The organism is Paenibacillus sp. IHB B 3084 (genome assembly GCF_001447315.1).
Lineage (GTDB): Bacteria > Bacillota > Bacilli > Paenibacillales > Paenibacillaceae > Paenibacillus.
On record NZ_CP013204.1, the window covers coordinates 1 to 115,343 of the forward strand.

The 115,343-nt window shown below is 45.9% G+C and carries 81 protein-coding genes and 17 pseudogenes; 72 read left to right on the forward strand and 26 right to left on the reverse strand.

Translation table 11 applies throughout. The features are described 5' to 3' along the window. Positions 1-9: 9 nt before the first annotated feature. The gene (locus ASL14_RS25520) at positions 10-261 is read left to right on the forward strand and encodes a P-loop NTPase family protein (protein WP_189338288.1); all 252 of its coding nucleotides are present in this window, start codon (positions 10-12) and stop codon (positions 259-261) included. 10 nt (positions 262-271) lie between these two features. On the opposite strand, the gene xerS is transcribed toward ASL14_RS25520, so the two are convergent. Further along, positions 272-1,372, reverse strand: a complete 1,101-nt coding sequence (xerS, locus tag ASL14_RS25525; protein WP_134914639.1) for a tyrosine recombinase XerS — start codon at positions 1,370-1,372, stop codon at positions 272-274. Between the two features lie 125 nt (positions 1,373-1,497). Here xerS and ASL14_RS25530 point away from each other — a divergent pair, with 125 nt between their 5' ends. From ASL14_RS25530 to ASL14_RS25560, 7 genes and pseudogenes are all read left to right on the forward strand, one after another. Beyond that, a complete protein-coding gene (locus tag ASL14_RS25530; protein WP_134914640.1) occupies positions 1,498-2,007 on the forward strand; it encodes a GNAT family N-acetyltransferase in 510 nt (169 codons plus the stop codon). A 287-nt stretch (positions 2,008-2,294) separates the two neighbouring features. Then, positions 2,295-3,911, forward strand: coding sequence for an ABC transporter substrate-binding protein (locus ASL14_RS25535; protein ID WP_134914705.1), 1,617 nt, complete (start codon positions 2,295-2,297; stop codon positions 3,909-3,911). 51 nt (positions 3,912-3,962) lie between these two features. Further along, a complete protein-coding gene (locus tag ASL14_RS25540; RefSeq protein WP_134914641.1) occupies positions 3,963-4,889 on the forward strand; it encodes an ABC transporter permease in 927 nt (308 codons plus the stop codon). Positions 4,890-4,919: 30 nt separating this feature from the next. Beyond that, the gene (locus tag ASL14_RS25545) at positions 4,920-5,816 is read left to right on the forward strand and encodes an ABC transporter permease (RefSeq protein ID WP_134914642.1); all 897 of its coding nucleotides are present in this window, start codon (positions 4,920-4,922) and stop codon (positions 5,814-5,816) included. A 46-nt stretch (positions 5,817-5,862) separates the two neighbouring features. Further along, positions 5,863-7,995 carry an ABC transporter ATP-binding protein gene (locus ASL14_RS25550; protein WP_134914643.1) on the forward strand — a complete coding sequence of 711 codons (2,133 nt, stop codon included), beginning with the start codon at positions 5,863-5,865 and terminating at the stop codon, positions 7,993-7,995. A 108-nt stretch (positions 7,996-8,103) separates the two neighbouring features. Continuing rightward, positions 8,104-9,276, forward strand: a complete 1,173-nt coding sequence (locus ASL14_RS25555; protein WP_134914644.1) for a M20 metallopeptidase family protein — start codon at positions 8,104-8,106, stop codon at positions 9,274-9,276. A 483-nt stretch (positions 9,277-9,759) separates the two neighbouring features. Next, positions 9,760-12,826: pseudogene (locus ASL14_RS25560) on the forward strand (X2-like carbohydrate binding domain-containing protein). Between the two features lie 510 nt (positions 12,827-13,336). Here ASL14_RS25560 and ASL14_RS25565 read toward each other — a convergent pair. Beyond that, a complete protein-coding gene (locus tag ASL14_RS25565; protein ID WP_134914645.1) occupies positions 13,337-14,254 on the reverse strand; it encodes an AEC family transporter in 918 nt (305 codons plus the stop codon). A 249-nt stretch (positions 14,255-14,503) separates the two neighbouring features. Here ASL14_RS25565 and ASL14_RS25570 point away from each other — a divergent pair, with 249 nt between their 5' ends. Both ASL14_RS25570 and ASL14_RS25575 read left to right on the forward strand, forming a co-directional pair. Next, a complete protein-coding gene (locus tag ASL14_RS25570; RefSeq protein ID WP_134914646.1) occupies positions 14,504-15,505 on the forward strand; it encodes a copper amine oxidase N-terminal domain-containing protein in 1,002 nt (333 codons plus the stop codon). Positions 15,506-15,720: 215 nt separating this feature from the next. Then, positions 15,721-16,508: pseudogene (locus ASL14_RS25575) on the forward strand (SDR family oxidoreductase). A 102-nt stretch (positions 16,509-16,610) separates the two neighbouring features. Here ASL14_RS25575 and ASL14_RS25580 read toward each other — a convergent pair. Next, positions 16,611-17,339, reverse strand: a complete 729-nt coding sequence (locus ASL14_RS25580) for a DsbA family oxidoreductase (protein WP_134914647.1) — start codon at positions 17,337-17,339, stop codon at positions 16,611-16,613. Between the two features lie 208 nt (positions 17,340-17,547). On the opposite strand from ASL14_RS25580, the gene ASL14_RS25585 reads away from it, so the two are divergent. The 11 genes and pseudogenes from ASL14_RS25585 to ASL14_RS25635 all read left to right on the forward strand — a co-directional run bounded on the left by ASL14_RS25585 (position 17,548) and on the right by ASL14_RS25635 (position 29,667). Continuing rightward, positions 17,548-18,576, forward strand: a complete 1,029-nt coding sequence (locus ASL14_RS25585) for a LacI family DNA-binding transcriptional regulator (protein WP_134914648.1) — start codon at positions 17,548-17,550, stop codon at positions 18,574-18,576. Beyond that, positions 18,569-19,447: a ribokinase gene (rbsK, locus tag ASL14_RS25590; RefSeq protein ID WP_134914649.1), complete on the forward strand. Its 879-nt coding sequence runs from the start codon at positions 18,569-18,571 to the stop codon at positions 19,445-19,447. The genes ASL14_RS25585 and rbsK overlap by 8 nt, the downstream gene beginning before the upstream one ends. A gap of 1 nt (position 19,448) precedes the next feature. Next, complete coding sequence (gene rbsD, locus ASL14_RS25595) at positions 19,449-19,883, forward strand: D-ribose pyranase (RefSeq protein WP_134914650.1); 435 nt, start codon at positions 19,449-19,451, stop codon at positions 19,881-19,883. 46 nt (positions 19,884-19,929) lie between these two features. Then, positions 19,930-21,401, forward strand: a pseudogene (locus ASL14_RS25600) (sugar ABC transporter ATP-binding protein); the annotation flags it as partial. Between the two features lie 9 nt (positions 21,402-21,410). After that, a complete protein-coding gene (rbsC, locus tag ASL14_RS25605) occupies positions 21,411-22,379 on the forward strand; it encodes a ribose ABC transporter permease RbsC (RefSeq protein ID WP_014281544.1) in 969 nt (322 codons plus the stop codon). A 33-nt stretch (positions 22,380-22,412) separates the two neighbouring features. Further along, entirely contained in the window at positions 22,413-23,333 is a 921-nt protein-coding gene (rbsB, locus tag ASL14_RS25610) for a ribose ABC transporter substrate-binding protein RbsB (protein WP_134914651.1), read from the forward strand. A gap of 216 nt (positions 23,334-23,549) precedes the next feature. Continuing rightward, positions 23,550-24,557: an ABC transporter substrate-binding protein gene (locus ASL14_RS25615; protein ID WP_134914652.1), complete on the forward strand. Its 1,008-nt coding sequence runs from the start codon at positions 23,550-23,552 to the stop codon at positions 24,555-24,557. A gap of 32 nt (positions 24,558-24,589) precedes the next feature. Beyond that, a complete protein-coding gene (locus ASL14_RS25620; RefSeq protein WP_134914653.1) occupies positions 24,590-26,305 on the forward strand; it encodes an ABC transporter ATP-binding protein in 1,716 nt (571 codons plus the stop codon). A gap of 33 nt (positions 26,306-26,338) precedes the next feature. Next, the gene (locus ASL14_RS25625; RefSeq protein WP_223264404.1) at positions 26,339-27,322 is read left to right on the forward strand and encodes an ABC transporter substrate-binding protein; all 984 of its coding nucleotides are present in this window, start codon (positions 26,339-26,341) and stop codon (positions 27,320-27,322) included. 233 nt (positions 27,323-27,555) lie between these two features. Continuing rightward, entirely contained in the window at positions 27,556-28,620 is a 1,065-nt protein-coding gene (locus ASL14_RS25630) for a FecCD family ABC transporter permease (protein ID WP_134914654.1), read from the forward strand. A 51-nt stretch (positions 28,621-28,671) separates the two neighbouring features. Further along, positions 28,672-29,667, forward strand: a complete 996-nt coding sequence (locus tag ASL14_RS25635) for a FecCD family ABC transporter permease (protein ID WP_134914655.1) — start codon at positions 28,672-28,674, stop codon at positions 29,665-29,667. A gap of 126 nt (positions 29,668-29,793) precedes the next feature. On the opposite strand, the gene ASL14_RS25640 is transcribed toward ASL14_RS25635, so the two are convergent. After that, positions 29,794-30,108 carry a hypothetical protein gene (locus ASL14_RS25640; RefSeq protein WP_189338291.1) on the reverse strand — a complete coding sequence of 105 codons (315 nt, stop codon included), beginning with the start codon at positions 30,106-30,108 and terminating at the stop codon, positions 29,794-29,796. Between the two features lie 269 nt (positions 30,109-30,377). Between ASL14_RS25640 and ASL14_RS25645 the strand changes: the two genes are divergently transcribed. Together ASL14_RS25645 and ASL14_RS25650 are read left to right on the forward strand one after the other, a co-directional pair. Then, positions 30,378-31,283 (forward strand): ROK family protein, encoded by a 906-nt coding sequence (locus ASL14_RS25645; protein WP_134914657.1) that lies wholly within the window; start codon positions 30,378-30,380, stop codon positions 31,281-31,283. Between the two features lie 222 nt (positions 31,284-31,505). After that, complete coding sequence (locus ASL14_RS25650) at positions 31,506-32,468, forward strand: tyrosine-type recombinase/integrase (RefSeq protein WP_134914658.1); 963 nt, start codon at positions 31,506-31,508, stop codon at positions 32,466-32,468. Positions 32,469-32,789: 321 nt separating this feature from the next. Here ASL14_RS25650 and ASL14_RS25655 read toward each other — a convergent pair whose 3' ends face one another. Together ASL14_RS25655 and ASL14_RS25660 are read right to left on the reverse strand one after the other, a co-directional pair. Next, positions 32,790-33,239, reverse strand: coding sequence for a DinB family protein (locus ASL14_RS25655; protein WP_223264405.1), 450 nt, complete (start codon positions 33,237-33,239; stop codon positions 32,790-32,792). A 397-nt stretch (positions 33,240-33,636) separates the two neighbouring features. Then, positions 33,637-35,595: an endonuclease MutS2 gene (locus ASL14_RS25660; protein WP_134914659.1), complete on the reverse strand. Its 1,959-nt coding sequence runs from the start codon at positions 35,593-35,595 to the stop codon at positions 33,637-33,639. Positions 35,596-36,314: 719 nt separating this feature from the next. Between ASL14_RS25660 and ASL14_RS25665 the strand changes: the two genes are divergently transcribed. The 4 genes and pseudogenes from ASL14_RS25665 to ASL14_RS25680 all read left to right on the forward strand — a co-directional run bounded on the left by ASL14_RS25665 (position 36,315) and on the right by ASL14_RS25680 (position 39,446). Beyond that, positions 36,315-37,148, forward strand: coding sequence for a helix-turn-helix domain-containing protein (locus ASL14_RS25665; protein WP_134914660.1), 834 nt, complete (start codon positions 36,315-36,317; stop codon positions 37,146-37,148). A gap of 49 nt (positions 37,149-37,197) precedes the next feature. Next, positions 37,198-37,833 carry an ABC transporter transmembrane domain-containing protein gene (locus ASL14_RS25670; RefSeq protein WP_442953279.1) on the forward strand — a complete coding sequence of 212 codons (636 nt, stop codon included), beginning with the start codon at positions 37,198-37,200 and terminating at the stop codon, positions 37,831-37,833. Continuing rightward, positions 37,767-38,255 (forward strand): annotated as a pseudogene (locus tag ASL14_RS25675) (ATP-binding cassette domain-containing protein); the annotation flags it as partial. The gene ASL14_RS25670 and the pseudogene ASL14_RS25675, both read left to right, overlap by 67 nt. A gap of 87 nt (positions 38,256-38,342) precedes the next feature. Continuing rightward, positions 38,343-39,446, forward strand: a complete 1,104-nt coding sequence (locus ASL14_RS25680) for a DUF3900 domain-containing protein (protein ID WP_134914661.1) — start codon at positions 38,343-38,345, stop codon at positions 39,444-39,446. Positions 39,447-39,561: 115 nt separating this feature from the next. Here the strand turns inward: ASL14_RS25680 and ASL14_RS25685 are convergent, their stop codons facing one another. Then, positions 39,562-40,491, reverse strand: a complete 930-nt coding sequence (locus ASL14_RS25685) for an L-lactate dehydrogenase (protein ID WP_134914662.1) — start codon at positions 40,489-40,491, stop codon at positions 39,562-39,564. A 229-nt stretch (positions 40,492-40,720) separates the two neighbouring features. Here ASL14_RS25685 and ASL14_RS25690 point away from each other — a divergent pair, with 229 nt between their 5' ends. The 12 genes from ASL14_RS25690 to ASL14_RS25745 all read left to right on the forward strand — a co-directional run bounded on the left by ASL14_RS25690 (position 40,721) and on the right by ASL14_RS25745 (position 52,261). After that, positions 40,721-42,112 (forward strand): branched-chain amino acid transporter BcaP, encoded by a 1,392-nt coding sequence (locus ASL14_RS25690; RefSeq protein WP_134914663.1) that lies wholly within the window; start codon positions 40,721-40,723, stop codon positions 42,110-42,112. Positions 42,113-42,278: 166 nt separating this feature from the next. After that, positions 42,279-43,529 (forward strand): WD40/YVTN/BNR-like repeat-containing protein, encoded by a 1,251-nt coding sequence (locus ASL14_RS25695; RefSeq protein WP_134914664.1) that lies wholly within the window; start codon positions 42,279-42,281, stop codon positions 43,527-43,529. A gap of 212 nt (positions 43,530-43,741) precedes the next feature. Next, positions 43,742-44,698, forward strand: a complete 957-nt coding sequence (locus ASL14_RS25700; RefSeq protein WP_134913242.1) for an IS30 family transposase — start codon at positions 43,742-43,744, stop codon at positions 44,696-44,698. Between the two features lie 114 nt (positions 44,699-44,812). Next, entirely contained in the window at positions 44,813-44,995 is a 183-nt protein-coding gene (locus ASL14_RS25705) for a hypothetical protein (RefSeq protein ID WP_025684293.1), read from the forward strand. Positions 44,996-45,183: 188 nt separating this feature from the next. Then, positions 45,184-45,579, forward strand: coding sequence for a DUF2500 domain-containing protein (locus ASL14_RS25710; protein WP_014281575.1), 396 nt, complete (start codon positions 45,184-45,186; stop codon positions 45,577-45,579). Between the two features lie 132 nt (positions 45,580-45,711). Further along, positions 45,712-46,461 carry an SDR family NAD(P)-dependent oxidoreductase gene (locus ASL14_RS25715; protein ID WP_134914665.1) on the forward strand — a complete coding sequence of 250 codons (750 nt, stop codon included), beginning with the start codon at positions 45,712-45,714 and terminating at the stop codon, positions 46,459-46,461. A gap of 126 nt (positions 46,462-46,587) precedes the next feature. Then, positions 46,588-47,010 carry a cell wall hydrolase gene (locus tag ASL14_RS25720; protein WP_134914666.1) on the forward strand — a complete coding sequence of 141 codons (423 nt, stop codon included), beginning with the start codon at positions 46,588-46,590 and terminating at the stop codon, positions 47,008-47,010. A gap of 52 nt (positions 47,011-47,062) precedes the next feature. After that, a complete protein-coding gene (gene gerQ / locus ASL14_RS25725) occupies positions 47,063-47,515 on the forward strand; it encodes a spore coat protein GerQ (protein WP_134914667.1) in 453 nt (150 codons plus the stop codon). A 396-nt stretch (positions 47,516-47,911) separates the two neighbouring features. Further along, complete coding sequence (locus ASL14_RS25730; RefSeq protein ID WP_189338290.1) at positions 47,912-49,213, forward strand: hemolysin family protein; 1,302 nt, start codon at positions 47,912-47,914, stop codon at positions 49,211-49,213. 239 nt (positions 49,214-49,452) lie between these two features. After that, positions 49,453-50,460, forward strand: coding sequence for a biotin synthase BioB (gene bioB / locus ASL14_RS25735; RefSeq protein WP_134914669.1), 1,008 nt, complete (start codon positions 49,453-49,455; stop codon positions 50,458-50,460). A gap of 36 nt (positions 50,461-50,496) precedes the next feature. After that, positions 50,497-51,615 (forward strand): glycerol dehydrogenase, encoded by a 1,119-nt coding sequence (locus ASL14_RS25740; protein ID WP_134914670.1) that lies wholly within the window; start codon positions 50,497-50,499, stop codon positions 51,613-51,615. 154 nt (positions 51,616-51,769) lie between these two features. Continuing rightward, positions 51,770-52,261 carry a hypothetical protein gene (locus tag ASL14_RS25745; RefSeq protein ID WP_134914671.1) on the forward strand — a complete coding sequence of 164 codons (492 nt, stop codon included), beginning with the start codon at positions 51,770-51,772 and terminating at the stop codon, positions 52,259-52,261. 77 nt (positions 52,262-52,338) lie between these two features. Here ASL14_RS25745 and ASL14_RS25750 read toward each other — a convergent pair whose 3' ends face one another. After that, positions 52,339-53,571 carry an aminopeptidase gene (locus ASL14_RS25750; protein WP_134914672.1) on the reverse strand — a complete coding sequence of 411 codons (1,233 nt, stop codon included), beginning with the start codon at positions 53,569-53,571 and terminating at the stop codon, positions 52,339-52,341. 163 nt (positions 53,572-53,734) lie between these two features. On the opposite strand from ASL14_RS25750, the gene ASL14_RS25755 reads away from it, so the two are divergent. From ASL14_RS25755 to ASL14_RS25790, 8 genes and pseudogenes are all read left to right on the forward strand, one after another. Then, complete coding sequence (locus ASL14_RS25755) at positions 53,735-54,031, forward strand: hypothetical protein (protein WP_134914673.1); 297 nt, start codon at positions 53,735-53,737, stop codon at positions 54,029-54,031. 127 nt (positions 54,032-54,158) lie between these two features. Continuing rightward, the gene (locus ASL14_RS25760) at positions 54,159-54,962 is read left to right on the forward strand and encodes an MBL fold metallo-hydrolase (RefSeq protein WP_134914674.1); all 804 of its coding nucleotides are present in this window, start codon (positions 54,159-54,161) and stop codon (positions 54,960-54,962) included. A gap of 137 nt (positions 54,963-55,099) precedes the next feature. Then, a complete protein-coding gene (locus ASL14_RS25765) occupies positions 55,100-56,119 on the forward strand; it encodes an aldose 1-epimerase (RefSeq protein WP_134914675.1) in 1,020 nt (339 codons plus the stop codon). Positions 56,120-56,300: 181 nt separating this feature from the next. Continuing rightward, a complete protein-coding gene (locus ASL14_RS25770; RefSeq protein ID WP_134914676.1) occupies positions 56,301-57,011 on the forward strand; it encodes a FadR/GntR family transcriptional regulator in 711 nt (236 codons plus the stop codon). Positions 57,012-57,110: 99 nt separating this feature from the next. After that, positions 57,111-58,654 (forward strand): annotated as a pseudogene (locus tag ASL14_RS25775) (2-isopropylmalate synthase). Between the two features lie 160 nt (positions 58,655-58,814). Continuing rightward, the gene (fumC, locus tag ASL14_RS25780; RefSeq protein WP_134914677.1) at positions 58,815-60,203 is read left to right on the forward strand and encodes a class II fumarate hydratase; all 1,389 of its coding nucleotides are present in this window, start codon (positions 58,815-58,817) and stop codon (positions 60,201-60,203) included. Positions 60,204-60,376: 173 nt separating this feature from the next. Continuing rightward, the gene (locus tag ASL14_RS25785) at positions 60,377-61,843 is read left to right on the forward strand and encodes a potassium/proton antiporter (protein WP_134914678.1); all 1,467 of its coding nucleotides are present in this window, start codon (positions 60,377-60,379) and stop codon (positions 61,841-61,843) included. Positions 61,844-62,142: 299 nt separating this feature from the next. Beyond that, positions 62,143-63,264, forward strand: coding sequence for a phosphodiester glycosidase family protein (locus ASL14_RS25790; RefSeq protein WP_134914679.1), 1,122 nt, complete (start codon positions 62,143-62,145; stop codon positions 63,262-63,264). A 73-nt stretch (positions 63,265-63,337) separates the two neighbouring features. On the opposite strand, the gene ASL14_RS25795 is transcribed toward ASL14_RS25790, so the two are convergent. Then, entirely contained in the window at positions 63,338-63,877 is a 540-nt protein-coding gene (locus ASL14_RS25795; protein ID WP_134914680.1) for a helix-turn-helix domain-containing protein, read from the reverse strand. A 272-nt stretch (positions 63,878-64,149) separates the two neighbouring features. On the opposite strand from ASL14_RS25795, the gene ASL14_RS25800 reads away from it, so the two are divergent. After that, positions 64,150-64,563, forward strand: a complete 414-nt coding sequence (locus tag ASL14_RS25800; RefSeq protein ID WP_044647612.1) for a DoxX family protein — start codon at positions 64,150-64,152, stop codon at positions 64,561-64,563. A 48-nt stretch (positions 64,564-64,611) separates the two neighbouring features. Continuing rightward, complete coding sequence (locus ASL14_RS25805) at positions 64,612-65,481, forward strand: VOC family protein (RefSeq protein WP_134914681.1); 870 nt, start codon at positions 64,612-64,614, stop codon at positions 65,479-65,481. A gap of 72 nt (positions 65,482-65,553) precedes the next feature. Here the strand turns inward: ASL14_RS25805 and glsA are convergent, their stop codons facing one another. Both glsA and ASL14_RS25815 read right to left on the reverse strand, forming a co-directional pair. Next, a complete protein-coding gene (gene glsA, locus ASL14_RS25810) occupies positions 65,554-66,492 on the reverse strand; it encodes a glutaminase A (protein WP_134914682.1) in 939 nt (312 codons plus the stop codon). Positions 66,493-66,714: 222 nt separating this feature from the next. Continuing rightward, positions 66,715-67,932, reverse strand: coding sequence for an ISL3 family transposase (locus ASL14_RS25815; RefSeq protein WP_134910372.1), 1,218 nt, complete (start codon positions 67,930-67,932; stop codon positions 66,715-66,717). Positions 67,933-68,089: 157 nt separating this feature from the next. Here ASL14_RS25815 and ASL14_RS25820 point away from each other — a divergent pair, with 157 nt between their 5' ends. The 8 genes and pseudogenes from ASL14_RS25820 (at position 68,090) to katA (ending at position 86,500) form a co-directional block, all read left to right on the forward strand. Next, positions 68,090-68,953 (forward strand): DUF1835 domain-containing protein, encoded by an 864-nt coding sequence (locus ASL14_RS25820; protein WP_223264402.1) that lies wholly within the window; start codon positions 68,090-68,092, stop codon positions 68,951-68,953. Between the two features lie 261 nt (positions 68,954-69,214). After that, the gene (locus ASL14_RS25825; protein WP_134914683.1) at positions 69,215-72,643 is read left to right on the forward strand and encodes a non-ribosomal peptide synthetase; all 3,429 of its coding nucleotides are present in this window, start codon (positions 69,215-69,217) and stop codon (positions 72,641-72,643) included. An 831-nt stretch (positions 72,644-73,474) separates the two neighbouring features. Continuing rightward, positions 73,475-81,174, forward strand: a pseudogene (locus ASL14_RS29760) (amino acid adenylation domain-containing protein); the annotation flags it as partial. Continuing rightward, on the forward strand, positions 81,171-82,052 hold the full coding sequence (locus tag ASL14_RS25835) for a glycosyltransferase family 17 protein (protein ID WP_202894809.1): 882 nt from the start codon (positions 81,171-81,173) through the stop codon (positions 82,050-82,052). The pseudogene ASL14_RS29760 and the gene ASL14_RS25835, both read left to right, overlap by 4 nt. Positions 82,053-82,326: 274 nt before the next feature. Continuing rightward, a pseudogene (locus ASL14_RS25840) lies at positions 82,327-83,231 on the forward strand (NUDIX hydrolase). Between the two features lie 46 nt (positions 83,232-83,277). Further along, positions 83,278-84,182, forward strand: a pseudogene (locus ASL14_RS25845) (TIGR02452 family protein). A 62-nt stretch (positions 84,183-84,244) separates the two neighbouring features. Further along, positions 84,245-84,846 (forward strand): annotated as a pseudogene (cysC, locus tag ASL14_RS25850) (adenylyl-sulfate kinase). Between the two features lie 197 nt (positions 84,847-85,043). Then, positions 85,044-86,500 (forward strand): annotated as a pseudogene (katA, locus tag ASL14_RS25855) (catalase KatA). Between the two features lie 506 nt (positions 86,501-87,006). Here the strand turns inward: katA and ASL14_RS28645 are convergent. The 8 genes and pseudogenes from ASL14_RS28645 to ASL14_RS25890 all read right to left on the reverse strand — a co-directional run bounded on the left by ASL14_RS28645 (position 87,007) and on the right by ASL14_RS25890 (position 94,938). Continuing rightward, positions 87,007-87,435, reverse strand: a complete 429-nt coding sequence (locus ASL14_RS28645) for an MATE family efflux transporter (RefSeq protein ID WP_335338638.1) — start codon at positions 87,433-87,435, stop codon at positions 87,007-87,009. Further along, positions 87,432-88,315: pseudogene (locus tag ASL14_RS25860) on the reverse strand (MATE family efflux transporter). Before ASL14_RS25860 ends, ASL14_RS28645 begins: the two are co-directional and overlap by 4 nt. Next, positions 88,282-89,124 (reverse strand): ABC transporter ATP-binding protein, encoded by an 843-nt coding sequence (locus ASL14_RS25865; protein ID WP_134914685.1) that lies wholly within the window; start codon positions 89,122-89,124, stop codon positions 88,282-88,284. The pseudogene ASL14_RS25860 and the gene ASL14_RS25865 overlap by 34 nt, the downstream one beginning before the upstream one ends. Further along, complete coding sequence (locus ASL14_RS25870; protein ID WP_134914686.1) at positions 89,117-89,953, reverse strand: ABC transporter ATP-binding protein; 837 nt, start codon at positions 89,951-89,953, stop codon at positions 89,117-89,119. Before ASL14_RS25870 ends, ASL14_RS25865 begins: the two co-directional genes overlap by 8 nt. 7 nt (positions 89,954-89,960) lie before the next feature. After that, positions 89,961-90,749 (reverse strand): annotated as a pseudogene (gene nikC / locus ASL14_RS25875) (nickel transporter permease). 58 nt (positions 90,750-90,807) lie between these two features. Then, a pseudogene (gene nikB / locus ASL14_RS25880) lies at positions 90,808-91,750 on the reverse strand (nickel ABC transporter permease). A 1-nt stretch (position 91,751) separates the two neighbouring features. After that, complete coding sequence (gene nikA / locus ASL14_RS25885; protein WP_134914687.1) at positions 91,752-93,269, reverse strand: nickel ABC transporter substrate-binding protein; 1,518 nt, start codon at positions 93,267-93,269, stop codon at positions 91,752-91,754. Between the two features lie 206 nt (positions 93,270-93,475). Continuing rightward, a pseudogene (locus tag ASL14_RS25890) lies at positions 93,476-94,938 on the reverse strand (DHA2 family efflux MFS transporter permease subunit). Between the two features lie 138 nt (positions 94,939-95,076). On the opposite strand from ASL14_RS25890, the pseudogene ASL14_RS25895 reads away from it, so the two are divergent. Next, positions 95,077-95,645 (forward strand): annotated as a pseudogene (locus ASL14_RS25895) (TetR/AcrR family transcriptional regulator). Positions 95,646-95,827: 182 nt separating this feature from the next. Further along, a complete protein-coding gene (locus tag ASL14_RS25900; protein WP_134914688.1) occupies positions 95,828-96,079 on the forward strand; it encodes a YolD-like family protein in 252 nt (83 codons plus the stop codon). 212 nt (positions 96,080-96,291) lie between these two features. Here ASL14_RS25900 and ASL14_RS25905 read toward each other — a convergent pair whose 3' ends face one another. Then, positions 96,292-96,621, reverse strand: coding sequence for a DUF3817 domain-containing protein (locus ASL14_RS25905; RefSeq protein WP_134914689.1), 330 nt, complete (start codon positions 96,619-96,621; stop codon positions 96,292-96,294). 537 nt (positions 96,622-97,158) lie between these two features. Here ASL14_RS25905 and ASL14_RS25910 point away from each other — a divergent pair. Further along, the gene (locus tag ASL14_RS25910; protein WP_134914690.1) at positions 97,159-99,180 is read left to right on the forward strand and encodes an oxidoreductase; all 2,022 of its coding nucleotides are present in this window, start codon (positions 97,159-97,161) and stop codon (positions 99,178-99,180) included. Positions 99,181-99,378: 198 nt separating this feature from the next. Beyond that, positions 99,379-100,296, forward strand: coding sequence for an aminoglycoside phosphotransferase family protein (locus ASL14_RS25915; protein WP_134914691.1), 918 nt, complete (start codon positions 99,379-99,381; stop codon positions 100,294-100,296). A 212-nt stretch (positions 100,297-100,508) separates the two neighbouring features. On the opposite strand, the gene ASL14_RS25920 is transcribed toward ASL14_RS25915, so the two are convergent. Then, on the reverse strand, positions 100,509-100,940 hold the full coding sequence (locus ASL14_RS25920) for a hypothetical protein (RefSeq protein ID WP_134914692.1): 432 nt from the start codon (positions 100,938-100,940) through the stop codon (positions 100,509-100,511). A 545-nt stretch (positions 100,941-101,485) separates the two neighbouring features. Here ASL14_RS25920 and ASL14_RS29415 point away from each other — a divergent pair. From ASL14_RS29415 to ASL14_RS25940, 3 genes and pseudogenes are all read left to right on the forward strand, one after another. After that, positions 101,486-102,468: pseudogene (locus ASL14_RS29415) on the forward strand (ABC transporter substrate-binding protein). Between the two features lie 34 nt (positions 102,469-102,502). Then, on the forward strand, positions 102,503-103,528 hold the full coding sequence (locus ASL14_RS25935) for a FecCD family ABC transporter permease (RefSeq protein WP_134914693.1): 1,026 nt from the start codon (positions 102,503-102,505) through the stop codon (positions 103,526-103,528). Further along, positions 103,525-104,532, forward strand: a complete 1,008-nt coding sequence (locus ASL14_RS25940) for a FecCD family ABC transporter permease (RefSeq protein WP_134914694.1) — start codon at positions 103,525-103,527, stop codon at positions 104,530-104,532. The genes ASL14_RS25935 and ASL14_RS25940 overlap by 4 nt, the downstream gene beginning before the upstream one ends. Positions 104,533-104,807: 275 nt before the next feature. Here ASL14_RS25940 and ASL14_RS25945 read toward each other — a convergent pair whose 3' ends face one another. Then, entirely contained in the window at positions 104,808-105,383 is a 576-nt protein-coding gene (locus ASL14_RS25945; protein WP_134914695.1) for an NAD(P)H oxidoreductase, read from the reverse strand. A gap of 234 nt (positions 105,384-105,617) precedes the next feature. Between ASL14_RS25945 and ASL14_RS25950 the strand changes: the two genes are divergently transcribed. Beyond that, entirely contained in the window at positions 105,618-105,989 is a 372-nt protein-coding gene (locus tag ASL14_RS25950) for a winged helix-turn-helix transcriptional regulator (protein WP_104495721.1), read from the forward strand. A gap of 101 nt (positions 105,990-106,090) precedes the next feature. Here ASL14_RS25950 and ASL14_RS25955 read toward each other — a convergent pair whose 3' ends face one another. After that, positions 106,091-106,519, reverse strand: coding sequence for a VOC family protein (locus ASL14_RS25955; protein ID WP_134914696.1), 429 nt, complete (start codon positions 106,517-106,519; stop codon positions 106,091-106,093). Positions 106,520-106,790: 271 nt separating this feature from the next. Here ASL14_RS25955 and ASL14_RS25960 point away from each other — a divergent pair, with 271 nt between their 5' ends. The 4 genes from ASL14_RS25960 (at position 106,791) to ASL14_RS25975 (ending at position 109,689) form a co-directional block, all read left to right on the forward strand. Next, positions 106,791-106,988 carry a DUF3934 family protein gene (locus tag ASL14_RS25960; protein ID WP_134914697.1) on the forward strand — a complete coding sequence of 66 codons (198 nt, stop codon included), beginning with the start codon at positions 106,791-106,793 and terminating at the stop codon, positions 106,986-106,988. Positions 106,989-107,127: 139 nt separating this feature from the next. Continuing rightward, complete coding sequence (locus ASL14_RS25965; RefSeq protein WP_134914698.1) at positions 107,128-107,820, forward strand: pseudouridine synthase; 693 nt, start codon at positions 107,128-107,130, stop codon at positions 107,818-107,820. Positions 107,821-107,985: 165 nt separating this feature from the next. Further along, positions 107,986-108,363 (forward strand): VOC family protein, encoded by a 378-nt coding sequence (locus ASL14_RS25970; protein ID WP_134914699.1) that lies wholly within the window; start codon positions 107,986-107,988, stop codon positions 108,361-108,363. A gap of 483 nt (positions 108,364-108,846) precedes the next feature. After that, positions 108,847-109,689, forward strand: coding sequence for an alpha/beta fold macrolide esterase (locus ASL14_RS25975; RefSeq protein WP_134914700.1), 843 nt, complete (start codon positions 108,847-108,849; stop codon positions 109,687-109,689). 251 nt (positions 109,690-109,940) lie between these two features. Here the strand turns inward: ASL14_RS25975 and ASL14_RS25980 are convergent, their stop codons facing one another. Next, positions 109,941-110,762 carry an SDR family oxidoreductase gene (locus tag ASL14_RS25980; protein ID WP_134914701.1) on the reverse strand — a complete coding sequence of 274 codons (822 nt, stop codon included), beginning with the start codon at positions 110,760-110,762 and terminating at the stop codon, positions 109,941-109,943. A 169-nt stretch (positions 110,763-110,931) separates the two neighbouring features. Between ASL14_RS25980 and ASL14_RS25985 the strand changes: the two genes are divergently transcribed. Beyond that, positions 110,932-111,366, forward strand: a complete 435-nt coding sequence (locus tag ASL14_RS25985) for a MerR family transcriptional regulator (protein WP_134914702.1) — start codon at positions 110,932-110,934, stop codon at positions 111,364-111,366. On the opposite strand, the gene ASL14_RS25990 is transcribed toward ASL14_RS25985, so the two are convergent. Beyond that, positions 111,327-112,283: an IS30 family transposase gene (locus tag ASL14_RS25990; protein ID WP_134913242.1), complete on the reverse strand. Its 957-nt coding sequence runs from the start codon at positions 112,281-112,283 to the stop codon at positions 111,327-111,329. The genes ASL14_RS25985 and ASL14_RS25990 overlap by 40 nt on opposite strands. 138 nt (positions 112,284-112,421) lie before the next feature. On the opposite strand from ASL14_RS25990, the gene ASL14_RS25995 reads away from it, so the two are divergent. Continuing rightward, entirely contained in the window at positions 112,422-112,841 is a 420-nt protein-coding gene (locus tag ASL14_RS25995) for a MerR family transcriptional regulator (protein WP_134914703.1), read from the forward strand. Between the two features lie 212 nt (positions 112,842-113,053). Here ASL14_RS25995 and ASL14_RS26000 read toward each other — a convergent pair whose 3' ends face one another. After that, a complete protein-coding gene (locus tag ASL14_RS26000; RefSeq protein WP_134914704.1) occupies positions 113,054-113,656 on the reverse strand; it encodes a TetR/AcrR family transcriptional regulator in 603 nt (200 codons plus the stop codon). Between the two features lie 188 nt (positions 113,657-113,844). Here ASL14_RS26000 and ASL14_RS26005 point away from each other — a divergent pair. Next, positions 113,845-115,048, forward strand: a pseudogene (locus ASL14_RS26005) (MFS transporter). Positions 115,049-115,343 lie beyond the last annotated feature (295 nt).

Consider the following 115,343-nt stretch of genomic DNA (forward strand, 5'->3'; position numbering starts at 1 on the left):
TACGACTGCGTGTTGCTGGAAGGCTTTAAACAAGAGCATTATCCAAAGCTGGTGATGGTGCGGGAACAATCGGATGCCCAGCTTACCACTGAACTGACAAATGTACAGGGAGTAGCGGTTTGGGAAGATCATACGGGTTGGGCACAGAGCCACTTTTCAGATAAAACGATACAGACATTTCCCGCCGATGCCAACGGCCCGGCAGGCCGCTGGTTACTTGGACAGATTCAGAAGCAGAGAGAAGGAGTCCGGGATGAGTAGGGCTGAGACATCAATCGGCTGAGTCGGTTTGAGTCTCCACCCGTCGTTCAATCGCTTGGGACATGGTCTTGTCGGTCAGATGGGCATAGACTTCCGTCGTTTCCGTCGAAGCATGGCCGAGCTGTTCCTTCGTTTTGTAAATATCGTTTTGCAAATAGTAGTCGGTGGCAAAGGAATGACGGAGCTTGTGAACAGTCAGGTAAGGTTTGCCGAACCGTTTGGCGTACTTGATAATCATCGCCTGAATCGCTCTTTTAGTCATCCGTTTGCCTTCTGTACTGCCGTTGGGACGTGCGACAAAGAGCGCCTTTTCCTTTTTGGGTGCGCGATAACGGATATGCCGCAGGGATAAATAGAGTGCCAGATCATCTTTGGACTGCTCGCGGAAATATACTGGCGTTTTAAAGGTTTCGTCGTTGTTGCCTTTACGATACACATATAGTAATTTATTGTTTACATCCAGATCGTCCATATTCAGATTGACGATTTCAGATACGCGCAGGCCCGAGTTTAGAATGAGACTGGCAATGCAGGCGTCCCGTTCCTTGTTCAGTTCATAGGAGTACAGTGCCTGCTTGTTATCGGCCAAATCCTGTCCATAGCCTTCATAAATATAGCCGATAAAATCAAGCAGCTCTTCCTCCTCCAGTATCTTTCCTTTGAGCTTGGCGGCCGTGTCCTTGGGTTTATGTATGCGCTTGATTTCGACTTTGGCCATAATGTTGCGTTTGAGCAAAGGATAAAAGTTTTCATCCTCAGCGATCTGGCTCAAATAATGAAAAAGGGAACGCAGGGACGATAGCTTACGTGAAATCGTAATACGGGAGTTGGAGCCTTCACGCTTAGTCGATAGGAACAAACGGTAGCCCGTAATACTATCCATATGGAGCGTCTCCAATTCTTCCAGCGTAACTTGGGCGTTCGTCTCTCCGGCAGACAAGCCTTCTGAGCGAAGCCATGTAAAAAAAGCTTCGTAATCCCGTACATATTCCAGCAATGTGGAGGGGGACAGGTCGGGCAGCTTGTAATCCATAAATTGCTGCACATACCATGGTAATCCCGGCATTTTTTCGTCCAGTTTGCGCCGGTCGATAATCTTTTGTATATTCATTGGGTTCCACCTCGTCCGGTCATAATATATGTATTTTAGCATATTTTGAACAGCATCGGATGGAAGGGAAGATGGAATGCAAATCAAAGTAAAGAACGAACTGATCTGCCAAGAGAGGTGAAAGTATGGGGTATGACATTCAGTCGGAATTGAAGCTGTCCATCAAAAGTGTTCCGGAGTCGCAGAGGGACATTATTGTGCAGCTCATGCAATTTTATTTATATGATTTTACAGCTTATCTTCGAATTGATGTTACTGAAAACGGCACATTCCCGGCTTACCCGGACTTGTATCAATACTGGACAAGCGGTGAACAGAAGCTACCTTTTCTGATCTGGAGGCAGGACGTTCCCGTAGGTTTTGCGCTGGTTGACCGAATGTCCAGCAATCGGGAGGCTGACTACTACATGGCTGAGTTTTTTGTGCTGCGTCCTTATCGGCATAATGGGGTCGGGACGTGGGCGGCTCATGAGCTGTTTGGACGTTTTGCTGGGCGTTGGAAGGTGACGCAGATGAGCACGAACAGGCCAGCGCAGTCCTTTTGGCGTAAGGTGATTGGCAGTTATACGGATGGGGAGTACAGGGAGCAGACTCATCCGGTACGAGGGAATATAAGTCAGTTTTTCAATACCTGAAAAATTCAAAATTGTAATTAGCAACGAAAAAGAGTCGGGGAGAGCATTCCTGTCGGCTCTTTTTTGCGTTGTCAATTTAAGTCTTCTATCTATCCATAGATCATTCCAATTAGAACTTGCATTGACACTATAAAAACACGGGTATACAGTTATTTGTACAATTCATATATATCTGATTGGAATTATCAGCAATGTAACATCGGCCTCAAATATGCAATGCATTCATAAAATTACCCACGAGAACGGAGAGTGTTTTACAGGTGAAACAAACAAGTCGATATGCGAAAATGTTAGCTCTAACCCTGTCGCTGATGCTGGTATTATCGGCATGCTCAGGCAATGGAGGAGCGAATTCTACGAATACCGGGGCAAATGCAGCGGGAGGCGGGCAAGCCGCAGAAGGTGGGGACCTGACCTATGCGCTGGCGACATCGCCGGATTCACTGGACCCGCATAAGAGTGGCTTGGCGGTAGCATCCCGGGTGTATCGGGGGATATTCGACAATTTGGTTGTAAAGCTGCCGGATAATACAATTAAGCCTTGGCTGGCGACCGAATGGAGCGTTTCCGAGGATGGCAAAAGCTATACGTTCAAGCTGCGCAAGGACGTCAAGTTCCATGACGGAACTCCGTTTAATGCGAAAGCAGTCAAATTCAGCTATGACCGGATTATTGATCCGCAAGCTGTAGTTGGTAATGCTGCTAACTTGCTGGCCCCGTATGAATCCTCACAAGTGATAGACGAATACACGATTAAGCTGAATCTGAAACGACCATCGCAGGCATTTTTGAGCAATTTAAGTATTCCGGCAGTAGCCATTGTTTCTCCTGCAGGAGTCGAAAAATATGGAGATCAATTCGGCAAGCATCCGGTGGGCACAGGCCCGTTTAAGTTTGTAAAGTGGGACGAAAATGCAGAAATCAAAATCGAACGTAACCCGGATTACAAATGGGCACCGGAAACTGTCGAGAATAAGGGAGCGCCGTATTTGGATAGCGTGACCTTTAAAATCGTGCCGGAGGAAGCGACACGGATCGGCAGTGTGCAGAGCGGGCAGGCATTGGCCGCAGAAACAGTTCCGCCGCAAAATATTTTAACGCTGAAGAGTGACCCTGATTTTCAATTGCTGCAGGTCAATACCCTGGGTTTACCATACACGCTGTTCATTAACCAAAAGAAGGCACCGTGGAATGAATTGAAGGCCAGACAGGCGTTGCAATACGGTGTTGATGTAGGGACGATTGTCAAAACGCTTTACCTGGGTACCTATGAGCAGGCTTGGTCGCCACTCACTCCGGGTATTTTTGGATATGATAAATCACTAGAAAACGGCTTGCAGCCGGATGCTAACAAAGCCAATCAGTTGCTGGATGAACTGGGTTGGGTCAAAGGTGCGGATGGTTTCCGAGTGAAGGATGGAAAACGTCTGACGCTGCATTATGTAGACGGCACGCCGAACCGTGAAAAACGCAACGACATTGCAGCCATTATTCAGCAGCAGCTGAAGAAAATCGGTGTTGATGTGAAGATTGAAATTACCAAGGATGTTGCAACGGTTGTATATACGAACGGAAACTATGATTTCTACGGGAATAGCCAGGTCAATGTGGACCCGAACGCGTTATATGCTTTTTACCACACAGCGGCTCCGAATCAGCGGCCTACACTGCCTAACTTCTCCAATCCTGAGGTCGATAAGCTGTTAGAGCAGGGCGCTATTGAAAAGGATGATGCCAAGCGGGAGGGAATTTACAAAAAGGTACAACAATTGATCCGTGATCAGGCCGTTATCATTCCGATTTATGTATTCCCTTATACCGTTGGAGCCGCCAAGTCGGTGCAAGGTCTCAAATTCGATTTAGTGGGTTATCCGCTGTTCAACGATGTGCGCATTCAAAAATAGTATGGCTAAATTATTTCTGGCGAGCCATCCAGACGGAAAGGAGTGTGCTTCATGATCAGAGCTGTTGCAGAACGACTGGTTACCTCTTTGTTGGTGATTGTGGGTTCTTGTATTCTGGTGTTCAGTATTTTATATCTGCTTCCGGGGGACCCGGTGGATTCTATTCTGGACCCTTCGACGGCCACGCCAGAAATGATCGCCAATTTGCGTCATAAGTTGGGAGTGGATCAGCCTTTTCATGTTCAGTTTTTGAACTATTTCGGAAATCTGCTACAAGGTGATTTTGGAAAATCACTCCTCAATGCTGATCCGGTGCTACCTAAAATATGGGTCAATCTCCCGCCTACATTGGCGTTGACGCTTGCCGGTTCTGCTATTTCGGTCATCATCGGTGTTCTGCTTGGAGTGCTGTCGGCCATTCATCGGAATAAGCCAATAGATATCATCGCGCGAATCGTCGGATTGTTCGGCATTTCCATGCCCACATTCTGGTCAGGAATTCTGCTGTTGCTTATTTTCTCCATTCATTTGGGGTGGCTGCCTGCAATGGGCTCGGACGGCTGGAAAACACTTGTGCTTCCGTCTCTCACTTTGGGCATTGTCGGTGCGGGGTTCATTGTTAGAATGGTACGCAACAGTATGCTGGAGGTCATTAATGAGCAGTTTATCGTTACGCTCCGTTCCAAAGGTTTATCGGAGAAGGTCATTATGTATCGCCATGCACTGCGTAATGCGTTGATTCCTGCGATAACGATGATCGGGATGCTGATGGGAGAAATGCTGGCCGGAGCAGTTGTGAGTGAGACGGTATTTTCGCGACAAGGTATTGGGCGTTTAATTGCGGATGCGATTATGGCTAAGGATTTACCAGTTGTGCAGGGAGTTGTGTTGTTCTCTGCTATCATGTACGTGATCGTAAATCTATTGGTGGATATATCTTATACATTCATTGATCCGAGGGTTAGACGCTCGGCGTAAGTCGGCAGGAATAAGGGAGGAGGAAGACAGTTGAGAGAAACGATGGCGGCCAAAACAGTCTGGAAGGAAAGAAAGCAGCGGGTTGTTCGGAAAACCGGAAGGTTACGGTTCGGAGGAGTGTCGGATGGATTCGTATATGCGGCAGGGCTAATTATTGTGTTCGTGATCGCCTGTACGGCGTTTCCGCAATGGATTGCTTCCTATGAGCCAACAGAAATGTTAAGCGACCAGATTTTACAGAGCCCAAGCGCTGCTCACTGGTTCGGAACCGACTATTTTGGACGGGATGTATTCAGTCTGGTCGTTTACGGAAGTAGGGATTCCCTGTTCATCGGCTTTATGTCGGTGCTCGTCGGTGGGCTGGCCGGTGGAATCATCGGAGCGCTGTCGGGCTACATCGGCGGTATCGTGGATACGGTGCTGATGCGATTTATTGATATTTTGATGACTATTCCTGGCATTTTGCTGGCTTTGGCGATTGCGGCGGCTCTTGGGCCGAGCTTGTTTAATATCGTACTGGCGGTAGCCATTTCTGCTGTTCCGGGTTATGCAAGAGTCATGCGGGGACAGATTATGAGTATAAAAGGACGATCTTACGTCACGGCTTCACGCTCCATCGGAGTTACACCTTTCGGCATCTTTTGGCGGCATGTGCTTCCTAATTCTTTGTCACCTTTGCTCGTGATGGCGACGCTCGGAATCGGCAGCGCTATTTTGTCCGGATCGGGATTAAGCTTTCTGGGGCTTGGCACGGTAAAGGAAATTCCGGATTGGGGAACAGTATTGTCTCAGGGACGCGGGTATTTGACGGTAGCTTGGTGGATATGCACCTTTCCTGGTCTAGCCATTACGTTGTTTGTGCTGTCGGTCAATATTTTGGGCGACAAGCTGAGAGATGAGCTGGACCCGAAAAAGAACGCAAACTAGCATTCAGGAAGCCTATTCGTTAAAGCTATAGAAGGAGGGAGTTCGTTTGTCATCATTGCTGGAGATAGAACATTTGTCGGTCGACTTTCACACTAAAAAAGGTTTGCTGCAAGCACTCGACAACGTATCGCTGACGATCGGGGCGGGGGAAACGGTCTGCCTCGTTGGTGAATCCGGTAGCGGAAAAACGATTACCTCCAAGGCGATTATGCGGCTGATCGATTATGAGAACGGACGAATTGCCCAAGGACAAATACGGTTGAAGGGCATAGATTTGACTGTTTTGTCGCAGCAGGAATTACGCTCACTTCGCGGCAAAAAGATGGCGATGGTATTTCAGGAGCCGATGGCGGCGTTTGATCCGGTGTACACCATTGGATATCAACTGATGGAAATCATTATGGAGCACGATCGGAAGACACGGAAGCAGGCGTGGGCTCATGCGGTTCATTTGCTGAACAGGGTAGGGATTCCTGAGCCGGAAATCCGTATGAAGCAGTATCCAGGAGAGCTGTCCGGCGGGATGCTGCAACGGGCGATGATTGCGATGGCGCTGTCATGTGGCCCTGAACTGCTGATTGCGGATGAACCGACGACAGCGCTGGATGTAACGATTCAATCGCAAATTTTGCAGTTGCTTCAGGAATTAAAGGTGGAATTCAACATGTCGATTCTGCTAATTACGCATGATTTGGGTATTGCGGCGGAGGTTGCGGATCGAATTGTCGTGATGTATGCCGGGCGAGTCGTGGAGCAGGCCACAACGGAAGAGCTGTTCGAGCTGCCGCTGCACCCGTACACAAGAGGTTTGCTTCGTTCGGTGGCAACATTGGATACAGATCGCAGCAGCAAGCTGTTTTCGATCCCGGGGGCCATCCCCAGCCTGAGCGCTTTGCCGTCCGGCTGCTTGTTCCACCCGCGTTGCCCGCATGCGACGGATCAATGCAAAAACGAAGCCCCTCCCTTGGCTGCCAAGAATGGACGTGAGGTAGCTTGCTGGCATTCGGAGCAGTTGGCTGCGTCCGGTGATTGGCGTATTTCAGAGGTATCTCTGGAAGGGCGAGTCTCGGCAGATGCTGTTGAAGAAGCGGCAGAAGTAAAGGAAGAAGTGACGTATGTATCTGCTGTTGATGGGGGCAAAGTGAGCGGTGATGGCGTACAGGTAAAGGAATCTGCAAAATCTAATGTAACTGTTGCAGGCACAGGGAATGACAAGCAGAATTTGTTTCGGGTGGATGGACTTCGCAAGTATTATCCGGTGAAAAGAAGCTTTCCCGGTCGGGCAGGTGCTTTCATCCGGGCGGTGGATGATGTATCGTTTTCGATCCGACAGGGTGAAACCTTTGGACTAGTCGGCGAATCCGGCAGTGGTAAGTCTACTTTGGGCCGCCTTCTGATGCAGTTGGAACGCCCAACCTCAGGGCAGGTATGGTTTCAGGATCGGGAGCTGACAAAGTTAGGGAATTTCGAATTACGATCTGCCCGCCGTGATATGCAGATGATTTTTCAAGACCCTTACGGGTCGCTTGATCCGCGTTGGAATGTGGGGGGTATTATCGGTGAACCGCTTGCGGTTCATGAAGGGCTGAATGGCAAGGCCAAACGGGAACGAGTCGAGAAACTGCTGAGTGCAGTCGGATTGTCGCCTTCGCTGATCACGCGGTTTCCGCATGAATTTTCGGGAGGCCAGCGCCAGCGGATCGGGATTGCTCGTGCAATTGCGCTGCAACCGCAGTTTATTTTGGCGGATGAGGCAGTTTCGGCTTTGGATGTTTCTGTTCAGGCGCAAATTGTCAATCTGCTTCAGGATTTACAGCGCAAGCTGGATACGACCTATTTGTTTATTGCGCACGGATTGCACATTGTCCGACATATATCGGACCGGATTGGGGTCATGTACTTGGGTAAGCTCGTAGAAATTGCGCCAAGCGAGGAGATTTTCCGGCATCCGGCACATCCCTATACCCGAGGGCTTGTTGCTTCCATACCCAATCTGAATCCGAAAAACCGACGGAAGCTGATTACGGTACAAGGTGAGATTCCTTCGCCTGCGAAGCCACCGTCCGGTTGTCGTTTTCATACTCGTTGTCCGCTGGCGACCTCGCTTTGCCGTGAGGAAGCGCCGGAACTGACAGCGATTGGCACAGGACATTATGCCGCTTGTCACTACCCGACCTAAATCAAAGACATATCTTCTTTGGCTTGTTATGGGCAGGATAGAAGATTCTATAGTAAATTCATGGTAAGATAAACATATAATTAAATAAATTCAATAGGAAAAGAGGGTATGCTAGAGAAATGGGTTCAGGAATTGAAAGACGGTGAGCAAGACCTGATTGCGTGGAGAAGACATCTGCATCAGCATCCCGAGCTTTCTTTTGAAGAAACGAATACGTCTGTATTTATCGCCGATCAATTGCGATCTTTTGGCATTGAGGTGAGAACGAATGTGGGCGGGAACGGCGTGCTCGGGTTTTTGGAGGGCGGCCAACCAGGCAGAACGATCGCATTTCGTGCCGATTTTGATGCGCTTCCTATTCAGGATGAAAAGGATGCGCCCTATAAATCCACGGTTCCCGGTGTTATGCATGCTTGTGGACATGATGGCCATACGGCTGCGCTACTAGGAGTAGCACGTGTATTAAGCTATAACCGGGAGGCTCTGAAGGGCAAGCTCGTGTTTATTTTTCAGCATGCGGAAGAAAAACCGCCCGGCGGAGCCAAGTTTATGATTGAGGATGGCTGTTTGGATGGGGTAGAGGCGGTATATGGTATTCACCTCGCATCTGAAATTCCACTTGGTAAAATTGGATTAAAGAGTGGGCCTGCGATGGCGGCTGTCGACGCATTTACGATCCAGATCAACGGTAAAGGCGGGCATGGCGCGCGACCGCATCAGACGGTAGACTCTATTGTCATCGGTAGCCAAATTGTGAACGGATTGCAGCAGGTGGTCAGTCGCAGGGTGGACCCTATTGAATCAGCGGTGCTGACCATTGGTGTTTTTCAGGCGGGAACCGCCTTCAATGTTATTGCGGATAAGGCTAAAATCGAAGGGACCGTGCGTACGTTCAATAAAGAAGTGCGCAAGGAGGTCGAGAATGAAATCCGCAGTATTGTCAAGGGTTTGACTGAGGCTTATCATGCAGGATATGAAATTGACTATCTGAATGGCTATCCTTCTTTAGTAAATGCTGAAGCCGAAACCGAACGTGTACGCGAGCTTGTCGGCAGGCTGTATGGAGCTGACGCTTTTCTGGATCTGAAGCCGGTCATGGGAGCAGAGGATTTTGCTTATTATTTGGAGCAGCGACCGGGAGCCTTCATTCATGTCGGGGCGCGTAATGAGGATGAACGAACACATTATGCTCACCACCATCCTCATTTTGATTTTGATGAACGTGCATTGCTTGTGTCAGGCCACATATTTTTGGCACTGGCGCTTGAATATTTGCAATAATAAAGGATATATTTAATATTTACCGTTGGCATTCACAGAAGCCGGAACCGCGCATAGCGCGGTTTTTTGGCGTATATCAAAGTATTTTGACGGGGGTTAAAGAATGAGAAATAAAGTAATTATTTCAATATATGAAAAATTCATAATAGTAATATATAAAAGGTATCAACGCCCAGGAGAAGGATCAACCCTACATTGTAAGCCGCGGAGCAAGTGATGATATTAACATAATCTTGATTTTTTACACAAGGAACCGAGAAAAAGATGACGAATCTATTGAGCAAGATAAAATGTAAGCGCTTTATATAAAGTGATTTCTATTGCATTTTATTGATAACGACTGGAGGTGAGGCCGAGAGAAGCATTGATCAGACTATGTTGGTTGGAGATACAATGATAGGAACGAATCCGGAATCGGCTGATTTCTTTCATCTGGAAATGACTCGCATATTCAAATGAAAATGGAGAAGGAGGTTAAATTCAATGACGAAGGCAAAAAGCAGGTTTAGGATCGCGTGTCTGGCGTTAGTGGTAGCGGGTGCTTCCTGGACGGGATTGATAGCGCCGACACATGCCGCTCCAAGTGATGAGTATACCTGGAAGAGTGTGGTCACGGGTGGAGGTGGCGGTTTTGTACCCGGTATCATTTTTAATGAGAAGGAAAAAAATCTGATCTATGCCCGTACGGATATTGGAGGTGCTTACCGCTGGAACCCCACTGACGAGAGCTGGATTCCGTTGACGGATTCTGTGGGCTGGGAAGACTGGAACAAAAATGGCGTGGATGCGTTGGCGACCGATCCTGTTGATCCAAATCGTGTATATATAGCTACAGGTACGTATACCAATTCATGGGACAAGCAAAACGGACAGATTATGCGGTCAACCGACCGGGGCAATACGTGGCAGACAACGAAGCTTCCTTTTAAGGTGGGAGGCAATATGCCAGGCCGCTCGATGGGGGAGAGGCTAACGATTGATCCCAATAAGAACAATATTTTGTTCTTCGGGGCACGGAGTGGTAATGGACTATGGAAAAGCTCGGATTACGGGGCAACCTGGAGCAAGGTAAGCAGCTTCCCGAATCCGGGCACGTATGTTCAGGACCCTTCCAATGAGTACACCAGTGATATCGTCGGTTTGGCCTGGATTACGTTTGACAAAAAGACGGGCTCTTCCAGCAAAGCTACACAGACGATTTATGTGGGGTAGCTGATAAGAATCAAAGTGTCTATCGCAGTACAGATGGCGGGACAACCTGGTCTGCTGTAGCAGGGCAACCTAAGGGCTATTTGCCACATCATGGCGTGTTGTCATCGGACGGCAACCTGTACATCTCTTATAGCGATGGAGCAGGTCCATATGACGGGACAAAGGGTGATGTGTGGAAATTGAATACAGCCAGTGGTCAATGGACCAATATAAGTCCTGTTGCCAGTAGCAGCACGGATAATTATTTTGGATATGGTGGACTGACAGTAGACGCTCAGAAGCCGGGTACTCTTATGGTGGCTACGCTGAATTCATGGTGGCCGGATGCAACGATTTATCGCAGCACCGACAGCGGGGCAACCTGGAGCCCCATTTGGGAATTCGATGGTTATCCAACTCGCAAGCTGAAATACAATTTGGATATATCAGGTGCGCCTTGGCTGACTTTCAATGCCAACCCTGCTCCGCCGGAAGTATCGCCCAAGCTGGGCTGGATGATCGGGGATCTGGAGATTGATCCATTTAATCCAGACCATATGTTATACGGCACAGGAGCTACGATTTACGGCTCCAAAAATTTGACGAACTGGGACAAGGGCGGTAAGCTGGACATTTCGGTAGCAGCTAAGGGGGTAGAGGAAACTGCGATTTTGGATCTTGTAAGCCCTCCAACCGGTGCACCTTTGGTGAGCGCAGTAGGGGATGTCTCTGGTTTCAGACATGACGATCTGTTCAAGGCTCCAGCTAAAATGCTGGATAATCCCACTTTACAAGCAGTGAAAGTATCGATTATGCCGAGTTGAATCCAGCTTTTATGGCGCGGGTAGGCAAAGCAGATTACCAAAAAGATCCGAATGCCAAATCCATCGGCTTCTCCAATGATGGCGGAGCAAACTGGTATAAAGCGAACAGTGAGCCTTCCGGCACAGTTGGAGGGGAAGCATAGCTGTTGCGGCCGATGGTAATGGCTTACTCTGGAGTACCTCGGACAAAGGCGTATTTTACTCCAAAACAGGCGGCAACTCATGGACCGCAAGTACAGGGATTCCAGCGAATGCGAAGATTGCCTCAGACCGGGTGAATCCTAACAAATACTATGCGTTCGCCGCCGGAAAAATATATATCAGCACCAATGGAGGCGTATCGTTCACAGCCTCGGCGGTATCAGGCTTACCAACAGAAGGTAATGCCGATATTGATGCAGTACGTGGAGCAGAAGGGGATGTATGGTTCGCTGGGGGCTCTGAGGATGGAGGGCCATACGGCTTGTGGCATTCCAAGGATTCCGGCGTTACGTTCACCAAGCTCGCTAATGTGCAGGAGGCAGACTTTGTAGGCTTTGGTAAAGCAGCACAGAATCGTACCAATGCAACTGTATTCATCGTTGGTAAATCGACGGTACACGCGGATTTTACCGTTCGGACGATGCTGGCGCAAACTGGGTACGCATTAATGACGACAAGCATCAATATGCACGGGTGACGACCATTATCGGTGATCCCCGAGTTTATGGGCGTGCCTATTTGGGAACAAATGGCCGCGGTATTCTGGTGGCAGATCGTGTGAGCGGTGATCAGCCATCTGCGGGTCAGTCTAGTATTACGCCGACGACTGCAACCTATGGACAGGATAACGCAAATACCGATATTTCCGTCAAGCTTACACTGAGCGGTAATACGTTAGACGCCATCCAGCAGGGTAGCGTGGTGCTGAAAAAGGTGAAGATTATACGATCAATGGAGAAACGGTTACCTTCTCCAACAGTTATTTGTCCAAACTCCCTAAAGGAGACACAGCGCTAACGTTTCATTTTAATGCAGGTAGCGATGTGCTGTTCACGGTGACAGTAAAGGGAAATACACCAAGCGAGCCGGGAACAGAACAGGGTGTTCTCAAGGTACAGACCTTCAACGGTAATGTATCTGAAACAAGTAACACGATCAGCTCCAAGTTTAAAATTACAAAAACAGGAACCTCGTCCGTTTCCCTTGCGGATGTGACGCTGCGTTATTATTACACTATAAATGGGGATAAACCCCAAAACTTCTTCGCGGATTGGTCAAGCATTGGTCCTGAGAATGTGGTCGCCAGCTTCAAAACACTATCCAATGTTAAACCGGGAGCAGATTCTTATGTGGAAATCGGCTTTAAGTCCGGTGCGGGTTCTTTAGAACCCGGTCAAAGTGTGGAGCTGCAAACCCGGATATCCAAAGCGGACTGGAGCAATTACACCCAAACCGATGATTATTCCTTTGATGCCACAGCAACCAGCTTAAAAGATTCCACTAAGGTAATCGCTTACTTGGCTGGAAGCAAGCAATGGGGGATAGAGCCTTAAATCCTGATAAGGTAAGGGCAATCGGAACGAAAAGGGTACCATTACCAAAAGGCTGCTAAACTGCTTTGCAGCATTTAGCATGAAACAACCCTAAAGTCAGCCACTCTTGATTGAGTGAGCTGGCTTTAGGGTTGTTGGCCTTGTAGACTCTCAGTCCATTTTCGGTAACAGAGCATCGACAAATTGGAACCAGCAACGAATAGAGCAGCTTTAATAACATCATTTATAATTATTTCACTATATGAAAAATTCATAATAGAAAAGCTATTCTTTCACGCATACAATCTCCATAAAACACACACACCACTTTAAACAGAAAAAGGTGAATTGTTACGAACGTATGTTCTTTTTTGAGAAAAGAAATGCTCTTGTCCTCAGACAAAAGCATTTCTATATATGCGGAACTCGAAAAATGAACGTTAAAAACGGAGTAGGCGGAATGGTGCTGTACAAGCGAAGCGGTGGCGATGGGAAGCACTATCCGACTGCGCAGTGGCACGATAGGTAACATCAAACAAGGTATCGGGATGCTGAAATCAACAGCGTCATCGTAATGACATTCACAATGGTTGAGAGCAGTACCGTTTGAGCTGCGAAATCGGGTTCATTTTTATATTCCTCAGCCAAAATACTTGTATTAACACCGGTAGGCATACCGGATGCAATCAGCAGGGCTTGTGCTGGAATCCCTTTAAGCCCAAGCAAGAGTACGAGCAGAAAACCGACCGCAGGACCGGCAATCAGACGCAGCACCATACTGATATACACGGCTGTACGCCGCAGACGAAAGGGATATTGCACAATTTGCGCTCCCAAGGTAAGCAGAGCAACGGCAACCATCGACTGGCTGATATAATTCAACGGCTCTGCCAGTAAATTGGGCAATGGACTGTGTAACAGATTTAGCAGCAAGCCCAGCACGAGGGCATAAGGAACCGGCATTTTCAAAAAATTAATCAGAATTTTTCGAGTGTCGGCCTTGCCGTTCTGTACAACAAAGGTACCGTATGTAAAGGTGACAAAGCTTTGAAAGGTCATAATCAGTGCTTGAACGGACGTAGCCAGTGGATCTCCTTTGAATACTAACTGATTGATCGGTAGACCGTAATTTCCCGAATTATCAAGCATGACACTGTTTGTAAAAGCTCCCCGCATTCCGGGGCTGTATTTCAGAGATCTGGCGACGGTTGTGCTGATTACGTACAGAATAGCTATGTACAAGGCATAAAAAAGCGAAACCTCACCCATGAGCATTAAGGATATTTCCGAGTTATAAAGACCCGTAAACACAACTGCGGGGGTGATATAGTAAAAATTGATTTTAGCTAAGGTGTACAAGTCCAGTCTGAAAAAATATTGCATGATACAACCAAAACCGATAAGTACAAAAATAGGTAAAACAACGTCCAAAAGAATGGTGCCGAACATGTCTGTTTCATCTTCTTTCTATTATGCGAATGTAAAGGCTGATTCTTAAAAATGCATGTGTAATTCTCATTATACTGTGCAAATAGGTTAGGCGTATAATAAAATTTTATAGTGGTTGGCAATCTGGACTGCAGCTATAGCGGTGTCTCACACATTAGTTAAAGAAAAGATAAAAAATCAGCTTAGAGAAGCCGTTAATACGTCTAGGGACATTTGAGCCCGGTCTTTACTATAAGGAGGAATCGCATCATGAGAAACACTTGGACAGCTTTACTAGTGTGTATACTGGTCTTGGGATTGGCAGCGGGAACCGCTGAAGCCAAGCAGGGACGCGGAAATGATCAGGAGAACAAACAGGAAGCAAAGACGTCTGTTAAAGACGGGAATGAAAAGAGCGGGGAAGAGCTAACCGATCCCCATGACTCAGACAATGATCAGTCCAAAAAACAAAAGGACAAAGCATCCGGTAAAAAGGATGAAAACAGTAAAAAAGACAAACACGCAGAAATCAGAAAAACTGAACCTGTTGCAGTAACGGATGATACATACGGGGAGTCCAAAGACCATAATGGTCACAAGGGACGCAACGGTTACAAGGGTCTGCTTAACGCGGTAGAAAATACGAAGGATAAGCCGGCAGGAGCGGTTATTGCGAATCTGCTGCTTACGAAATACCCGGACCGTTTGACTCCGGAGCAGGTTGCTGAACTTGAATTGATCCGGAATTCTGGTAAAGCACTGACTGAGGCAGCTGAGCTACTGGCTGAAAACGGAAATGTGACAGATGCCGTTTACATGCAGGAGGAGGCGGTACTGGCTAATGTGTCCGATCTGGACAGCTACAAAAAGCTGGGTGAATTCTCGAAGAAGGCCGGACGGCCGTCGGGTATGAAGCTGTTCGTGAATGGTGAAGAATACGATGCCAAACCGATTAACCGCAATGGGACCACACTTGTTCCGTTTAGAACAGCTTCCGAAGCTTTGGATGCAAAGGTTTCCTGGGATCCGAAAGAAAAGGCTGTTACTGTCACCCGTAACGGCGTGTCCGTCAAATTATTTGTTAACAGTCCGAAAGCATATATTAACGGTCAGCCGTATTCTATCGAGCAGCCAGCATCCATAGTGGATGGAACGACAATGGTACCTGTAAGGGTAATCGGAGAGGCCTTGGGGACAAATGTTAAATGGGAGCCTGAGAGCCAGTCCGTTGTTGTATACGAGCAACCAACAACACCTGCATCAACATCATAACGTGCTGTAAACAAACAAAATTTTGTAAACAAAAGGGCCCCTGACTGAATGACTGAATGTCAGGCCTTTTTTGTTTTACCTTGCAATTAATGATTTCGTATTCTTTTTAAAGGTGAGAAGATAGATAGCCTTCATGATACTATTAAGCTACTCGCCTTACGTGCTGTTCATGTGTACAATTAAATAGAGAACACAGAGAAAAGGGAGTGGCATAGATGGATTTAGGATTAGCGGGAAAAGCTGCCTTTGTTGCAGGCTCCAGCAAAGGGCTTGGCAAGGCAAGCGCACGGGAGCTGGCACGTGAAGGTGCGAATGTCGTGATTTCGGGACGGGACGAAGCGGAGCTTCAACATACACAGGCGGAACTACAGGAAACGGCCAGCGGGTGCGTCGAATATGTGGTTTGCGATGTAACGAAACCTGAACATATTTCCGAAGCTATCCGTCGTACAGCAGATTTGTTCGGCACCGTCAATATTTTAGTTAACAATGCGGGCGGGCCTCCTGCGGGAACCTTTGATGATTTTACGGATGAAGTTTGGCTGCAAGCCTTTGAGCAAAATTTGCTTAGTCATATCCGGTTAATTCGTGAAGCTCTACCATATATGAAAAACAACAAAGCGGCCGAATTTTAAATATTGCATCCTCGTCGGTTAAGCAGCCGATTCCGGGTCTTATTATCTCGAATACACTACGTACGGGTGTCGCTGGATTGGCGAAAACACTGTCTCTGGAATTAGCTCCTTACAATATCCTGGTACATACCGTAGCGCCGGGAAGAATCGCAACCGATCGTGTGCGAAGCTTGGACGAGCATCGGGCCGAGAAGACTCAGCAAACTTTGGATCAGGTTCGCAAGCAAGCAGAAGAGGGGATTCCGTTGGGACGATACGGGGAGCCAGAAGAGTTCGGCAGAGTGGTTGCTTTTCTGGCATCCGAAGCCTCATCCTATTTGACAGGCAGTACCATTCTTGTCGATGGCGGGATGATCAAATCATTGTAGCAAATATTAAAAAAGCGCGCCAGCATACGGTCTAATCCGATGTCGGCACGCTTTTTTAATGAAAATTCGTTAAGAGGTTGTGAATCGCTGCTCACTGACCCATCAGTTCTCGCGATGTGGCAGCTCACAACCGTCGTCGGTGCATACGCCACCTGCATCGTCTGCGGAGGAGCTTGCACTTACCATCGTGAACGGAGAGCGTTCGTCCCATGCTTTTTGCAGGGCATCATGGAATACTTCATCTGGCTGAGCACCTGAAACAGCAAATTTTCGATCAAACACAAAGAAAGGCACACCACGAACACCCAACTCAGCACCTTCGGCTTCATCAGCTCTAACTTCGTCCGTAAAGCGGTCACTGGCCAGCACGGCAGCGGCTTCGTCTCGATCCAAACCAACCTCCGCAGCCAGCGCCGTCAGCACTTCATGATCGCCCGTATGTTTTCCTTCTATGAACACAGCCTGGAATAAGCGCTCGCTCAGCTCCAGCATTTTGCCTTGTGTTTGAGCCCAAAGCGTTAAGCGGTGAGCATCCAGAGAATTGGTTGGCACCATAGCATGAATATTGTACTGCAGACCCGCCGTGCGTGCGTTTTCGTTCATACGATCATTCATGGCCTGAGCCTCTTGCAGACTGACGCCATATTTGGCTGACAGCTCTTCATTGATCGTTTTACCACTATCTTTTACAGCATCCGGGTTCAGCTCAAAGCTCTTAAATGTCAATTGCACCTCATCGTGGTGCGGGAATTGCTTCACTACTTGTTCCAAACGGCGTTTGCCGATATAACAGAACGGACACATATAATCAGACCAAACTTCGATATTCATAAGGTAAAGCCTCCATGTATACGTATTTTATCGAGTAACCGGGAGTAAGTAAGCTCACGTTTAGAATGTCAAAGGTGAAACTTAATCAGTTACAATGAGAATTATAAGACCAAAACCTGCTGTGTGCAAATATTTATGCTTGTCAAAAAATAAATGCTGTGATATTTTATATGTGTAACCGGTTACACATTGGAGTTGAAACTACACAATGACAACAATTAAACAGGTCGCCAGCTTTGCAGGCGTTTCCGTAGCAACCGTATCCAGAGTTATTAATGAAACCGGATATGTGCATGAGGATACACGCCGCAAGGTTGAGGCCGCTGTTAAGCAACTAAATTACAAACCCAACGAAGTTGCTCGTTCTTTGTACAAAAAGAAATCCAGATTGATCGGCCTGCTTCTACCGGATATTACGAATCCTTACTTTCCCTTGCTAGCTCGTGGAGTGGAGGATCGAATGCAAGAAAATGATTTTCGAATTATTTTTGGCAATAGTGATGAGGATCGGCAAAAAGAACTGGATTACATGGATACCTTTATTCAAAATAATGTCGTTGGCGTCATTTCATCTACAAATGATCCCAATGCTGATTGCTACGCCAAGTTGAAAATCCCTGTCGTTTTTCTTGATCGAACTTCCAATGACAGTCCTTCCGTATATGCGGATGGTGCTCATGGCGGTCGACTTGCAGCGCAGGAAATCGTGACCCGTGGTAGCAAACAAATTACGGTCATGCAGGGGCCGGCGCATATTCGTCCGGCACAGGATCGTTTTCGCGGGGCGGTTGAAGAACTTCAGCAATCGAGTATTGCTTATCATGTCGTCAAGACGACGTCCTTTTCGTTCAAGGAAGCCGAGCTGTGGGCCAAAGAGCTGTTCAGCAAGCATCCGGATACGGACGGAGTCATTGCGAGTAACGATATTGTGGCTACAGCGGTGATGCATGAGGCACATAGATTAGGAAAAAAAATCCCGGATGATGTTCAGATTATCGGGTTTGATGATATACCGTTAAGCAGCTTGTTATTCCCGCCATTGTCAACTATTCGGCAGCCTGCTTATGAAATGGGATGGGAAGCAGCAGGCTTGCTGATTCAACTGATTGAACAGTCACAAGCAACGAAGTCTAGCGTACCTAATCTTCATTCGAGCATACTTACTCATTCAAGCATACAATTGCCCGTCAAATTCATTGAACGGGAAACGACCAGAAAGGTGGATTATCATGGCTAAAATCACGATTATCGGAAGCAGCTCTATGGATCTTGTAGTGACTTCATCCAAGCGCCCCGGTGCAGGAGAAACGGTACTGGGTGAAAGCTTTACAACCGTGCCCGGAGGGAAAGGAGCCAATCAGGCAGTAGCCGCAGCCCGTCTCGGAGCGGACGTTACGATGATTGGACGCGTAGGGGATGATCATTTTGGTCAACAGATTTTACGGAATTTTGAAGAAAATCATGTTCAAGTTGGCTATGTGAAACCGGTTACACATATGGAAAGCGGTACAGCACATATTGTGCTGGCTGAAGGTGATAACAGTATTGTTGTTGTAAAAGCAGCGAATAATGAAATAACTCCAGCCTATGTGGAGGAAGCGATCGATGTGATCCGAAATTCGGATATGGTGCTCATTCAACAGGAAATACCTGAGGAAACGGTCGTATACGTGAGCAAAATTTGCGCCAAGTATCAGGTGCCGCTGTTGCTGAATCCCGCTCCGGCTCGTGAGGTGGAAGCAAGTGTGATTGAGAACGCAACATACATTACGCCAAATGAGCATGAAGCCGCTATTATGTTCAAGGGCCAAAGCCTTCGAGAGGCTCTACGTCAATATCCGAACAAGTTGTTTGTTACAGAAGGCAGCAATGGTGTACGGTTTTTCGACGGAGAACAGGAGATCGTTGTCCCTACTTATAAAGTAGAAGCCGTGGATACGACAGGTGCAGGGGATACATTTAACGCTGCATTTGCGGTGGCGCTGGCTGAGGGAAAATCGCTGGCAGACAGTGTGAAATTCGCCAATCGTGCTGCATCGCTGTCCGTTACCAAATTTGGGGCACAGGGTGGTATGCCAACGCGGCGTGAAGTGGAGGAGCAATTATAATATGAAAAAACATGGAATCCTGAACAGTCATATATCCAAGGTACTGTCGGATCTCGGTCACACGGACTATATTGTCGTGGCCGATGCCGGCTTACCCATTCCTGAAGGCGTTTCCAAAATTGATTTGGCTCTCAAATTGGGCGTACCGTCCTTTCAGGATGTCGTTGATGTAATCGCAGCAGACATGGTGGTCGAAAAGGTAACGTTGGCTGAAGAAATTAAACAGGGGAATAAGGAAGCTTTACGGTATATTAGCCGCACATTTGCAGGGGAACAGTCAGAAAATTCGCAGATCACGGCGCAAACCGCCGCCATTGAGTTTTGTTCGCATGAGCAATTCAAGGAGTTGACCCGTCATGCCAAGGTGGTCATTCGCACAGGAGAAAATAAGCCGTTTGCCAATTGTATTTTGCAGGCCGGGGTTTATTTTGGATAAAGCCTATTTTGGATAAGTTCATTTTAGATATAAAGGAGGGGACAGCATGCAGATTCAAATGAAGGGAATTCACAAAGCCTTTGGAACCAATCAGGTGCTGAGTGGTGTGGATTTTGATCTCCATGAAGGAGAGGTTCATGCACTCATGGGTGAAAATGGTGCAGGCAAATCAACGCTGATGAATATTTTAATTGGGCTGCATCGCCGTGATGAAGGAACAATCATCATTGACGGTCAGGAAACCTATTTTGCTAACCCTAAAGAGGCGGAGCAAAAGGGAATTGCTTTTATCCACCAGGAACTGAATGTGTGGCCGGAAATGACAGTGCTGGAAAATCTGTTTATCGGCAAGGAAATGACATCCAAGTGGGGATTGCTGGATAGCACCAAAATGAAAGCGCTAGCAAATGAACAATTCGCTAAGCTTGCAGTGCATCTGCCTTTGAATGGTGAAGCAGGTGAGTGTTCCGTAGGTCAACAGCAGATGATTGAAATAGCCAAAGCATTGATGACGGATGCCAAAGTAATCGTAATGGATGAGCCGACAGCCGCGCTAACTGAACGGGAAATTCAAAAGCTGTTTGAGGTTATTACTTCCTTGAAAAAAGAAGGCGTTTCTATAGTGTATATTTCACACCGTATGGAGGAAATATTCGCAATCTGCGACCGGATTACCGTCATGCGTGATGGAAAAACAGTGGATACCCAAGCGATTCCCGATACCGATTTTGATGAGGTTGTCCGGAAAATGGTCGGCAGGGAGCTAACTGAGCGCTATCCGGCGAGAACGCCTACGTTGGGAGAAGTGGTGCTGGAGGTCAAAAATGCCTCGCACAAAGGTTTATTTAAAAATGTGAATTTTACCGTACGATCCGGGGAAATTGTAGGCTTTTCAGGCTTAATGGGTTCGGGGCGGACAGAAATTATGCGAGCGCTTTTTGGATTGGATGCTTTGGATAGCGGTGAAATCCATGTGCGGGGAAAAAAGGTAGCTATCCGCAGGCCGGATGACGCGGTTAAGCTGGGAATCGGCTTTATTACAGAGGACCGCAAGGATGAGGGATTGGTGCTGGATTTTTCGATCCGGGAAAACATGGTGCTGCCCAATCTGTTCAGCTTTACGTCGAAAGGATTTATTTCAGGCAAAAAGAGCTGGATTTTGTTAATACATTAATTAAGCGCTTACAAATAAAAACTCAATCAGGCGAAACGACGGTACGAAGTTTGTCAGGTGGCAATCAGCAAAAGGTGGTTATTGCCAAATGGGTAGGAATTGGCCCAAGCGTACTTATTCTTGACGAACCAACGAGAGGCGTGGATGTAGGTGCCAAACGGGAAATCTACCAGTTGATGAACGAGCTGACCGAGCGCGGAGTAGCGATCATCATGGTATCCTCAGAACTTCCCGAGGTGCTCGGCATGAGTGATCGTATTATCGTGGTGCATGAGGGGAAAATCACTGGGGAACTGAGCAGGGAAGAAGCCACACAAGAACACATTATGACGTTAGCTACAGGGGACAGTAATATGACAACTATGAATGAAACTAAAGGTGGCAAAGGCTTTCAAATGTCGCAAATTACACAAAAGCTTGGTCCGCTGCTGGGACTCATTATTTTGGTCATCATCGTATCGGTCTTGAATCCCAGCTTTTTGGAACCGCTTAATATTCTGAATCTGTTGCGCCAAGTATCTATTAATGCGCTGATTGCGTTTGGTATGACCTTCGTGATTCTCACAGGCGGGATTGATTTGTCTGTTGGCTCGATCCTAGCTCTATCCAGTGCATTTGTCGCGAATATGATGCTGGCCGGCTTCGATCCGATTTTGGCGATTATCATTGGCTGTGCGCTGGGTGGCGTCATGGGGATGATTAATGGCTTGATGATCACCAAAGGTAAAATGGCTCCTTTTATTGCCACATTGGCGACCATGACTATTTTTAGAGGATTGACGCTGGTCTATACCAACGGTAATCCAATTACAGGACTCGGAGACAGTCTGGTATTTCAATTGTTCGGCCGTGGTTATCAATTTGGCATTCCGGTTCCGGCGATTACGATGCTCATTACCTTTGCAGTATTGTGGATCATTTTGCATAAAACGCCGTTTGGACGCAAAACGTATGCCATCGGTGGTAACGAGAAGGCTTCGATTGTATCCGGTATTAAAGTACCGCGCGTGAAAATTTGGATTTACTCTCTGGCTGGAATGCTCTCTGCTTTGGCGGGTGCTATTTTGACCTCGCGTTTGAACTCGGCGCAGCCGACAGCAGGTACTTCTTATGAACTGGATGCCATTGCGGCTGTCGTACTGGGCGGAACAAGCCTTTCAGGCGGACGGGGGCGAATCGTAGGTACGTTGATCGGTGTACTCATTATCGGGACGCTGAACAATGGCTTGAATTTGCTGGGTGTGAACTCTTTTTATCAAATGGTGGTCAAAGGGATTGTAATCGCCATTGCTGTATTGATTGACCGTAAGAAATCTGCATAAACCACCTAATCTGTATATAAGGAGACCACATATATGAAAAAGCTTACATTAATTATGACAGCCCTGCTCCTTCTGCTCATGACAGGCTGTTCTCTGGAACCGCCTGAATGGGCGAAACCTAAAGCAGCCGCGGACTTGAAGGACATTAAAATAGGCTTGTCCATCTCTACACTGAATAATCCATTTTTCGTCTCTCTCAAAGATGGAGTTGTTGCAGAAGCCAAAAAACAAGGATTGCAAGTCATTGTCGTCGATGCGCAAAATGATTCGGCGAAGCAAAGCAATGATGTGGACGATTTGATCCAGCAAGGCGTAAATGCGTTGTTAATTAACCCGACAGATTCGTCGGCTATCTCTACGGTGGTTCAATCCGCGAACGCTCTGAACATCCCGGTCATTACGCTGGATCGTTCGGCTGACAAAGGAGAAGTAAAAGCGCTTGTTGCTTCGGATAATGTAGAGGGTGGACGCATGGCTGCCAGATACGTGATCGATCAGGTCGGAAAAGGTGCAAAGGTCATTGAGCTGGAAGGCGTACCAGGTGCATCGGCTACCCGTGAACGGGGCAAAGGCTTCCACGAAGTAGCGGATAAGGAACTGAACGTTATTGCCAAACAGTCGGCCGATTTTGACCGGACCAAAGGTTTGAATGTCATGGAAAACCTGCTGCAAGGCAACCCGGATGTTCAGGCGGTATTTGCCCATAATGATGAAATGGCGCTTGGGGCAATTGAAGCCATTCAAAGCTCGGGTAAAAATATTCCGGTGATCGGCTTTGACGGCAACGAGGATGCACTTAAATCTATTAAGGAGGGCAAACTCACGGCGACCGTGGCTCAGCAACCCGAACTGATTGGACAATTGGCGGTTCGGGCGGCACAGGATGTACTCCAAGGTAAAACTGTGAAAAAATCAATTCCTGCCAAGCTGGAGTTAGTGGATCAGAAAAAATAAACCGAGTGTATAACCCAACTTTATAAATCAATACACCATGAGGCTACCTTATAGCAGGTGGCTTTTTGGTTTTTCTATTGTGATGATACATAAATATTAATGGAAGTTTTTTATTTTTGTATTGTAAGAAGAGACGGTAAAAGATAGAATAACAATTGTATGATAATGAGAATCACTATCATTTTTCGATATATATAACTAAGGAGGGCTTATAATATGCAACAAAGTAACAGATTAAAATGGGGAATCACGCTTTGTCTTGTGGTTCTTTTGATGGTTGTATTGGGTGCATGCGGAAACGCAGCTAGCAACAACCAGTCGAACGAAAAGATCGGCACTAATGACCCATCCGGACAATCCAAAACGGTTGCCATGCGCGTATATACAGATGCCACTGGCAATAAGATCAGTATCCCTGTAAATCCGCAGCGAGTCGTCACAACGCAATATTTGGATGCTATGCTGGCCTTGGGAGTTAAGCCTGCAGGTGCTGCTTCCCATTTGTTGGAAGGCGACTATTTAAAAGGTAAGATTGATGGAGTTGCGGATATTGGGAACCCGACAAATGTAGAAAAGGTGCTGGAGCTACAACCAGACCTGATCATCACAACAGAATATACCACGCCAGAAGTGAAGGAGCAGCTGGAGAAAATTGCTCCAACCGTAGTCGTTTCTTTTGGAGAAGGGGATGTATTCAAACAACTGCGGAACGTCGCAGCCGTACTGGGTAAGGACAAGGAAGCTGAGCAGTGGATCGCTAACTTTGACAAAAAAGCTGCCCAAGGACGGAAAAAGCTGGCTGGAAAATTCAAAAAAGATGAAACGGTTACGATTTATATGGCCTATGATAAGAATGTGTTAAGGGTATACGGAGCGCGGAATGTAGGACATGTTATTTACCGCTCGCTGGAATTGAATCCTCCTGAGTACATACGCCAGAAGCTGGCGAAGGATCCGAGATTTAATTTTGTTTATGAAGTTATTTCAATGGAAAAGTTACCTGAACTGTCAGGAGACCGAATTATTATGCTGGTTTATGATGAAACGAGCAAGGACGGCATGCTGAGGGAGATCGAGCAAAGCGCATTGTGGAGAAATCTCCCCGCGGTCAAAAATCACAAAGTATATTTCATCAAAGCTGACCCGTGGTTTACGTATTCACCGCTTGCTATCGACCAATCGCTGGATGAAGCCATTAGCATGCTTTCCACCGATCCTCAATAATCACTCCAAATAAGAAGGGAGAAGCCATATACATGCTGAGACGTTTTTTTGAATACTACCGTCCTTACCGGACTTTGTTTATTATTGATTTCTCTTGCGCCTTGCTGGCTGCACTGCTGGAGCTGGCTTTTCCACTTGCCGTCAACCGGGTGGTCGATGATTTGCTGCCTAGCGGGAACTGGAGGTGGATTTTATATGCCTGCCTAGGACTGCTTGGTATTTATGTAGTTAGTGCCGGTTTAAATTATGTGGTTACCTATTGGGGCCATAAGCTGGGGATTAATATCGAATCGGACATGCGTAAAAAACTGTTTGATCGAGTGCAGAAGCAATCCTTCCGTTTTTTTGATAATAACAAAACAGGGCATCTCGTTTCCCGTATGACCAACGATCTGATGGATATCGGGGAAATTGCTCACCACGGACCCGAAGATTTGTTTATCGCGCTGATGACGTTGGGAGGGGCCTTCGGCATCATGCTAGGCATTAACTGGAAGCTGGCTGTGCTGACGTTCATTATTGTGCCGCTCATGATTTACTTGTCCTTATATTTCAGTCGTAAAATGTCTGCGGCTTTCCATCGTATGTTTTCAGATATCGCAGATTACAACGCTCGTATTGAAAATAACGTCAGCGGTATCCGCGTCGTTCAAGCATTTTCGAATGAAGAACATGAAATGGAGCGTTTTGCTGAAAATAACGGACGCTTCCGTAAAACGAAGCTGGTCGCTTATCGCATTATGGCCTGGAATTCTTCAATTAGCTTTATCCTGATGAAGCTGGTTTCGCTGTTTGTACTCGTGTGCGGTACATGGTTTGTTATTGAAGGGCAGATGACGTACGGAGAATTTATCGCGTTTGTGATGCTGTCCAATGTATTTCTTGGGCCGATTAAACAAATTAACTCCGTTATTGAAACGTATCCCAAAGGCATCGCCGGCTTCCGTCGATATCTGGATTTGTTGGAAAGTGAATCGGATGTGGAGGATTTGCCTGGGGCCAAGGCGGTTACCCATCTTAATGGAGAGATCCAATTTACAGGTGTAACGTTTGGCTATGAAAACAAAGACAAGGTATTGCGTAAAGTGGACCTATCCATTCATGCTGGAGAAACTGTAGCACTGGTCGGCCCTTCAGGAGCAGGTAAAACGACGCTTTGCAGTTTGTTGCCACGCTTCTATGATGTGGAGGAAGGCAGTATTACCATTGATGGTATGGATATCCGTGAAATGAAGCTGGAATCGTTACGCTCCATGATTGGTATTGTACAGCAGGATGTATTCCTGTTTGATGGAACGGTTCGTGAAAATATTGCTTATGGCAAGCTCGATGCTTCGGAGGAAGAAATTTGGGATGCTGCCCGTCGGGCTCAGATTGAAGACCTTGTTCGTTCCTATCCGGAAGGTCTAGATACGATGATTGGTGAACGGGGTGTGAAGCTGTCCGGGGGTCAAAAGCAACGTTTGTCTATTGCTCGGATGTTCCTCAAAAATCCGCCTATTCTCATCTTGGATGAAGCGACATCCGCACTGGATACGGAGACGGAAGCCGCGATTCAGCAGGCGTTGACGGAGTTGTCGCAAGGACGCACAACGCTCGTTATTGCGCATCGTCTGGCAACGATCAAAAACGCCGACCGCATTATCGTAGTTGCCGATCAGGGAATCGCCGAGCAAGGTAGACATGAAGAATTGCTGGCGGTAAAAGGTCCATATAGCCGTCTGCATCAAGCTCAGTACGGTACCTAAATAGAATAGTATGAAAGGTAAGTAGAGAGAGGAATGAATGTTTTGAAAAAGAAAATGTGGATTGCAATGATGCTCCTGTCATTCATTCTGGTTCTGACCGCTTGTGGGGGAAAGACGGAGCAGGCTGACGGAAAGCAGAATCAAACTTCTACCGAGCAGAAGCCGGCGGCAACGAAAACAGTCAAAACGATTCACGGTGATATTACGATCCCAACTCATCCTCAACGGATCGTCGTAGATATGTATCAGAATAATTTATTAGCTCTCGGTATTAAACCTGTGGGAAGTGTGAAGTATTATTTGGACAATCCGTTTTCCAGGGATCTTGTACAAGGCATTACAAGCATTGGAGATCGCGATAGCGTGTCCTTTGAAAAGGTACTTACTCTGGAGCCGGATTTGATTCTGATTGGTTCCAAAGATGCTTCGCAATATGAGAATTACAGTAAAATTGCCCCGACCGTCGCTATTCCTTATGGCACGTATAAGGATGTGCATGAGGAATTAACTGCTTTTGGAGAGCTTCTTGGTAAAGAGCAGGAGGCTAAAGCATGGCTAGCCCAATACGATCAGCGGATGCAGGCAGCACGCGACAAGTTAAAGGGAATCATTCAACCTGAGGATACCTTCACTGTCATGGAGGCTTCAACGAAGGAATATTATGTATATGGCGATAACTTTGGCAGAGGAGGACAGGCGGTATACAGAGGACTGGGCTTGACGCCTCCACCTTTTGTCCAAAAAGAACTATTAGGTGATACTCAATGGAAATCGGTATCGAAAGAAGTTATTAATCAGTATGCTGGCTCTTATATTTTTCTGACGGTTAACAAGGAAACCGCCGGTTATACAGGGGACAGTATATGGAAGTCACTGGATGCCGTCCGAAATGGCACGGTCTTTGAGTTACAGGAGGATCGCTATTGGTACTTTGACCCGATTGCCATTGTAGGACAAGCAGAAGAAATCGCAGACATGCTCGTCGAGCGGAATAAAGAGAAGACTTCACAGAAGTAGTTACTCAGGTGTTGCTGGCAGTCCTTTGGTATTTATTTATGCCAAAGGGCTTTATTTTTTCACAAAATTGCAGGGCTTCACGGGTTCGTCGAAATTTACTATTGAAGCCATTGTCGCATTAATTTACAATAGTAAAGATTGCATGATAATAATTCTCATTATCAAACGCCTTCATGAGCACAGGTTTGTGTGATAGCCTACATACTATTCAACAGTAAGGGTGAAAAATAGTCATGAAATTATCAGAATCATCGGAGAGTCCCGGCCAGAGTAACCATAGCCAGCCGCCGACTCCATTCCACTCACGGCCATGGGCGGCTTCGCTCATCTTAACAGCCGGGCTAGCCCTTTTGGCGTTCGGTATCGCTTTATCCCTATCTTTTGGTGCAGCTCCTATTAGGCTGTTTGAGGTATGGAACGCAGTCTTTCATTTTAATCCTGAAATACAAAATCATCAAATTATTTGGGAAATCCGGTTACCACGGATTTTGGGTGGTGTGTTGATCGGAGTCTGCTTCGCTGTGGCGGGGGCGATTATGCAGGGGATGACCCGTAATCCGCTTGCTGACTCGGGCTTGCTTGGATTGAATTCGGGAGCCAGTTTGGCGATGGCGATTTGTTTTGCCCTTTTTCCTGGTTCATCCTTTTTACAGCTGATGCTGTACTCCTTTGTTGGTGCGGCCTTAGCTGTTGTGATGGTATATGGTACAAGCTCCATATCCAAGGCTGGACTTACACCAGTACGCCTTGTGCTGGCGGGTGCAGCTGTAACGGCATTGCTGTCAGCCTTGGGTGACGCAATCAGCTTGTATTTTAATGTCGGACAGGATCTGGCCTTCTGGTATGCAGGGGGACTTAGCGGAACCAAGTGGGTGCAACTGGGGATTGTCTTGCCTTGGGTTGTGGCTGCTTTCATCGGTGCGCTTATGCTGTCCCGGTCTATTACGTTGCTCAGTCTCGGGGATGAAATTGCGCTCAGTCTCGGTCAGCGAACAGGGCTGGTGAAGGTAGCCGGGATGATTCTCGTTCTGGTCCTGGCGGGAGCGGCGGTATCGCTAGTAGGGTCTATCGGTTTTGTAGGATTGATCATTCCTCATATGACCCGCAAGCTGGTCGGTGTCGATTATCGCTGGATCATTCCTTGTTCGGCCATTATGGGAGCTTTGCTCATCGTGTTTGCCGATCTGGCGGCTCGTATGATTAATGCACCGGAGGAAACACCAGTAGGCGTGCTTATTGCCCTGATTGGGGTGCCATTCTTCCTTTATCTGGCTCGTAAAGAAAGGAGAGCACTGTAAGATGAATAACATCACGACTGGAGCTATTGCCAAAGCAGGTCACCGAAAAAAATCCATGATTGGATCGTTGTTATCGTTCTGCTCTTTCTACTCATTGTTGCATTCACCATTAGTGCGAATACAGGAACCATTCGACTTTCGCCAATGGAGCTTTTTAGAACCTTATTTGGGCAAGGGACTCCACAGCAGGAATTAATCTTATTTGAATTCCGATTGCCACGAATGGTTATTTCCGTTTTGATCGGTGCAGGTCTGGCTGTTTCTGGCTGTATCATGCAGGGAGTTTCACGTAATGGTTTGGCGGACCCTGGTATTTTGGGGATTAATGCTGGAGCCGGGCTGATGGTTATGCTGTTTGTATTGCTTTTCCCAACGATGCAAACAACGAATTCATTGTTTTTACTACCTGCCCTTGCGCTGATTGGATCGGGAGCGGCTGCTATTCTGATCTACGCGCTTTCATACAAAAAGGGTGAAGGGATTTCTCCGACAAGGTTACTGTTAAGCGGAATTGGTGTAGCGGCGGGGATCAGTGCTGCGATGATCATCATGACCCTCAAGCTTACGCCTGAAAGTTATACGTTTGTTGCCAGTTGGCTGGCAGGAAGTATATGGGGGTCCAACTGGAAATTTGTAATGGCACTGTTACCTTGGCTTGTTGTGCTGCTGCCTTTCGCATACTACAAGGCCAATGTAATGAATGTGCTTAATCTGGGGGATCAGACGGCATCCGGGTTAGGTACATCAATTGAAAAAGAACGTATCCTTTTACTCGCTGCTGCAGTTGGATTGGCCAGTTCCAGCGTATCGGTTAGCGGTGGAATCGGCTTTGTCGGTTTAGTCGCTCCGCATTTGGCGAGAAAGCTGGTGGGACCGAAGCATAAGATGCTGTTAGTAGCCTGTGCATTGGTCGGGGCACTGTTAGTGCTTGTGGCCGATACGATCACACGATCCTTACCTTTACAGAAGGAAATCCCGACAGGTTTAATTGTGGCCATCATTGGGGCGCCATACTTCCTGTATCTGCTGAGTCGCTCCAAGGGATAATCTTGCGAAGAAATCATAACTTACTCATTAAAAGCTATACACGACAAAATAACCTTCAACACCACTAAGGAAGTGGGGCTGAAGGTTATTTTGCATTTAAAATTTAAGCAATCGCATTCTTTCGTATCAACGGGAAGTATTCAAGGCGTGAGAAGTTTGATGAAGCTCTCTAATCATTTTGTGCAAAGTGTAATTTTCTTGACGCGTCACGCCGTGTTGATTTTCCTGAACCAGCAACTGATGGATGTTCCGTTTTAGAATTTCACTTCGACGTTCCAACATTTCGGTACTCATAAATAAAAGAACACTCCCTTTGTCATGAATAACTTGCATTTTTGAAATGAACATAGGCTGAAAATAAGTTTGCCTTTCGACTTCTTTAAGTATAACGTGCTGGATGATGAAGGGAAAACGGAGCCAGACAGCAAAATTCTTTTTCACATTAGCCTTGTTGCTCCGAGAAGTGCTCATCCCGTGTAATCTTAGATATGCTTGCCGATACTGACGATCACGCCAGATTAGGCGGAAATCAATGGGGGTGAACCTGTGTATTATTTGAAATCATGAGCTAATCAAACGAAATCCGAACTTTTTCAATGCAATTTTCGTTGATATGGATCTCGTTAATTGTTAATATTTTAAGTGTAATAGTGTCAATATTTTATAAGCTGGATAAACTTTATTTCCTCAATGAAAGGGACGTTGCTATCATGAAAAATAAAATACTAGTTTTTGATATTGGAGGCTCTTTTATAAAATTTAGTTTATTTTCCCAGAATGGTTTTTTCAAAAAGGGTAAAGTTGTAACACCGATGGACTCACTCGATGACCTTATTGTAACTTTAGAACAAATCCATAGTCAGTTTGTGGATGAAATCGAAGGTGTAGCTATAAGTTTGCCAGGCATTGTGAATTCCACTAGCGGCCATATGGTGCATGGAGGCTCCTTAAAGTATATAAATGATTTGAATATGGTTGAAGTTCTCGAAAAAAGATTTCGTTTACCTGTAACGATTGAAAATGATGGAAAGTGCGCTGCTCTTGGAGAAGCCTGGAGAGGTGCATTACAAGGGGTTAACGATGGGGTTGTCCTAGTGGTTGGCACAGGCATGGGAGGTGGCATCATATCTCAAGGGAAATTATTGAAAGGCCATCATCTATCCGCAGGAGAATTCTCCTTCATTAGAACGAATAATGAAGATGCAGATAATCTTGATTATTTTCTTGGCTTTCAAGGAAGTAGTCTGACCTTAACTAAAAATGTTGCGAAAAATAAAAATCTTCCCGTTGGTTCAGTTACAGGCGAAAAAGTATTTGAATTCATTGAAAAAGATGATCCTGTTGTGCAATCTGTTTTCCGAGGATATTGCAGAAATATAGCTATACAAATCATTAATCTGCAATCAGTGCTTGATCCTGAAAAGTTTGTTATTGGTGGAGGTATATCTGAAAATCCTCTACTCGTGAGTACCATTAGACAAGAATTAGAGAAACTTTATTCGGAGTCTACGTTTAATTTTATTTACGCGCAGATTGAACAAAGTAAATTAGGTAATGAAGCCAATTTGCTAGGTGCTATTTATAATTACAAACAATTACATAATATAGCATTGTAAAAAACTCAAAGAGTGCGGGTTATCTATTGGAGGATAGCCCGCTTTTTTAGTTGAAAAGCGTTCAAAAAACAGCGTATAATATAAATTATACGCTGTTTAGGTTTAAATCGACTTTCATTAGCTCTCACGCACAAGATGTCGATCGAATTGTCGATAAAAAGTAGGCGAAAATGGACGTTTTACAGTATATTGGGAAGATGAATCGGAGCGGAGGGAATCGGGATGAAAAAAGGGGGACGGCAAATGGAGCCGAATATGATAGATGATATTGATGAAGTATATGCTGAGGAGCTGGAAGCTTTTTTGATCTGGATGAAGGATGCGGGATATACGCTACATACACAAAAAAACTATACAGGGGATGTGAAGCAGTTTTTGCGCACACTCCGTGAAAAGCCGCTTGATCAGGTGAAGAAAATTCATGTGATGTCGTATCTGTCTAAAGCACGGGAAGGTGGAGCAGGAGATAGTACACGGAACCGAAAGCATGCAGCGGTGAGTAGCTTTTACAAAGCGTTGCAGGAATTTGAATTGTGCAGCACGAATCCGGCATCCGGAATTAAAAAAGCAAAGACCGAAAAGAATCGTATGCCCGTCTATTTGGATGAAAAGGAAATTCAGCCGTTTTTGCTCGCAGTGAAGGGTAAATATGCAAATCGCAACATGGCAATTTTTCTGCTCATGGTATATATGGGATTACGGGTGGGAGAGGTTCATTCTTTGAATGTCTCGGATTTTAGCAGAGAACGGCGCACACTAGATGTGTTTGGTAAAGGGCGCAAGTGGCGTACACTTCCTGTGCCTGAGGCTGTGTGTGATATTGTGGAACGTGCGTTGGAGGAAAGATTAACGCCGTGGAGGGGGAAGGAGGACGCGATGTTCGTGTCGCAAAAAGGCCGACGTTTGGCGGTGCGCTCTATTCAGCAGATTGCTACGGAAACGTTCGAACGATTCCAGCAGGATAAGAGTGCGGAACGTCGGGTATCTTACTCCAGTCACAAGCTACGCCATACGTTTGCAACGATGCTTTTGCGTAAGGGTGCCGATCTGCGTACTGTACAGGAACTGCTGGGACACTCATCCATCCAGACGACCACGGTATATACGCATGTCACAGATCGGGAAAAAGAAAAAGCGATGGACAAGCTGGATATTCAGGTACCTATGATGGAATTAAAGAGGTAGGGGCTAACAAGAAAAAAAGGGGAATAAAGTGTTCAATACTGAAAAGTAAAATATTATAGGAATATGATAAACACATTAGGGAGAGTGAAAAGATTAAGTTTACATAATAATTATTATGTAAACTCATTAGAGTGAAATCCAATTTCATAACTTCATATCAACGAAAAATACCAACATATTATATTCGTTTTAACGATTATATAAGCTTAACTAAAAATGTAATTGGAAAACGGAGTAGGCGGAATGGTGCTGTACAAGCGAAGCACCATCCGTCTTGCGAAGTGGCACGATAGGTAACTTTTAAGTTCAGCTTATATAGCTTTACTTTTGATTAATTTGCTCTAAATGATGCCGCATATGTTGAATATAATCGTCAACCAACCACCCTAATGTTTCAGTAGTCTGTTCGTCCTTTTGAAACTCTTTTTCAAAATCGAGAGTTGTACAGGAGTTTAATACATTTATAATTTGCTTATTTAATAGTTTCCATAGGTGAATGACATCCACGTGAGTAAACTCTTCCTGATATTGATTAGCAGCAACCCAATCATTTTGCGCGTACGATTCTATTTTAACAGGGGATGTTGAATGCTTGATCATTATAAATCTTCGATGATTGTTAGAGGCTGAGTCGCATAGATGCCCTAGTATTTCTTTTTTAGACCATTTCTCCGGGTTCGGTTTGGCATTAAACTCATGTTCTGAGATTGAAAGGAATTCTTTTTCTTGATTTTCGATGAGCCTAGTGAGTTCTTCAATAGCACTTTTCAATGGTTAGGCCTCCTTGTTTTAGCAATCTTGATAATATAAAACATACCATAACCCGGAATAAGGTGGAAAGCAATAGTGCGTAGCGTTTTAACAGAGATCAATTAGAAACCAAGAGGTATATATATGATAGGGTTTTGGAGTATTTATCAGTTCTCAAAATAACGGAAGCAGATTAAGTTAACATAATATTTATTATGTTAACTTAATCTGCTTTGCCAATTCTAATTATAAATTTTGAATGACTATATTAGCTGAGCTGAAAAATGTACATGGAAAACGGAGTAGATGGAATGGTGTTGTACAAGCGAAGCGCTATGGGAAACACCATATGTCTGCGCAGTTGCACTGTAGGTAACTTTTAAGTTCAGCTTATATAGAGTTGAATCTACAATTGTTTTTACACTTTATCTTCCGGAGGAGATTCAATCATCAGGCCTTCGATATGCTTCCGGCCTAGAAGTTTCCGTTTTTTGCGGTTTTCCTTAGTTTCCAAAACGATGTCCAGATCATAGTCGTCGGGATACAACTCGGTAGCTGCAATATGAAGAACAAGCCTCTTTTTGTTTATGGTCAGCTTTTGTCCTTGGATCAAAACCCCGACATTGCCTCGTTCATCTTCGGTTTTGTACACAATTCCAGTCCGGTTCAGGTAGGCTACGTAAACACTGTCACCAAGGGCAAACGGCTTAGGTTCGGCAGTGTGTTCTTGTTTCACCTGTTTTGTGGCTGTATGCTTTAAAGACGCTCTTTTAGGAGAGAGTTCACTTGTGTTCTGCTTTACATCATCAGAAGCTGGGGGAATCATAAATGATTCCTGTGTATTTTGAGACGTCCTACCCGAAGAAATAGCCTGAGAACGGTCAATAATGCGATTCCACATCCCCAGCTTCAAGGCAATCGCGTATGCGTAGCTTTCCCCGGCCTCGCCGATCCGAAGACGATACAAGGGTTGCAGCGTTTCGGTATCAAACTCCATACGAGCATTTTGGAATCCCGGTGTATTTTTAGCAAAATGCTTAATTTCGCTAAAGTGGGTAGTAGCCACTACGGTTGCCCGGCGGCGGTGGAATTCTTCCAGCAGCGCGATAGAAAGGCCTACGCCTTCGCCCGGATCGGTTCCAGATGCCATTTCGTCAATCAGGATCAGAGTGGAGTTGCCTGTCGTTTCCAAAATACCGATCATGTTACGGATATGTGCAGAAAAGGTGCTTAAGGCATGCTCGATGCTTTGTCCGTCTCCGATATCTACCTCAATTTCCTCAAATACAGCCATTCGGCTGCCTTCTGAAACAGGTACCAGCAATCCGGACTGCACCATCAGGGTTAACAGGCCGACACTTTTGAGAGCCATCGTTTTTCCACCTGTATTGGGTCCGGTAATGATGAGTGAGGAGTAGCCTTCACCGATTGAGAAATCAAGTGGAACCATGGAATTTCCCATCAACGGGTGACGTGCCCCTCGAATGTCTATAATTCCGTCAAGGTTAAGCTCGACAGGCACAGCATCCATCGTCAAGGCATATTTGGCTTTGGCTAATAAAAAGTCGAGTATGCCTACCGTCTCTGTGTTGATGCTCAGCTCCCGGTTATATGACTCAGCAAGTGCCGTCAGATCTCCCAGCACTTTCATTTCTTCTTTGGATTCTTCGGCCATGTTCGCACTCTGATCGAATTGCAGACTTACGATCTCGGCAGGCTCGATGTAAACCGTTTGACCACTACCTGATTCATCCAGCACGTTGCCTTTTACCTGTTTGCGAAACTCTTTTTTGATCGGAAGCACGTAACGGCCACCGCGCTGACTGACCATATTTTCCTGCATGATGGATCGGTGACGGCTGGTGAGAGAATCGAGTTTCCTTTTGATTCGTTCTTCCGTGACCGCTATTTTTTTGCGGATTTTAGCCAGTTCTTTACTGGCGGTGTCCGTCACTTTTCCTGAATAAATACATCTTTCAATTTCAGACAGAAGGGGTTCCATACCATACATGGAAGAAGCATAGGCACTGACGCTTGGAGAGGCATTCGACTTGGAGCCCATATATTTTATCAGTTGAATGCAACTTCTGATAAATTGGGCAATGTGAGAAAAATCCCGCTCGCTGAACAAATATCCGGTTCCCAGTAAGTGAAGTATGTGTTCCATCCCTTCCAGCGAGGGAACGGGAACACTTGCACCGTGGCGAATGAGCTGCAAGGCTTCGGTCGCTTCGTCAAGTCTGGTCTTGATCGTACGGATGTCTGTAATTGGTTGCATAGAAGCGGCATGCCGCTTACCAAGGTAAGAAAAAGCACATTCGGAAACTCTTGTTTTGATCCGGTCGTATTCCAAACGCTGCATTGTGGTTTCATTCATGAATAAATCTCTCCTTTAGTGTGTGATTTTAGGATTGTTTAGAGCCTTCTCTGTGAAATAAAAAAAGGGCGGAGAATGAACAAATCGTTCATTCTCCGCCCTGAAGGAAAGAGGGAATTTATCGTCAAATAAGCCTATAATCCAGCTTTTGCAGCTCCAATTTATGTGTCCCCAAATCATCCATGAGTAAACCAATTTGTAAGCTAATTAGTCCATGAATAGGAGGTGTATAAAGGAAGTTCACAAAATCTGAAAACAAAAAAACCGCGCTGAACACAGCACGGAATAAGGCCTAGAAGAAAATAATCCCTGAGGCGATTTATGATATCCGCATGTTCTTAACTAATGTCAGGGTAAAAACACAGTATCAAACAAACCTGTCCCCGGAGGACACAAGCGCCTGAATGGTCTTCCCTGAATATGAAGTTGCTTAGTTAAGAACGTTCACCGACATCAAAATCTCTCCCTTGATTACAGATATATCCACACTATACGATCAGTCAGCACCGAAGTCAAGTTTATTCTAAAAACAACAAATAAGTTACGTAATATATATTATGTTAACTTAAAAAATTCCAAACACTATGAAAGAAATTTTTTATCTTTCAAATGAGAATGATAATCATTATACTTGTAATCAAGAATGAAACGCGTATGCACTGCGAATCCAGCTAAAGGGGGAAACGAATTACTACAATGAAATAGTCGATGCCAACTCTATGAGCCATGAACAAGACCCCATTCAGGCGTCCGCGAAACATGAGCATATTTATCATATACCTGAGCAATGGGGAGAGGGTGTGCATCGAACGCATTTTTTGCGCAAAGGTTTCGAGCTTTCACATAGTCAAATGCTGTTTCATGAGCCAGTCCAAATTGCAAGAAGGTTTGACACCCCGTATCTGGAGTTGGCTTTGAACCTGGATTATTCGGCTAGCTGGTCCGTCGATGGTTTCCGTTCAGATCGTGAACATGGAGGGCATGTGCAGCTCATTTATATGAACGAAGTGAAGATCCAAGCGGAAATGCCGGGGAATAAAGCAATGAACCATATTGAGCTGCGTTTTAATCCTTCGTTATGGGGTGAGCTTTTACAGGAACTGAGTATCCGTCAGGAACAATCGTTCGCTTGTATGGAAACAGTGATTACGCCTGGTATGCGAGCGATTGCTCAGGAACTGTCGATTCATCCTTATCAGGGCATGACCCGGCAGCTTTTTCTGGAGAGCAAGGCACTGGAGCTGATGGCCCTTTTTCTGCAAGAAACACGCAATGCTCCGCCTAAATCGACCATGACGATCAAACCCAATGATATACAGTGTATTCACGAGGCGAAAGATATTTTGCTTCGTACGCTGGTTCAGCCTCCGAGTCTGATTCGGCTGGCACAGATGGTACATATTAATGAACAAAAGCTCAAAAACGGCTTCAAGGAGCTATTCGGCACAACGGTATTTGGCTTTGTACGCGAACAAAGATTGGAAAGAGCCAAACAACTGCTGGAAAACGAGCAGATCACCGTCAGTGAAGCGTCAGCGATGGGCCGTTTATGATTCGATGGGGCTGATCGCGCTCGCAGGTTTATTGGCCAGCCTTATTACGATGTACATCGGTGGACTCATCTCTTCTATTGCAGCCTTCCGTATTTTATTCGGTCTGCGAGTCAAGCTGTCAGCGCATATCGGCAAGCTGCCGTTAGGCTGGCTTAATGGTACCTCCACGGGTGCTGTCAAAAAGACACTGGAGCAGAACGTGGAAAAAGTAGAGACATTTGTCGCTCACCAACTGCCGGATCTGGTGCAGGTCATCGTGACGGCGGCGGTGATGATTGTCGCTATGTTTAGCTTGAACGTTTGGCTGGCACTTGCTTGTGTTGTGCCCATTTTGCTCGCTTTTACTGTCCAGATGACGTTGATAGGCGGCTCCAAAACGCGGGATAACGTCAGAGAATATTACAATTCACTGGAGCGTCTGAACGGATCGGCTGTGCAATATGTACGGGGTATGCCTGCGATTAAGGTATTTGGGCAGACAGTGCATTCGTTCCGTAAGTTTTACTCCGATATGGTGCATTACCGTGAGTATTGCGTAAAATTCACCGACCAATTTCAAACCGGCTTTCTCGTATTTAAGGTGATTATTAGCTCATTCGCCGCTTTTGTCCTGCCTGTGCGCTTGTTAATTTCGCCGAGTTTCGTTATCACGAGCAGGCAGGGGAGCGTATCGTCCAGTTGCTGAACGAGCCTGTCATGCCCGGTGATCAGATGCCTTCGCAAAGGCATGATATCGAGCTGAGACACGTAAGCTTCCGCTATGGCGAGCAACCTGTACTTGAGGATGTAAGTATGCGCAAGGTATCCAAGGTGTTCCAGGATGTGTATCTTTTTCAGGATACGATTGGAAATAATATTCGACTCGGTAAAAGTGATGCGACGCAGGAAGAGATCGAAGCTGCCGCTCGTCAAGCTTGCTGTCACGATTTTATCTCCAAGCTGCCGAATGGGTATGACACCTGGGTAGGTCAGGGCGGCAGTACGTTGTCAGGTGGGGAAAAGCAACGGATTTCCATCGCACGAGCCATTCTCAAGGATTCTCCGATCGTATTGCTGGATGAGGCTACGTCTTCGCTTGATCCTGAGAATGAAAAATATATATCTGAACGGTGAGGACTTGAATCCGATGTACGTTTTAAATCCATAGTGATATAATTACGCGTACATGCCTGAAAAGGAGCGTATGGAACGCAAATGAACTTTCAAGTGGACTTTTTATCTTTTTTTGTAATTCAGGTGGACGGAAAAGAAGGACAAGGCGGTAAGTCCTACAAGCATTACGCTACGATGGATGACTATGATTATGACGAAAGCGATGTTAAAAAATTTCTGGACGGGGAATTTGCCCGCATTAGCAAGCGGAAGGTCGAGAAAAATCCGAGCACAGAGCAGGCACCGACCAAAATTGGCCGCTTTATCGTCGAACCAGAGCATGAACTGAGCAGTAATCCCAATTTCAATATGTTCGCCCGGCTGCGGGCAGCAGAAGATAAGGAAGATTTTAAAAATGCCTGCGACGATCTGGTGCGGATGTATCTGGATACGAGCGCGGTACGCGGCGGAGCGCTGATCATTGTACAGGCTACCTTGAATACACACTCCGATGATCCCTTTATTTTTGTACTCAAATGTGATTTTGAACCTAAAATTGCCCGGATTACCGAAAGCAGTCTGGTCAGTGAGGTCGAAATGGCCATTTCAGCCCGTAATATGAAATCTATCATGTATCCTTACATGCTGGAGGAGGGGATGAACGATGAGTGGGAGCTTAAAATTCACCAGTCTTCGCATGCCCGGTATTTTGAGGATTTTCTGAAATTTGTGACCTATGAGCAATCCATGCCAGAAATCGTCAATGAGCATGTCATGGGCTTCGTCCAGAACTATGTAGAGACGAAATGGCCGGATTCTTCCAATGAGGAAAGACAGCAAGAGGAACGTGATCTGGAGCTGTGGGCTGCCAGTGAAAAACGGGATTTGCAAGGGAAATGGGAACCCCTTCAGGTCGTAGAGGCTGCGCAGCATATTGTTGAGCTAAAGCCGGAAATTGAAGTTCGCTTCAAGCTGGATGATACGGCTGTACGTGGACTGCTGTCCGACTTTGGGGCCAAGCTGCATATTACGAAGCTGCACGATAGATACGCGCTTATCATTGAAGGCGACGCATTTACATTTGAAAAAGGCTTTTCACCGATTGAGCTGCTTCAACCTGAATCGTTCGAAACGGTGGCTGAGCGGCTGAAAGAGAAACGCTTGCAAGAAGACGAATTTGCCGATGGCGATACGCCGCCTTGGTAATCTGAGTAAACTGTTTACGATAAGCTGAACTCTTATATGACATAATCAAAGGGCCTCTCAACGGTATTTTCGCCGCTGTGGAGGCCCTTTTTGTCTACAATTTCAGTTTGTTCATCTACAAGTTGAGTTTACTGATTTGATCTTTCAGCTTGTCCGCAGATTGGTGTAGCCCTTGACGTTCCTTGTCATTCAGTGGAAGATCCAAAATTTCACGTACCCCGTTGTGATCTACGATACTCGGAACACCCAGATAAACGTCAGACACTCCGTTATAATCTTCCAGCAAGGTGGACACATTAAGTACCGACCCTTCGTCTCCCAGAATGGCGGCTACGATCCGGTCGAGAGCCAGCCCGATGGCGTAAGAAGTCGCGCCTTTGGCATCTATAATTTCATAGGCTGCATTTTTGGTGCTTTCAAAAATCTCATTTTTCGTTTCTTCGCCCAGCTCCAATGGAGTTCCTGCGATGTTGGCCGTGCTCCATACAGGCAGTTCGGAGTCGCCATGTTCTCCAATAATATGGGCGTGGATGCTGCGAGGGTCAATGCCCTTTTGCTTACCAATCAAATAACGGAAGCGTGCGCTGTCCAGCAGCGTTCCCGAACCGATAACTCTGCTCGAAGGCCAGCCACTACGTTTCCAGGAAATGTAGGAGAGAATGTCCACTGGATTGGTTGCGATCAGCAAAATGCCGTGTGTGTTTACCTTGACGATATTATCAATAATGCTTTCAAAAATTTCGGCATTACGCTTGAGCAGATCAATGCGTGTTTCTCCCGGTTTTTGTGATGCGCCCGCTGTAACAATGACGATATCCGCATCACGGCAGTCTTCATAATCACCTGCCCACACTTTGACACCGCCGAGAAAGGGAAGCCCGTGGTTCATATCGAGCATTTCCCCCTGCGCCTTTTTGACGTTTACATCGATAAAGACAAGTTCTGACATGCGTTGGCGTAGCAGGAGGGTGTAACCGGTCGTTGTACCGACCGCTCCCATGCCGACAATGGCCACTCTGCTTCGTTTGTAAGGTTTTAAGCTCATAAAATCCTCATCTCCTTCTCGGGTTGAATACCTTTTCAATTTTAATAATACAAAATTTATCTTTCCAACTTAGTTTACCGTATATGTGCCCTCCACTGCAAAGAAATATGACATTTCTCCTTGACTTCAAACAGGGACTCGCCAATAATTAATCGAATGACAGAAACACACACTAAAGCGTTGCAGTAGCAATATTGGCGTAGGACATTATGGAAAGAGGAATATGATTATGGACTTATTTCGAAAAAAGACAGGGATGCTCCCGCATGGGGAAAACGGAACGACGGGTCACTTGAAGAGAACGATGGGTGCCTTCGATCTGACTATGCTGGGTGTAGGATGTATCATCGGTACCGGGATTTTTGTGATCACAGGCAAGGCAGCAGCGGAAAATGCGGGTCCTGGCCTGATGATCTCCTTTGTTATTGCAGGAATTGCCTGCGTGCTGGCAGCCTTGTGCTATGCGGAGCTTTCATCTACGGTTCCCGCTGCCGGCAGTGCTTATGCGTATAGCTATATTGTATTTGGGGAAATTCTGGCCTGGGTGCTGGGTTGGGACTTAATTCTGGAATACGGGGTGGCGGCTGCCTCTGTGAGTAGTGGCTGGTCTGCTTATTTCCAAGGCTTGCTGGCCGGCTTCGATATACATTTACCACTGGCTCTAACCGCAGCCTTCGATTCAGCCAAGGGAACCATTATTGACCTGCCTGCTGTGTGTATCATTATGTTGATCACACTGCTGCTGAGTCTTGGAGCCAAAGAAACGGTCCGATTTAATTTCATTATGGTTTGTGTCAAAGTCGGAGTCGTGCTGCTGTTTATCGGAATCGGAATTTTTTATGTTAAGCCTGCTAATTGGACACCGTTTCTCCCCTATGGTTTTTCCGGTGTTTTGAGTGCTGCGGCAATCGTATTTTTTGCTTATTTGGGCTTCGATGCCATTTCAACGGCAGCAGAGGAGGTACGTAATCCGCAACGGAATATGCCAATCGGTATTATTTCCTCGCTTGCGATTTGTACAGTGCTGTATATAGCGGTCTCGGTTGTACTTACTGGAATGGTACCTTATACGCAGCTGGGGGTAAATGATCCTGTTGCGTTTGCTTTGCGCTTTATTCATCAAGATTTTGCGGCAGGATTGATTTCTGTCGGTGCGATTGCCGGGATGACCACGGTTTTACTCGTGCTGTTGTATGGTCAGACACGGCTAATCTTTTCGATGTCCCGTGATGGTCTGTTACCGATATTTTTTTCTAAAATCAATCCCAAAACTCAAACACCCATCCGAAGTACCTGGCTGGTTGGAAGCATCATTGCATTGGCTAGTGGATTTTTTCCATTACATGCACTGACGAACCTGACGAGTATCGGAACCCTGTTCGCTTTTGCCGTTGTATCGGTTGGGGTGATCGTTCTGCGGAAGAGACGTCCGGATTTGAAAAGAGGCTTTACCGTACCTTGGGTTCCGTTGCTCCCGCTTTTGAGTGCCCTGGTTTGCGTCGGTTTGATGCTTCAGCTTCATATCAGCACGTGGATTGGATTTATCGTTTGGCTTCTGCTGGGTCTACTGATTTATTTCTTCTATGGATATCACAAAAGTTTGTTAAACCGTAAATCCTAATTTGTCTGAATTTTAAAAAGCTGGCATCCTGTACTTATGTGGAGGGTGGCCGGTTTTTTTGTATGAGTGCGCGAAAAGTGTCACTTAAGGTCGTTTATGGTATAATTCTGTTTCAGATAAGGTTGTGGCACGGGATTACCGCATGCCATCGAGGGAGGATCTTCATATGAAACTGCGCTGGCGTGCGCTCCTGGGGGGAGTATTACTGCTGACAGGTATCCTGCTGGCTGGCTGTTCTTCCGAACCCGCAGAAACCGTAACCAAACCTCCGGTTGAGGAACCGGATGACCAGGGACAAACGATAACTATTAATCCACCATTGACGCCGAAGGTGGGCGATCCCAATGCCAAATATGTAGTTCAGACACGAATAGCTGATTTCCATCTGATTGATAATACCAAAGGTTTCGTTTGGGGAGTTACTCGTAATGAGCTTCGGCTCTATTATACGCATGATGGCGGAAAGACCTGGAATAATATTTCTCCTTCCGAAAACGTTCAATTTCAAGACAAGCTTGAATATGGGAAGGATATTAGCTTTACCGATTCCCGGCATGGCTGGGTTGTCCGTCAAAATCTGGACAAAACGGCAACCGTCATCCTCAGAACCGCTGATGGGGGACAGAGCTGGGATATTTCAGCGCTCCCAAGCGGGGAGCATGTGAGCGCGATACAATATGTAAATCCGTCTACCGGATGGATTATGGCGTCTACAAACCTGAATGAGCAGGATCAACAAAAGTTGTTGTATCATACCACTGATGGAGGGGCCACATGGAAGAAGGTTGCGCAAAGTTCTGGCATGTCATCCAATGAGTCAAGCTCGGGACTGCCCGATCAGGGCAGCATGGCGGGAATGAGCTTTGATGGCAACAAGCAGGGTTTTGTTGCGATTAATCTGGATAGCAAAGTTAAGCTTTATAAGACTTCGAATCAAGGGAAGACTTGGACCCCGGTAGCCAGCAAGATGCAGGGTTGTCCTCAAGCAGAAGCCGAAGCTCCGCAGTCTTTTAAAGGAAATAGTTCCTCGTATTGGATTCCTGTTCTCTGTTATTTAGACAGCGGTACAAAGTATAGCGGACTGTTTACTGCTGATACAGGCACGCAATGGAACAATGTGTCTTTGGGGCTAAGCAGTAAAAGAAACTCCATTATTCCCGGCCGCACCTTTCTAAATGATAAGGAAGGGTGGATCATAACCCCAGCCGGAATGAGCCGAACAATGGATGGGGGCAAGACGTGGACAACCCTTACTGGCAGCAAAGTGCTGCCATCGAAGCTAAAGGATTACCCGCGATCGGTCAAGCTCCGTTTTGCTTCTTCTAAGGTAGGTTGGCTGCTTCTGGAACGATTGGATGACAAGAAATCACTGTTACTTAAAACGACGGATGGCGGTGCCAACTGGAGGATCCTATAACCTTCACCAGGGTGATTGCCCTGTGCTTTTCCCCTCGTTTTGCACGTCCTCAAAAGGTCATGCAGATCTGGGAAGAGGCACAGGGCGTTTTATTTTTGACGGATTGTAATATGAAGTGCGACACCTGCTGGAAATAAATAAAAAAGGGCCCATGGCCGGATTCGTGTAGAATGAAAGTTCCTACACCCACATTCACACAAGGAGAATCCACCATGAGCTACACACATCTTAGCATAATCGAACGAAGCAAGCTAGAAATCCTGCATCAGCAGGGGAAAAGTTCAAGAGCCATCGCTGAGGAGCTGGGGCGACATCATGCGACCATTTGCCGAGAAATCCGTCGGAATGCTGAGCTAGCGTCCTACAATGCACAGCGCTCCCAACATGCTTACGAGCAGCGCCGTAGAGCCTCTGTACCTCAAGGCAAATGGACAGAGGAACAAGCGGTAGAGCTCGAAGAGAAGTTGCATGCGACTTGGTCACCTGAGCAGATCGTGGAGCGTTTTAGAACAGAAGGCCAGCCCACCGTGTGCTGCAAAACCATCTATCGCTGGCTCTATGCAGGCCGCCTGGCCCGAGCGGACGTGAAGGTGCTACGGCACAAAGGAAAACGGCAGCAGCCCGCTGAAAAACGAGGGAAGTTTGCCGTGGGTAAGTCGATTTCCGAACGCCCCAAGGAGGTGCGTTCCCGGGACACCTTTGGACACTGGGAGCTAGATACGGTGGTGTCTGGTCGTGGGAAAAGCAAAGGCTGCGTGGCGACCTTCATTGAACGGAAAACCCGTCTGTACACCGCGGTTCAAATGCCTGATCGCACGGCATTGTCGATGGAGATTGCCTTTGGCGTAGCGGCTTCTCAGTACCCTGCTGGGGCGTTTCAAACCGCAACTGCAGATCGAGGAAAAGAATTCGCCTGTTATGCAAACCTGGAAACCACACATGACGTGCAGATCTACTTTGCTGACCCATACTCTTCCTGGCAAAGAGGGTCGAATGAGAATGCGAACGGCTTGCTTCGAGAGTGCTTTCCCAAAGGTACGGACTTTGCCCAAGTATCCGATGTGGCATTGGAGCGTTCGCTTGATTTAATCAACCATCGCCCCCGAAAATGTCTGGGGTGGAAAACCGCTCACGAATCTTTCACACAGGAACTGTCGCACTTGGCTTGACAATCCGTCTTTTAAAAAACTTAAATTTTATATGACAATATGTGAAAAAAATCACAATCTACCGGATGAGTCGCTGTTATACTGAACCTGTAAACAACGATAGGAGTGATAATCATGAGAACGAATCAGGATCATATGTTAACTCAATACTACCTTCAATTTTGTTACACTTGCCAGGATGCCTATGGTTGCACGACTGAAGAGGATTGCAAACAGTGTGCAGAGCGTTATGCGGAAACAGAAGAAAATGAAGTTCTGGATGAGACACAACGTTATCTCCAGCTTGTACATGTATAAACAGATGCGCCATTCTGATATCGCCATATGTTGAGCCTCCCGGATCATTCCGTGGGGGCTCTTGGCGTTCTTGAGGGTTGCTATCAAATTTGGGCAGGAACGTACATATACTATTACAGAAAGCTTAGGTCATGTGAGGATGCCCGGCCGTTTCCCTGTGGAATGCCTGGCGGAGAGGAGTGCGGTGCATGGGATTTGAGTCATTATGGATGTTCGATTGGCTGGGTACGGTACTGCCCGTTTTTTTCGTAGTCGTGTTGGGTATTGTCGTACTGTCTGCGGGCAAGGAAGTCATGGAATGGAGCCGGAATAAAAGGCAGCCTGTATTGACGGTTGGTTCCCGAATTACGGCCAGAAGGACGCACCTCCAACAGAGGCGGCAGGAGGAACAAGGGACTCGTACCTATACTTTCTATTATGTAACCTTCGAGGTGGAGAGTGGCGACCGGATGGAGTTCAAGGTAAGCGGGGAAGAATATGGTCAATGTGCCGAGGGAGATGAGGGACGGCTTACCTTTCAGGGTACACGGTACATCGGGTTCCAGCGTCTCAATCGCTATAGCTTGGAGCAGGTTAAAATGTAGACAGCAGCTTATTCTCTCATTCATTCATGGGCAGCCCCCTGCAATACAACAGGCCAGGGGGCTGTTCTTGTTTCTTGTGCAGCACATTTTGGTACATATATACTAGGGAAGTGTATAGAGGAGGAATAAGCCATGTCATTTGAGGGACAAGTTGTTATCGTAACAGGAGCGGCACATGGAATCGGAAGAGAGGTCGCTTTGGCCTACGCTGGCAAGGGTGCCAAGGTCGTATTTGCGGATCACAATGAGGAAAAAGGGGCAGCTGTTGCGGCTGCGGCACGGAATGAAGGACATCAGGCGATCTTTGTTCCCTGTGATGTGCGTAAGGAAGAAGATATTGTTGCGCTGATCCGTGCCACGGAAGAGGAATATGGCACCATTCATACGCTGATTAACAATGCAGGCGTGTCCAAATGGAAATCTCCGTATGATTTAACGGTTGCGGAATGGGATGACATTTTGAATACGAATGTACGCAGTTGCTTTATTGCGACACGAGAAGCGGCCAAGGTGATGAAACGCAATCCGGAAGGCGGCTCTGTGGTCAATATGACTTCAACACGGGCTTTTATGTCAGAACCGGATACAGAAGCCTATGCGGCGTCCAAAGGAGCCATTGCAGCCCTTACACACGCGATGGCCATATCACTAGAAAAGGATGGCATCCGGGTCAACTGTATTAGTCCGGGTTGGATTGAGACAGGGGATTACGGGCAACTGCGTCCTGAAGACCATCAGCAGCATCCATCCGGTCGAGTGGGAACCCCTGCCGACATCGCGCGGGCGTGCCTGTATTTAACCCAACCTGGCAACGACTTTGTTACAGGCACGAATCTGGTAGTGGACGGCGGGATGACGCGTAAAATGATTTACGAGCCGTAAGCTGCCTGAAGAGAAAGTCCCGAATTTCGGGGCTATTTTTTTATCTTTTTTTCGCTGGAGCTGTCACCCCTTGGGCATTTGTACCATACGATATGATATGTGATGGAGAAGCAAGGAGGGGACGCGATGGCTGTTATCAAAGCCAACTCAGGAGATGTGAGGACACTTGCCCGGCTCATGCGGGCTGAGGCCGAAGGAGAAGGAGAGCAGGGAATGCTCATGGTCGGTAACGTTGGTGTGAACCGGATTTTGGCCAATTGCCTGGATTTCCAGGGGATTCGCCTAATGAATGACATGGTATTCCAAAGCCCCGGCGGGTTTGAAGCCACTCAAAAAGGATACTTTTATCAGAGAGCCCGAGATCGGGACATTCGACTTGCCACACGTGTAATCAATGGAGAGAAAATACGTCCGGCATCCAATGCGTTATGGTTTTTCAGACCTTCCGGGGACTGTCCGGGTACCTGGTATAACCAGACTAACACCGGCCGTTACAAGGCCCATTGCTTCTTTAGTCCAACTGCACAGGATTGCCCTGCCGTCTATTAATGCGTAACAACATGAGTTTGTATGATTTAAAACCATTTTAGGAGGAATTAACATGATTTCACAGCAAGCTTACCGTCCTGTCTCTTATCCTGCTGGCGGCGGGTTTCCCGAATGGCCTAGGTTGGCTCCAATGGGAACCATGCAGCCCATGAGCAGCTTTCCCCCTCAAGTCAATAGTGGTAGCGCAATGTCACCGACTGGCACAGTGGTACAGACTCAGACTCCACAATATGAGCAATCTTATATTGAAAATATTTTACGCTTGAACTTGGGTAAAACAGGAACCTTCTATATGACGTATGAAAATAACCGGGAATGGAACGCGAAAATATTCAAAGGTATTCTGGAAGCGGCAGGTCGTGACCACATTATTATCAGTGATCCGTCTACCGGAAGACGCACCATTCTGTTGATGGTGAATCTGGACTATGCGACTTTTGATGAGCCGCTGCTGTACCAATATCCTGGCGTCATGGGTAATCCGGGCTCGTCTCCGGTTCGATGATGTCTTCATATATATAGTTTATCCCCCAATCCTCTGCCTTACGGCGGGGGATTTATTTTATTTACATTCTTTCTCAAATATAGTAGCTTCCCTTGTGGTAAGAGGCGGAAAATGGCGATTCCCGGTCAAAATGACCGCGTTAGCCGATTTTTCTGACATACCTTGCGGATTGACTGTGTAGTGTATAACTATATAATTAAATATAAGCTGATGAATGGCTTCGTCATTCATGCGAAAATATGGCTTGTGAAAGCCGGAAGGAGTGATTGTGTTGGGAAGTTGACGCTGCTTATGATGTGTTATCGTTCTGTCTATGATGAAATTATCCGAAGGAGGTGCGCCTGTCTGCCGTAATGACGGCTGATGGGGAGCATATTGAGTGACCCTTTACCGAGTATGTTTAACTTATTTATTGTTTTTGCATTAGTATTATTGAACGGTTTTTTTGTATCTGCAGAATTTGCAATGGTAAAAGTCAGAAGCAGCCGTATTGACACATTGGTAGAGGCGGGCAACAAAAAAGCCGTATATGCCGCGAATATATTACACAATTTGGACGCTTATCTGTCTGCCTGCCAGTTGGGCATTACACTGGCTTCGCTGGGACTGGGGTGGATCGGAGAACCGGCCATTGCACATTTGATCGAACCTGTATTTACAGCCGCCGGGCTGGGACCGGTATATGTACACGGTACTGCCGTGGTCATTGCATTTATTGTGATTACGATTCTGCATATTGTGCTGGGTGAATTGGCGCCCAAAACAATAGCCATTCGTAAAGCTGAAACCATTACGCTGTATTCGGCCATGCTGATGACTTGGTTTTACAAGCTGATGTATCCATTCATATGGGCGTTGAATGGCATGGCGAACAGCCTGCTGCGTTTATTCCGTCTGGAGCCGGTATCCGAATATGACGATTCCGCGCATACGGGGGATGAAATACGCATTCTGATGAAAGAAAGCAATAAGAGCGGACTAATTGATAATACGGAATTGGCGCTTGTTGATAATATATTTGATTTTACCGACACGACCGCCAGGGAAATCATGATTCCGCGTACCGAGATGATCTGTTTGTACAGCAATGAGTCCACAGAGGAAAATCTCGCGATTGCGACGGAGAGCATGAGAACGCGTTATCCAATCTGCGCCGAGGACAAGGACCATATTATCGGCTTTATCCATATCAAGGATCTTCTGCGGGCAAACAAACTGGATACCCGTACGATGATCCGTCCGATTCTTGCCGTTCCTGAATCAACGCAAATTAGTGATTTGCTCAAACGCATGCAGCGTAGCAAGACACAAATTGCGATTCTGATTGATGAATACGGTGGTACCTCAGGTATGGTGACGCTGGAGGATATTATGGAAGAGATCGTTGGTGAAATTCAGGATGAGTTCGATCAGGAGCGTCCGGGTTGTGAGCAGATTAATGACGAGGAATTTTCCATTGACGGTATGCTGTTAATTGATGAAGTGAATGATCGCTTTGGACTGGATCTGGATCATGAGGATTATGATACAGTAGGGGGCTGGCTGTACTCGCATGTTGAGGTCATCCCCCCACAGCCGGGTCAGTCTGTAGAATTTGAAGGTTGTCTGTTCGTTGTAGAAGAAATCGAGAACAAGCGGATTTCACGTATCCGGCTGTTGAAGCAGCCAGTCCTTATGGAGGAAGCGGGAGTCTCGTAAATCAGGATTCACCAGATAAAAGAGTAGACATTCTATAATTGAACCATTCTTGAAGCGACCCTTGAACGATAGAGGGCCGCTTTTTTGATTTTGGCTTCTTTACACATGAGACATGAATTGATATGATGAACTATATTATTGTCAACTTATTATATTTTTATTTGGTTGACAATTAAAAAGGAATTTCGCCTGAGAAACGAATCGGTTAGCATGTTCATTAAAATAGGGAGGTATAACGTATGAAATGGTCCAATGAGGTTATGGATTGGTACTCGCTGGCTGAAAATGTGATCCACGGCGGCAATGTGACACTCGAAGAAGGGTTGACAGTGCTGGAAGCGGACGATGAGGAAATTTTACCGATTATGCAAGCTGCATTTCGGGTGCGTCATCATTTTTACGGTAAAAAGGTAAAGCTCAACATGATTATGAATGCCAAAAGCGGTCTGTGCCCGGAGGATTGCGGCTATTGCTCACAATCCATCGTATCCACGGCACCTGTCAGCAAATACAGTATGCTGGACAAGGAGTCTCTGCTGGCCGGAGCCCGTGAAGCGTTAGCGAGGAAAGCAGGTACATATTGTATCGTAGCTTCTGGCAAGGGTCCAACAAATCGAGAGTTGGATCAGGTAATTGAGGCGGTACAGGAAATTACCAGTACGATGCCACTTAAAATTTGTGCGTGCCTGGGGATTCTCAAAGGAGATCAGGCCCGCCGGTTGGCAGAGGCGGGAGTCCATCGTTACAATCACAATTTAAATACGAGCAAGGCCAACTATCCGTCCATTACAACCTCACATACATACGATCAACGTGTCGAAACGGTTAAAATGGCTCAATCTCACGGGATGTCACCATGTTCCGGCGTGATTATCGGAATGGGGGAAACGAATGAGGAAATCGTCCAAATGGGTTATGCGTTAAGGGAAATCGGTGCCGACTCCATCCCAGTCAATTTCTTGAATCCGATCCCTGGAACCCCGCTGGAAGGAGTAAAGCGCACATCTCCGATCAGAGCATTAAAGGTACTGGCGCTTTTTCGGTTCATTTGTCCATCCAAGGAAATTCGTGTCGCAGGCGGACGGGAGCTGAATTTGGGGACACTGCAACCCTTATCCCTGTATGCAGCCAATTCGATTTTCGTAGGCGATTATTTAACGACAGATGGACAAGAAGTCACAGCCGATCATCAAATGATTGAAGATCTGGGGTTTGAAATTGAGATGTGTGCTCTTCCGGCTGTATAATAGGAATTGTACAAACTTGGAAGGGAGCGTTGAACGATGAGCGAAAAAGTATTTATTAGTCCGGGTAAATATGTGCAAGGGAAAAATGTGATTGATAAAACGGGTGAATATGTCAAGCCATTAGGTCATACTGCTCTGGTTATTGCCGACAAGCTGGTATGGGGTATCGCAGCCGACCGGGTAGTGAAAAGTCTGGAACAGGCGGGGATTACATCGGTAAAGGTGGAGTTTCAAGGGGAAGCGTCCAAAAACGAAGTGAACCGTATTGCTGATCAGGGACGAAGCGGGCATGTTGATATTGTCATTGGTGTAGGCGGCGGCAAGACGCTGGATACCGCCAAGGCGGTTAATGAGGTGCTTGGTTCCTCGGTAGTCATTATCCCAACGACAGCCTCCACGGATGCTCCGACCAGTGCGCTATCTGTCTTGTACACGGATGAGGGTGCATTTGATACGTATTCTTTTTTCAGTAAAAATCCAAGCTTGATCCTGGTCGACACAAAGGTTATTTCCCAAGCACCACCATTGTTCCTCTCTTCCGGCATTGCGGATGCGATGGCAACATGGATTGAAGCTCGTGCCGTCATCGAGGCCCGGGCGACAACGATGGCTGGCGGCTTGCCAACCTTGGCAGCCGAAGCAATTGCGGCCAAGTGCGAAGAGGTTCTATTCGATTACGGGCTGCAAGCCTATGAATCCGTGAAGCGCAAAGTGGTTACACCTGCGCTTGAAGCAGTGGTAGAAGCCAATACGCTGCTGAGTGGGCTAGGATTCGAAAGTGGTGGCTTGGCAGGCGCACATGCGATACACAACGGTTTTACCGTGCTGGAAGGGGATATTCATCACTTGACGCATGGTCAAAAGGTGGCTTTCGGCACCTTGGTACAGCTTGCGTTAGAAAAAAGACCTTTGGCCGAGGTGGAACGGTATATCGATTTTTATCTGAAGCTGGATCTGCCTGTCACGCTGGAGGACGTCAAGCTCCAGGAAGCCTCCCGTGAGGATCTGTACCGTGTAGCTCAGGCGGCGACGAAAGAAGGCGAAACTGCTCATAATCTGCCATTTGCAGTAACAGCGGACGATGTGCTGGATGCGATTTTAGCTGCTGACCAGTATTCCCTTGCTTACAAAGCTAAAATTGGACATACGAACTAACACCAATACAATATGAAATACACGAAGAGGTCGCTAATAAGCGGCCTTTTTCCATTATTTAACTTGCAGCTTATGTTATGATTTTTACAGTACATAATTAGGAAATGTCGGAAGTATATCTACGGCTAGCCTAAAACTTGAGAGGAGTAGGGCAATGGCAAAATGGAATGTAGAAGATAATGGAACTCAGTATGAAATTGAGTACAAGCGTAGCCTCGGCGGAGGAAAAATTATTGTGAATGGAAGCGTACAGAAGGTTAAAAGCCAGAATGCTTTTTTGAATTTAGTCGATTTTCCCATCAGATTGACGAATAAAGCTGTAAATGTTGTCGTCATCGGCAACAAAGCGGATTTGGCCGTGGATGGCGTATATCTGGGTTCCAATCAGCCTTACGTACCTGTGGCTAAAGTTCCCGGCTGGAGCTGGGCTTTTGTAGTGGTGAGCTTGGTCATAGGCTGGCTGTTTGCAGGTATCTTTGGTTTGTGTTTTGGGATATTGGGCAGCATGTTTTATGTAAAATCCGCTTTATCCATGCACCAATCCACAAATCGAAGAATCGTAAGCTGCCTTATTGTCTTTTTAATCATCAGCGTGGTACAAATTGTTTTTGGAATTTCAGTAAATCAGTGGCTTCATAATTTGTAAAATATCTGTGACTTAACCCGTTGAATGAAGAAAAAAGGCTCCTCCGCATGACAGCGGCGTGAGCCTTTTTTGTCTTTTTAGATCGCCCAGTTTCCTTTGCGGAAGATGGGTTCCTCGGTACCGTCCTCGGTGACGCCGTTAATGTCCATTTCACCTGAGCCGATCATAAAATCGACGTGTGTCAGACTGGAATTCAGGCCGTTGGCTGCCAACTGCTCCTGATTCATGTCCTTGCCGCCTTTAAGGTTAAATGCATAGGCATTGCCGATGGCCAGATGGTTGGAAGCATTTTCATCAAACAACGTATTATAGAACAAAATGTTCTTATCCGAAATGGGGGAATGGTGAGGCACAAGAGCGACTTCGCCCAAGTAGTGGGAGCCTTCATCCATTTCAACGAGATGCTGAAGAGTCTCCAAGCCTGTTTCAGCCTGCACATCGATAATGCGTCCGTTTTCAAAGGTCAGCGTAAAGTTGTCGATAATATTTCCGCTGTAGCTGAGCGGTTTGGTGCTGCTTACTTTGCCATTCACTCCGGTTTTGAGCGGGGCAGTAAACACTTCCTCGGTAGGCATATTGGCTACAAAGGTATGTCCTTGCTGATTGACGCTTTCGGCTGCAACCCACAGGTGATCTTTAGCCAATTCGATGGTCAGATCAGTGCCTGGGGCCAAATAATGCAGCTTTTTATAGCGTTTGGCATTCAAAATATCTGATTTGCTGGAGAGTGTTTTCAAATGCTCTTTCCATGCTTCTACCGGATTATCGAGATCTACACGCACGGTGCTGAAAATGGCTTCCCACAGCTTATCCATTTGTTCGGAAGCTGGCAGATTCGGGAATACTTTAGCAGCCCATTCTTCGGAAGGGTAAGCAATCAGAGCCCAACTGAATTTGTCGGCCATTTGAAGTTCGCGGTATTGGCGCAATTCATGTGAACGCACACGCTGAGCCGCAGTAATGCGACTGGACGGGATACCTTGAAGCAAATCCGGATTATCTGCTATGATATGCAGTACCGCTGCGCCGTTCTCGACCTCTTCGGTCATTTCAGCCGCGTACCATTTGGGAGGAATATTAAAAGTCTCATCAGGAGCCAGTTCATATTGCAGGCGAGTGATGGCTTCGTCGCTCCATTTTACCTTAACCAGCTTGGCTCCGACGGTATACGCGGATTTGACAATAAGCCGCACAAGTTCAGCGGACAGGATGGGAGCATGAACGATGAGTGTTTGCCCAGGCTGGACATTAGCCCCCACCCGAACAGCTAACTCGGCATATTTTTGCAATTTTTGTTGAAAATCTGACATGTAACTTTCCTCCATTTCACGAAAAGGCCCTTAACAGGGCTTGGGGTTGCCTGCGCAGTTTTTTGCAAATTCCACACGCGGCTTATATATTGTACAATGTAACGAAAAGGTTCACAAATCCATTTTGGTACATTTTGGCGAAAATGAAAGGGCGGATAGATGAATGACGGATCAAAATGCACCTCAGGAAGTACAGGAAGTACATATTCAGCAGGCACAAATGACTAGAGATGAGAATGGTGCATACTTGGGTCAGGTCGTGTTTGGAGTAGACGGACAGACTTCTGTATACGAAATTACGTTCCATAGCAAAAGGGGCAAGGAGTGGGATTACAGTCTCCATTTTGCAGGGGAGCCACGGGTAGAGGAAGAGATGCTGCATATGGATGCATGGATTGAAGAGAATGATGATTTGTTTGATTATTTGCTTGATGCGGCATGGAGTAAATTACCCGAGTAATGTAAACATGGTCTATTTTCGTGACAAGCGGATTATATTTAGCAGTGTCCGCATAATCTGCCGACATGGGGGAAGCCTATAGGTCGATAATGACAGCAAATTCCATGTGAATGGGGAGGATGACGGTTTGGCAAATCATCTGTTCACCGAAGGAATGACGGCAAATGAAGAGGCTGCTCCCGATCTTCTGAGCTTACGGACGCTGTTTGTAAATGTGTGTTTTATCGGGGAGCCGGGAAGTCGATCCTGGGTACTGGTGGATACGGGGATGGCGGGGTTTACAGACTCGATTATTCGCTTGGCTGAGGAACGGTTCGCTGGCCCTCCCGTTGCTATTGTGCTCACTCACGGGCATTTTGACCATGTGGGATCGGCCATTGAACTGGTTCAGCATTGGGGTACCCCTGTGTATGCGCACCCGCTGGAGCTTCCTTACTTGACGGGGATGAAGGATTACCAACAACCTGATCCCAGCGTGGGTGGAGGTCTGCTGTCGAGCGTTTCCTTTTTATACCCCAATGATGCCATTGATCTGGATGATCGCATCACCCGTCTGCCTGAGGATGGCAGTGTGCCCGGTGCGCCTGGGTGGAAGTGGCTGCATACACCTGGACATACGCCGGGTCACATATCGCTTTTTCATGAACGCAGACGGTTGCTAGTAACTGGAGATGCTTTTATTACAGTAAAGCAGGAATCGGCGCTGGCAGTTATTTTACAGGAAAAAGAAATACACGGTCCGCCTGCATATTTTACGACAGATTGGCAGGCTGCGCAGCAGTCAGTGGAACTGCTGTCCGGTTTGAAGCCGGAGATTGCTGTTACGGGACACGGTCACTACATGCAGGGTAATGAGCTGAAGACCCAGTTGGAACGACTGGCGGAGGATTTTGAGCACACGGCTGTACCCAAGCAGGGACGCTATGTGTAGTGACGTGGAAAGGACGATGCCTTACGGGGCATCGTTTTTTTGTGTTGGCATGGAATTTTTTTGCTCAGCATGGTATAGTCAAGCCAAAAGCTAAACGCTTTCATTAAAACATCGTCATTCATCAAGGAGGATTTTTGATGACACATCAGCATGCTGCAATTGGTGACCTTTATTATGGAATACCGGCGATTCGCCTTAAATTCGGGCGTTATGAAGCGGTAGCCCTGCCGGGAAACGGCGCAAATCTGATTTCTTTTCGTGACAATGAGACAGGATATTCATTTCTCCGCGAGCCGGAAGCTGACAGCATAGAGGCTTTTAAACAAAGTCCGTCAGTCTATGGGATTCCTTTCCTGTTTCCTCCGAATCGGTATGAGGATGGCAAATTTCTGTGGAATGGAGTTACATATGAACTGCCCATCAATGAAACGGCGACCCATAACCATTTGCATGGCTTTTTACACACCGTCCGGTGGGAGGTTGAGGACTACGGATCTGGAGAACAGGGCAGCTATGTGGTAATGAATCAGCATGTGAGGGAAGGACATCCCATGTTCCGCTATTTGCCGTTCACCTTTACCATCAAGCTGACATACAGCCTGGACGAATTTGGACTGCATCAGCGTTATGTGATCCACAACGAGGGTGATCAGCCGATTCCAAACCTGTATGCCTTTCACACGGCAATTCGGGTTCCATTCGTACCGGAGAGTTCGCCGGAAGACTACAAAATTAAGGTTACCATCGGTGAGCGTCGCGAGTTGACGGAGCGGTTGTTAGCCACAGGACAGTTCCAGCCATTGTCACCGGAAGAGGAATTGCTGAAGACAACGGGAGTGAGTCCCTATTTTGCATCGATGGACAATCATTACACGGTAGCTCCGCAAAATGGACGCAACTATATGGAGCTGACACACAGTAAGACAGGCGCTACTCTCGTATACGATGTAGGCACGGCCTATAAGCATTGGATGATCTGGAATAACAAAGCGAACAAGGAATTCATCTGTCCTGAGCCGCAAATGAACATGATCAATGCACCGAATCGTCCGGACTTGCCTGCGGAGGAGATCGGATTGATTGCACTTGCTCCAGGCCATATTTTTGAAGCAACCAGCCGTTTATATTGTGTCACACCTGCACGTTCGAAATCCTAGCCTATATTTTATCGGAATAAGCCTGTATCGTGTCCAACGGTGCGGGCTTTATTTTGTTGATGGGAGAGGTGGAGAAGACAAATATTACAGGCAGAAGTCTGTTTAGTGAGGAAAGGAACATGAAAAACAGGTTGCAGGATGGCAAGTAGTCATAGTATGATACAAAACAGGAGATGATCAGATGAATCAGGAAATGATGCCTTTTCAAGCTGTCAAACGCAAGCAAATCGCTGATGAAGTGGCTGAACAGCTGCAACGAAAAATAGCTACTGGTGAATGGGATGTGGGTACAAAAATTCCGACAGAGCCTGAGCTGATGAAGCTTTTTGGAGTAGGACGTTCCACGGTGCGTGAAGCGGTCAGCGTTCTCGTACATGCCGGTCTATTAGAGAAAAAACAAGGACACGGAACCTTTGTATGCCAACCGACGACTTCTCAGGAGCCTCTGGATTACCGACTGAGTCGCGCTGAAATAATTGAAGTCTATGAGGTGCGGAGTGTGTTGGAGCTGGAAATTGCCAGGCTGGCTGCTTTACGACGTAAGGATGAAGATTTACGCTTGATGCGCGAGGCGCTGGACCGTCGTGCCGTGACATTGGCCGCTGGAGATTTGAACGGGTATCTGGATGCGGATATCACTTTTCACTTGGCTGTTGCCGGGGCTACACGTAATAAAGTGCTTACAGATGTGTATCGCAGCTTTGTAGAGGCGATTCGGAAGGCGCTGAAAAATCTCGTAACCGATCCGGCGATGCAAAATCCTTTTACACTTCAGCATGAGAAAATATATGAAGCGATCCGCGATCAGGATGCCAAGGCTGCCGAGCTGTACAGTATTCAGCATTTGGATGGCACCAAGCTGGAACTGCAAAAGCATATGGGAAATTCATAATTTTTTTAATCTCAAACATCAGATGATCGGATGAATAAATTAAATTGTAAATCTTTTATATCGAACATCTCCTAAAATAAAACCAAAGGTGGGTTCTGAATGCGCAAAATATGGGTGTTGGACACAACGTTAAGAGATGGAGAACAATCACCAGGAGTTAGTCTGACCAGTACAGAAAAGGTGGAAATCGCCCTTCAACTGCAAAAATTGGGCGTAGATCGGATAGAAACCGGTTTTCCAGCTACCTCGCCAGGTGAGATATTCAGCATGCAGGAGATTGCCAAACAGGTTACCAACTCAACCTTGGTTGGTTTTGCACGTTCGAAAGAGCAGGATATAGATGCGGTCAGAGAGGCACTGCGGGGAGCGGAGGACGCCTGTCTTCATCTGTTTTTGGCTACCTCACCCATTCACCGCCAGCACAAGCTGCGAATGGATAAGACGAAGGTACTGGAGACCGCAGCCGCAGCCATTCGTTATGGACGAAAGTATTTTGATAAGGTGGAATTTTCGGCGGAGGATGCCAGTCGTACTGAACTGGACTTTATTTGCGAGGTCGTGGATATGGCGATCCGTGCTGGAGCAACGGTCGTCAATCTGCCGGACACCGTTGGGTATGCTTCGCCGGATCAGTTCGGCGAAATGTTCAGAATCGTAAAAGCCCAGGTGCCGGGCATCGAAAAAATACAGCTCAGCACCCACTGTCATGATGATCTCGGCATGGCAACAGCTAACACACTGGCGGCCATCCGTAATGGTGTAGATCAATTTGAAGGCACAATCAATGGCATCGGGGAACGTGCCGGAAATACACCAGTGGAGGAGGTCGCGCTGGCCCTTGATACCAGAACCGAGCTTTATGATGCAAAAACGGATCTCATTCTGGAGGAATTGTATGCCACCAGTCGCCTGGTGAGCAAACGCACGGGGATGTCCGTACCGGGGAACAAGGCCATTGTTGGAGCGAATGCTTTTGCCCACGAGTCCGGTATTCACCAGGACGGGATGCTTAAGGAGCGTACGACATATGAAATTGTGTCCCCGGAGCGCATCGGCTTAAAGACGAGTAAGCTTGTACTCGGAAAGCACTCGGGTCGGCATGCGTTCAAGGAAAAGCTGGCTGACATGGGGTTTGATGCTTTGACAGAGGAGCAGCTTCAGGAGGCGTTCCGTAAATTCAAAGCCTTGACGGACAAGAAAAAACAGGTGCTGGATGAAGATTTGCTCGTCCTGATGGATGAGAGTCGCAGTGCCTCCCCACAGATTTTCACGCTGGATTCCATCCAGGTATCCTATGGCAATCAGTCGGTTCCGGTAGCATCCATTCGACTGATTAAACAGGATGGAACAGCTATTGATGAAGTGGCGATGGGCAACGGCTCCGTAGACGCGATTTTCATGCTATAGACAAGGCTAGTGATGAAGAAGTGGAATTGGAGGATTATTCGATCCAATCTGTAACGTACGGTAAGGATGCGCTCGGAGAAGTGCATGCTGTTCTGAGACAAGGAGAATACACCGCCCGTGGAAGAGGCACAAGTACAGATATTCTGGAAGCCAGTGCCAGAGCTTACATCGACGCGCTGAATAAGCTGCTGGGCAGAAAAGAGGTTCGAGCTAAAGGCAACATCACCATTAGCTGAACCGACCTCCCTGGTATGTAGCTGACGATACATTCCTCCTCCGGACTAATCGTAAAAAAGCGCTTGCAATATATATGATAACCTTTGAAATTTAATGTATAATAGGCAAGGAAGTCACCATATTTTGTCTGAATTACATAGGCCAAGAGGAGGAAATGAATTGAACTACCGCATCGAAAAAGATACGTTGGGTGAAATCAAAGTACCGGCAGACCGTCTGTGGGGAGCGCAAACACAGCGCAGCAAGGAAAATTTTCCGATTGGCTCGGAGAAAATGCCGTTAGAGGTTATTCAGGCGTTCGCAGTGCTCAAGAAGAGTGCAGCGATCAGCAATTATAAGTTGGGCAAGCTGTCACAGCAGAAGCAGGACGCTATTATTTATGCGGCGGACGAAATTCTTGCTGGTCGGGTCGATGACCATTTCCCATTGGTCGTATGGCAGACAGGAAGCGGTACGCAATCCAATATGAATGTGAACGAAGTGATTGCTCATCTTGGAAGCCAATGGCTGCAAGAGCAGGGACAGGATGCAAAGCTGCATCCCAATGACGATGTGAACATGTCGCAAAGTTCGAATGATACATTTCCGACGGCGCTTCATGTAGCGGGTGTCATTGCAGTGGAGGATCACTTGCTGCCTGCTATTGATAAGCTGAAAGAAACCTTCCAGCAGAAGTCAGAGCAATTTAAGGATATTATTAAAATCGGTCGTACTCATTTGCAGGATGCTACGCCGCTTACTCTGGGTCAAGAAATCAGCGGCTGGTATGCCATGCTGGACAAAAGCAAGCGAATTATCATCGACACGGTGCAATATATGAAGGAGCTGGCGATAGGCGGTACAGCCGTGGGCACGGGTATTAATGCTCATCCGGAGTTCGGTGACCGAACCTCTGCGGAAATTTCCAGCTTCACTGGCAAAACGTTTACGTCCGCACCAAACAAATTCCATGCGCTGACCAGCCATGATGAAGTGGTTGCCGTACACGGAGCAGTTAAAGCACTCGCTGCTGATTTGATGAAAATCGCTAACGATGTTCGCTGGCTGGCAAGCGGTCCGCGTAGCGGCTTGGGTGAAATTACGATTCCTGCTAATGAGCCGGGCAGCTCGATCATGCCGGGCAAGGTCAATCCGACCCAGAGTGAGGCCCTTACGATGGTCGTAACGCAGGTCATGGGTAATGATGCCGCTATCGGCTTTGCTGCGAGTCAGGGGAATTTTGAGCTGAACGTGTTTAAGCCAGTCATTATTTATAATTTCCTGCAATCCGTGAATCTGCTAGCCGATTCAATTGTTGCCTTTAATGACAACTGCGCGATTGGTATTGAGCCGGATCTCACTAAAATTGAGCACAATTTGAACAATTCGCTGATGCTGGTGACAGCATTAAATCCGTATATCGGATATGAAAATGCGGCTAAAATCGCCAAACTCGCGCATGCCGAAGGACTGTCTCTCAAAGAAGCAGCTCTGCGTAGTGGATTGTTGACCGAAGAGCAGTTCGACCAATATGTCGTACCGGCGAATATGATTCAGCCCAAAGCATAAAGGAGAATTTCGCAGTTCAAGCCCTATAAAATCAAAAAATCCAGCTCATGAGCTGGATTTTTTGATTTTATATATATTTTTTTATCTAAGATTAGTATTCTGTGTGATTTGAGGGTATATAGATAAAAGGCGAAAAAATGAACATCTATTTTCAAGATAGGAGAAGCCGTCGTATGGAACAGACAACTATTATTAATTTTATTGTGCTTTTGCTGTCCGGCTTGCTGCTGGTCGGCGTACTGACTACCAAATTTTCCAGTCGTTTCGGCATGCCTGCGCTCGTATTGTTTATTGCCGTCGGCATGGTGCTCAGTCAGTTTATTTATTTTGATAATGCGTTTATTACGCAATTGGTGGGGATTCTCGCGCTCATCGTTATTTTGTTTGAAGGCGGGATGCAAACGAAGTTTGCAGATGTTAAGCCAGTCATTCGACCTGCGATGTCATTATCTACGCTTGGCGTCATTATTACGACGGTGGTCATTGGCGTTTGCGCCAAGTTTATTTTAGGCGTGAGCTGGATGGAATCCATGCTGTTCGGCGCTATTGTCGGATCGACGGATGCGGCAGCGGTGTTTTCTGTTTTAGGTGGTAAAAACATCAAAAAACGAATTACATCTACGCTGGAAGCGGAGTCCGGCAGTAATGATCCGATGGCCGTATTCCTCACGGTAACGTTGATTGAGCTGATACATCACCCTGAGCAATCCATTTGGGTACATATTCTACTATTTTTGTGGGAAATGGGTTTTGGTCTGGTCGTTGGTTTTGTGCTCGGACGCATAGCTGTATATGCCATTAATAAAATGAATTTTGATTCATCCGGTCTGTATCCCGTCATGGCGCTGGCATTTGCGGTCTTAACGTATGCGGCGGCATCCTTACTGGAGGCAAGCGGCTTGCTGGCAGTATATGTCATGGCCATCGTGCTGGGTAATTCGGACCTGACCTACAAGCGGTCAATTATTCATTTTAACAACGGCTTCGCCTGGATGGTGCAAATCATGATGTTCGTCCTGCTGGGACTGCTGGTTTTTCCCGATCAGTTGCTCGGTATTGCGTGGCAAAGTTTGGCGCTTTCCTTTATTCTGATGCTCGTAGCCCGTCCAATTGGCGTGTTCCTGAGTCTGCTTTTCTCTCGATACTCTATACGCGAAAAGACGCTGTTATCCTGGGCAGGGCTAAGGGGAGCGGTACCGATTGTACTGGCTACCTATCCACTGCTGGATGAAATGGATGTGGGGCCGATGTTTTTTAATGTCGTATTCTTCGTCGTGCTTACCTCCGCCATTATACAAGGTACGACCATTTCGTGGCTGGCGGTGAAACTCGGCTTAATGGACCCTAACGAAACGTCATCACCTTCGCTCTTGGAATTGGTATCTCTAGGGAAAACCACATCGGAGATCAATCACATTCAAGTGCAGGAAGGGATGTCCATTGTGGGCAAAGCAATTCAGGACATGCAGCTTCCCGATGACATTTTGTTCACCGCTATTATTCGAGAAGAGCAAATTATAGCTCCGAGAGGCACGACGGTGATTAAGCCGGGAGATACCCTGTATGTGCTTAGTCCGAAGCTCAAGCGACAACAAATGAAAGAACTGTTCATGCTGCTTGAACCGGAGGTAGCACCATAAAGGGATTGCAATGGCAACGAAACAGGTTGCGAACCAACGTAATTTTCCAAATAGTCCTTCACATTGATGTGGAGGGCTGTTTTATTGTGTTCTTTTTCGGTATGATGAATCTGTTAAAAAATTGACACTATCATTCTACAAAATTAGTTTATGATATTGTCGTTAGATGTCGCTGCCGATATGTTACCCTCTGAGGATAAGAATCAGCAGCAATGGCTGTCCTGAAAAACAAACCATATCAGCTCATTGAGAGAACGGTTATATTCAAGGCAGAAGTCAGCATACAGGAGAGATGGCGAATGAAACCGGAAGTCTTGCCACAGCGTGCAACAGCTCGCAGGCATAAAAACAAAAAAAAGAAACGAAAAGGAAAATTTGGTCGCTTTATGGGGCGGCTTTTTATTGTACTACTGCTCGCTGGAATCGGGGGCAGCGCGTGGCTGTTTTTAACACCATCTGGCAAGGACATGCGCTACTTGGCTGCGGATACGCTGATCACTACACAACATCGTCACTGGGCAAAATATTTTATTGGTGAGGCGGAGGCGCAGAAGCGAGTGGCCGAATACTCGGCCCGTTTCGAGCAGATGGGCGAGGAGAAAGACAGACATACGATCAAGCTGCCTGATCTGACACCGACCAAGGTGCAGCAAACGCCACTGGTTGAGGTTGAAGAGGTATCTGGCCGCAATTATCACGGCTATGTAATGACGGTGCATGACCCGACTAAAATCAGACTCGGGATTCCTGCCAATATAGGCAAGGGAGAAAGAGTATCCAGTATGGTAGAGCGCTTGGGAGCCATTGCAGGCGTAAATGGTGGCGGCTTTGCCGATCCTAACTGGAATGGGAATGGCTTTAAGCCGATCGGCGTTGTTATTTCACAAGGCCAGCTATACTACAACGATATGGGAAAAAACGCTTCTGCCCAAATCGTAGGGATTGATAAGCAAGGCAAAATGGTGGCCGGGCATTACTCGCTGTCCGAGCTAGCCAAAATGAACGTGCAAGAAGCGGTTACCTTTCAGCCACGCCTGATCGTGAACGGTAAAGGTCTCATTCGCAATGCAAGCGAAGGATGGGGAATTGCTCCCCGTACGGCAATGGGGCAAAGAGCAGATGGCGCGATTATTTTTGTGACCATCGACGGTCGTCAGCCGGGTTACAGCATCGGTGCCAATTTGTATGATATGCAAAACATTTTACTTAAACACGGAGCGGTTATCGGTGCTAATCTGGATGGTGGATCATCGACTGTGCTCGTCAAGGATCATGCCATTGTGAATAAACCTTCTTCTGAATACGGCGAGCGGTATTTACCGACAGCGTTCCTCGTATTCGAGCATCCCGAGACCGTTAATATTCCGAATATCTGGCAAGGTTTGAATCCTGGAGACATTGACGCAGCCAAGAAGAGATAGAGTTGGAATATAAAAAGCGCGTACCGTGGAAGTGAAAAAACGACTTCCCGGTACGCGCTTTTTTTGATGAAATTTAAGCGTCATTCTCTGCTTCGAGAAATACAGAAATCAAAATACGGGCGTTGTTTTCTCCAATGTTTTTGGCATAATGCGGAATGGCTGCTCTCCAGCTAAAGGAATCTCCTGCTTCGAGGGTAGCCGAATCCTCGCCTTGCTCCACATATACCGTGCCTTCCATAACAAAATGAATCTCATCGCCCGCATGAGCATGCTCTTCTTCCGTGGATGAGCCTGGCGGCATGTCCACCAGCATCATTTTGACGTTACCCTGCCCCCCCAAATGGTCCACCTGAAGCTTATTTTTGCCATAAACCGTTTTGCGGCGCTCATCCTTCCGAATCACCTGCATTCGTTCCTCTTCTTTGAGCAGCAGAAAAGCGAGGGGTACCTTAAGTGCATTAGCGATGCTATCCAGTGTAGCAATGGAAGGGGAGGTTTTATTGTTTTCTACTTGACTCATAAAGCCTTGAGATAATCCGGTTCGTTCGCATATTTGCTGGATGGATAAATTTTTACGTTTACGCGCGGCGCGTATGTTGCATCCTATACCCATGGAGTGTTCCTCCTTCAAGGAAATATAATGTATACTAATTTATTATTTATTATACCAAATATTTTGTTGACAGACTATAGTTTCTTATGATAAATTCACATTACAAAATAATTATTCCTATTACTAATAATTTGAGCTTGAGTCGTACTTATATAAGTTACAACTTAGAGCAAGATCATTTTATTTTTTTAACCAAATTATTAGTAATATAAAATAATTATTATTATGTGCTCATACGAGTGCAAAAAAATATTCAGAATGGAGAGATAAATATGAGTTCAGCAAGCAGAAACATTTCAACAATTATGAGGGTGGCTTTGGGTATCTTGTTTTTGGCGCACGGAATTGCTAAATTTCAAATGGGGCTGGGCAATGTAGCTGGCTGGTTTTCCAGTATTGGTGTCCCAGGATTTTTAGGTTATGTCGTTGCAGTAATTGAGTTAGTCGGAGGAATTGCTTTAATTCTTGGGTTGTTTACTCGTTATGTCTCTGGACTTTTTGTTATTGTATTGATCGGAGCGATTTTCACAGCAAAATTGTCCGGTGGTTTGATGGGTAATGGGCAGGGAGCAGGTTATGAGCTGGATATTTCCTTTATTCTGGTAGCTCTGCATTTGGTATTTGCACCAACGACTCGTTTGTCACTGGATTCTTTGTTTAGCCGTCGTACTTCAACAGAACAGTAATTTATCATTAGCGTAGTCCTCCAATCCACGTAGAAAGAGGGAAATCTCATGACAGCACATATCCATGACAACACCAGAATCGGGCAGGTTTCATTAAAGGTTAGTAACTTGGAGCGCTCTATTCAATTTTATACCGAGGTCGTTGGTTTTCAACTGCTGCGTCAAACGACGGATACCGCTGAATTGACAGTCGACGGAAAGCATCCGCTGCTGACCCTTAAGTTTATTGAAAATGCAGTTATTCTTCCACGCCAATCCGCAGCCGGATTGTATCACTTTGCTATTCTTGTACCGAACCGCGTGGCTCTGGGCCTGTCACTGCGTAATCTGCTTGCTCATGAGATTGAAATCGGACAGGGGGACCATGATGTAAGTGAAGCTCTGTATATCCATGATCCGGATAATAACGGGATAGAGATCTATGCGGATCGTCCTCGTGATCAGTGGAAGAAAGATGCTAACGGATATTACATTATGGGAACAGATCCTGTGGATGCAGAAGGCTTGGTCGCTATTTCCGAGAACCTACCTTGGCAAGGATTGCCCGAAGGAACGGTAATTGGGCATGTTCACTTCCATGTGTCTAATTTGCTCAAGGCGCAGCAATTTTATTGCGATGTGCTCGGTTTTGATATTACATGTCGCTATGGCTCGTCTGCTTTGTTCGTATCCGCAGGTGGTTACCATCACCACATGGGCTTGAATATATGGGCAGGGGAAGGGGCGCTCCCAGCTCCCCAGCATGCTGCAGGCCTGGATTATTTTGAACTGATTGTGCCGAATCAAAAGGAACTGGAGGCCGTTGTCGTCCGTTTGACTGCGGCAGGATATGGAGTGGAGGAACGCGATGGTGCCAAATACGTAGCTGATCCGTTCCGCATTCATATCAAACTGGTTACCGACGGCCAAACCGTTTAACATATCAGGAAAGTAAAGGAAGAGGGTATTCCCGTAAGCCACATAGGCTGGGAATACCCTCTTATTCGTGAACTAAAACAAGCTCCAATCCAAATCCCGCGACATGGTCTCCAGCAAGTGTACACCCGCTGTACTGTTACCCATGCGGTTCAGAGAAGGTCCGACCAGTCCAATGCCATATCGTCCGGGCACCATCGTCATAATGCTGCCAGATACGCCACTTTTGGCGGGCAGTCCGACCTGAATAGCGAATTCTCCGGATGCGTCATACATGCCGCATGTGGTCATAAAGGTTTTGGCGATCTGTACATAGCGGCGGGGAACCAGCGGTACACCCGTGACCGGATCACGTCCATTGTAGGCTAATACGAGTCCCATGCGTGCCAAATCCGTACAATTCAATTTTACAGCGCAATGCCTGAAGTAAACCTCCAGCACATCCTCAACATGTCCGCGCAGAATTCCCTTTTCCATCAAGAAATAGGCAAGGGAACGGTTCAAATGGCCTGTAGCAGATTCCGAATCGTAGACATCCTGGTCATATTCCAGCTTGTCATTACGGGTAAGCAGACGGAAAAATTGCAGGACACGGGCAAACTTCTCTTCAGGACTGTTTCCGCGAATCAAAGAGGACACGGCGATGGCTCCGGCATTAATAAGCGGGTTAAACGGGATGCCCGGCTCGACCAGCTCCAGCTTCAGCATGGAATTAAAACGGTCTCCGGTAGGCTCCATACCGACCTTGGAGAAGACAACATCTTCACCATTATCCATCAAGGCCAAAATAAGCGTGAATACCTTCGAGATGCTTTGCATCGTAAAGCTTATTTCGGTATCTCCGGCTACCACGGTCTCGCCGATTCCGTTCATCACAACAACACCCAGCGCGTCGGCCGGGGCTTTGGACAATTCGGGAATATACGCTGCCACCTTGCCATGGATATACTGATGACGGCTTTGTTCCACCCATTCCGGCAGTTTGGTCTGTATTCTCTGCCACTCCGATGTCATTTCTTTTCCTCCAGTCGAGTAACCATCCTGTGGTATTGTTATTGTAGAGCAAGATGTGATAGCTATACGCCTATTCTAAAGATATTTCTGGTCGAAAGACAAGATATTATTGGCTCTTCGCTCTATTGGATGGGTAACGCCGTATAGAAATAGGTTCATAGTCAAGCTTGTTTCAGTAGATTCTTAAAGAAATGGTATAAAGGGAACGGGGTAAAAATGGGTTTAGGGCCTGTGTGCTGCAAGTGCTGGAAGCCGATGTTTATTCGCGGTCATGTAGACCATAGCTATTAGATTATGGACGTTTCTGTACCCACGTGCTTTTCGTTTGGCTGCTTGCACTAATCCATTTATGCCTTCAAGCAGACCATTGGTCATCCGGCTGTGAAACCAACGCAGAATGCCTTCTTCATGTTGTTTCACGGTCTTTGCCAGATCCATCATCGCTCCCAACTGTGAGCGCCTAGCCCAGCCTAACCACTCCCGTAAATAGACGTCAGCAAAGACGTGCGGGGTCGTCCATAGTTCCTGCATGGCTAATTTTAAGCGGTAGGCTCTGCCTGTTTTTAGGTTTTTGTCCTTCAGGCTTTCCAAGGTATCTCGCTGCTCTGCCTTCAAGTTCGTTTTGTTCTTTAACCATAGATATTTGGTTCGCTTGAGCCCAGGTTCTTCTTTCTGCTCGGCTTTACGCACCTCATCCACGGCTTCATTCACCATCTTCATGACGTGGAACTTATCAAAGGTAATTTCGGCTGTGGGGAACTGCTCTTCAATACCTCGAATAAAGGCGGGAGACATATCGCAGCAGATTTCCTGTATTTGTGCCGATTCTACGCCTTTTTGTAGTAAATACTGGTTGAAACGCGCTAAGGTATCTTTGCCTTTTCCTTCGGTTGCAAAAAGTACCGTTTTGGTGTCCACATCCACAAACAAGGTAATGTAGCGGTGACCCCGACGCGAGGACGTTTCGTCGATGGCGATCCGCCGAACTAAGCTGACGTCCAGTTCGGTCATGGCTTGATTGACGTAGTGATGAAAAATCCGCCACATGCGTGTGTCATGTTCTCGTAATTCACGCGCTGCTGCGTTGACGGGCATTTCAGCCATTAAACGCATGGCCCAGGCCTCAAAATCCAAGGTGAAATGCGACAACGGCCGGGACCACTTCACGGGAATCAACGTGATTTTATTACATTGTTTGCAGTCTGTTCGGGGAACCCGGGCATGTAAATAGGTTTTCCATTTCCAAATATCGAGATGGCGCCACTGTTTTTTCTCTGCATCGTAGGCCTTGCAAGGTGCTCCACAATGCGGACAGGCAAACAGGGCTCCTCGTTCAAAATCAATAAATAAGTGCCATGCTTCTTCTTGCGGGTCATACTCAATATCAGCTAATTTCCAGGGTTCTTCAAGGTCTAACATGAACTTGAACACATCATTCATTAGATTATCCTTTTTGCTTAATGGGGTCCACATGTTCCATCCCGTCCTCTTCCTATTATTACTAGACAGTATGGACACTTTCTCTATTAAACAGACATCTAACATTTACTTTAGCGAAGAAGCATATTATTGAACACAGTGAAAGGAGGCAGTTGACTTGTCATCTAACAATGTACACCTGCTGTTCTCTCAGTCCGCTGCTGGCTCGATGAAAGTAGGCCTTTCGGGAGCAGGATTGCGTTATGAGAGTGAAGTACTGTCTTTTAATGACCTATTTTCCATAGGGCCGTTATGGAAGCTGGAAGCACCAGAAGGACAAGAGAACCGTCACAACTGGTTGGCTGAACGGATCGTGGATTATGAATTTTTCCATTACGCAAATTGGGAGCACCGCATTGAACAGATGACGGCTACTCTTACTGCAATTTCTGATGATAAGTCGATCACGATCTGGTGCGGCTCTAATGCTCACGAGCAGATCGGATTACGTTTTGCATTATACCTTTTGCGAAATAGAACTGCTCCTATCGGGGTCGTAAATGTAACACATTCCATGGAACGGGAGCCGATTGATCCTCTATACATGGAAAGTAAGTTTCCTCTATCCATGAACGTGGTGTATTGGAAAGAAATTGCACGGTTTATAACGCAAAATAAAGATAAAATTCATGCTTTAAGCATGGAAGATCGACATCGACATGAACAAGATTGGCTGGAGCTTAGTGAACAGGAAAGTGTGCTGAGATTATGGGAAAATGAACATATCGATCATGTGCCAGAAGATTACTTTGATCAGGCTTTGCTGGATTTGATCGGTCAACTGCGGGTAGAGGATAATCGGCAATATGTACACGCGGGAAAAATAATAGGTGAGGCTTTAACACAATGGCCACAGCTGAGAAGCGATACTTTTTTGGAATACCGGATTCAACAGTTGATCGCTCAGGGCAGACTCGAATTTCTGGAAATGCCTGAAATGTCGGGAATGCAATATCGCTATGCTGTGAAAATAAAAGCGTAAAACGAAGGAAAGAAGTATACTACTCTGTCACCTGATGTCATTTCTTCATCTCCAGCTAAATTCCCATTTTAATGTAAAGTTGTGATTATAGTTTATCCACAAACGACTTCTACGTTCCATACATTCTCTTTTTTGGCATAAGCTTATACAAAATTTTATAATTTTTTGCTGTATTCCCTATCAGGTAGTTTCGAAAAAGATGCTTGTAGAGCAAACCTTAAATCGTATGAATGTTAATGGGAGAAGGAGATGAGGCGGAGCATGTTACACGGTACGTTAGCGGATTACCCGCGGGATACAACGATTCATCAGTTGTTTGAGGGGGAGGCCGAGCGCACACCGGAGCAAGTGGCCGTTGTATTGGGAGACAAGCACTTGACGTATGCTGATCTGAACAAACAGGCTAATCAGCTTGCCCGGGTTCTGCGGAACAAAGGCGTAAATAAAGGCGACCCCGTCGGGATAATGGCCGAATGCTCATTGGAAATGATCGTCGGTATTTTCGGGATTTTAAAAGCCGGGGGAGCCTATGTGCCGATTGACCCGGAATACCCCAAGGAACGTATACGCTATATGCTGAAAGATTCTGGTGCAAAGCTCCTGCTAACCCGGCTACCAATTGAGCAACAAGTGGAGTTCAACGTTCCTGTAATGGATTTGTCGGACAAGCGAAATAACAGGGAAGAAACAGGGAATCCAAACTCCATTCAAGGCTCAGATGCACTAGCCTGCATTATGTATACGTCAGGCTCTACGGGCGAACCGAAGGGAAACCTGACGATGCACTACAATATTACACGTGTTGTCAAAGAGACAAATTACATCCGATTCGCGGCAAAAGACCGAATCTTGCAATTGGCCAGTTTTTCGTTCGATGGTTCTACTTTTGGCATTTACGGAGCACTGCTCAACGGAGCCACCCTCGTTTTGACCCCACAAGCCCATATCATGAATGCACGTGAGCTATCGAGTGTACTGCGGACACAACAGATTACAAAATGCTTCATCACGACAGCACTTTTTAATGCATTGATGGATATTGATCCGGATTGCTTTGCAACACTTGAAACCTTGCTATTCGGTGGTGAAAAGGTGTCGGTCAGCCATGTGCGCAAAGCATTTGCCCGTCTGGGCTCTGGCCGTTTAATTCATGTCTACGGACCGACCGAGAGTACGGTATTTGCAACGTTTTACCGGATTGATCATTTGGATGAAGCTGCAAATACCGTACCGATCGGTAAACCCATCAGCAATACGTCGGTTTACATCATGGATCATGACCAGCATCCTTTGCCACAAGGAGTTGCAGGTGAACTGTACATCGCCGGCGATGGATTAGTGAAAGGTTATTTGAACCGTCCAGAGCTGACAGAGGAGAGGTTTATTCCGTTTCCAGGGGTGCCGGGGGGCAGGTTGTACCGAACCGGAGATTGGGCAAAAGAGCAAGCGGACGGAAACATTGAATATATCGGCCGGATCGACGAGCAAGTGAAAATACGGGGCTACCGAATTGAGCCAGGGGAAATTGAGGCACAGCTATTAAAAATAAAGGATATACAAGCAGCGGTTGTTATCGTGCGTGAAGATGGGAACGGACAGAAGCAACTGGGAGCGTACTTTAGGGCAAGCCAAAGGCTGACGGCAGATGAAATTAAAAACACGCTTTCTGCAAAGCTGCCGAATTACATGATTCCCTCTTTTTTTATGCAATTAGAGCAGATGCCACTGACACGGAATGGAAAGCTTGATCGCAAGGTACTGTTGTCCTTTGAAGACAATGGACATACCATGGCAGCAAACATTTCTCCTGAGGCAGGGCTAGAAGCCAAGCTGATGGAAATCTGGCAGGATGTATTAGGTATTCAGCAGTTCAGTGTTGTAGACAGCTTCTTTGACCTTGGTGGACATTCTATTCATGCGCTTACGTTAATGTCAAGGATGGAGGGTGCTGGATATCATACCACTTTGACAGATATTTACCACTATAAGACGATCCGTGCGCTCGCTGCATATCTTCAATCGGCTCAAGAAAGTGAAAGAGCCTTGAAGCAGCAGGGCACTATAGAAACCAAGCAAGAGTTGATTTCCTGGCTGCACCAAGAAACAGATGGCGTATACGATCTGGTGAAGTATCAAGTGAGGGATTTTCTTCACGAAGTGAGAGATATTCGGGTGCTTTACTTCAACTCCGTGGACGACGTTAATCCTATCATGCGGATCATGAACGGGAAAGTCGCTAAAGAACTGCAGCCGCATTATATTGTACCACTGCATCAAAAAGTAAAAATGGATAATCAATACCAGGTCATCGATGAAGAGGAGTTTGTCCAGCGTCTGGGCTTGAAAATCATGGACACGGATCAGGCGGCGAGGTTGCGCGAGCAACTGGAAGACGATTATTTAAAAAGAGATCAGTGGGTTAAAACGGGACAAGTGGCACAAGAATATCCGCTAAGTGGAATTCAACAAATGCAAATTTCATTTCATACACCGCCGAGTATTGGCCTATTTAGGCTGGACGAGTATGTGAATTATGATTTTTTGAATCAGGCTTATGCTCAATTTGTACAAAGTCAAGGATTACTGAGAAGCATTCCTGTACAAAGAGATGAATGGACGTATTGGAGGGAATACGTCCTTCCCGGCGCCGATTTTCCAACACTCACCATCCTCGACGTAACGGACTGCAATCCATATGGCCCCTTTATGGAAATGATAAATGACTACATGACGAATACCCGATACACGGGAGAGCGTACTTTGTTTCAGATGTTTGTGCTAAAACGAAATCTGCGTGAGCATGTTGTTATTACGCTTTATCATCATGCAATATGCGATCGGGTGACTTCGGAAGTAGCTGAACGACAGGTAATGGCTTGCTACAGGAGTCTGCTTCAAAACGAATCCCTTCCTACGGATGAAGTAAAGCCCTATAAGGATTATGTAGAACAAATCCAAAGCGGACCCAGCGGAATCACTGAACAGGCATTGATATCCGACTTTCATCTGGAAGCGTTCCAGCAAAGCAAGCAGGACCTGTTACAAACTCCGAAGCTAAGAACGAGCACAGAAGCCTATCTGTTTAGCGTGAGCATCCCGGCTGAAAATCCATCCTTGGAGTTTGCGCTCTCTGTCTTTACAAGGGGCTTGCAAATTTATTTAGGTATGGACCAGTTGCCATTGCTATTTTTATATGATGGAAGAAGGTACGATGAGGCGACGTATTATAACACGGTCGGTGAGTTTATTGATTTTGTGCCTATGCTGATGGATATGAAGCAGAACCCGGATGAAATGCTGCTGTCTGTCAGAAGCAGGCTAGATTTATTAAAACGCCACACGATTAATTTTATGAACCTGCTTACAGGACCTGCCTACAAAAACAGGTGGGAACGTGCCAGAACACTTGTACAGTTTGGGAAGCAGTATGAGCAGCTAGATGTATTCATGTTTAACTATTTGGCTAATAGCGCAAAGGAAGGGTTGAAGTGTAGCCAATTTTACGATGATACGGTCATAAAGCAACCGAATCCGCTGCCGATCTATTCGCTGTTCAACTGCATCGCTACCTCCTACACAGACGGTCTTATTTTTTCGATGCGGTGCAGTTACGAGATAGAGGTTGAGGAAGTCAGGGCTGCTTTTTATCAGGCCGCCGGTATAGCATCTCAGATAGGGGAGGTTCAATAAGTGATCCAACCTTACTTGCCTTTATTTTCCCATCGCAGGGGGGAAGCCGGACAGCCTGAAGACAAAGATCAAGTCCTTTACCATATTCGTTTGGAAACAAGACAGGTCAAAACGATCATGGAGTTTGTTCAGCAGCATCAGTTGGGTATGCCTTCTTTTATCGCAGCCATATGGTCTGTGCTTTTATCCCATTACGCCAATCAATATACAGTACCTCTTTTATATTCCATGTTATCAGACAAAGAGGGGACACGACGTTGTCAGGACTATCCGCTTTTTATCCATATTCAGAAGGAAGATCATCTTCTCTCCTTGATGCAAAAAATAAAGAAAAAATGGGATAAGCGAGATAGCAGCATTAAGTGGAGTGAGGATCTTTCGCAGCACATGAAAGTGGATTCCCCATCAGAAAAAGATGAGGATTTTTTCAATGTGGGCATCGTAGAGACTTGTGGTGATCTCTCGCATTCAAGTTCGAGCACAAAAGCACTAGCTTCTCTATGCGGTATAAATCAGCCTGAGATTGCGCTCTGCTACCGTCATGGTTCGGAAAGATTAGAGTGCGCAATACAGTATGATAGCAGGCATTTTGGTAAAAAGCAGATCGCTAATCTCGCAGGCCACTTTCAGATACTGCTGGCCAATGCACTCCATCTTCCGGAGAAAGCGGTACTCCTTCACCCCATACTGACAACGAAAGAATACGAGCAGATACAACAATGGAATGATACGGAACAACCATATCCTTTGGATAAAACCGTGGTTCAACTGATTGAGGAGCAGGCTGCCAGAACTCCCGATGCAATCGCTTTGGAGTTTGAAGGGCAGAAACTGACCTATTCGCAGTTAAATCAGCGGGCTAATCAAATCGGCCGCGTGATTCTAGATTCGGTTTCCACAGGAGAGGATGGCGCTTTACAACCCGGCACGCTGATTGCCATCTTTATGGACAGAAGCGCAGATGTAATCCCGGCAATGCTAGGAGTTATGAAGGCAGGGGCCGCTTATCTTCCGATCGATCCCCAATATCCTGGAGAACGGGTTCGATTTATTTTAGAAGATGCGCAGGCCAAAATGATTATCACGCACAGTCAACTGGTAAATAAGCTAAATCTATCTATGAATCAAATGAGTATGAAAGCGAATTCGCTTATTTGTGTAGATGAATGCCTGGTGCAGCCGTACGATCATCCCGACGAGAATTTGAATATTCAGGTTAAACAGAACGACCTGGCCTATGTCATCTACACATCCGGCTCCACTGGAAATCCGAAGGGGACGCTTATTGAGCACGCCGGACTGGTTACGTTAATCCCTTACCTTGTTGAAAAGTTTCGTATTATCCCTGACTCCAGAGTTATGCAATTCGCTTCCATCAGTTTCGACGCTTCGGTCTACGAATGGATCGGAACGTTAACAGTAGGCGGGACACTTGTTGTGCTGTCGAATGCGGAGCTGCCTCCTTATGCGGATATTTCAGATGTACTCAAAGAGAAAAATATCCACATTGCCATGCTGACGCCGTCTGTGCTGCGAACCATGAAACCAAGAGAACTGCCTGAACTGCATACAATCGTATCCGCAGGAGAACCCTGTACGCCTGATATTGTAAATTATTGGGGAAGAGGACGACTGTTTGTGAACGCTTACGGACCGACCGAAGTGACGATTTTATGTTCCACCTCGGTATGCAAACCAGAGGCAGAAATCACGATTGGCAAACCCGCCTATAACAAACGATTGTTTGTATTCAATCCATTTGGTAATTCTGTGCCGGTCGGTGTTCCCGGTGAATTATGGGTGGGCGGCATAGGGCTTGCCAGAGGATACCTGAATCGTGAGGAGCTGACCCAGGAGCGTTTTGTTCACAAAGAGATGAGCATCGGAAATGAGTCACAGCGAGAACGGTTATATCGAACCGGGGACGTCGTGAAATGGACGCCAGATGGTGAACTGGTATTTATCGGCCGTAGTGATGAACAGATTAAAATCAGAGGCTACCGTATCGAACTGGGTGAAATAGAGCATCAGCTTCGCCAGCACCCTGACATCCGTCAATGTGTCGTTCGAGCCTGGAAGGACGAGTCCTTCCATAAACTGGTGGCTTACTATACTGCCTTAAAAAGGCTGACTGAGGCTGAATTGGCCCAGTATGCAGGCTCTATTTTACCTGCTTATATGGTTCCTGGTTATTTTTGTCAGCTGGATTCAATCCCCGTAAATACAAGCGGGAAAGTTGATCGTCAAGCTCTTCCCGATCCGACCACATTATTTGTCCCTGCTGAGAATGCTGCGGAAGCAGGGGAGGGCAGTTTCGAAAAGCGACTGCTTTGCATTTGGCGACAAATTTTAAAAAGAGGAGATATCGGTGTAAACGATCATTTTTACGCGGCCGGGGGAGATTCAATTCTTGCCATTCAGGTCGTCTCTATGGCCAGAGATCACGGTATGATGCTGACCCCAAGACAAGTTGCAGAGCATCCAACTATCAAGGAATTAGCCGCTGTGGTTACTTGGACAGAACGTGAGAAGAAGGAAGATAGTATGGTTGATTTGACAGGCGAATTTGGTCTGACGCCGATCCAGCACTGGTTTTTCGAGCAGCAGTTCAAAGAACCGCATTATTTCAATCAATCCCAGCTGTTTCTACTCCGTGGTTGTGATCCCGTAAAGCTGGAAACGGCCATCAAACAATTGATCAGACTTCATCCAGAGCTTTCGATGCAGCTCGTAGCTGGCAAGCACGGATATTCGCAGCGCTACCGAACGGATACCACCATTCAGCTTGCCAGTCACACTATTCAGCAAATCGCTGATCCCGAATCTGAAATTTCAAGCATATGCGATGCATGGAACAGACAACTGAATTATGAGACAGGCCCGATGATTTGTGCAGGCGTAATCCAAGGTCATCCTGACGGTCAAGTCCGCTTTTTTATGACGATTCATCATTTGGTTATTGATGGCGTGTCCTGGAGAATATTGGTTCAGGAATTGGATCAATTGTATCATGGCTCAGAACTGCCTCCTGTTTTAAATCCATACAAAAGGTGGCATTATGCATGGATGGATTATTCCAAACACCAAGATACTTTAAGTCATATTGAATATTGGAAAAAAGTACAGCTTCAAAGTGCAGCATTTGTGCTGCCGATAGACCATTGCCCGGATCATAGAATGAGCAGTGAATCTTCGGAATTGGTTACAAAGCTTACTCCCAACGATACGCAGCTACTTTTGTATCATTGCTCCCAGGCATATCATACCGAGATCAATGATCTGCTGCTTACGGCCTGGTCGCTGGCTCTCTCCGCTTGGTCTGGGCAGAAGACGATCGCGTTTCGGTTAGAGGGTCATGGACGTGAGCATTTTGTAGCCGATATGGATCTGACAAGAACCGTCGGCTGGTTTACCTCAATGTTTCCGGTGTGCATTCGGATGACGGACAATTGCAGCTTGGGGGCGACGATTAAATCTGTCAAAGAGCAGTTACGTTCTATTCCTCACCGTGGCATGTCATACGGTGCTTTGAGATACTGCCATCCGAGCGAAGAAGTCCGTTCCGAGCTAACAGCTTCCGAGCCACAGGCTCTATTCAATTATTTGGGTCAATTCGATCAGGCAAATACGAGCGGGCTAGAGCAGTGGATAGGTTTTACACGTGAAGCAGCACAGGACCATAGCTCGCCGCTTAATCATGGAACAAGCCTGTTGGAACTTAACTGTTCCATCGTTCATGGACAACTGCATTTGTTCATGAAATATAGCAAACGTCACTATGAAGAAACGACCATTACTCAGTTGATAAATACTTTCATATCACGTTTGCTTTCTATCATCGAGCATTGCAGCCAGGCTAATTACGAGGAGTTTACACCAAGTGATTTTCCATCGGTGTCACTGGAGCAGCATTCGCTGGATCAGATTGTAAAGACCTATTCTAAGCAATATGGTCTGAATAAAATGATGCATTTAAGTCCTTTGCAGGAAGGACTGTTGTTTCATTATTTAGAGTATCCGGCATCCGATCAATACTTTGTGCAGGTTAATTGGAAATATCGTGGGAGGCTGGAGGTAAACCAGTACCGGGAAGCCTGGGACAGTGTCATTGCCGAAAATGATTGCTTGCGGACATGTTTCATTTGGGACGCGCTGGACAAGCCCGTACAATGCATTATCCAAACAGCAGAATGGGACTGGACGTTCTTGGATTTTGGAGCAGAGCAACCCAAGCGGCAACAGGAATGTATTGAACGGTGGATGGAGATGGATCGCAATCGTCGTTTTGATCTGAGCCAGCCTGCGTACCGTATCACATTGATTCAGACTGCACCGGAAGAATGGACGATGCTCTGGAGTTATCACCATATTTTGCTGGACGGTTGGAGCCTGCCGCTGCTGCTAAACCGGGTTCATGAACTCTATGCTTGTAGATTGCAAAATAGAATGCCACAGCGCAGCTTGTCCCGCTCTTTTGAAGCGTATATTCAATGGCTGAATGATAAGGATCGCACAGAGGCCGAGTTATTCTGGAAGGCTTATTTGGCCGAAGTAACGGAGCCGACCCTGCTGCCGATCGAGAAGGGAAGTACGATTCCCGATGTACATCAACCGATTAAGAACCAGCAGATCCAGACCCTTCACATGGATTCGAGTCTAACCAAACGTATAGCCACTTTTGTACAGCAAACACAGGTTTCGCTCAATACCTTGGTGCAGTTTGCATGGGGAAAGTGCTACAGGTCTATCATGATGCAGATACAACCGTATTCGGCATGGTCGTTTCCGGGAGGGGATCGGATCTTGCAAAAGGGGATCGCATTACAGGTATGCTGATTAATACGTTGCCCTTGGTCATGCACTGGAATGTGGAGCAAACCATCACAGAATATGTAAAGCACCTACACCGGACGATTCAGAAATTGAATGACTACTGCTATGTGAGCCTGAACGAACTGAAGAGGTGGAGTGCTATTCATGGTCATGCCATGTTTTACAGCATCGTGGCCTTCGAGAATTATATGAACGACTACCGTCAGCCTGAACATGGTTTGGAAATGTCAACTATGGAGGAACGAGAGAAAACCAATTACCCGATGACTATCACCATTGCCAATGACGGGGAACAGATCACTGTCAAATTTATTTACGATGCGGATCGCTTGAAGCAAGCAATGGTTTGTCGCCTAGCTGAGCATCTGCTAAATACATTGCACTATGTGCTGGAACATCCGAGTCACTCCGTCGGAGACGTGTGTTTTATAAGCAAGGACGAATATGATCAAGTCGTCTATGACTGGAACGATACGTATACAGACTATCCCAGAAATCGTTCGATTGTTGACTTGTTTCAGGAGCAAGCGAGGCTGCGTCCTTCACAGCCGGCAGTAATTGCACACAACAAGGTTATAACTTACCGCACCATGAACCAAATGTCCCAGCAGATTGCCCATTTGCTAGTAGATGATACCGACAGTCATGGGAAGTTGATCGGGGTTTATTTGCCGCGATCCATCGAGTTCATTGTCTCCATTCTGGCGATTATGAAAGCGGGATGTGCTTATGTGCCGATAGACCCCGATTTTCCGGCAGAAAGAACCCGCGAATTGATCGAGGACGCTAAACTGGACACCATCATCACCTCACATAAAGGAGCGGAAGGTATCTCGAAAGCCTGTAATGGAATCCATTTAAAACTGATTGATATAGAGCGTTTTGACCAGACTGGAGTAGTACCACAAGAAGAGAAGGAGCCTATAACTGCTCCTAATGACCTTGCTTACCTACTGTATACATCCGGCTCGACGGGAAAACCGAAAGGCGTGATGGTAGAACATCGCAATGTCATCCGCTTGGTTAAAAACACCAGCTATATCCCGTTTTCCTCTGACATCAGGTTGCTTTATACAGGTTCGCCTGTTTTTGACGCTTCCACGTTTGAAATTTGGGGGACATTGCTAAATGGAGGTCGTCTGTTTGTAGTTTCAAAGGATGACCTTCTCAATATCCAACTGCTGGAGCAACGCATGAAGGAGTGGGAAATTAATACATTATGGCTAAGTTCCGCCCTGTGTAATCACTGGATTGAAGAAAATGAAAAGATGTTTGCTGAACTTAAATGGTTGGTCGTGGGCGGGGAAGTTTTATCGGCTAAGCATATAAATCGTATCCGGCTGGCCTGTTCAGAACTTTCGATTCTCAATGTATATGGTCCAACGGAGAACACCACGTTTTCGACGAGCTATCGGATCAAAGAGACTTTTGAGCAAGATATCCCCATTGGCAAGCCGATTAGTAATTCAACTTGTTATATCCTGGACAAACAGGGTCGTATTCAGCCTATCGGGGCGGTTGGGGAACTATATGTAGGAGGAGACGGGGTTGCGAGGGGCTATTGGCTGCAAAACCAATTGACACAGCATGCGTTTACTCCGAATCCCTATACTTCTGCCAAAGATCGTGAAAGAGGAGAAAATCAGGTTCTTTATCGTACAGGAGATCGGGCGAAATGGCTACCGGACGGTAATATCGAATATATTGGACGGGGTGACGATCAGGTGAAGCTTCGCGGCTATCGAATCGAACCTGGCGAAGTCGAGTTCCGTCTTGGCCGCTATCCTGTCGTGAAAGAATGTCTGGTTGCTGCCCGCGAGCTTCACGGTGAATTACGGCTGATCGCTTACTATACAGCGGAAGAGGAGGAGCGGGAGGGAGAGCTTCGTACGTTTATGGCTGAGGGGCTTCCGGCTTATATGCTACCCTTCCGTTACATTTGGCTGAAGTCGTTCCCATTAACGGCTAACGGGAAAATCGACCGTAAAAAGCTTCCTTTACCGAAAAGCCAGAACAGTCATAAAGAACCAAATTCCAGTCCAAAAACTGAATTGGAACAAACCATTGAAGAGATTTGGAGCAAGGTTCTGCAACTTGAGACTATCCGTAAGGATGAAGATTTTCACACGTTGGGAGGGCATTCGCTTCATGCGCTGCGTATAGCCAGTTTGCTGCAAAAAAGCGGATATCCGGTTACAGTCAACCAAATATTTCGTGAACAGACCATCGAACGTTTGGCCCTTGCATTGAGCAAAGCTAGGACGGATACTGCAACTGTCCTTTGTTCGGATAGGAATATCCCATATATTCAGACTATAAGAAAGGTGTACCCGAATGATGGATTTCCGCTGTCTGCTGTACAAAAACGTTTTTTTCAAAGAGATCTGCTGAATCGCAACATGTTTAATGTACCTTACCTGGCTCTGCTCAAGAAATACATCCCCAGACAATTGCTGGACTCGTCGCTGGAGGCACTATGGAACAAACATGCGGCGCTACGCTTGTCATTTGCTCAGCTGGATCATAATGAATGGTATCAATATGAGCAGACCATGAGTGTGGAACAGGTTGTTTCTTATGTAGATTTGCAAGCGGTCCCGGGATCACATGACGCCTGCATTTCGGAATACTGCTCGAATGCTCAGCATGGATTTGACATCGGGGCTGGACCTTTATGGAAAGTCGTGCTGTTTGACCATTATTGCGGAGAGAAACGGCAGGTGGTATTGCTCCTGTTCCATCATTTAATTTTTGACGGGATATCCATAAACATTTTTTTGGAAGACTTGAGGCATCTTCTATTACTGGAAAAGGGGAGTGATTGGCTCCTGCATAGGGAGGAAGAAAGCAGCTATCGGGATTGGTGCGTGGGATTAACACAATATGCGGCAAAGGGCCTTCCTCCTGACGCATCAGCCTTCTGGGCCAAGGTTGTGGAAGGCGGCAAGTCTTTACAGGTTGACACGGAATCGGAGACACGGCCTCTCCACCGTCATATGACTACCATAACACAAGATTTGCTTGAAGGAGAGGAACATATTCGCCTTTTAAAAGCGGTGGCTGTCAAGCAGCATACTACACCGCTGAGCTTGATACTTACGGCATTGTCGCAGGCTTGTTTCCAATTGAAAAGGCAATCGGATTTGCTGCTCCATGTGATGTCTTATCAGCGTGAGTCCTTTTTGCCTGGGATTGTAATTGATCGTACGATCGGTTTTTTTGCTGGAGCTTATCCCATTCGAATTCAGATCCCGGAAGAGGAGTTATCTAAAAATGGGGAGGTTGTACTGGAGCATGTCAAGCGCACATTACAGCATATTCCATCTGAAGGACTGGATTACTTTATTCTACGATATTTGATACAGGATATGAATTCCCATACGGAGCCGCTAAAAGACGGAACACACATGCTTTTTCATTATCAATCCGAGGAAATGAACGGGCTGGCTGATGATTTGTACGAACCTTTGGCCCTTCCTTACGGAAATACGAACGCGGCGGACAACCCCTCAGCTTACAAGCTAAATATGACGGCTAGCCTTAAACATGATCGGTTAAGTTTAACCTGCTATTACAGTTCACTGCATTATGAAGACCGGACGATTACTGAGTTTGTACGCTTAATATCCGGCTATCTGTGCCAAAGCATTGGTGTTCGTCCAAATACTATGATAGTGAAAGGAGACTTCCTGCTATGAAAATATACGAATTTTGCCCTTTTTTTAATGAAAACCGGATTGCTGATATCAAAATAAAAGAAAACGCCTGCTGGATTGACGAGCTGCATGTGATCGAAGCCAACAAGACGTTCAGCTATTTGGAGAAGCCCCTCAACTTTAAAGCGGATGTTCTTGGCCCCAAAGTAATTCATCATCCATTTCATGCCGATGAGCTGTTTCGCAAACCAGAGAAGGAATCATTGTATTTTAATGTGGATAGCTGCGGTGCGGATCACTTTGACCGCTGGTACTGGCGTCTGCTTAGCTACAACAGCGCGTTTCATAACGAAGCTTGCCAAAGAAACCAAAGTGCTTCTATTTTGCGGGATAAGGTTGAGGACGATGATATAATCATTTTGGCTGATTTCGATGAGATCATTGATAGCCGGATGGCGGATCGTTTGGTTTCAGAAGTGAAGAAGCATGAGATTATTACGATAAAAATGCACTACTCTGTATTCTTTCTGAATCTTTTTTGCCAATCCAATCATGGCGCCCCTCATTGGAGCTATCGCGTATTTGCCATGACAGGTCGGTATTTTAAAAGTATGCCATTCTCATCTGACTATCTCAGGAAGAAGGGGATTGCTGAAGCACTGTACCAAGACATCTATTGCCTGGAAGAACCAGCCGGATTCCATCATTCGTGGCTTGAATATCAGAAAACCGCGCTCCCCAAGCTGCAGGCATTTGCCGCCAATGTAGAGGATAAAAGTATATTGAATACAGATTATATTGATCAATGTTTGCATGATAAAAAACTGTACTATATCGATACCGAGCTTTATGTTGATAACTCAAAATCGTTTTTGAGCAGTTTACAGGAGCTTGAAATAGAAGATCTTTGGTATAAGTAAAGGAAGCCAGGTTTAGCTGGCGGAGAAGCCCGGTCGATACAGAACGAGGGCTTCTCTTTTCTTTTTTTAGACATAGGAATGCGGTGTCCTTTATTTGGATCGGAGACGTATTTCATGAAGATGCTGTTGACGAAGCATGATTTATATATTACTCTATTGATATTAACATTTTGTTTTTATCAATTAGATAAAATAAAAAAAATTTAGATAGGCTGTTTTCGCTGCTTGATTTAGAAACAACTATTACCCAAATATAAACAGGTAGGTGACGCAAGTGACAGATATATCGAAGCACAATCATAACGGCTTGACGGAGGAACAATTTTTGACCGCATATGATGCCAATCAGTATGAGCGTCCATCGGTAACGGTGGATATGCTGCTTTTTACCGTGATGGATCAGCTCCAGCACAATTACCGCAAGCTGCCGGAGAAGACACTCCAGCTACTTCTGATCCAGAGGGGGAGCATCCGTCTCTGGGACAGTGGGCGTTGCCAGGCGGCTTTGTAGGGATGGATGAAAGCCTGGAAGAGGCTGCACGACGTGAGCTTAAGACAGAAACGAATGTAGACCGGATTTATATGGAGCAGCTATATACGTGGGGAGATGTAGCACGTGATCCACGTACGCGGGTCATCAGCTGCGCTTACATGGCATTGGTAGACCACGATTCACTGGAGGTACAAGCCGGAGATGATGCTGCGGATGCCCAATGGTTTGAGTTGGACTACAATGTGGCTCAGGAGACGCGGACGAATCAGTCGGACGGTTACAGATGGGAACAAGACATTAACATTACATTGAAGCACGGGGATATTCACCTGTCAGCCAAAGTAAAAGTGACTGAAATTCTCAAGGGGAAAACCATTGAGGTCAAGCGAGAAGTGCTGAAATCCCAAGGAATTGCTTTTGACCATGCCAAAATTATTGTGTACGGAATTGAGCGTTTGCGCAGCAAAATAGAATATACAGATATCGCTTTCCACCTGATGCCAGCCCTGTTTACATTGAGCGAGCTTCAACAGGTATATGAAATTATTCTGGGTAAGGAGCTGTTGGCCGCGGCCTTCCGTCGCAAAATAGCCGAACTCGTGGAAGAGACGAATGAATATAGAAAGGCGGCCGGACATCGTCCGTCCAAGTTATACCGATTCAAGCCCCGGTCGCGTTTTATGTAGCATGAAGTAATATGAAATGAGGAATTAACGTGGAAAAGTTTACATTTTGAAACATACCATGGACACCCGGAGCAACCGGGATATTCGATCACATATGGCGCAGGAAACGTTATCTATTTTGGAGAATGGATATTATACGAATACCAAACAGGCACAAGTGAATATTGCACAAGAGGTAAGCAATGCCATCACAGGCTCGAAACTATATGCACCGTCCCAGCTTGTGGCTGTAAAACAAGAGGCGGAGGAAAAGATTCTTCTATTAAAAGACGCATTAGAGTCTTCTCGGCTGACGCAACAGACGATTCATGAGAAGATGGAAGTTACGGGAGAAAGCACATTGGAGGCGGCGTATAGGCTCCAGGTTTCGGAGAAGCTGGAGCACGTGGCGTGTCTGAATTTTGCATCAGCCAAAAATCCGGGAGGCGGATTTCTCGGAGGAAGTCAGGCACAGGAGGAAAGCTTGGCTCGTTCGTCAGCATTGTATCCCTGTATTTCACAAATGGAAGAGATGTACCAGCACAACCGGAAGCTGCGGAGCTGTTTTTATTCGGATTATATGATTTATTCGCCTGATGTTCCGGTGTTCCGGATGATCAGGGAATGCTGCTGGAGAAGCCGTACCAAGTCGCTTTCCTGACCGCACCTGCTGTTAATGCTGGAGTCGTGCGAGAACGGGAGCCAGAGCAGGTAAATCGGATTGGCGAAGTGATGCTGGAGCGAATCTGTTACATACTCAGTTTGGCTGCGCAAAACGGGGTAGAGCATCTTGTGCTGGGAGCCTATGGCTGTGGGGTATTCCGCAATAAGCCGGAAGAGGTTGCCGTCTGGTTCAAGCAAGTGCTTGTAGATGAAGGATATGGATTGTTGTTTGACCGGATTGTTTTTGCGGTACTGGATCACACAGCAGGGCAGCGTACCTTGAACGCCTTTAAACACGGTCTTTCCTAAAGCTGGGGGACGTGTTTCAAAAACCATATACAGTGATAAGTTATGAAAAAGGAGAGTGCTGAATGAATCCAAATCCAAACGTCACCTGGCATGCGTCAGACGTTGACAAGCAAGCGCGCCAGCTTCTGAATGGGCATAAAAGCCCGGTACTTTGGTTTACGGGGCTGTCTGGCTCGGGAAAATCAACGGTATCCTCCACACTGGAAAAAGCACTATTTGCACGAGGCATACACACGTTTATTTGGATGGGGATAATGTTCGGCATGGTTTAAATCGCAATCTGGGTTTCCTGCCCGCTGACCGCAAAGAAAACATCCGTCGTATTGCTGAAGTAGCGAAGCTGATGTCACATGCGGGGGTGTTGACGATTTGCGCTACGATCTCTCCTTATCGTGAGGATCGTGAAATGGTAAAGGATATCTTGCAGCAGGAAGGCTGTTATGAAATTTATATCCAGTGCAGTCTGGAGGAATGCGAGCGACGTGATCCCAAAGGCATGTACAAGAAGGCAAGAGCCGGAGAAATACGCCATTTTACCGGTATTGATGCGCCTTATGAAGCACCTTTGGAGCCTGAACTCATCGTATCCACTGAAGGCCGGGAGATTACCCAGTCGGTTCAGGATATACTGGATTTTCTCGACAGAGAGCAGCTGCTGCTCTAATCTTCGTCAAACCTTTTTCAAATCTTCCTGAAATCTTCATTATCTAAAATGGAATTCATGTTTAAATAGAATAGACCTCTCGATCTTGAAGCCGTCTGAATTTCCCCCTGGTTTTTTCAGATATTCGGCACCAGAGGCGGGAGGTTTTTTGATTACAGCATATATCCAACCAATTCATTCAAGAGGTGATTTCAATGATGAGTAAACAACCAACCAACCTGACTACCAGCTGGGGCGCTCCTGTCGGTGATAATCAAAATTCCATAACGGCTGGATCACGCGGGCCTACATTGATTCAGGATGTGCATCTGCTGGAAAAGCTCGCGCATTTTAACCGGGAACGTGTGCCGGAGCGCGTGGTTCATGCCAAGGGCGCAGGGGCGCACGGATATTTTGAAGTCACTAATGATTTATCTGCCTATACAAAAGCAAGCTTTTTATCTGAGGTGGGCAAGCGCACACCGATGTTTATCCGTTTTTCTACGGTTGCCGGTGAGCAAGGCTCATCCGATACGGTACGCGACCCGCGTGGTTTTGCGGTGAAGTTTTATACGGAGGAAGGCAACTACGATCTTGTAGGCAACAACACACCTGTATTTTCATCCGGGACGCTATCAAATTTCCGGACTTTATTCATACGCAAAAACGCCACCCCCAAACTCATCTGAAAAACCCTAATGCCGTTTGGGATTTCTGGTCCTTATCTCCTGAATCGCTGCATCAAATAAGTATTCTAATGTCCGATCGCGGCATTCCTGCTACACTCAGACATATGCATGGATTCGGTAGCCACACGTTCAAGTGGGTCAATGCCGAAGGGCAGGCGGTATGGGTGAAATATCATTTTAAAACAGAGCAAGGCGTACAAAATCTCGATGTAGATCTGGCTGCCAAAATTGCCGGTGAAAACCCGGATTATCATACCGAAGATCTGTTTAATGCCATTGACAAGGGCGACTTCCCTGCATGGAAGCTTCATGTACAAATTATGCCTGTGGAGGATGCGGACACATACCGCTTTGATCCATTTGATGTGACGAAGGTATGGTCGCAAAAGGATTACCCGCTGATCGAGCTGGGACGCATGGTATTAAATCGCAATCCTGAGAATTATTTTGCAGAAGTAGAGCAAGCAACGTTCTCTCCGGGTTCGTTCGTTCCAGGTATTGAAGCATCTCCGGATAAAATGCTGCAAGGACGCCTGTTTGCCTACGGAGACGCACATCGCTACCGTGTAGGCGCAAATCACAATTCATTACCGATCAATCGACCACATGCGGAAGTACACAACTATCAACGTGATGGTGCATTGCGTAGTGACGACAATGGCGGCGGATCGGTCTATTATGAGCCTAATAGCCTCGGTGGGCCGAAAGAGTCTCCAGCGCACAACATCGCTCCTTTTGAAGTGAGTGGAGAAGCACAAAGTGTGGGTTATGATCATCATGATCACTATACTCAACCGGGCGATCTGTACCGTCTGCTCAGCGAAGAAGAGCGTGCGCGTCTGGTACAAAACATCGTGGGTGCGATGAAGCCAGTGGAAAGTGATGAAATCAAGCTGCGTCAGATTGGACATTTCTATAAGGCTGATCCTGATTACGGTCGCCGTGTAGCCGAAGGCTTGGGCTTGACTGTTCCGCAAGGCGAATAGAAGTGTCTGCAACTCCCAAACACAAATTCCCTTAATAAACATAAATAGGATGTCTCAACGCCACGTACATGGTATGGGACATCCTTTGCTTTTGAGTACGTTGTAAAGCAGGTGTTTGTGGTGGACGCTCCGCGAACGGAACGTTGCTCCAATCGCTGTTGTCTCCAGATTTATTGAATCACACTAAGCGGTGTAAATCTGGAGACAAAGGCGACCGCTACCGCTTTTCCGTAATCGTTCCGTCCTCTCCGCTGCTTTTAGGTGTGCCAATCTTACAAACCGAAGGAAAATTCTAAAACTAGAAAAGCCGCAAGCCTCCAATAATCCGAGGTTTTGCGGCTTATTTTGTGTGTTTTGGTGTTTAAAAATATAATGATGTAAACAGCATAGAGCAAGCAGAGAGGACGGAATCGTTCTGTAGAAGCGTCAGCGATCGTAAGAATACTCCGTCCGCGTAGCTGTTATAGAAGCGCACGCATTAACACGTTCGTCAGCACTATAAGCTGCTATATCCTATGCAACCGAGGCAAGTAGATCATAAGAAACAGTGACCGTCCTAATGCAAACACGATAAAGGACAGCCAAAGTCCATGATTCCCATAATGAGGAACGCACCAGAAGAGAGCGATCAAAAAGCAGACCAATGAAATCATCATAGAATTACGGATGGGGTACGTTACCAACATCCCCGTAAACACACCGTAGAATACCAGTCCCAGTCCGGCAGCTAGCGGAAAGGCCACAAGCCAGCCATTGTAAGGGCCTGTAAGGCTAATCACTGTAGCATTATCTGTAAACAGTGAGATAAGCGGCTCTTTCAGTGCCAAATACAATCCTCCCGTCACTACGCTGGTAACCAGCGTCCAGAACCAGGACAAGTGGATAACTCTTTGGAGCATTTTCCGATCTCGGGCACCACGGGCCTGCCCCGTCATGATGCTGCTGGCGTTAGCAAACCCGTCAAAAAGTAAGCTATAATGTAGTGGATCTGCAACAAAATAGCGTTCGCTGCCAACTGATCGGTTCCAAAGCTTGCACTGCGTGCCGTAAACAGATTAAACATCGTCAGCAGACAGGCTGTACGAATCATGAGATCAAGGTTCGTCGCCATGACACTTTTCAACTCTGAGACTCCAAACCATCCTCGCCAATTCATCGGCCCGCTTCGCTTCCATTCTCTCCAAATCGATGAACGGAACACCAGCACAAGACCAAATACACATGCAAGAACTTCCGCAATCAGAGTAGCGCTTGCCACACCAGTGACATTCCAATGCATGATTTGTGTGAATACAATAGCCAATACCATATTGATTACATTCATCGAAATTTGCAAAAACAATGTCGCCTTCACGCGGGACAAACCCATCAGCCAGCCGAGCAGCACATAGTTCACCAGTGTAAGAGGGGCTCCCCAAATACGAATGTTAAAATAAATCGCTGCCTGCGCCGCCACATCCTGAGCAGGATGTATTAACTGTAGAGAAGCTAGCAGGATCGGCTTTTGCAACACAATGAATGCCGCACCGATGAGTAAAGCAATGGCCAGTGGGCGCATGAGAGCAGCTATGCCCTGGTCGTTATTTTGTGCCCCGCGGCTTGTGCCGTGAAAGCTGATGTGCTGACTCGCAGAAAGCCAAACAACCAATATAAAGTATTGAAAATAAGAGTACCCACTGCTACACCGCCTAAATACGCGGAATGGCTCAAATGACCGATTACTGCTGTATCCACCGCACCGAGTAGCGGGGTTGTAATCGTCGAAATAATTAAAGGGACAGCTAAAGCAAGATAGGCTCGGTGGGAAGGCAACATGTTGAAAAAACCTCCAGTAACGATTGTGTATAGGGATGGCGATCCGAATGAAATAATGCTTCTTTGGAAAAATGCTCAAGCACACTGCCATCTTTCATGACCATGATTCGATCACTCATAAAGTGCACAGCCGCCAGATCATGGGATATAAACAGATAAGCCAGCCCAAGCTCATCCTGTAAATCCTTGAGCAGATTCAAAACGGTGGCTTGTGTGGTCACATCCAAACTTGCTGTTGGCTCGTCCAATACGATAAAATCCGGCTCTGTGCTGATGGCGCGCGCGATGGTTACACGCTGCTTTTCCCCACCGCTGAGCTGATGTGGAAACTTATCCAGATAGCTGGCTGGAAGCTTTACCATACCAAGCAGATGTTCTGCTATATCCCGACGTCCTGAGGGCATACCCGCCATAAAGGAAGGAACATAGTACTTGAGCTGGTCCAGTGGTTCCATCAGTGATTGCAGGATGGTTAGTCTGGGGTTCAAAGCCGCAGCAGGATGCTGAAATACCGCACCCAGCCTGCTGCGAATCCGTTTTAATTCGCTCCGCTTTAACCCCCAGATAGACTGTCCATCCAGTCTAAGCTCACCTTGATCAAACGGGTCCAATGTCAAAATACAGCGAGCGAGTGTGCTTTTCCCACTGCCACTTTCTCCGACGACGCCCAGACATTCTCTGGGTGAGATCGACAGTGCAACATCTTGTAGCACTGTTTTGCCTCCCGCGTAAGCCTTCGTCAAACGGGAGACGGTAACGACAGGATTAGACGTGTCTTGCCGCTGAGCGCAGGTGGCTTGATCATTCATGTAAAGCACTCCTTTCCGATGCGATCTGTTCTTCGGTGCTGTTGTATGGCAAACGTGCTGGAGCGCCCGGAGACAGCGGCGGAATAGCCGCCAGTAGGCGACGTGTATACGGGTGGGCCGGATGATTCAGCACCGCTTGCGTTTCGCCAGTTTCAACCAGTGAACCTGCACGCATCACTGCGATTCGATCCGCATACTTGCGTACATGCCGCAGGTCGTGAGTGATCCACAAGACGGAAATACCTGTTTCCGTCCGGATTTGGTCAATGAGCTGGAGCACCCGATGAGCTGTGAGCGTATCCAGCGCGGTTGTTGGCTCGTCCGCAATGAGCAACTTTGGCTCCAGCAGCAGTGCAGCCGCAATAGCCGCCCGTTGCAATTGACCGCCGCTGAGCTGGAACGGATAGCTGCGGTACACACGCTCGGCGGGAAGCTGTACGCGCTCCAGCACCTCGATACAGCGCTGCTTACGCGCCTTGCGATCTTGTTTGCCGTGAGCGCGCATCAGCTCGTCCAGTTGGCTGCCCACACGTAAAAAGGGGGCGAAGGCTCCGTGATAGTCTTGAAAAATGTAAGATATTTCACTACCAAGCAAGGAACGTCTTTGTTTAGCGGATAGGGCTAGCAAATTATTGTCCTTCCACGCAATGATTCCTTCCGCTGTAACAGAAGAGGGGAGCAGGCCACCAATAGCGAACGCAGTCATGCTTTTGCCGCTACCGCTTTCGCCGGCAAGTGCAAACCATTCCCCCTGACGAACGGCAAGTCCCAGTTGCTCTACAATTATTTTTGCTTTTGATCGAATTGTCAAGCCTTCAATAGTCAGCATGTGCAGTTCACTCCTCCGTCCGGGTTTTAACATCATAACGGTCGCGCAGCTTGTCTCCAAGCACGTTCGCCAGTAGCACTGTTAGCACGACAGCTATCCCGGGAACCAGCATTAGATGGGGAGCCATTTGAAATACACTCGTCCTTCATTCAGCATGGTGCCCCATTCGGGTATTGGCGGCTGTGGACCTAAGCCCAAAAAGGATAGGGAGGCAATCATTAAAATGATTTGCCAATATCCAGCGTAGCCAGTACCAAAACATTCCCAATTGCATGGGGGAGAATATGCCGCATGACAATCCGCAGGGAGGAGGTACCCGCCAGTATGGATAACGAAATGTAATCCTTTTGCTTTCAGCCAGAACGGTACTGCGCACCAGCCGTGCATAACCAACCCATTTTACCGCAGTCACCGCGAAAATAAGATTCACTAAGCCTGGTCCGAGCAAGCCGCTCAGTACAATGGCAAAAATATAATCAGGTAATGTCATGAAGGCATCGACCACCCGTTTGAATACACGATCCATCCAGCCTCCAATAAATCCTGAAAGCAGACCAAGAGGAACCCCGACAACCAGTGAAACGGTCAAAATCAACAAACCGGTTCCGACAGTCGTCTGAACTCCTGCTATCACTCTCGATAACACATCTCTTCCCAAATGATCGGTTCCCAGCCAGTGCGTAGCGCTGATCGGTTGAAGCCGATTCCCCATCTGGATACGATACGGATCTTGCGGAGCAAGGAACGGAACGACTGTAATTGCTGCAAGAATGAGCAGGATGGAGAGCGACACGATCCATGCTTTGGACAATCGTGTCCTGGTGAGCCGCCTGTTTTCCGCATGTACGGATTTATCATGATAAACGTTTCTCCTTCAAAGCGATTTCAGGATTGACCCAACGGTAGGACAGCTCTACCAAAATATTGATACATACAATGAACATGGCCATAAATACGGTATAGCCCTGAATAATGGGGTAATCTCTTGCGGCAATAGCATCTACAATCCATTTGCCCAGCCCCGGATAGGCGAATAGCACTTCAATCACGACCGTGCCTCCCAGTAGGCTGCCTATACTCTCACTGAATACCGTTATGAGTGGAACAAGACTGTGACGGAACATGTGTCTGAAAAAATGCGAACTGGGCTGATTCCACGGGCTTGTGCCGCTTTGATAAAATCTTGCCCCGAGCTTTCAATCAGACTTGCGCGGATCATTCGTACATAGACGGCCGCCATTGCTAATCCCAAGGTAAGGGAAGGGAGTACCAAATGAAAAATGGTTCCTTCACCCATAGACGGCAAAATGCGCAATTTAACCGCAAACCACTCGATAAACAAAAGACCCAGCCAAAAACTGGGAATCGAGGAACCGATTAAGGCAAACACGCGACTGGCACTGTCAATCCAGCGATTACGGTACAGCGCAGCCATCGTTCCCAACGGGAGAGCTATCAGCAGCATAATGAACAGAGAGCCTCCGGTCAGCAGAAGTGTATAAGGCAGTTTTTCCATAAACTCTGTAAATACCGGACGATGGGTTAAATAAGATTGTCCAAAATCAAACTGAAGCAACTGAACCAGCCACTTACCATATTGCACAGGTAATGGCTGATCCAGCCCCAGTTGGCTGCGCATATCCGCAATTTGCTGATTGGACACTGCTACATCATCTACTCGGAGAATGCTCCGGACGGGTCGCCCGGAACAAGCTTAAGCAGACAGAAGCTCACAAAGGAAAGAATAAGAAAGAACAATACAAGTTCAAGAAACTTTTTGGCGATGGATTTGAGCATGCTAGTTCACATCCAGGTCCTGGGTCAGCAGGTAGTATTCACTTTGGCTTGTTACCCAGTTAAGTACGTAATTGCGATAGGCCACTACGTTGTTGGGATGGACCAAAAAGGATTGCAGATTTTCTTGGTCAATCAGCGTGACAGCCTTCAGCGCCAGCTTGTTGCGTTGTTCCTCATTCACGGTTGTGTTCAGTTGTGTAATCATACCCGCGAGTTCTGGTACATGCACATGCCCATAATTCAGTGCTCCTTCAGGCATGTAAGCGGCATTCAGAAAATAGCTTGCATCGCCGCGCGGGGCTGTAATGCTACTATAAGTCGCTAAATCCCAATCCTGATGAGCGGCAAGATATTCGTCAATATTATCAACCTGACGGATATCAATCGTAATGCCGAGCTCCTTAGCGTTAGCCTGAATCAGTTGTGAAATGAGTGGAAGCTCCGCTCTCGACTGGTAAGTTAACAATGTGAGATGAAGTGGCTTGCCGTCGGGGTTCGTAACTTTTCCGCTCTGCACCGTATATCCAGCTTGCTTGAAGCCTTCTCGTGCGGCATTCAACTCAAACTTTCTCGTAATATATTTCGGTGAAAAAGGAAAGTCCGACAAGAACGGGCCTTGAGCAGGGGTTCCCTGACCAGACATGATACCGTTGGCAATCTCATCCCGATGGATCAGGTTATCGAATGCTTTACGCACAGGCGTCTTTTTCAGATCATTATTGTTCATATTGTAAATAAGTTGATGCGTCCGCAGACTAGGAAGAGAATCAACCTTAACGGTGGAATCAGCTTTCAGCAGTTCCAGACTTTCAATTGGCGGACGGTACACAATATCGGCAGTTTTGGCTTGAAAAGCAAGCTGACGTGCATTGGCGTCTTCGTTAAACATGAACTTCGCATGCTTCAACTTTACTTCACCGTTCCAATATTGATCGTTGCGATCCAAATTCAGTTCACTTCCGGCACGGAAACTGACAACCTTGAACGGTCCCGTTCCCGATGGGAAGTCACCTGTAGCTGTGGTGTCTATAATAGCGGTATTCGGATGAACCAGCTCAGATACAAATTCCGGGAAAGGCTTATCTGTCGTAATACTCAAAATCTGTCCGTCTGCATGAATATCACGGATATGCAGCGCATTTTTGACCGATGGATTGAGCTTCTGTGCTCTTTCCAAGGATGCTTTGACAGCAGCGGCATCGACGGCTTTACCGCTATGGAAATTCACGCCCGGTCGGATGTTGAAGGTCCAGTGCTGTCCGTCCTTGCTGTTCCATTTCTCTGCAAGCCAAGCTTCCAGCTTGAGATCCTTGTTCACTTTGATCAGTGTTTCACCTACTCCAGCACGAACGGCTGTGTAATTTACATCCGCATGAGGATCTATAGAAGGGCTTTGCACATTGAACAATAAGGTCACACTTTTATCTTGTGGTGCAGCCGATGGAGATGAAGCGCATGCTGCCATTATCACCACCATTACCGCAGGTATAAATAGTTTAAAATACGTTCGCTTAAACAACAGGGAATCCTCCTTAATAGTAATCGTAATTTTTACACTTTACTCCATGAATCATATCGTAACCAAATGGGGGAGCTTTGTAAATATGTAATTGTATGAATATGTATATAGAGTTATAAGAAAAGGCTGCTAACCAATAGTGAGTTGGTTAGCAGCCTTTAAGTTTTTTAAGATATTTTTAGTTTGAGATATAAAGAATTTATTAATTAATGCATGGGAGCTTTAGCAGTGCCATGCTCAACATGAACTCTACGGATGAAAAACGCAAGGATCAACCCGATCACACTGATGATCATCGCAAAGAAAAATGAATTCTGAGATCCGATTGCCATAGCATTCGCCAATTCTTCTACAGATTTCGGCATGCTGGATTGGCTCAAATAGCTGTCCATGCCTTTGGAGAGAATGCTTACCGCTACGGCTGTACCGATTGCACCAGCGACTTGTTGGAGCGTGCTCATAATGGCAGTTCCGTCTGGGTATAGATCCATGGGTAGCTGGTTTAGGCCGTTTGTCTGAGCAGGCATCATGATCATGGAAATACCGATCATCAGGCAGCTATGCAAGACAATAATGAGTACAATAGCTGATGTCGTCGTAATGCCTGACAGGAAAAACAAGACAGCGGCAACGATCACAAGTCCCGGAATAACGAGCCATTTTGGACCGAATTTATCGAACAGGGAGCCCATGATGGGTGACAACAGACCGTTGATAATTCCGCCGGGCAGAAGCACCAATCCTGCGGACAGAGCGGACAGGGCCAGCCCTTTTTGCAAAAAGAGCGGGAGAATCAGCATTGTAGAAAGGATCGTCATCATACACAGGAAAACCATCACAACGCCGATAACAAACATCGGATATTTAAAGACGCGCAAATTCAACATCGGTTGCTTCATTTTCAACTGGCGTACAGAGAACAGAATCAAAGATACCAAGCCGATGATCAGAGGGAGCAAAACAACCGGGCTAGCCCAGCCTTCGCCGCCTTCTCCAGATTTACTGAAACCGAACACAACGCCACCGAAGCCAATGGAAGACAGTAGAATAGATAAAACGTCAATTTTCGGTTTTGTAATCTCCGAAACATTTTGCATAAACAAGATACCGCAAATCAGCGAAAGAATCAGAAACGGAAGGGAGATCCAGAAAATCCAGTGCCAGGACAGATTTTGCAGCACCAGACCCGCAATCGTAGGTCCAACCGCAGGAGCAAACATAATAACCAATCCGATGATCCCCATAGCTGCGCCTCTCTTTTCAGCCGGGAAAATGATCAAAATGGTGTTAAACATCAACGGCAATAAGAGCGCCGTACCGACGGCTTGAAGAATGCGAGCGATCAATAACACCGTAAAGCTTGGTGCTAACGCAGCAACGAGACAACCCGCAATAGAGAACAGCAGTGATGTGACGAAAAGCTGTCTTGTCGTAAAGGTTTGAAGCAGCAAGCCCGATACAGGTACCAAAATACCGAGTGTCAGCAGAAAGGCCGTGGTCAGCCATTGGGCTGTTGCTGTTGTAATGTGCAAATCTGCATCAAATCATTCAGCGCAATGTTCAACGCCGTTTCACTGAACATTCCGATAAAGCCGCTAAGCAGCAGGGCAATCATAATAGGCATCACCTTGAATGTCTTAGGATCAGATGGAGCGCTTGTTTGACTCATTGTACTCATGTTGTTTTTGTTCCTCCAATAAAATTGATGGGTATTGTATTATAGTGATCGGTCTATATATAATAAACATGAAGTTATTTTTTGTCAAAATAAAAATTGTAAATATTATATTAATGAAGGATGCTGTATATGGCTGCTAAACCCGAATCATATGAAAATATTGTACAAACCGCTTCGAGGCTCTTTTTTCATCAGGGCTACCACGCTACCGGACTCAATCAGATTCTTGCGGAGAGTGGCTCACCGAAAGGCTCGCTTTATTATTATTTTCCGCGTGGCAAAGAGGAATTGGCTTTGGAGTGCATCAGAAGAGGGAATGAGTTTATTAAGAAAAGTTGAAAGAAACGCTATCAGGGAACGAGGACCCTGTGCTCGCCATACAGGATTTCATCCGCAATACAGCGGAGGAAGCGGACCAAACGAACTTTAATGGCTTTATGCCTATGGGATTTTGGGCTGCTGCGGAAACTTCCTGCATCAGCGAATCGTTGCGGCGTGCCTGTGTGAATACGTTTACAGATTGGCAACATATCTATATGGAACGTCTTCAGACAGCGGGATGGACGGAGGAAAAGGCACATAGTCTGGCGGTACTTATTATTTCCATGCTGGAAGGAGCCTTAATTCTGGCCCTTACTCAGCAGAGCAGCGCACCTATTTATAATGTAGCCGAATACATTCCACAGCTGATCAAATAAAAAGGATATGGAATTGCTTCCTGGCTGACAAGCTTTGAGAACCGATTTTCTTGTTCGTGAGAAAATCGGTTCTTTTTTATACGCAAGTGACACGATTTAACTCAGATTACCAGCACCAAATGATGAAAAGTATGGTAAAATAGAATGAATTTGATTTTGCAGTAAAGGAAGGGTGAAAGCAAGTGGCAAAGGCGAAGGTGGCCAAACGGCCTACCCGGGATGAATTTGTGCTGGAGGAAATCGGGAACCAGCTTGCAGAAGCACAGCAAGAGCAATCCGAAGTCGTGTTGACCGTATGGGGACGTCAAGAAACAACCCGCGGGCAGATCGTCAAAATGGACTCGAGAACGGGCAGGGTTCATGTAGAGAGTAATGGTGAAACGGACAAAGTTCCTTTTATGGACATTATGAGTGTAAATTACCCAAGAGATTAGTGGGGGATTTGTCTATAAGATTACATAATATAAAGGAATGAAATCATGACAAAGTGGGGCGCCCCTTTTTCAATCTCCGTCAGATGACTATTATGAAAGCTTGGATAATTTCAGAAAATAACATTTTACAGTACCAAATAAAAACACGGCTTTCCAAGGTTACAGAGGCCCTGGAAAGCCGTGTTTTTACGTAAAATTATTTTTGTATGTGCCTATGTAGCTTTAACAGGAGTAGCATGATCCATACGCGCTTCCGCCTTCTTCAGCACCTTACGGTCAAAGATGAAAGGACCGAACGGCAGCAGCGAGGCAATCAAAGCTATAAGCCCTTGTAATACCGTCAATTTGCGAAAAATCAACATGGCTACAATTGCAACTACATAAGCCACGAACAGTACCCCATGGATCATCCCCACCCAGCTTACCATTTGCGGCATCCCGGCTGCGTATTTAAGCGGCATAGCGATACATACAAGCAGCAGATATGAAATCGCTTCAATGTTACCAATGACGCCAAACGTCTTAAAAGCATTTTTAAACATGAATAAACCTCCCTATTCTTATTCCTATTACTTAAAATTTAATATAGCCTATAAAACGCTTTGGTTAAACGGTAGAAAGTTACGATATATCGAATATTTACAGCTTTTTCTTCGTTTTAGAGGATAATACCCCGAAGTTATGTCTGGATTTTCACATTTACATGAATGGATTTAAAGCTTAGACTGGGCTGCTGGACAGATACGTGAGTGAAGGATGGATAGAGCGTGTACGCTTCGACTTCAAAAGAACAGATAAGCAGGTAGGTAATGGGATATAAGCATGATCTTTGTTTACACAAAAGAGACAGTTCTTACAAGCTTGTTCCTCTTTTAACTCAATCTATAGATTGAAACTATGATTCGATGCATAAAATAGCATTAGAATTTATAGATCAGGTGATATAAAATCAAGTCATAAGGAATGATCGTACCAACAAACATTTGATATTCCTAAAAGTGAAAAAAATCACATATGAGAATGTTTTACTAAAATTTAAAATGAACATGAAATCTGCAAACTCGCAAGGAGGAAGAACAATGAACCACTATCCTGCTATTTTTGAACCTCTGACAATACGGCGCATGACCTTGAAAAACCGGGTTGTTATGCCCCCGATGGGAACTAACTTTGCTGCCATGGACGGAAGCTTTGTTCAGGATCATATTGACTATTACGTGCAACGGGCCAAAGGTGGTACTGGTCTGATAACAGTAGAAAATGTTTGTTTGGATTTCCCAATGGGTACGAACGGAACAACCCAGCTGCGTATGGATAACGATCAGTTTATTCCCGGACTGTTTAGACTAACAGAAGCCCTGCACTCCTATGGAGCTTGCGTCTCTGTCCAAATTAACCATGCGGGTGCTTCGGCCTATGCTGGACGATTGAATGGAGTTCAACCCGTATCTTCTTCGAATATTCCTTCTAAAAAAGGTGGAGCGATTCCAAGACCTTTGCAAAAAGAAGAAATTTACGCCATTGTGCGCAAATACGGAGAAGCAGCAGGAAGAGCGCAACGGGCCGGCTTTGACTGTGTGGAAATTCATGCAGGTCATTCCTACTTGCTGAGTCAGTTTCTTTCGCCGATGTATAATAAACGTACGGATGAATTTGGCGGCAGCGCAGAAAACCGTACCCGTTTTGCCAGATTAGTCATTGATGAAATTCGTTCGGTAGTGGGCCCATTCTTCCCTATTTGCTTACGTTTTAGTGCGGAAGAGTTCACAGAAGATGGGAACACACTGGAAGATACACTGGAGTTACTGGAGTATCTTAATGATGAGGTAGATATTCTGAACGTTTCTGCTGCTCTGAATGATTCCATTCAGTTCCAGATTGACGGGATGAACCTGCCGGATGGTTGGCGCTCTTATATGGCCAAAGCGGTAAAAGAAAAATTCGGTAAGGTCACGATGACCTCAGGTAATATTCGGAGTCCACAAGCTGCGCAGGATATTTTGGAAAGAGGTGACGCCGATCTTCTGGCTATGGGTAGAGGCTTGATTGCAGAACCGAACTGGGTGCTTAAAGTGCAGAACGGCTACGAGCATTTGCTTAGAAAATGCATTTCCTGCAACATCGGCTGTGCCGATCATCGCATTTCCAAGAGCAAACCGATTTGCTGTACTGTAAATCCTGACCTGTTCAAGGAAGCTGAATACCGGAAACAACGCGTTAGGAATAACGTCCAAGTTGTTGTTATTGGTGGGGGGACCGCTGGGATGGAAGCAGCATGTACGGCAGCCGAAGTAGGCTGCAAAGTAACCCTCTTTGAAGAAAAACCAGAACTGGGTGGCTTGGCTCGTGATATTGCCCGCTTGCCGGACAAAACGCGTATCAATGATTTCCCAGATTATCTGATTCAACGCACCAAACAACTGACCAATCTGGATACTATCACAGGAACCCAAGCAGATCTGGCGATGATTACTGCTTTGAATCCTGATATTATTGTCAATGCAACGGGGGCCACACCACTGCTTCCACCAATTGCAGGTCTGCATGCTCAACTGGGCAAACCGGGCACAAAAGTATTCTCTATCTTTGATCTTTTGCACAACATGGAGAACTTCCAGGAGTTTGAAGGCAAACGCATTGCTGTAGTCGGTGGCGGAGCCGTGGGATTGGACGTTGTCGAATATTACGCAGAGCGTGGCGCTCAAGAAGTTTCCATTATTGAGATGATGCCCTTACTGGGCAAAGATCTGGATATGATTACCCGGATTTCCATGATGAAAATGGTGGAAGAGCGGGAAGTGAACGTTCATACGGAAACTGCTTTGACAGAAGTGTGCAGCGACCGTTTCAAAGTAAAACACGGAGAACAGGAGTTTGAGATTCCTTTTGACCTCGGTTTCGTATGCTTGGGTATGCGTTCATTCAGTCCGCTTATGGACAGCTTGCTCGAATATGGTAAGGAACATCAAGTAGAAGTCGTTAATATCGGGGATAGCAAACAAGCTCGTCGTATTATTGATGGCACCCGTGAAGGCCGGAATATTCTGAAAACCATTCAGCGGGTAGACGAATTTAAAAATGAGTTTTCTTATTCTTACTAATCTGGCGGTACAAAGTGATGGGTATTCACTATGACAGCTCATTTAATTTTAAGGTTGAAGAGACAGCATTGTCTTTTCAGCCTTTTTTATTTGGCATTTATCCTAGTAAGAAGATTGATTCCTCTGTCATTTTAAAGGTAAACTATGGAAAGCATATATTAGTAAGTAAGGCTATTTTAACGTGGGAGGTGTCATAACTTGAATCAAATCTTTAGTGAAATCCCGGGCTTCAGTACGTGGAGTAATGTGGAAGAGGTTCATAAAGGCTGGTCCAGTGACAAAAAATATTATATTCAAACCACTGACGGTAGGGACTTGCTGCTAAGAATAGCGGATATGGTTCATTATGATAAAAAGAAACGCGAGTTTGAAGCTGTAAAAAAACTGGATCATATAGAGAATATTTTAATGTCCCGGCCGCTTAATTTTGGGATTTGCAACAACGGACAGTCCGTATACTCCTTATTTACCTGGATCAAAGGGGAAGATGCTGAAAAGGTCATTCCCACGTTAAACGCAGCACAGCAATATCAACTTGGGGTGCAAGCAGGAGTAATATTAAGAAAAATGCACGAAATCCCTGCTGGGCAAGATCAAGCGCCATGGGCCGAATATTATAATGCCAAAATCAACAGATATATCACAAATTATAAAGCATGCGGTATTCCCTTTGAGGGAGCCGATCAAACCATTAGTTTTATTGAGCAACATCGCTATCTATTAGAAAATCGTCCCCAGACATTTCAGCATGGAGACTATCATGTGGGAAATATGGTAGTTACCCCATCTGGTGAACTGGGCATCATTGATTTTAATAGACTGGATTATGGTGATCCTTGGGAGGAATTCAATAGAATTACCTGGTGTGCAGGATTAAGTCCTTTGTTTGCTTCAGGTCGTATCCACGGTTATTTCAATAACGATGTGCCTGATGTATTTTTTAGATTAATGGCACTGTATATTGCGAGCAATCAGCTTTCATCGATCCACTGGGCAATCCAGTTTGGTAAAAAAGAAGTGGATGATATGGTTCATCGAGCTGAAGAGGTTTTGGAGGCGTATGATAACTTTCAAATTTACATACCCAAATGGTATTTGTCCAGTTACCGTGAGTAAGCTGAAAATATCATTGACATAAAATTCCTGATTAATTATGTTGAAACTAGACTTTATTCAGAAAAGAGGCCTATATATGTATGGATACAATACAACAGGTTGAAGAACATTTCTGTCTAACAAAGTAAAGGAATTATGTTTCTTAGCATAAATTGGCCTTGTAAAAACGAAGACCGCCGCTCCTGGAAGTGACGGTCTATTTTTGCGTTCTATTATTGTTTTTTGATCTTGTACGTAAATTCCCAAACTGCCTGATTGCCTGAATAGCGTCCGCGGTTTTCAGTGACAGTAACTCTTAGATTAACGGTAGAACCTTTGGCAGAAATGGTGGAGACTTTTACGTTTTTGCGGGCTTCGCCCTCGTCAGGGATTTTATCCTGTTCCTCGGCATAGGCATATAACTGAATACTACCGCCCGGTTTGACCTTGATCTTCACGCTGCTGCCTTCCTCAATGGATTTGCCGCCTGCTTGAGCAGCAATCGCCCATTCGTTGCCTACATGATCATTCGATACCAAGGTCGCCTGCTGGAACGTAACTACATAATTGGATGTTGCCGAAGCTGCGAGCGCGTACGTTCCGTTGAATAACAGGGATACTACTACCAATAGAATAGCCGCTGCTTTCGTCCATACTCTATTCATTCGCCTGTCTCCTCCAGTTTGAAATATAGATGGGAAAATCCCCTCTATTCTAATTATCGTTTGCACCAAAAAGAATTGTTAATAGTTGGTAAAAAATAAGTTTCACTTCTTATTGCAACACTAGTGATTTAATGATATTAAACGGTCATTCATGTATCGTTTATTTGTTTGATAAAATGAGTTGAAGATTGTGAAAGGAAGGGAAAATCTGATGAAAAAATGTATAGCGAACAAGAAATCATAGATCTGACTATTAAGCTGCTTGAACGAACTTCGATGTATGAAGACCAGTATGAGCAATATGTAAGTCGACCTTTCCGTACGGATTTTTACGATGATCTTAGCCCGTATGTACAAGTTGGCGAGCGGGGCTATACTCTTCTCATGTACGAAAGAGGAGTGCAAATGCTGAAGCAAAAAAAGTTAAAGAAACAGTTGACAATAACTCAGGTGAAATTTACAATTTATATTAGTGATAATGATTATCAATATCACTAATTTTAAGTATGTTTTGCACTTACTATATTTCAAAGGAGATTTACAACATGCATCGTATGATGAACAAGAAATTTCACATGATTTTATGTGCACTATTCGTAATGATCTTCGTTATTTCAGGGTGTGGTAATGCTGGCAGTTCCTCCGATTCATCTGCTAAACCTGCATCCTCCACGAAGGAAGAGGTAAGTAGTGATTCTGATACGCGTACAGTCTCTACGGTAAAAGGAGATGTTAAGGTGCCCGCTAATCCTCAACGGGTAGTGGTAAACTGGTATGTTGGCGATGTATTCACACTAGGGATCAAGCCAGCAGCGGTAATGGGCTGGAAACAAGAAACGATGCCTTTTTACGATAAGTTTAACGACATCCCCAATATTGAAAAGTGGGAAACCGAGGAAATTATGAAGTATGATCCGGATCTCATCATTACATATGATACAAGGATTATGATAAGCTGTCCAAAATTGCGCCTGTTCTCGTGGTGCCTGAGAATAAAATGACTTCTCTTGAACGGATCAAATTCCTCGGTCAGGCGACAGGTCATGAAGATGAAGCGGACAAGGCCATTGCACTCTTTGAAAGCAAGCTGAGTCAGGCGAAAGAGAAACTAAATTCCGACATATTCAAGGACAAAACGTTTAGCATTTTCGAGGACTGGGGTAGTGACTCCTACGGAGTATATTATGAAACAGGCTCACGTGGAGGAACGTTGCTTTACGATTATCTTGGACTTCACAAGCCGGAAAAACTCAATACGTTGGTTAAAAAGTCCGGAGAAGGTCGAGGCTCTTTATCCTATGAAGTAGCTGCTGAATATTTTGGAGATTACGTCCTCTGGTTCAAAAAAGAGGGGAAGGAATCCGAATATGCTAAAACGAAAATTTGGAGCAGTATCCCGGCAGTTAAAAATGGACACATCATTGAAATTCCAGCAGAATATGCGGGACTGTTCTATTATTCGGACGTTGCCAGTATGACAGGACAACTGGATTATATGATTAATAAATTACTGGACCAAGCGAAGTAACCGATGCATAATTGACCAACTAAGGGTGTAATTCATGTCTACTCACAAAGAACAAAGTAAAAAAGGAATGTTTCATTTTATAAGCTATATGATCGTGGGCGTGTCGCTGCTTTTCATGGTTACTGCAGCTTCGATTACCTTTGGTGCTGCGGAAATGAGCCTGAAGCTGGCGTGGGGTGCTGTATTTCAGTTTGATCCCAATATTACGGAACACCAGATTATTCACACCTTGCGTTTTCCGCGTACCGTGGCAGACATCATTGTAGGGTGCAGCTTGGCTGTGTGTGGGGCGATTATGCAGGGAACCACTCGCAATCCACTGGCGGATTCAGGGCTTATAGGGATTAGCTCTGGAGCGACATTTGCAATCGCATTATGTATGGCTTTTTTGCCTTGTCGTTCCTATGGAGAAACCATGCTGTACTCCTGTCTGGGTGCGGCAGTCACTACAGCGATTACGTATTACATCGCATCTATAGGCAAGCGAGGAATGACGCCTCAGCGCCTGGTGCTGGCAGGAATGTCCATCTCGATGCTTTTTGGTGCATTTAGCACTTTTATCGCCATTAAGTATGAGATTGGTCAAGCGCTTGATTATTGGTCTGCTGGTGGTACGGCCAGTGCTCAGTGGAACGAATTGGCTTTTATTGCACCATTGTTTGTATTGGGTTTGATCTGTGCTATCGCTCTTTCTCCCTCAATTACGATCTTGAGCTTTGGAGAGGATGTGGCATCAGGCTTGGGAATCCGCGCGAATAGGATCAAGGTTTTCTCAACTCTGATTGTATTAATCCTGACGGGGATATCGGTCATTGTCGTTGGTCCTGTTGGCTTTGTTGGGTTGATTGTGCCACACATCATGCGCCATTTGGTCGGAACGGACTACCGATATATTATCCCGGCCTCAGCTTTGTATGGAGCAGTCTTTCTGTTGGCGGCGGATTTACTGGGACGATTAATCAATCGCCCTCACGAAACACCCCTTGGCATTATTTTTGCGTTGGTGGGTGTACCCTATTTTCTCTACCTTGTGCGCAAGCAGAGGAGGGAGTTTAGTTGAAACTGTCCCGTAATACCAGGGGGATTAGCATTATTTTACTGTTAGTAGTGCTGACGCTGCTAGTGGCTGTACTCAGTATGAATGTTGGGAAAATGAACCTGTCTCCACTTGAAGTTTTCAAGGTCATCATTGGCGAAGGAACGAGCAAGCAGAACCTGATTGTGTTTGACTTTCGACTGCCCCGAATTGTGCTTTCTATATTGGTAGGTATAGGCATGGCCATATCGGGCTGTATTATGCAAAGTTTGCTCAAAAACGACATGGCCAGCCCAGGTACGCTGGGAATCAGCTCAGGCTCGGGTTTATTTGTACTTTTGTATATTACGTTATTCGCCAGTGATGGATTATTATCACCTGTTATTCTTCCAGGGCTGGCTTTTGCAGGCGGCCTTACGGCAGCATTTTTGATTTTTTTGTTCGCTTTCAGGCGGGGAAGAGACATCTCGCCTACGGGCTTAATTTTAACCGGTGTCGCTATGGGCAGTGGCTACAGCGCATTATCTCTGATGATGACACTCCGGCTAGACAAGCAACAGTATGACTTTGCTCTGCGATGGCAGGCTGGAGACCTGTGGGGGGACGACTGGAGCTATATTATGGTGCTGCTCCCGTGGGTGCTTATCCTTAGTTTTTACGCTTTTTACAGGTCGAACACGCTTAATACGTTGAATTTGGGAAATCAGACGGCATCGGGACTGGGTGTAGCGATTAAAAGGGAATTTATCGGCTTGACGATTGCTGCGGTGGCTCTAGCCTCCGGTAGCGTGGCACTTGGCGGGAATTTCTTTTTTGTAGGCATGGTCAGTCCCCATCTAGCGCGTAAGCTAGTAGGGCCCAATCATAAGCTGTTACTACCTACCACAGGATTAGTTGGTGCACTCGTCATTTTAATTGCTGACACACTTACGCGGACTATCAGCTTTGGTGCTGATATTCCAACGGGTATCATTATTACCATACTGGTTACCCCTTATTTCCTCTACTTGCTGTCAAAAGCCAGTTGAATGCACGATAAGTAAAAAAGGCGCTAACCATGTCCATGGAAAAAATGGCTAGGTTAGCGTCTTTTTTTGTTACTACTTAGGTCTCCTTGCGGAAAAACAATTCTTTCTCACATTCTGTTAGGGTTTCCGGCCTTCGTGTTGAAGGGTGAGGATTGTAAAAAATTTATTTGCTATAAAGCTGGACAATTATTGTGTGAAACACATTATCATTGTAGGAGTTTTGATATTTGGGCAAATAAGTTGTCACGATTGTTCAAACTCAGCCTACTTAAAGCCTAATCCTTGGCATAATTCAAACCCAAGTGATAAGCTTGATCCAGCAGCATTTCAAAATGACCGGAATTTGAACTCAGGGTCTCATCTAAGAATTCAACCTTGGAATTGGAAACCCCGCAATAATCTGCAATTCCCACATTCAGCAAATGAGTAATCATTTCATCATAGTTACGCTTTTTCAACTGTTCTTTCGAAACGCCGGCCAAGCCAAGCCACAAGATATGCTGATGATGCAGGTAATTCGAACCGTACGCAAACCCATTGTTCCATACACGGTCAATATAACCCTTCAGCATAGCTGGCAAATTCCACCACCAAAGTGGAAAAATAAATGCCAATGCATCATGCTCCTTCATCCGCCTTATTTCCATTTCTACTTCAGGGGAAAAGGACTGTTCCGCAACTGTCAAATCTGGTTCATCTACTCCTTTTAAAACAGGATCAAAACCAATCCCATGTAAATCCAATATCTCATAATCGTGGCCTGCATCGGCAAGACCCTGTACGAAACGATCAGCAACCTTAAAGGTCAAGGAATCTTTTCTCGGGTGTGAAACAACAGTTAATACTTTCATGCTTCTTCACTACCTTTCTCAATAGCTTACTTCTAGGAATGCTCAATGCTTGATGCTATTATATACAGTAGGAAAATAATCTGGAAGTACGCACTTTTAAGTTCTATAGGATGATACAGGTGCCATAGGAACATGGAAGTGCCCTAGGTAGATTCCCTAGAAACTGATCTGAGTAATGAATTGAAGTGATGGGTTGTTCTGAGCAAACGAAGCCTTCTAAAGGAGGATTAAGAAATGACTGAACAGACAAAAAATAGGGTTCAAAAGAAGTATCAAGTTGGAGTGGAAGCGGCTTTAGAGGTGATGGGAGGGAAATGGAAGCCTTTGATTATCTACCATCTGATGACAGGACGGAAACGAACGTCTGAGTTTCGTCGGTTAATACCCGGCATTACACAAAAAATGCTGACCACTCAGCTCAGAGGCCTAGAGAAGGATGAGATCGTTACACGAAAGGTTTATAATGAAATCCCTCCTAAAGTGGAGTATGAGTTAACGGACTACGGCTGGGGATTAAAACCCGCGCTAGACCATTTATGCTACTGGGGAGAGGATCACCTGGATAAGATCCATGGAGACAAATCCAAGGTTTTGGAAGAATTCTAAGGCTGCTGTATAGAGTAACTTCAAGCTAATATTAAGCCCTCACAAAGCATTCAATCAGAATAGCTTGTGAGGGCTTAACTGTCGTAGGTTAATATAACAGACTAACTGTCGGTCATTCCGTTATCATAGCTCAATTGCCACTCAATTCCGAACTTATCTTTAAGGCTACCGTAACATTTGCTCCAAAATGTTTCTTGAAGTTCCATGCTTACGGTTCCTCCTTCTTTTAATTTATGAAAGTACGATCGAATTTTCTCTTCGTCCTTATTGACGATGGCGAGGCTGATGTTGTTCCCATCCACAAAAGGCATACCAGGGAAAACGTCTGAAAACATTACATTACTACCATCAATTTGAAGCCGCGTGTGCATGACCAAATTTTTCGCTTCTTCCGGTAGAGGATAATCGGGGTTGGGCGGTGCTTCACCGAACGTCATGATTTGTGGTTTCTCAGTCCCAAATGCCTCTGCGTAAAACTCCGCTGCTTCACGACAATTTCCATTAAAGTTAAGATAAACATCAACAGACATGTGTTTCACTCCTTCAAGACTAAGTATTTAAAACATTCTATAGCTTCATATTTCATTATTACCTGTGCATAGGCAAAAATACTACAAATTCATGGATAAATCTAACGTGTATCGTTTAAAAGGACAGGTTTATGCGTATCTTTATTGTGTACAGCCTTTAGCCAGAGGAACGAGGTTATTTGTCGCTATTTTTAAATCAAGCAGGCATTATGTCCAAAGTAATGGTATGATAGCTTAGTTAAGTCTGAACGAAAACTATTGGAGTGATCACATGGGTGCAAAAAGTAAGGGCGGCGGAACAGGCAGAGGTACAGGTAGTAAGGGCTGGACACGCTGGAACAAAACAGCGAAGCCCGTCAGGGTAAAAAGCGCTTCTACAGGCGCACCGGGAAGCAAAGCGACAGGTGGCGCAAAAGGCGGTACTGTCAAACCAACCAGAAATAAAAGCGGCGGCAGCAGTAGCAAATAAGCCGGGCAAGCATAGTGCAGTCCTAAAAGGCGAACATCTGATTAAGCAAGAACAATCAGGTGTTTTTTTAGTCGGAAAAATAGTACAAGCTTCATTGTTTCATTTAGAACCCAATACTACAACCAGAAGCAGGTGGATTATGCGAATTAACAAGTACATAAGCGAAACCGGATTCTGCTCACGCCGGGAAACCAACAGATTGATTGCAGCAGGTCGAATTACGATAAATGGAAATGTTTGTGAAGCAGGTGCGGATGTAGAGCCACAGGATATTGTATTGATCGACGGGAAAGCCATTCCTACTAATCATAGCGAACCTGTATATTTAGCCCTGAATAAGCCTGTCGGCATTGTTTGTACGGCAGCGGAACAGGTCGCGGGCAATATTATTACGTATGTCAACTATCCTTCACGAATTTTTGCCATCGGCAGGCTGGATAAAGCGTCGGAGGGACTGGTTTTATTAACCAACGACGGAGGGATTGTGAATCAAATGATGCGCTCCGAGCATGGTCATGAGAAAGAATATGTAGTAACCGTGGACAAATCCGTTACAGACGAGTTTACGGGGGCCATGTCTCGCGGTGTCGAAATATTGGACGTCATCACCAAACCCTGTGAGGTATATTGGCAAAGCGAATATGAGTTTCGAATTATTTTAACCCAAGGTCTTAATCTACAAATCCGTAGAATGTGCAAGGCTTTGGGGTATAGGGTGCTGAAGCTGGAGCGGATCCGAATCATGAATATTACCTTGGACAAGCTGGAGCGGGGGCAATGGAGACATTTGGACGAAGGTGAGCTGGGGTTGCTTCTTTCTAAACTGAAATAAAACTATTGCCTGGACGAAAGGACAATATGGTTGCAAAGCTGGCATTCAGATAGAAAAGTGGCTTTAATAGCAGATGCCGACACGTTGCGGATCGATGAATAGCTACCACGATTTTATATCGTGTCATTTACTTTGTAGTATAACCTTGAAAAGGGGCTGATCATCATTAATATCTCTCGATTGGATCATTTGGTTTTGACTGTTAAAAATATGGATATAACCTGTAATTTTTATAGCCGAGTATTAGGGATGGAAATTATCACTTTTGGAGAGGGAAGAAAGGCACTTCACTTTGGACAACAGAAGATAAACCTGCATGAAGTAGGTAAAGAGTTTGAACCCAAAGCAAAAACACCCATGTCCGGTAGTGCTGATCTATGTTTTATAACAGATGTCCCGCTATCAGAAGTGATTGTACATTTGGATAGCTGTGGAATACCTATTGAAGAAGGTCCTGTTCATAGAATTGGAGCATTAGCTCCTATAACATCTGTGTATATTAGAGATCCTGATGGTAACCTGATAGAAATTTCGAACTATTAAATTAAACCCAACTCAAAGGCAGATTAGTATTAAATAGATTGAAAAATAAATGTAAGCAATAAGTTTGAGGACAATTTCCAAGTGTTGACATAGAAATTCACTATGTGATAGGATTGCTTTAATTGATAAGAACGGAGGGGTTACGTGTGCTAATCTAATTCTTCGATATTCTTTGCACAATGAATTAAATAGTGGATTAAGGCTATTGGTGTGCATAGTAATCGAAGAACGGTTTGCCTTCACGGTAACCTGGTTTAGTTATATGCGAATGGAGGCAGGGGCAACTCTATCCTCATTTTGTATAGACTGAATATAAAGAAAATGAAATGAACCTTGTTGATCTATCCGGTGTAGGACTGCGAGTCTATCATAAGATAATCACCATATTGCGTTCATTTCCAAATTCTTTTTTCGATTACTGTAGACACAGACTAATATTCTGTGTTTTTTTGTTTTATATAGCATTAGAGGGAGGAATTCTATATGAACGAACAACTCATAAAAATCGATGAAATAGAAATATGTGCCGACAGTTTCGGAAAGCGAGTTAACCCGGCAATATTACTGATTATGGGTGCCCAATCCTCACTGGTTTGGTGGGAAGAAGAATTCTGCCAGCGTTTAGCAGATACGGGGCGTTTTGTCGTTCGTTATGATAACCGAGATGTTGGACGTTCTACAACTTACGAACCTGGTCAACCGGACTATACTTTCGAAGACATGGCAGATGATGCCGTTCGAGTATTGGATGCTTATAAGATTGAGCAAGCGCATATCGTAGGGATGTCCATGGGCGGAATGGTGACTCAAATGATAGCTCTGCAGCATCAAGAGAGAGTCCTAACCGTTACCCTTTTAGCAACGTCCAATTTTGCTCCCGATCTTCCACGGATGGAGGAAAAGGTTATGGACTATTTCTCGAATATGGGAGCAATAGATTGGACGAATGAACAATCGGTGGTCGATTTTGTGATAGGTAGATCAAGAATTCTAGTAGGTTCAAAACACGCTTTCGATGAGAATAAAGTTTATAAATTGGCAAAAGAAGAATGGAAAAGAAGCAACAATATGGCCAGCATGAATAATCACGGCATGCTGTCAGGTGGAGAATCCTATCTAGCCAGAACGGGGGAAATAAATGTCCCTGCTCTGGTTATACACGGTACTGAAGATCCGATTATCCCTTATGAACACGGAAGAAATCTTGCTAACGAAATTCCGGGTGCGGTTTTACTGACATTGGAAGGTACCGGGCATGAGCTTCACTACGACGATTGGGATTTAATAATCGATTCTATCTCAAATCACACTTCGATACTCAATTAGGTCAGCTAATGTGTACGATAGTTCAATAAAACAGCGGCAGTCTAGGACTTTATATTCCCGTCCATGGTTGCCGCTGTTTCTATTACTTGGGGCAGTCTAATGTAGTGTAGTACTTAGGGAAATGGGCTATCTTGCCGCAAACATGACCTATCGCTTTTCTCTTCGCTATTCCCCGTTCAACTAATGCTAGTTCAACTAATGCTAGTTCAACTAACGTTTTCCGTTGGGTAATTAGCAAAACACATAAGGGGTTATACAAAATAATGCTTGTTTTCAATAACCCATTGAGTAAATGTTCTGGCTGGCTTGCCTGTAACTTGTTCTACTGTCGGTAGAACTGTGTATGCTCCTTTAGGAGGGTTTTTCCCCATCTCTATAATAAAGTATTCAATAAATTCATTGTCATAGCCTTTGCATTTCCACTCTTGTTTTACTTGTTCTTCTGTAATTTCAACAAGATCAATGTATTTATCTATAACTACAGAAATTTGTTTAACCATACTTCTTGGAGACAATACTTCTGGTCCTGTTAAATCATATGTTCGTTTACCATGGCCTTCTTCTGTTAGTGCCTTTACTGCGACATCAGCGATATCAGCTTCATGAATTCTAGCGCTTAAACTATCGGGGAAAGCCGTACGAATAATTCCTTCTTTTTGGATTGATTCTGTCCAACCACTGTAAAGTGAATTTTTCATAAATTCCACTGGCTTTAATAAAGTCCATTCCATTCCGCTATTTTTAATAACGTCTTCAATTAGGTTCCCTTCAAAATCTATCAGGGCTACAATTCTTGCAACATTAGCTTGTTTTGCCATCTGAATAATTCTTTTGTTTTTAATAAATTTTTCGTCCGATTGTTCACTCTGAGTGATCAGAAACAAGCTATCTATAGTATGGAGATGTGCTTTTATAGTTTCGGGAATATCAAGATCACCTAGAACTACTTGTGCTCCTTTAGGCAAGTTGCCTTCCTTCCTTGACAATGCCTTTACTTCTATATCTTTTGCAAGTAATTGTTCAACAATATGACTTCCCACACTTCCTGTTGCTCCTGTAACTAGAACTTTCATTCCTTATATCCTCCCAAGATTAATTATTTAGGTATTACTAAATTGCCAAGTAGCCTTTTTCGTAATATCCACTGTAATTCGAATAGATACTCCTCATGGTCTACTGCTATTTGAAGGTTACTTGGTTATAATAAAGTGTGGTGTAACACCATAGTCAAGGAGGGATTTCATGGAGAATAATGTTCAAACTCATTTAACTTCAGGACAATTTGCAAAAGTGATGGGTGTTAGCAAGGATACTTTATTTCACTATGATCGACTTGGAATTCTTTCTCCCGAATTTAAAGCTGAAAATGGATATAGATATTATTCAATTAATCAAATTGATGTTTTTAAAGTGATTTCAATACTTAAAGAATTAGAAATACCATTAAAAGAGATAAAAGAATATTTAAATAAAAGGTCACCTCATGAGCTCATTGTCCTACTTGAGAAAGAAGAGGCAATGCTGAATTCAAAAATTAAACAACTGCAAAAAATGAAAAGTATAATATCAGAGAAGAAACGAATTACCCAAGCAGCAACTGAGATCATTTCAACTGATATTATTATTGAGACGGATTGTCAAGCCAAGTGCGACAGTTCCTGTGTGAAAGATTCGTGAGCGGTTTTCCACCCCAGACATTTTCGGGGGCGATGGTTGATTAAATCAAGCGAACGCTCCAATGCCACATCGGATACTTGGGCAAAGTCCGTACCTTTGGGAAAGCACTCTCGAAGCAAGCCGTTCGCATTCTCATTCGACCCTCTTTGCCAGGAAGAGTATGGGTCAGCAAAGTAGATCTGCACGTCATGTGTGGTTTCCAGGTTTGCATAACAGGCGAATTCTTTTCCTCGATCTGCAGTTGCGGTTTGAAACGCCCCAGCAGGGTACTGAGAAGCCGCTACGCCAAAGGCAATCTCCATCGACAATGCCGTGCGATCAGGCATTTGAACCGCGGTGTACAGACGGGTTTTCCGTTCAATGAAGGTCGCCACGCAGCCTTTGCTTTTCCCACGACCAGACACCACCGTATCTAGCTCCCAGTGTCCAAAGGTGTCCCGGGAACGCACCTCCTTGGGGCGTTCGGAAATCGACTTACCCACGGCAAACTTCCCTCGTTTTTCAGCGGGCTGCTGCCGTTTTCCTTTGTGCCGTAGCACCTTCACGTCCGCTCGGGCCAGGCGGCCTGCATAGAGCCAGCGATAGATGGTTTTGCAGCACACGGTGGGCTGGCCTTCTGTTCTAAAACGCTCCACGATCTGCTCAGGTGACCAAGTCGCATGCAACTTCTCTTCGAGCTCTACCGCTTGTTCCTCTGTCCATTTGCCTTGAGGTACAGAGGCTCTACGGCGCTGCTCGTAAGCATGTTGGGAGCGCTGTGCATTGTAGGACGCTAGCTCAGCATTCCGACGGATTTCTCGGCAAATGGTCGCATGATGTCGCCCCAGCTCCTCAGCGATGGCTCTTGAACTTTTCCCCTGCTGATGCAGGATTTCTAGCTTGCTTCGTTCGATTATGCTAAGATGTGTGTAGCTCATGGTGGATTCTCCTTGTGTGAATGTGGGTGTAGGAACTTTCATTCTACACGAATCCGGCCATGGGCCCTTTTTTATTTATTTCCAGCAGGTGTCGCACTTCATATTACAATCCGTCTTGAGGAAAAAAACGAGGAGTTTTTGGTAGTAACAGAGGCTGATCCTTACACAAATGATAAAAGCATTTACGATTGTATGATAAAACACGAAGAGTACTTGAACATTTATAGTATTGATGCTTCCCATACAGTAGGCTGGATGAGAGATACTAAAAGAGTCTTAGCAAATGAAACATTCAATTATGATTATCTTTTTACTAGAGTTAGTAAAAAATCAAATTATTCAAATTTTAAGCGAGAAAAAGGAACATATTTAATCGCGTACCATACAGAAGGATACTCGAGCGTATGTGACACTTATGATCGAATAATAAATTATGCTAAAGATAAGAGCATAGAATTACAGGGGTTTTTTTATGAGGATGTTTTGTTAGATGATCTTTCAGTTAGAGGTTATGAAGAGTATTTAATTAAGATCTCTGTTCAAATCTTAAAGATGTAGATCAGAAAACAAAGTAAACCCATTCCGGTACGGACGGAATTCCGCTGCAAAAAATAGATAGAGGTTTGCTAGTCGTTGTGGAAGAAGGGGATAGAGAGGCTATGCCGTTTTGAGAGTAGCAATCTTCCTGAATAAAAAGGCAAACTCTTTTTTAAGGAGATTGCCTTTTTCTATTTGTATTCCCTTATTGTATATGAAGACTGGGGCAAGTCTCAGGCACAAGTATCCCAAAGCTCCATCAATTTAGTTATGGCTGCATCAATGCTTTCTAGGGAGACACCATCTCTGGCTTCCGTAGATATACCTTCCAGAAAGGTAACGAATAGTGTAGTTAACATGCTAACATTTGTGGATTCTTGAAGTTCTCCGTTCTTGGTAGCTCGCTCAATACGAGCATAGAACTTGTTCCTTGTCACCGCTCTTTGCCTGATCAATAGTTCTCGAATATGAGTGTTTTCCGGCGAACATGTATTTGCAGACAATATGACCAAACAACCCAAGGGATGGGTCTGCTCAGTCTGCATGATTGCCGAGCTTCTTAAGGCTAATTCAATAGCTGTACGCGATGAAAGTGAATAGTCTGTAAGGCTTGCCGATACTTGTCCGAATGTAGCCAAATAATGGTTCAACGCTTCTGTGAATAGTGCGTCTTTTGATTCAAAAGCTGCATAAAAGCTGGCTGAGGAGATGCCACCCATCGCTTTTTTGAGTTGAGCCAAAGAGGTTGATTCAAATCCATGCTCCCAAAACAACATCATAGCTTGGGATATCGCTTCGTCACGACTGAATTTACGTGGTCTTCCGGTTCTAACCATGGAGTAGCCTCCTTTACCTTATACTTATATACTAATCGATCCAAAAGTAATTGACAAGACTAGAAGGCATCTTTAAAATATGGAATGATCGATCCATAAATAAAACATAAGGAGGTCAAATCACTGGCCACATTTGCTTGGTTTTCCGCTTGAACTTGTTTTGAAATCGATATTAAGGAGCTGTGCTAATGTCCAGCAATAACTCTTCTACTACTGCAAAGATTGCTTCTTCCGCCTCCTCTAAGCCCTTTCCCTGGCTTGGTCTGCTCGCTTTGGCTATGACAGGGTTCATCTGTATTATGACGGAAACTATTCCGGCTGGTTTGCTTCCACAAATAAGCAGGGGACTTTATATTTCAGAGGCAATGGCGGGTCAACTGGTCACTGTGTATGCCATCGGTTCCTTAGTGGCTGCCATCCCTGTAGCTATAGTTACCCGCAAATGGAGGAGGCGTCCATTGTTACTTCTGGCTATCTGCGGATTCCTGGTTTTAACAGTGTCACAGCTATTTCTTCCAGCTATATACTGACGCTGGCTGCCCGTCTGCTGGCAGGAGTTTCGGCTGGAGTTCTATGGGGATGATCGGTGGTTACGCTCTTCGCATGGTATCTGCTTCATTGAAGGGGAGGGGGATGGCAGTTGCCATGGTTGGAACGCCCATCGCCTTGGCTATTGGTGTCCCTGCGGGAACGTTTCTGGGGAACATCGTGGGTTGGCGTTCCGTTTTTGGAATCATGTCGCTACTGACAGTTATACTGATCGCCTGGGTGCTTTGGAAGGTGCCGGACTATCCGGGGCAATCCTCCGATAAGCAAGCTTCGATCTATGCAGTTTTCGTTACACCGGGTATTCGGCCCATACTATTGGTTGTACTGACCTGGATGACAGCCCATAATATTCTCTATACTTATATTGCTCCATTTCTTGCCTCCAATGGGATGGGTGAGAGAGTTGGTCTGGCGCTGGCTTTCTTTGGCATTGCTGCTCTCGTAGGTATATGGATAACTGGCGTATTCATCGACCGTTGGCTGCGTAAGCTTGTCCTTATTAGTCTTATTTCCTTCGTCTTTATTTCTATGGCCATAAGCTTTAGCAACTCCAATGTCCTTATGATTTATATCATTGTTACGGTATGGGGTTTAACTTTCGGCGGCGCAGCAACGCTGTTGCAAACGGCGCTTGCTCAGGCTGCAGGGGAGAGCAAAGTGGATATGGTCATGCCGATTAACACGACCGTATGGAATCTGGCTATCGCCGGCGGCGGGATGGCTGGGGGTATTTTACTTGAAACTTTTGGTGCGGGATCATTTTCATGGGCATTATTCACGCTCTTATTCCTTGCGCTTCTCGTGGCTTGGGGTGGCAAAAAGCATTCGTTCCCTCCACACTAACCTAGTAATTAGTGAAGGTTTTTTTAAAAAATTCGCTTGTTATGACTTCTAAAGTTAATGAGTAGAAGATGCTACCCCAAGGGCAGTTGCTATAAAATAAAGAGCATTGTCCAAGCCAATGTTGTCGACTGGGCAATGCTCTTTGTGTTTGCATTCGGTCATGCTATAAAAATGGAGCCAGCTTATTTTCCAAGAAGGGGTAATCGGATGATCAGGACCGAGTCATCGGCTACAGGGCTGGCGGAAACCTTTTGACCCAGATCCTCCGCCTTTTGATAGTGCTCTTTCACAATTT

Bases quoted from the DNA above. Each gene is read 5' to 3' on its own strand.
- ASL14_RS25770 (WP_134914676.1), top strand. From the start codon at position 56,301: ATGAATCAGGAAATGATGCCTTTTCAAGCTGTCAAACGCAAGCAAATC.
- ASL14_RS25620 (WP_134914653.1), top strand. From the start codon at position 24,590: ATGCTGAGACGTTTTTTTGAATACTACCGTCCTTACCGGACTTTGTTT.
- ASL14_RS25680 (WP_134914661.1), top strand. From the start codon at position 38,343: ATGAACTTTCAAGTGGACTTTTTATCTTTTTTTGTAATTCAGGTGGAC.
- ASL14_RS25660 (WP_134914659.1), bottom strand. From the start codon at position 35,595: ATGAATGAAACCACAATGCAGCGTTTGGAATACGACCGGATCAAAACA.
- ASL14_RS25935 (WP_134914693.1), top strand. From the start codon at position 102,503: ATGTCTACTCACAAAGAACAAAGTAAAAAAGGAATGTTTCATTTTATA.
- ASL14_RS25555 (WP_134914644.1), top strand. From the start codon at position 8,104: ATGCTAGAGAAATGGGTTCAGGAATTGAAAGACGGTGAGCAAGACCTG.
- ASL14_RS25835 (WP_202894809.1), top strand. From the start codon at position 81,171: ATGAAAATATACGAATTTTGCCCTTTTTTTAATGAAAACCGGATTGCT.
- ASL14_RS25765 (WP_134914675.1), top strand. From the start codon at position 55,100: ATGACACATCAGCATGCTGCAATTGGTGACCTTTATTATGGAATACCG.
- ASL14_RS25670 (WP_442953279.1), top strand. From the start codon at position 37,198: ATGTACATCGGTGGACTCATCTCTTCTATTGCAGCCTTCCGTATTTTA.
- ASL14_RS25755 (WP_134914673.1), top strand. From the start codon at position 53,735: ATGACGGATCAAAATGCACCTCAGGAAGTACAGGAAGTACATATTCAG.
- ASL14_RS25815 (WP_134910372.1), bottom strand. From the start codon at position 67,932: ATGAATGATGTGTTCAAGTTCATGTTAGACCTTGAAGAACCCTGGAAA.
- ASL14_RS28645 (WP_335338638.1), bottom strand. From the start codon at position 87,435: ATGACGGGGCAGGCCCGTGGTGCCCGAGATCGGAAAATGCTCCAAAGA.
- rbsC (WP_014281544.1), top strand. From the start codon at position 21,411: ATGACAACTATGAATGAAACTAAAGGTGGCAAAGGCTTTCAAATGTCG.
- ASL14_RS25790 (WP_134914679.1), top strand. From the start codon at position 62,143: ATGAAACCGGAAGTCTTGCCACAGCGTGCAACAGCTCGCAGGCATAAA.
- ASL14_RS25955 (WP_134914696.1), bottom strand. From the start codon at position 106,519: ATGTCTGTTGATGTTTATCTTAACTTTAATGGAAATTGTCGTGAAGCA.
- ASL14_RS25745 (WP_134914671.1), top strand. From the start codon at position 51,770: ATGGCAAAATGGAATGTAGAAGATAATGGAACTCAGTATGAAATTGAG.
- xerS (WP_134914639.1), bottom strand. From the start codon at position 1,372: ATGAATATACAAAAGATTATCGACCGGCGCAAACTGGACGAAAAAATG.
- ASL14_RS25685 (WP_134914662.1), bottom strand. From the start codon at position 40,491: ATGAGCTTAAAACCTTACAAACGAAGCAGAGTGGCCATTGTCGGCATG.
- ASL14_RS25785 (WP_134914678.1), top strand. From the start codon at position 60,377: ATGGAACAGACAACTATTATTAATTTTATTGTGCTTTTGCTGTCCGGC.
- ASL14_RS25865 (WP_134914685.1), bottom strand. From the start codon at position 89,124: ATGAATGATCAAGCCACCTGCGCTCAGCGGCAAGACACGTCTAATCCT.
- ASL14_RS25870 (WP_134914686.1), bottom strand. From the start codon at position 89,953: ATGCTGACTATTGAAGGCTTGACAATTCGATCAAAAGCAAAAATAATT.
- ASL14_RS25530 (WP_134914640.1), top strand. From the start codon at position 1,498: ATGGGGTATGACATTCAGTCGGAATTGAAGCTGTCCATCAAAAGTGTT.
- ASL14_RS25625 (WP_223264404.1), top strand. From the start codon at position 26,339: ATGAATGTTTTGAAAAAGAAAATGTGGATTGCAATGATGCTCCTGTCA.
- ASL14_RS25905 (WP_134914689.1), bottom strand. From the start codon at position 96,621: ATGTTTAAAAATGCTTTTAAGACGTTTGGCGTCATTGGTAACATTGAA.
- ASL14_RS25690 (WP_134914663.1), top strand. From the start codon at position 40,721: ATGGACTTATTTCGAAAAAAGACAGGGATGCTCCCGCATGGGGAAAAC.
- ASL14_RS25980 (WP_134914701.1), bottom strand. From the start codon at position 110,762: ATGAAAGTTCTAGTTACAGGAGCAACAGGAAGTGTGGGAAGTCATATT.
- ASL14_RS25710 (WP_014281575.1), top strand. From the start codon at position 45,184: ATGGGATTTGAGTCATTATGGATGTTCGATTGGCTGGGTACGGTACTG.
- ASL14_RS25985 (WP_134914702.1), top strand. From the start codon at position 110,932: ATGGAGAATAATGTTCAAACTCATTTAACTTCAGGACAATTTGCAAAA.
- ASL14_RS26000 (WP_134914704.1), bottom strand. From the start codon at position 113,656: ATGGTTAGAACCGGAAGACCACGTAAATTCAGTCGTGACGAAGCGATA.
- ASL14_RS25975 (WP_134914700.1), top strand. From the start codon at position 108,847: ATGAACGAACAACTCATAAAAATCGATGAAATAGAAATATGTGCCGAC.
- glsA (WP_134914682.1), bottom strand. From the start codon at position 66,492: ATGACATCGGAGTGGCAGAGAATACAGACCAAACTGCCGGAATGGGTG.
- ASL14_RS25825 (WP_134914683.1), top strand. From the start codon at position 69,215: ATGTTACACGGTACGTTAGCGGATTACCCGCGGGATACAACGATTCAT.
- ASL14_RS25945 (WP_134914695.1), bottom strand. From the start codon at position 105,383: ATGAAAGTATTAACTGTTGTTTCACACCCGAGAAAAGATTCCTTGACC.
- ASL14_RS25715 (WP_134914665.1), top strand. From the start codon at position 45,712: ATGTCATTTGAGGGACAAGTTGTTATCGTAACAGGAGCGGCACATGGA.
- ASL14_RS25565 (WP_134914645.1), bottom strand. From the start codon at position 14,254: ATGTTCGGCACCATTCTTTTGGACGTTGTTTTACCTATTTTTGTACTT.
- bioB (WP_134914669.1), top strand. From the start codon at position 49,453: ATGAAATGGTCCAATGAGGTTATGGATTGGTACTCGCTGGCTGAAAAT.
- ASL14_RS25750 (WP_134914672.1), bottom strand. From the start codon at position 53,571: ATGTCAGATTTTCAACAAAAATTGCAAAAATATGCCGAGTTAGCTGTT.
- ASL14_RS25570 (WP_134914646.1), top strand. From the start codon at position 14,504: ATGAGAAACACTTGGACAGCTTTACTAGTGTGTATACTGGTCTTGGGA.
- ASL14_RS25630 (WP_134914654.1), top strand. From the start codon at position 27,556: ATGAAATTATCAGAATCATCGGAGAGTCCCGGCCAGAGTAACCATAGC.
- ASL14_RS25705 (WP_025684293.1), top strand. From the start codon at position 44,813: ATGAGAACGAATCAGGATCATATGTTAACTCAATACTACCTTCAATTT.
- ASL14_RS25740 (WP_134914670.1), top strand. From the start codon at position 50,497: ATGAGCGAAAAAGTATTTATTAGTCCGGGTAAATATGTGCAAGGGAAA.
- ASL14_RS25665 (WP_134914660.1), top strand. From the start codon at position 36,315: ATGAGCCATGAACAAGACCCCATTCAGGCGTCCGCGAAACATGAGCAT.
- ASL14_RS25695 (WP_134914664.1), top strand. From the start codon at position 42,279: ATGAAACTGCGCTGGCGTGCGCTCCTGGGGGGAGTATTACTGCTGACA.
- ASL14_RS25650 (WP_134914658.1), top strand. From the start codon at position 31,506: ATGAAAAAAGGGGGACGGCAAATGGAGCCGAATATGATAGATGATATT.
- ASL14_RS25585 (WP_134914648.1), top strand. From the start codon at position 17,548: ATGACAACAATTAAACAGGTCGCCAGCTTTGCAGGCGTTTCCGTAGCA.
- ASL14_RS25920 (WP_134914692.1), bottom strand. From the start codon at position 100,940: ATGAATAGAGTATGGACGAAAGCAGCGGCTATTCTATTGGTAGTAGTA.
- ASL14_RS25720 (WP_134914666.1), top strand. From the start codon at position 46,588: ATGGCTGTTATCAAAGCCAACTCAGGAGATGTGAGGACACTTGCCCGG.
- ASL14_RS25615 (WP_134914652.1), top strand. From the start codon at position 23,550: ATGCAACAAAGTAACAGATTAAAATGGGGAATCACGCTTTGTCTTGTG.
- ASL14_RS25805 (WP_134914681.1), top strand. From the start codon at position 64,612: ATGACAGCACATATCCATGACAACACCAGAATCGGGCAGGTTTCATTA.
- gerQ (WP_134914667.1), top strand. From the start codon at position 47,063: ATGATTTCACAGCAAGCTTACCGTCCTGTCTCTTATCCTGCTGGCGGC.
- ASL14_RS25795 (WP_134914680.1), bottom strand. From the start codon at position 63,877: ATGGGTATAGGATGCAACATACGCGCCGCGCGTAAACGTAAAAATTTA.
- ASL14_RS25730 (WP_189338290.1), top strand. From the start codon at position 47,912: ATGTTTAACTTATTTATTGTTTTTGCATTAGTATTATTGAACGGTTTT.
- ASL14_RS25960 (WP_134914697.1), top strand. From the start codon at position 106,791: ATGGGTGCAAAAAGTAAGGGCGGCGGAACAGGCAGAGGTACAGGTAGT.
- ASL14_RS25645 (WP_134914657.1), top strand. From the start codon at position 30,378: ATGAAAAATAAAATACTAGTTTTTGATATTGGAGGCTCTTTTATAAAA.
- ASL14_RS25580 (WP_134914647.1), bottom strand. From the start codon at position 17,339: ATGAATATCGAAGTTTGGTCTGATTATATGTGTCCGTTCTGTTATATC.
- ASL14_RS25950 (WP_104495721.1), top strand. From the start codon at position 105,618: ATGACTGAACAGACAAAAAATAGGGTTCAAAAGAAGTATCAAGTTGGA.
- ASL14_RS25965 (WP_134914698.1), top strand. From the start codon at position 107,128: ATGCGAATTAACAAGTACATAAGCGAAACCGGATTCTGCTCACGCCGG.
- ASL14_RS25910 (WP_134914690.1), top strand. From the start codon at position 97,159: ATGAACCACTATCCTGCTATTTTTGAACCTCTGACAATACGGCGCATG.
- rbsK (WP_134914649.1), top strand. From the start codon at position 18,569: ATGGCTAAAATCACGATTATCGGAAGCAGCTCTATGGATCTTGTAGTG.
- ASL14_RS25700 (WP_134913242.1), top strand. From the start codon at position 43,742: ATGAGCTACACACATCTTAGCATAATCGAACGAAGCAAGCTAGAAATC.
- ASL14_RS25800 (WP_044647612.1), top strand. From the start codon at position 64,150: ATGAGTTCAGCAAGCAGAAACATTTCAACAATTATGAGGGTGGCTTTG.
- ASL14_RS25535 (WP_134914705.1), top strand. From the start codon at position 2,295: ATGTTAGCTCTAACCCTGTCGCTGATGCTGGTATTATCGGCATGCTCA.
- rbsD (WP_134914650.1), top strand. From the start codon at position 19,449: ATGAAAAAACATGGAATCCTGAACAGTCATATATCCAAGGTACTGTCG.
- ASL14_RS25540 (WP_134914641.1), top strand. From the start codon at position 3,963: ATGATCAGAGCTGTTGCAGAACGACTGGTTACCTCTTTGTTGGTGATT.
- ASL14_RS25990 (WP_134913242.1), bottom strand. From the start codon at position 112,283: ATGAGCTACACACATCTTAGCATAATCGAACGAAGCAAGCTAGAAATC.
- rbsB (WP_134914651.1), top strand. From the start codon at position 22,413: ATGAAAAAGCTTACATTAATTATGACAGCCCTGCTCCTTCTGCTCATG.